At 60.8% G+C, this 104,454-nt stretch carries 89 protein-coding genes; 53 read left to right on the forward strand and 36 right to left on the reverse strand.

The window, feature by feature from the left end; genetic code table 11:
• Window positions 1-67 precede the first annotated feature (67 nt).
• Window positions 68-1,048, reverse strand: coding sequence for an alpha-ketoacid dehydrogenase subunit beta (locus O9K64_RS11510; protein ID WP_275098213.1), 981 nt, complete (start codon window positions 1,046-1,048; stop codon window positions 68-70).
• Window positions 1,041-2,117: a pyruvate dehydrogenase (acetyl-transferring) E1 component subunit alpha gene (gene pdhA, locus O9K64_RS11515; RefSeq protein WP_275098214.1), complete on the reverse strand. Its 1,077-nt coding sequence runs from the start codon at window positions 2,115-2,117 to the stop codon at window positions 1,041-1,043. The genes O9K64_RS11510 and pdhA overlap by 8 nt, the downstream gene beginning before the upstream one ends.
• Window positions 2,118-2,557: 440 nt before the next feature.
• Between pdhA and O9K64_RS11520 the strand changes: the two genes are divergently transcribed.
• A complete protein-coding gene (locus tag O9K64_RS11520) occupies window positions 2,558-3,145 on the forward strand; it encodes a TMEM165/GDT1 family protein (protein WP_275098215.1) in 588 nt (195 codons plus the stop codon).
• A gap of 101 nt (window positions 3,146-3,246) precedes the next feature.
• Here O9K64_RS11520 and O9K64_RS11525 read toward each other — a convergent pair whose 3' ends face one another.
• The 4 genes from O9K64_RS11525 to O9K64_RS11540 all read right to left on the reverse strand — a co-directional run bounded on the left by O9K64_RS11525 (window position 3,247) and on the right by O9K64_RS11540 (window position 8,796).
• Entirely contained in the window at window positions 3,247-6,339 is a 3,093-nt protein-coding gene (locus O9K64_RS11525) for an efflux RND transporter permease subunit (protein WP_275098216.1), read from the reverse strand.
• Window positions 6,336-7,379 carry an efflux RND transporter periplasmic adaptor subunit gene (locus tag O9K64_RS11530; RefSeq protein WP_275098217.1) on the reverse strand — a complete coding sequence of 348 codons (1,044 nt, stop codon included), beginning with the start codon at window positions 7,377-7,379 and terminating at the stop codon, window positions 6,336-6,338. Before O9K64_RS11530 ends, O9K64_RS11525 begins: the two co-directional genes overlap by 4 nt.
• A 422-nt stretch (window positions 7,380-7,801) precedes the next feature.
• Entirely contained in the window at window positions 7,802-8,074 is a 273-nt protein-coding gene (locus O9K64_RS11535; RefSeq protein WP_275098220.1) for a hypothetical protein, read from the reverse strand.
• A 167-nt stretch (window positions 8,075-8,241) separates the two neighbouring features.
• Window positions 8,242-8,796, reverse strand: a complete 555-nt coding sequence (locus O9K64_RS11540) for an XRE family transcriptional regulator (protein WP_275098221.1) — start codon at window positions 8,794-8,796, stop codon at window positions 8,242-8,244.
• 168 nt (window positions 8,797-8,964) lie between these two features.
• On the opposite strand from O9K64_RS11540, the gene O9K64_RS11545 reads away from it, so the two are divergent.
• From O9K64_RS11545 to O9K64_RS11600, 12 genes are all read left to right on the forward strand, one after another.
• Window positions 8,965-9,354 (forward strand): class II SORL domain-containing protein, encoded by a 390-nt coding sequence (locus O9K64_RS11545; protein WP_275098222.1) that lies wholly within the window; start codon window positions 8,965-8,967, stop codon window positions 9,352-9,354.
• 81 nt (window positions 9,355-9,435) lie between these two features.
• Window positions 9,436-10,032 (forward strand): peroxiredoxin, encoded by a 597-nt coding sequence (locus tag O9K64_RS11550; protein ID WP_275098223.1) that lies wholly within the window; start codon window positions 9,436-9,438, stop codon window positions 10,030-10,032.
• Window positions 10,033-10,418: 386 nt separating this feature from the next.
• A complete protein-coding gene (gene sfsA / locus O9K64_RS11555; protein ID WP_275098224.1) occupies window positions 10,419-11,168 on the forward strand; it encodes a DNA/RNA nuclease SfsA in 750 nt (249 codons plus the stop codon).
• Between the two features lie 227 nt (window positions 11,169-11,395).
• Complete coding sequence (gene ccoN / locus O9K64_RS11560; RefSeq protein ID WP_275098225.1) at window positions 11,396-12,835, forward strand: cytochrome-c oxidase, cbb3-type subunit I; 1,440 nt, start codon at window positions 11,396-11,398, stop codon at window positions 12,833-12,835.
• Window positions 12,836-12,849: 14 nt separating this feature from the next.
• Window positions 12,850-13,542: a cytochrome-c oxidase, cbb3-type subunit II gene (gene ccoO / locus O9K64_RS11565; protein WP_275098226.1), complete on the forward strand. Its 693-nt coding sequence runs from the start codon at window positions 12,850-12,852 to the stop codon at window positions 13,540-13,542.
• Window positions 13,535-13,747, forward strand: coding sequence for a cbb3-type cytochrome c oxidase subunit 3 (locus O9K64_RS11570; RefSeq protein WP_275098227.1), 213 nt, complete (start codon window positions 13,535-13,537; stop codon window positions 13,745-13,747). The genes ccoO and O9K64_RS11570 overlap by 8 nt, the downstream gene beginning before the upstream one ends.
• Window positions 13,737-14,579: a cytochrome-c oxidase, cbb3-type subunit III gene (gene ccoP, locus O9K64_RS11575; RefSeq protein WP_275098228.1), complete on the forward strand. Its 843-nt coding sequence runs from the start codon at window positions 13,737-13,739 to the stop codon at window positions 14,577-14,579. Before O9K64_RS11570 ends, ccoP begins: the two co-directional genes overlap by 11 nt.
• 571 nt (window positions 14,580-15,150) lie before the next feature.
• Window positions 15,151-16,581 (forward strand): cytochrome c oxidase accessory protein CcoG, encoded by a 1,431-nt coding sequence (gene ccoG / locus O9K64_RS11580; protein WP_275098229.1) that lies wholly within the window; start codon window positions 15,151-15,153, stop codon window positions 16,579-16,581.
• A 65-nt stretch (window positions 16,582-16,646) separates the two neighbouring features.
• Window positions 16,647-17,165: a FixH family protein gene (locus O9K64_RS11585; protein ID WP_275098230.1), complete on the forward strand. Its 519-nt coding sequence runs from the start codon at window positions 16,647-16,649 to the stop codon at window positions 17,163-17,165.
• Window positions 17,162-19,633, forward strand: a complete 2,472-nt coding sequence (locus O9K64_RS11590) for a heavy metal translocating P-type ATPase (protein WP_275098231.1) — start codon at window positions 17,162-17,164, stop codon at window positions 19,631-19,633. The genes O9K64_RS11585 and O9K64_RS11590 overlap by 4 nt, the downstream gene beginning before the upstream one ends.
• 45 nt (window positions 19,634-19,678) lie before the next feature.
• Window positions 19,679-19,918, forward strand: a complete 240-nt coding sequence (gene ccoS, locus O9K64_RS11595) for a cbb3-type cytochrome oxidase assembly protein CcoS (protein ID WP_275098232.1) — start codon at window positions 19,679-19,681, stop codon at window positions 19,916-19,918.
• 36 nt (window positions 19,919-19,954) lie between these two features.
• A complete protein-coding gene (locus tag O9K64_RS11600) occupies window positions 19,955-20,275 on the forward strand; it encodes a hypothetical protein (RefSeq protein WP_275098233.1) in 321 nt (106 codons plus the stop codon).
• A gap of 225 nt (window positions 20,276-20,500) precedes the next feature.
• Here the strand turns inward: O9K64_RS11600 and O9K64_RS11605 are convergent, their stop codons facing one another.
• Window positions 20,501-21,196: a hypothetical protein gene (locus O9K64_RS11605; RefSeq protein ID WP_275098234.1), complete on the reverse strand. Its 696-nt coding sequence runs from the start codon at window positions 21,194-21,196 to the stop codon at window positions 20,501-20,503.
• Between the two features lie 143 nt (window positions 21,197-21,339).
• Here O9K64_RS11605 and O9K64_RS11610 point away from each other — a divergent pair, with 143 nt between their 5' ends.
• Complete coding sequence (locus tag O9K64_RS11610; RefSeq protein ID WP_275098235.1) at window positions 21,340-21,498, forward strand: hypothetical protein; 159 nt, start codon at window positions 21,340-21,342, stop codon at window positions 21,496-21,498.
• Window positions 21,499-21,515: 17 nt separating this feature from the next.
• Here the strand turns inward: O9K64_RS11610 and O9K64_RS11615 are convergent, their stop codons facing one another.
• The 5 genes from O9K64_RS11615 to O9K64_RS11635 all read right to left on the reverse strand — a co-directional run bounded on the left by O9K64_RS11615 (window position 21,516) and on the right by O9K64_RS11635 (window position 26,310).
• A complete protein-coding gene (locus O9K64_RS11615) occupies window positions 21,516-22,376 on the reverse strand; it encodes an ABC transporter ATP-binding protein (protein WP_275098236.1) in 861 nt (286 codons plus the stop codon).
• Window positions 22,373-23,116, reverse strand: coding sequence for an ABC transporter ATP-binding protein (locus O9K64_RS11620; protein WP_275098237.1), 744 nt, complete (start codon window positions 23,114-23,116; stop codon window positions 22,373-22,375). Before O9K64_RS11620 ends, O9K64_RS11615 begins: the two co-directional genes overlap by 4 nt.
• Entirely contained in the window at window positions 23,113-24,108 is a 996-nt protein-coding gene (locus O9K64_RS11625) for a branched-chain amino acid ABC transporter permease (protein ID WP_275098238.1), read from the reverse strand. Before O9K64_RS11625 ends, O9K64_RS11620 begins: the two co-directional genes overlap by 4 nt.
• Complete coding sequence (locus O9K64_RS11630; protein WP_275098239.1) at window positions 24,105-25,004, reverse strand: branched-chain amino acid ABC transporter permease; 900 nt, start codon at window positions 25,002-25,004, stop codon at window positions 24,105-24,107. Before O9K64_RS11630 ends, O9K64_RS11625 begins: the two co-directional genes overlap by 4 nt.
• Before the next feature lie 64 nt (window positions 25,005-25,068).
• Window positions 25,069-26,310, reverse strand: a complete 1,242-nt coding sequence (locus O9K64_RS11635) for an amino acid ABC transporter substrate-binding protein (protein WP_335342279.1) — start codon at window positions 26,308-26,310, stop codon at window positions 25,069-25,071.
• 303 nt (window positions 26,311-26,613) lie between these two features.
• On the opposite strand from O9K64_RS11635, the gene O9K64_RS11640 reads away from it, so the two are divergent.
• Window positions 26,614-27,126 carry a hypothetical protein gene (locus O9K64_RS11640; protein ID WP_275098240.1) on the forward strand — a complete coding sequence of 171 codons (513 nt, stop codon included), beginning with the start codon at window positions 26,614-26,616 and terminating at the stop codon, window positions 27,124-27,126.
• Between the two features lie 113 nt (window positions 27,127-27,239).
• Here O9K64_RS11640 and O9K64_RS11645 read toward each other — a convergent pair whose 3' ends face one another.
• From O9K64_RS11645 to O9K64_RS11655, 3 genes are all read right to left on the reverse strand, one after another.
• Entirely contained in the window at window positions 27,240-27,932 is a 693-nt protein-coding gene (locus O9K64_RS11645; RefSeq protein ID WP_275098241.1) for a sulfite exporter TauE/SafE family protein, read from the reverse strand.
• A gap of 31 nt (window positions 27,933-27,963) precedes the next feature.
• Window positions 27,964-28,623, reverse strand: coding sequence for an SCO family protein (locus O9K64_RS11650; RefSeq protein WP_275098242.1), 660 nt, complete (start codon window positions 28,621-28,623; stop codon window positions 27,964-27,966).
• Between the two features lie 228 nt (window positions 28,624-28,851).
• Window positions 28,852-29,880 carry a COX15/CtaA family protein gene (locus O9K64_RS11655; RefSeq protein ID WP_275098243.1) on the reverse strand — a complete coding sequence of 343 codons (1,029 nt, stop codon included), beginning with the start codon at window positions 29,878-29,880 and terminating at the stop codon, window positions 28,852-28,854.
• 75 nt (window positions 29,881-29,955) lie between these two features.
• Here O9K64_RS11655 and O9K64_RS11660 point away from each other — a divergent pair, with 75 nt between their 5' ends.
• Complete coding sequence (locus tag O9K64_RS11660; RefSeq protein ID WP_275098244.1) at window positions 29,956-31,326, forward strand: cbb3-type cytochrome c oxidase subunit I; 1,371 nt, start codon at window positions 29,956-29,958, stop codon at window positions 31,324-31,326.
• Between the two features lie 4 nt (window positions 31,327-31,330).
• On the opposite strand, the gene cyoE is transcribed toward O9K64_RS11660, so the two are convergent.
• The 3 genes from cyoE to O9K64_RS11675 are packed head-to-tail and all read right to left on the reverse strand — an operon-like array spanning window position 31,331 to window position 33,583.
• Window positions 31,331-32,248 carry a heme o synthase gene (gene cyoE / locus O9K64_RS11665; RefSeq protein WP_275098245.1) on the reverse strand — a complete coding sequence of 306 codons (918 nt, stop codon included), beginning with the start codon at window positions 32,246-32,248 and terminating at the stop codon, window positions 31,331-31,333.
• The gene (locus tag O9K64_RS11670) at window positions 32,235-32,864 is read right to left on the reverse strand and encodes a hypothetical protein (RefSeq protein ID WP_275098246.1); all 630 of its coding nucleotides are present in this window, start codon (window positions 32,862-32,864) and stop codon (window positions 32,235-32,237) included. The genes cyoE and O9K64_RS11670 overlap by 14 nt, the downstream gene beginning before the upstream one ends.
• Window positions 32,864-33,583 (reverse strand): SURF1 family protein, encoded by a 720-nt coding sequence (locus O9K64_RS11675; RefSeq protein ID WP_275098247.1) that lies wholly within the window; start codon window positions 33,581-33,583, stop codon window positions 32,864-32,866. Before O9K64_RS11675 ends, O9K64_RS11670 begins: the two co-directional genes overlap by 1 nt.
• A gap of 294 nt (window positions 33,584-33,877) precedes the next feature.
• Here O9K64_RS11675 and O9K64_RS11680 point away from each other — a divergent pair, with 294 nt between their 5' ends.
• Window positions 33,878-34,093 (forward strand): twin transmembrane helix small protein, encoded by a 216-nt coding sequence (locus O9K64_RS11680; RefSeq protein WP_260292871.1) that lies wholly within the window; start codon window positions 33,878-33,880, stop codon window positions 34,091-34,093.
• A 256-nt stretch (window positions 34,094-34,349) separates the two neighbouring features.
• On the opposite strand, the gene O9K64_RS11685 is transcribed toward O9K64_RS11680, so the two are convergent.
• Genes O9K64_RS11685 through coxB form a run of 5 tightly spaced genes read right to left on the reverse strand, consistent with a single transcriptional unit; the run spans window position 34,350 to window position 38,758 of the window.
• Entirely contained in the window at window positions 34,350-35,222 is an 873-nt protein-coding gene (locus O9K64_RS11685; RefSeq protein WP_275098248.1) for a cytochrome c oxidase subunit 3, read from the reverse strand.
• 29 nt (window positions 35,223-35,251) lie between these two features.
• Window positions 35,252-35,863, reverse strand: coding sequence for a cytochrome c oxidase assembly protein (locus O9K64_RS11690; protein WP_275098250.1), 612 nt, complete (start codon window positions 35,861-35,863; stop codon window positions 35,252-35,254).
• Window positions 35,860-36,000: a hypothetical protein gene (locus O9K64_RS11695; RefSeq protein ID WP_275098251.1), complete on the reverse strand. Its 141-nt coding sequence runs from the start codon at window positions 35,998-36,000 to the stop codon at window positions 35,860-35,862. The genes O9K64_RS11690 and O9K64_RS11695 overlap by 4 nt, the downstream gene beginning before the upstream one ends.
• A complete protein-coding gene (gene ctaD / locus O9K64_RS11700) occupies window positions 35,997-37,607 on the reverse strand; it encodes a cytochrome c oxidase subunit I (RefSeq protein WP_275098252.1) in 1,611 nt (536 codons plus the stop codon). Before ctaD ends, O9K64_RS11695 begins: the two co-directional genes overlap by 4 nt.
• Window positions 37,608-37,621: 14 nt before the next feature.
• Entirely contained in the window at window positions 37,622-38,758 is a 1,137-nt protein-coding gene (gene coxB / locus O9K64_RS11705) for a cytochrome c oxidase subunit II (protein ID WP_275098253.1), read from the reverse strand.
• Between the two features lie 628 nt (window positions 38,759-39,386).
• Here coxB and O9K64_RS11710 point away from each other — a divergent pair.
• The 3 genes from O9K64_RS11710 (at window position 39,387) to lysA (ending at window position 43,169) form a co-directional block, all read left to right on the forward strand.
• On the forward strand, window positions 39,387-40,196 hold the full coding sequence (locus O9K64_RS11710) for a DUF2189 domain-containing protein (RefSeq protein ID WP_275098254.1): 810 nt from the start codon (window positions 39,387-39,389) through the stop codon (window positions 40,194-40,196).
• A 281-nt stretch (window positions 40,197-40,477) separates the two neighbouring features.
• Window positions 40,478-41,704, forward strand: a complete 1,227-nt coding sequence (locus tag O9K64_RS11715; RefSeq protein ID WP_275098255.1) for an LL-diaminopimelate aminotransferase — start codon at window positions 40,478-40,480, stop codon at window positions 41,702-41,704.
• Window positions 41,705-41,906: 202 nt separating this feature from the next.
• Window positions 41,907-43,169, forward strand: coding sequence for a diaminopimelate decarboxylase (gene lysA, locus O9K64_RS11720; RefSeq protein WP_275098256.1), 1,263 nt, complete (start codon window positions 41,907-41,909; stop codon window positions 43,167-43,169).
• Between the two features lie 351 nt (window positions 43,170-43,520).
• On the opposite strand, the gene O9K64_RS11725 is transcribed toward lysA, so the two are convergent.
• Window positions 43,521-44,321: an undecaprenyl-diphosphate phosphatase gene (locus O9K64_RS11725; RefSeq protein WP_275098257.1), complete on the reverse strand. Its 801-nt coding sequence runs from the start codon at window positions 44,319-44,321 to the stop codon at window positions 43,521-43,523.
• A gap of 474 nt (window positions 44,322-44,795) precedes the next feature.
• Here O9K64_RS11725 and O9K64_RS11730 point away from each other — a divergent pair, with 474 nt between their 5' ends.
• Window positions 44,796-46,214: a mannose-1-phosphate guanylyltransferase/mannose-6-phosphate isomerase gene (locus O9K64_RS11730; protein WP_275098258.1), complete on the forward strand. Its 1,419-nt coding sequence runs from the start codon at window positions 44,796-44,798 to the stop codon at window positions 46,212-46,214.
• 548 nt (window positions 46,215-46,762) lie between these two features.
• Here the strand turns inward: O9K64_RS11730 and glnD are convergent.
• Both glnD and map read right to left on the reverse strand, forming a co-directional pair.
• Window positions 46,763-49,402: a [protein-PII] uridylyltransferase gene (glnD, locus tag O9K64_RS11735; RefSeq protein ID WP_275098259.1), complete on the reverse strand. Its 2,640-nt coding sequence runs from the start codon at window positions 49,400-49,402 to the stop codon at window positions 46,763-46,765.
• Between the two features lie 14 nt (window positions 49,403-49,416).
• Window positions 49,417-50,205, reverse strand: coding sequence for a type I methionyl aminopeptidase (map, locus tag O9K64_RS11740; RefSeq protein WP_275098260.1), 789 nt, complete (start codon window positions 50,203-50,205; stop codon window positions 49,417-49,419).
• A 394-nt stretch (window positions 50,206-50,599) separates the two neighbouring features.
• On the opposite strand from map, the gene rpsB reads away from it, so the two are divergent.
• The 18 genes from rpsB to tilS all read left to right on the forward strand — a co-directional run bounded on the left by rpsB (window position 50,600) and on the right by tilS (window position 72,903).
• Complete coding sequence (gene rpsB, locus O9K64_RS11745) at window positions 50,600-51,346, forward strand: 30S ribosomal protein S2 (RefSeq protein ID WP_275098300.1); 747 nt, start codon at window positions 50,600-50,602, stop codon at window positions 51,344-51,346.
• A 256-nt stretch (window positions 51,347-51,602) separates the two neighbouring features.
• Window positions 51,603-52,490, forward strand: a complete 888-nt coding sequence (tsf, locus tag O9K64_RS11750; protein ID WP_275098261.1) for a translation elongation factor Ts — start codon at window positions 51,603-51,605, stop codon at window positions 52,488-52,490.
• A gap of 318 nt (window positions 52,491-52,808) precedes the next feature.
• A complete protein-coding gene (gene pyrH / locus O9K64_RS11755; protein WP_275098262.1) occupies window positions 52,809-53,534 on the forward strand; it encodes a UMP kinase in 726 nt (241 codons plus the stop codon).
• Entirely contained in the window at window positions 53,527-54,084 is a 558-nt protein-coding gene (frr, locus tag O9K64_RS11760; protein ID WP_260292889.1) for a ribosome recycling factor, read from the forward strand. Before pyrH ends, frr begins: the two co-directional genes overlap by 8 nt.
• Before the next feature lie 161 nt (window positions 54,085-54,245).
• Window positions 54,246-55,010, forward strand: coding sequence for an isoprenyl transferase (locus O9K64_RS11765; protein WP_275098263.1), 765 nt, complete (start codon window positions 54,246-54,248; stop codon window positions 55,008-55,010).
• A 2-nt stretch (window positions 55,011-55,012) separates the two neighbouring features.
• Complete coding sequence (locus O9K64_RS11770; RefSeq protein ID WP_275098264.1) at window positions 55,013-55,834, forward strand: phosphatidate cytidylyltransferase; 822 nt, start codon at window positions 55,013-55,015, stop codon at window positions 55,832-55,834.
• Window positions 55,831-57,009 (forward strand): 1-deoxy-D-xylulose-5-phosphate reductoisomerase, encoded by a 1,179-nt coding sequence (ispC, locus tag O9K64_RS11775; protein ID WP_275098265.1) that lies wholly within the window; start codon window positions 55,831-55,833, stop codon window positions 57,007-57,009. Before O9K64_RS11770 ends, ispC begins: the two co-directional genes overlap by 4 nt.
• Before the next feature lie 10 nt (window positions 57,010-57,019).
• Window positions 57,020-58,432 (forward strand): RIP metalloprotease RseP, encoded by a 1,413-nt coding sequence (gene rseP / locus O9K64_RS11780; protein ID WP_275098266.1) that lies wholly within the window; start codon window positions 57,020-57,022, stop codon window positions 58,430-58,432.
• Window positions 58,433-58,707: 275 nt separating this feature from the next.
• Window positions 58,708-61,002, forward strand: coding sequence for an outer membrane protein assembly factor BamA (gene bamA, locus O9K64_RS11785; RefSeq protein ID WP_275098267.1), 2,295 nt, complete (start codon window positions 58,708-58,710; stop codon window positions 61,000-61,002).
• Window positions 61,003-61,018: 16 nt separating this feature from the next.
• Complete coding sequence (locus tag O9K64_RS11790; RefSeq protein ID WP_275098268.1) at window positions 61,019-61,537, forward strand: OmpH family outer membrane protein; 519 nt, start codon at window positions 61,019-61,021, stop codon at window positions 61,535-61,537.
• A gap of 9 nt (window positions 61,538-61,546) precedes the next feature.
• A complete protein-coding gene (lpxD, locus tag O9K64_RS11795) occupies window positions 61,547-62,605 on the forward strand; it encodes a UDP-3-O-(3-hydroxymyristoyl)glucosamine N-acyltransferase (RefSeq protein WP_335342281.1) in 1,059 nt (352 codons plus the stop codon).
• A gap of 123 nt (window positions 62,606-62,728) precedes the next feature.
• Window positions 62,729-63,169 (forward strand): 3-hydroxyacyl-ACP dehydratase FabZ, encoded by a 441-nt coding sequence (gene fabZ / locus O9K64_RS11800; protein WP_275098302.1) that lies wholly within the window; start codon window positions 62,729-62,731, stop codon window positions 63,167-63,169.
• Entirely contained in the window at window positions 63,166-63,936 is a 771-nt protein-coding gene (gene lpxA, locus O9K64_RS11805) for an acyl-ACP--UDP-N-acetylglucosamine O-acyltransferase (RefSeq protein ID WP_275098269.1), read from the forward strand. Before fabZ ends, lpxA begins: the two co-directional genes overlap by 4 nt.
• 161 nt (window positions 63,937-64,097) lie before the next feature.
• A complete protein-coding gene (gene lpxB / locus O9K64_RS11810; protein ID WP_275098270.1) occupies window positions 64,098-65,255 on the forward strand; it encodes a lipid-A-disaccharide synthase in 1,158 nt (385 codons plus the stop codon).
• Window positions 65,255-65,833 carry a ribonuclease HII gene (gene rnhB / locus O9K64_RS11815; protein ID WP_275098271.1) on the forward strand — a complete coding sequence of 193 codons (579 nt, stop codon included), beginning with the start codon at window positions 65,255-65,257 and terminating at the stop codon, window positions 65,831-65,833. Before lpxB ends, rnhB begins: the two co-directional genes overlap by 1 nt.
• Window positions 65,834-66,213: 380 nt before the next feature.
• Window positions 66,214-69,786: a DNA polymerase III subunit alpha gene (gene dnaE, locus O9K64_RS11820; RefSeq protein WP_275098272.1), complete on the forward strand. Its 3,573-nt coding sequence runs from the start codon at window positions 66,214-66,216 to the stop codon at window positions 69,784-69,786.
• A gap of 537 nt (window positions 69,787-70,323) precedes the next feature.
• Window positions 70,324-71,280, forward strand: a complete 957-nt coding sequence (gene accA / locus O9K64_RS11825; RefSeq protein WP_275098273.1) for an acetyl-CoA carboxylase carboxyl transferase subunit alpha — start codon at window positions 70,324-70,326, stop codon at window positions 71,278-71,280.
• 261 nt (window positions 71,281-71,541) lie between these two features.
• Window positions 71,542-72,903, forward strand: a complete 1,362-nt coding sequence (tilS, locus tag O9K64_RS11830; protein ID WP_275098274.1) for a tRNA lysidine(34) synthetase TilS — start codon at window positions 71,542-71,544, stop codon at window positions 72,901-72,903.
• Between the two features lie 95 nt (window positions 72,904-72,998).
• Here tilS and O9K64_RS11835 read toward each other — a convergent pair whose 3' ends face one another.
• The gene (locus O9K64_RS11835; RefSeq protein ID WP_275098275.1) at window positions 72,999-74,045 is read right to left on the reverse strand and encodes a cyclic nucleotide-binding domain-containing protein; all 1,047 of its coding nucleotides are present in this window, start codon (window positions 74,043-74,045) and stop codon (window positions 72,999-73,001) included.
• Window positions 74,046-74,187: 142 nt separating this feature from the next.
• Between O9K64_RS11835 and prfB the strand changes: the two genes are divergently transcribed.
• A protein-coding gene (gene prfB, locus O9K64_RS11840) for a peptide chain release factor 2 (RefSeq protein WP_275098276.1) occupies window positions 74,188-75,286 on the forward strand; the annotation gives its coding sequence in 2 pieces (ribosomal slippage) (window positions 74,188-74,262 and window positions 74,264-75,286; 1,098 coding nt in all).
• Between the two features lie 454 nt (window positions 75,287-75,740).
• On the forward strand, window positions 75,741-77,237 hold the full coding sequence (gene lysS, locus O9K64_RS11845; protein ID WP_275098277.1) for a lysine--tRNA ligase: 1,497 nt from the start codon (window positions 75,741-75,743) through the stop codon (window positions 77,235-77,237).
• 231 nt (window positions 77,238-77,468) lie between these two features.
• On the opposite strand, the gene O9K64_RS11850 is transcribed toward lysS, so the two are convergent.
• Entirely contained in the window at window positions 77,469-78,302 is an 834-nt protein-coding gene (locus O9K64_RS11850) for an HDOD domain-containing protein (RefSeq protein WP_275098278.1), read from the reverse strand.
• Window positions 78,303-78,462: 160 nt separating this feature from the next.
• Window positions 78,463-79,494, reverse strand: a complete 1,032-nt coding sequence (locus tag O9K64_RS11855; RefSeq protein ID WP_275098279.1) for a YgfZ/GcvT domain-containing protein — start codon at window positions 79,492-79,494, stop codon at window positions 78,463-78,465.
• 466 nt (window positions 79,495-79,960) lie between these two features.
• Here O9K64_RS11855 and O9K64_RS11860 point away from each other — a divergent pair, with 466 nt between their 5' ends.
• On the forward strand, window positions 79,961-81,781 hold the full coding sequence (locus O9K64_RS11860; RefSeq protein ID WP_275098280.1) for an RNB domain-containing ribonuclease: 1,821 nt from the start codon (window positions 79,961-79,963) through the stop codon (window positions 81,779-81,781).
• Window positions 81,782-81,955: 174 nt separating this feature from the next.
• Entirely contained in the window at window positions 81,956-82,150 is a 195-nt protein-coding gene (locus tag O9K64_RS11865; RefSeq protein WP_275098281.1) for a hypothetical protein, read from the forward strand.
• A 23-nt stretch (window positions 82,151-82,173) separates the two neighbouring features.
• Here the strand turns inward: O9K64_RS11865 and ybaK are convergent, their stop codons facing one another.
• Window positions 82,174-82,656: a Cys-tRNA(Pro) deacylase gene (ybaK, locus tag O9K64_RS11870; protein WP_275098282.1), complete on the reverse strand. Its 483-nt coding sequence runs from the start codon at window positions 82,654-82,656 to the stop codon at window positions 82,174-82,176.
• Window positions 82,657-82,768: 112 nt separating this feature from the next.
• Between ybaK and hrpB the strand changes: the two genes are divergently transcribed.
• Both hrpB and O9K64_RS11880 read left to right on the forward strand, forming a co-directional pair.
• Window positions 82,769-85,288 carry an ATP-dependent helicase HrpB gene (gene hrpB / locus O9K64_RS11875; protein WP_275098283.1) on the forward strand — a complete coding sequence of 840 codons (2,520 nt, stop codon included), beginning with the start codon at window positions 82,769-82,771 and terminating at the stop codon, window positions 85,286-85,288.
• Between the two features lie 680 nt (window positions 85,289-85,968).
• Window positions 85,969-86,877, forward strand: coding sequence for a crotonase/enoyl-CoA hydratase family protein (locus O9K64_RS11880; RefSeq protein ID WP_275098284.1), 909 nt, complete (start codon window positions 85,969-85,971; stop codon window positions 86,875-86,877).
• 21 nt (window positions 86,878-86,898) lie between these two features.
• Here O9K64_RS11880 and O9K64_RS11885 read toward each other — a convergent pair whose 3' ends face one another.
• Entirely contained in the window at window positions 86,899-89,379 is a 2,481-nt protein-coding gene (locus O9K64_RS11885; protein ID WP_275098285.1) for an ATP-binding protein, read from the reverse strand.
• A gap of 185 nt (window positions 89,380-89,564) precedes the next feature.
• Between O9K64_RS11885 and O9K64_RS11890 the strand changes: the two genes are divergently transcribed.
• On the forward strand, window positions 89,565-89,816 hold the full coding sequence (locus O9K64_RS11890; RefSeq protein WP_275098286.1) for an acyl carrier protein: 252 nt from the start codon (window positions 89,565-89,567) through the stop codon (window positions 89,814-89,816).
• Window positions 89,813-91,030, forward strand: coding sequence for a beta-ketoacyl-[acyl-carrier-protein] synthase family protein (locus O9K64_RS11895; protein ID WP_275098287.1), 1,218 nt, complete (start codon window positions 89,813-89,815; stop codon window positions 91,028-91,030). The genes O9K64_RS11890 and O9K64_RS11895 overlap by 4 nt, the downstream gene beginning before the upstream one ends.
• A 269-nt stretch (window positions 91,031-91,299) precedes the next feature.
• Here the strand turns inward: O9K64_RS11895 and O9K64_RS11900 are convergent, their stop codons facing one another.
• The 5 genes from O9K64_RS11900 to thrH form a co-directional block, all read right to left on the reverse strand.
• The gene (locus O9K64_RS11900; protein WP_275098288.1) at window positions 91,300-92,361 is read right to left on the reverse strand and encodes an SAM-dependent methyltransferase; all 1,062 of its coding nucleotides are present in this window, start codon (window positions 92,359-92,361) and stop codon (window positions 91,300-91,302) included.
• 18 nt (window positions 92,362-92,379) lie between these two features.
• Entirely contained in the window at window positions 92,380-93,900 is a 1,521-nt protein-coding gene (locus O9K64_RS11905; RefSeq protein ID WP_275098289.1) for a response regulator, read from the reverse strand.
• Between the two features lie 48 nt (window positions 93,901-93,948).
• Window positions 93,949-95,004, reverse strand: a complete 1,056-nt coding sequence (locus O9K64_RS11910) for an HD domain-containing phosphohydrolase (protein WP_275098290.1) — start codon at window positions 95,002-95,004, stop codon at window positions 93,949-93,951.
• Between the two features lie 158 nt (window positions 95,005-95,162).
• Window positions 95,163-95,960 carry a response regulator gene (locus O9K64_RS11915; RefSeq protein ID WP_275098291.1) on the reverse strand — a complete coding sequence of 266 codons (798 nt, stop codon included), beginning with the start codon at window positions 95,958-95,960 and terminating at the stop codon, window positions 95,163-95,165.
• A 282-nt stretch (window positions 95,961-96,242) separates the two neighbouring features.
• Entirely contained in the window at window positions 96,243-96,854 is a 612-nt protein-coding gene (thrH, locus tag O9K64_RS11920) for a bifunctional phosphoserine phosphatase/homoserine phosphotransferase ThrH (protein WP_275098292.1), read from the reverse strand.
• Between the two features lie 194 nt (window positions 96,855-97,048).
• On the opposite strand from thrH, the gene O9K64_RS11925 reads away from it, so the two are divergent.
• From O9K64_RS11925 to O9K64_RS11950, 6 genes are all read left to right on the forward strand, one after another.
• Window positions 97,049-97,444 carry a MerR family transcriptional regulator gene (locus tag O9K64_RS11925; protein ID WP_275098293.1) on the forward strand — a complete coding sequence of 132 codons (396 nt, stop codon included), beginning with the start codon at window positions 97,049-97,051 and terminating at the stop codon, window positions 97,442-97,444.
• Between the two features lie 77 nt (window positions 97,445-97,521).
• Entirely contained in the window at window positions 97,522-98,646 is a 1,125-nt protein-coding gene (locus O9K64_RS11930) for a thiolase family protein (protein WP_275098294.1), read from the forward strand.
• On the forward strand, window positions 98,646-100,970 hold the full coding sequence (locus O9K64_RS11935; RefSeq protein WP_275098295.1) for a 3-hydroxyacyl-CoA dehydrogenase/enoyl-CoA hydratase family protein: 2,325 nt from the start codon (window positions 98,646-98,648) through the stop codon (window positions 100,968-100,970). Before O9K64_RS11930 ends, O9K64_RS11935 begins: the two co-directional genes overlap by 1 nt.
• Before the next feature lie 4 nt (window positions 100,971-100,974).
• Window positions 100,975-102,756: an acyl-CoA dehydrogenase C-terminal domain-containing protein gene (locus O9K64_RS11940; protein ID WP_275098296.1), complete on the forward strand. Its 1,782-nt coding sequence runs from the start codon at window positions 100,975-100,977 to the stop codon at window positions 102,754-102,756.
• A 36-nt stretch (window positions 102,757-102,792) separates the two neighbouring features.
• Window positions 102,793-103,323: a thioesterase family protein gene (locus O9K64_RS11945; protein ID WP_275098297.1), complete on the forward strand. Its 531-nt coding sequence runs from the start codon at window positions 102,793-102,795 to the stop codon at window positions 103,321-103,323.
• Between the two features lie 206 nt (window positions 103,324-103,529).
• Entirely contained in the window at window positions 103,530-104,327 is a 798-nt protein-coding gene (locus O9K64_RS11950) for an enoyl-CoA hydratase-related protein (protein ID WP_275098298.1), read from the forward strand.
• The last annotated feature ends 127 nt before the right edge of the window (window positions 104,328-104,454 follow it).

Genomic DNA, 104,454 nt, shown 5'->3' on the forward strand with positions numbered 1-104,454 from the left:
GCACCTCCCTGTGCCGCACCCTGGCGGGCGGCCTTCGGCCGTGAAATTCGATTCTCCTGACGATTTTTCATGCGAACTCCATGGTCTGTTTGACGGCCTGAACGATGCGGGCGGTATCCGGCATGTAGTGTCCCTCCAGGCGGAACATCGGCATCACGGTATCGTAGCCGGTGACCCGGCGGATGGGTGCGAACAGGGACATCAGTCCCTCCTCGGCCAGCCGCGCGGCGATCTCGGCACTCACACTGCAGGTGCGGGCAGCCTCCTGCACGATGACGCAGCGGCCGGTGCGCCCCACCGACTCCAGGATGGTCTGCATGTCGATGGGTTTGATGGTGGCCAGGTCGATCACCTCGGCGTCGATCCCCTCGCCGGCGAGCTGCTCCGCCGCCTGCTGGGTTTCGTGCAGCATGGCCCCCCAGCTGACCAGGGTGATATCGCTGCCCGGCCGCAGGACAAAACAGGTGTCCAGGGGGAACTCCTCGCCGTTGTCCTCCACCGCCTGTTTCATCAGCCGGTAGATCCGTTTCGGTTCCAGGAACACCACCGGGTCGGGATTGCGTATCGCCGCCAGCAGCAGCCCGTAGGCACGGGTGGGGGAGGAGGGGATCACCACCCGGAGGCCGGGGATGTGGGCGAACATCGCCTCGGTGCTCTCGGAGTGGTGCTCGGGGGCGTGGATGCCGCCGCCGTAGGGCGCACGCAACACCATCGGGCAGGTGATGCGGCCGCGGGTGCGGTTGCGCATGCGCGAGGCGTGGCTCACCATCTGGTCGATGGTGGGGTAGATAAAGCCCATGAACTGGATCTCCGCCACCGGGTGCAATCCCTGGGCGGCCATGCCGACCGCCGCGCCGGCGATCATGTTCTCCGCCAGCGGGGTGTCCAGCACCCGTTCGCTGCCGAACTTCTCCAGCAGCCCGACCGTGGCGCGGAATACGCCGCCGTTGATGCCGATATCCTGCCCCAGGACCACCATCTCCGGATCCCGCTCCATCTCCCGCATCAGGGCCAGATTGACCGCTTCCACCAGGGTGATGTCAGTCATTGTTCGACTCCTTGCCCACTAGCGACTGGCGTTGGGCGCGCAGTTCGTCGGGCAGCTCGGCATACAGGGAATCGAACATGCTGGTCGGTTTGGGCGGTTCGCTGTCGAGGTAATGGCGGACCTCCTGTTCGATCTCCTCCTTGCACTGGCGGATGAGCTCGCTCTCCTGTGCCTCGCTCCACATGTCCCTGCCGATCATAAACCGTTTCAGGCGTGCCACGGGTTCCAGTTTCCAGTGCGCCTGCAGCTCCTCGTCGGAGCGGTAGCGGGTGGCGTCGTCGGCGGTGGTGTGGTGGCAGAGGCGGTAGCTGAGCGCCTCGATCAGGGTCGGGCCGCCACCGTTACGGGCCGTCTCGATCGCTTCGGCCACATAGTGGCGCACGGCGAGGGCATCGTTGCCGTCGATCTGCAGGCCGGGGATACCGGCCGCGATCGCCTTCTGCGCCAGGGTCTCCGATTGGGTCTGGATGGCGCGCGGTACCGAGATGGCCCACTGGTTGTTGTTGATGACGAACACCAGCGGCAGGTGCCAAATGCCCGCCAGATTGATTGCCTCGTAGAAGTCACCCTTGGAGGTGCCGCCGTCGCCCAGCAGACAGACCACCACCCGGGGCTGTTTGCGGTACTTGACCGCGAATGCCACGCCGGCGGCCTGGGTGGTGTGGGTGGAGATGGGGACGCAGATGGGGAAGTCGTCCCCCAGCTCCGGGTTGGCCATGCCGCGCTCGTCACCACCCCAGTAGAGCAGCAGGTCGCGGATACGAAAGCGGCGAAACAGCAGGGCGCCGTTCTCGCGGAAGCTGGGGATGATGATGTCTTCCGGGCGCATGGCGTGGCCGACGCCGGCGCCGATCGCCTCCTGGCCCAGGGAGGAGGCGAAGGTGCCGATCTGGCCGGTACGTTGCAGGGCGATGGCGCGTTCATCATAGAGTCGGGTCAGCACCATGTTACGGTAGAGCGCGTGCAGGGCATCCTTATCCTCCGCCAGTGGCGGGAGATCGCCTTCCGGCTGGCCATCGGGACCCAGGAACCGGTGGGATTCCACGCTGAATGTGATTGCCTGCTTCAAACCTGACCTCCTTTGCCGCAAGTGCCTTATTCGACTCTCGGTGGGCTTTTTGCGTATTGCGGCAGATCGTTTTGTTATGACTCCCGGTAGCCTGCACGGCAGCGCGATTGTTGTGGAGCTGTTGCGCTGCGCCGGGGCGCAGCGCAACAGTTGGTTAACATGATTTTAGTACATATCGTTCAAGGCATTGGATTCACTATTCGAGACCCGACAGTGTCATCACTCAAGTTTCGGGGTTCACAAGGCGTCGTTCAGGGCGGGCTACCTCTGCCCTTTACCCATAAGTGGGTCGGACTGCATCCTACGCGCGTGTTCATCGGCATTTGTGGGTAAAGGATAGCCCGCCCGGCATTTGGAACTGAACTCCGAAACTTGAGTTATAATCTGCGGCCGTTCACCGTCCCTGGCCAAATGACCGATCTCCCGGTAGCTGACAATCCATGATCCCAATCGAGTCCTTCAGCGTAACCCTCTCAACCTTTTCCTTGATCGCGCTGGCGGAGATCGGTGACAAGAGCCAGTTGGTCTGCATGACCCTGGCGGCGCGACACCGGCACTGGCCGGTGATCCTGGGGGCGACGCTGGCCTTTTTGATTCTGAATCTGCTGGCGGTGCTGTTCGGTGCCGGGGTGGCGGCCTGGGTGCCCGAGCGGGTGATGGCCGGGGTGGTGGCGCTGCTGTTCGGCGGTTTCGGTATTCATGCCCTGCGCAAGCGGGAGACGGAGGAAGCCGAAGACGTGGCGGAGCGGCCGGGGCACGGCATTTTTTTCACCACCCTGCTGCTGATCCTGGTGGCCGAGTTTGGCGACAAAACCCAGATCGCGGTGGCGGGGCTGGCCGGCAGCCTGGCGCCGCTGCCGGTGTGGATCGGCGCCAGCGCGGCGCTGGTGCTGGTGTCGGTGCTGGGGGTCTGGGCCGGACGAACCCTGCTGCAGCGGTTGCCGTTGCACTGGTTGCACCGGGCTGGTGGGGTGATTTTCCTGCTGTTTGGGCTGCTCGCCGGTTGGCGCGCGCTACTGCCGGCGTGAATTCGCCCGCGGCGGGGATCTGTCACCACTCGGGGTTAAGTCAATTCCATTAAGGCGGGCCATTCCCGCCGCCGGCGCCCGCGGGGCGCCCTATGGCCGGGTTACGCCCTTGGCTGTGGAAGTTCCGCGGATTGGCGGTGGAACACCGAATAGACCGCCGGGATCAGCACCAGGGTGATCAGGGTGGAGACACTGAGACCGCCAATCACCGCCCGCGCCAGCGGCGCCTGGGCATCGGCTCCTTCGCCGATGCCGAACGCCAGCGGCAGCAGCGCCAGGATGGTGGTCAGGGTGGTCATCAGCACCGGACGCAGGCGGCGGCGTCCCGCCTCGGTCAGGGCGGCGTCGGTAGCAAGTCCCGAACGGCGCAGCTTTCCGGCCTGATCCACCAACAGGATGGCGTTGTTGACCACGATGCCGCCGAGCATGATGCAGCCGATGGCCGACTGCAGATTGAGGGTGGTGTCGGTGAGAAACAGGGTGACCAGGACCCCGATGGCCGCCAGGGGCACCGAGAGCATCACCACCAGCGGATCGCCCAGCGATTCATACTGGGATGCCAGTACCATGTAGACCAGCAGCAGGGCCAGCAGCAGGGAGACCAGCAGTTCGCCAAAGGCCTTCTGCTGCTCTTCGAAGTTGCCGGCGATCAGCAGGTCATAGCCCATGGGGCGCGGGATCTGGTTGAGCCGGCTCTGGATATCCGCCGCCACCGAGCCCAGGTCCCGGTCGGCGACGTTGCCGGTGACGGTGATCAGCCGCTGCTGGTCCTTGCGCTCGATGGTGGCCGGACCCTCTCCCGGTTCGGTCTCCACCAGGTTGCGCAGTACCACCAGTTCACCGCCCGGGGTGCGCAGGGTCAGGTCGAGGATCTCATCCAGCGAGCGTTTTTCCGCATCCTCCAGCTGCACCAGGATACGGTAGGCGTTGCCCTCGACGCGGAACTCGCCCGCCCTGGAGCCGGCCACGGCGGTTTCGATCACCTCGGTCACGTCGCGCACGCTGAGTCCCAGGTCACTGATCTTGTCGCGTTTGACCTGGATCTCCTGTTGCGGGATCCCCGCCTCGCGACTTAGCTCGATATCGGTCACCCCGGGTACGTCGGCTATCGCGGTCGAGACCTGTTGCGCCAGCAGCGCCAGGGTATCGATATCATAGCCACGCACTTCTACCGTCACCCCCTCCACGCTCGCCAGCAGACGTTCCAGCAGAAATTGTCCCTGGGGGGCGCGCACGCGAATCTTCATGCCTGGAATCCGGTTATCCAGGTGGCGGCGCAGATCGTTGGCAATCTCCTGGTTGGAGCGGCGGCGCTGGGTGGCCGGCTGCAGGGAGAGGCGGATCTCGCCAATGGCCTTGGAGCTGCCCCGGGTACCGGAGGTGATCACGCTGACCACCGAAGAGATGCTCTCCGGGACCGCGTTATAGACGATCTCCTCCATCTTGCGGGTCTGCCGGTCAATCAGGTCCAGGCGGGTGCCGACCTCCATCTCGCCGCTGATCCGAACCTCGCCCTCATCGCTGGGCGGCATGAATTCGGTGCCGATCAAGGGCGCCAGGAACAGGCTGGCGATAAACAGGCTCAGGGCGAAAACGATGGTTGCCGCACGCAGGTGCAGCACGACCGCCAGCAGGTCGCGATAGGCGTTCTCCATGGCCTCGAAACCGGCCCCGGCACGGGCCGCCAGGCGTGCCCGCCAACCGGTGCCGGTGGCAATCGGGTGCTGTTTGAGCAACCGCGAGCCGAGCATCGGCACCAGGCTGAGGGAAACCAGCAGTGAACAGAACAGGGAGAACATGATCACATAGGCGAGCTCCTTGAACAGCACGCCGGAGACCCCGCGCACGAACACCAGCGGCAGGAAGATCACCAGGGTGGTGGCGGTGCCGGCAATCACCGCCGAGGCCACTTCGCCGGTCCCCTTGATGGCGGCTGCCGTGGGGGACTCCTGCTCTTCCTGCTGGCGCCGAAAGATGTTCTCCAGTACCACCACCGAGCTGTCCACCATCATGCCCACGCCCAGCGCCAGCCCGCCCAGGGTCATCAGGTTGAGGGTAAAGCCGCCGAAGTAGAGCAGGCCGAAGGTGGCGAGCATGGAGATCGGGATGGCCAGGGAGATCACCAGGGTACTGCGCAGATTGCGCAGGAAAAACAGCAGCACCAGCACCGCCAGTGAGCCGCCGTAGAGTACCGATCGGGCCACGTTGGTGATGGCGCGCTCGATGAAATTGCCCTGATTGATTACCGGGGTGATGTGGATCTGGGGAAAGGCCTGGTTGATGGAAGCCACTTCTGCGAGCACCCGGCGCGCCACCTCCACGGTGTTGGCGCCGGACTGCTTGCGGATGGCGACCCGCACGCCCGGTTCGCCGTTGACCCGGATGATGCGGGTCGGTTTCTCATAGGTGTCGCGAATTCGGGCGATCTGGCCGAGGGTGATAACCGACCCCTCGCGCCGGCCGACCACGGTGTTGCGAATCTGTTCCAGATCGACAAATTCGGCCGGCGCGCGTAGCGTAACCTGGTAGCGCCCCTGCTCGATCTTGCCGGCGGGACGATCGAGGTTGGCATCGCGGATGGTCGCCAGCATGTCATTCAGCGGCAGTCCCAGGGCATTCAGTTTTGCCGGATCCAGCTCCACCCGCACTTCGCGGTTAAAGCCGCCCCAGGGATCGACCTGGGCCACGCCGGGGACGCGGGCGAAGCGGTAGCGGATCTGCTGCTCGATAATCTGGGTCAGCTCCACCGGGTCCAGCTTGCTGGATATGCCGAGGATCACCACCGGATAGCTGTCCACATCGAATTTGCTCACCCGGGGGCCGACGATGTCGTCGGGCAGTTCACTGACCTCGTCCTCCAGGGTGGCCTGCACATCAACCGCCGTGTTATCGATAGCGGTTCCCCAGCCGAAACTGACCCGTACCCGGCTGTTGCCTTCATAGGAGGTGGAGGTCATCTCCTCCACCCCCGGTACGGTGGCGACGATCTCCTCTACGATCTGGGTCACCAGCCGCTCAATGACCATCGGATCGGCCCCTTCGTACTCGGTGCGCACGGTGAGGGTGGGCAGCTCTATGCTGGGCAACAGATCGATCTGCAGACGGCTCAGGGCTACGGAGCCCAGCACCACCACGATCAACGCCAGCATGCTGGTAAAGACGGGACGGCGTACGCTTGCCCGGGCCAGGTTCATGGACGGGTACTCGTGGCTTCCCCGGCGATGCGGATGGGGGAGCCGTCATCCAGCAGTTGCTGGCCCAGGACCACCACCTGTCCCGTGAGGGGCTCGCCCGTGACTTGCACCCGGCTGCCTTGCTGGATACCAGGCGTCACCGGTCGCCAGTTGACTGTTTTGCCATCAGCTGAGACGACAAACACACCGTTCCTGCCATCCCGGGTAATCAGTGCCTGTTCCGGTACGACAGTGGCGTCGTGGGCCTGTTCCAGGGTCACCGTGACGCGCACAAACATGCCCGGTTTGAGTCTCAGCAGGGGGTTTCTAACCCGCAGTTCCACCTGGGCCTGGCGGGTGCTTTCACGAAACACCGGGGAGATGCGAACTACGGTACCGCTAAAGGATTCGCCCGGATAGGCGTCGGTGGTCAGGTTGGCGCTCTGACCCTGTTGCAGCAAGGCGTAATCCCGTTCGGTGACAAAGAACACCACGGTGATCGGGTTGAGTTCCACGATGCGCAGCAGTGGGGTATTGGCGCTGACGGTTTCGCCTTCATCGACATAGCGCTCCGCTACCACCCGCTGTTCGCTGTCGCCACGCCAACTGGCGGTGACCGTGGTGTAGCCGAGCCGGATGCGGGCGCTTTCCAGCGCCGATTCTGCCCGGGTAACCTGTGCCTGTGTCACCTCCACGTGAGCCTGTTTTGCCAGCTGGTCGGCCTTGGCGGCATCCCGCTGGGATTCGGAACTGACGCCGCGCTGACGCAATTTTTCAACACGCTCCAGTTCCCGTTCGGCGATTTTCAGCAGGCTCTGCGCCTCGGCCAGGTTGGCCCGGGCCACGGCCAGTTCCGCCTCAACCTGTCTGACATCCTGCACATATTCATCATTGTCCAGCCTGGCCACTACCTGGTCACGGGAGATGATGTCGGCCAGATCCGCATCCAGCTGTTCGATACGGCCGCTGACCTTGGGGGCCACTACTATCTCGGCCTGTGCCTGGAGCGTGCCGGAAAAGGTGCGCTGGTGCTCAATGTCGCCCTGCTCAACGGTCGCCACCTCAACGGGTACTGGAGAGGGGGCTTTGGCTTTTGACCTTGCGTTTTCTCCGGAGACGATCAGGCGCTGGTAAATGAGCCCACCCACAGAGGCAGCGACGGCCAGTAAAATCAGTAGGAATAACCAGGATCTTCTTTGCATGTTGGTCAGGCGCCGGTAGCCAGGTGATATGTAAAGGAGAGTAACTGCTGAATATGTGCCCGTATTCCCGTTAGCAGCTGACTCCTGGGAAATCATTTAAACATGGTTGCATCAATATTCATATCGCAGTCAATGAAACCGGGATGGCGCTAATCCCTCGCTTTTTTTGAATACCTGGATGAGGCCGCAACAGCCACATTTTTCACTGAGTGATCAGTCTCGCCCTCTAGCCACCAACGCCGATTTGAGTGAACCAGACCCGCTATCGGCGGGGTCATTGGTCACCCGGAAGCATGCCTCGAGCCGTCTTCGCCGCGCGCCCATTTACAGTCGTGTGAGTGAGCCCGCTTGCGGATAAAACTGACTGTCATGCCGACGCCCGCGATGAACGATGCGAAGAGTATCGCCAAGATACTCATCAGGCCGAGATACCAAAACATGATTAATGCAGAACTTTCGATCAGGCCGCCGAGAGCGGTAATTGCAAAGGACAGAAAGCTGACGGCAAGTGAGACGACAATGATCTGCCTGAGTAACACATTCATCTGCTTCATCCGTTTTCTCCTTTCACCGGGTTGTGGATTGACGGTTCCCAGTGTAAGGCGGGCAATCTGAACATAAGCTGAAAAAAGAAGAGGGTAAACAGTTGCGTACCGTCGGGCGATTGATTGCCGTGACACTGCGCAAGGGCTTACTGCAGACTGGTCGGTGATGATGCCGGTTAGTTGGCGGCGGGAAACTCAATAATTGTCACGATACCCTTTGCTGCCGCATGTCCAGTGTTGTGGTAACTGTGGTTGATGTTACCCCGAAAATGGGCGCTGTCGCCTTGCGCCAGCGGTATCCGCTCTCCGGCCACTTCCAGGGTGAGTTCACCGTCGAGAATGTAGAGATACTCCTCGCTTCCCGGCGGATGAGGTTTGCCCACATAGGTGGATGCCGGTGCCAGGGTGAATGCCTGCTGGCCGTAGGCGGGATTGCCCAGGGGGGAGACGGTGGTGGCCCGGTAGTTGCCGTCGCCCGACTCGACCCGTCCCATGTTCTCGTGACGGATCACCTCCACCCGGTCGTGCTGCTTCTCCAGCAGGTCATCGATGCTGCAGTTGAGGGCCACGGCGATCTTGTAGACGGCGGCCAGGCTCGGATTGGACTCGTCCTTCTCGATAGTTGCCAGGGTGGCACGCGGAATATTGGCGCTGTCGGCCAGCTGTTGCTGGGTGATCTTGCGCCGGGCACGTATCTCGCGGATCCGATTACCGACCAGGTTGGTGATCATGGCGTTTACCTCAGCGTCCGCAAGGACAGCATGAAAACATTAATGTTGCCATTTTGTTTTTTTTGTTGACAGAAGGCAAGTCAATAGACAGAATAACAACATAAATGATGATGTAAGAGATATTTTAACCTTTAATACCCAAGCAGTAGATTCACAGAGGAATAAGCCATGCCAGTAGTCAACCGCTATATCGATATCGATCAGGTAGAAAAAGAGGCCAAGAAAGACTATATCGATCGCCATTCTCCCTTCATTCACTGTGCCGCCAGCGCCAGCAAGGGCGAGCTGTTCAGTGTGACCGTGCGTATGGGCAACGAATATACCCACCCGGATGATCATGATCACTACATCCGCTCGGTGCAGCTCTACAACGGCCAGACCCTGCTGGCGGAGGCCAGTTTTCCGCCCGGTACTCTGGGCGGGGAGGGGGCCAAGGGGAACGCCGAGGTGACGTTTAATGTCGTACCCAGTGGTAGCCGGCTGAAACTGAGCGCCATGGCCTACTGCACCAAGCACGGCCTGTGGGAGAGCAACCCGGTGGAAGTGGCTGTCGCCTGATCACCGCCCTGAATCATGGGGTGTGCGCCGCGCGCCGCCCGCCTATCCGTAATAAACCCACCGATATCCGGAGAAAGTCAAATGAGTGTACTCGTTACCAAGCCCGCCCCCGATTTCACCGCCACGGCCGTGATGCCGGACAACGCCTTTGCGGAGATCACCCTCTCCAGCTACAAGGGCAAGTACGTGGTGTTGTTCTTCTATCCGTTGGACTTCACCTTCGTCTGCCCCTCCGAGCTGATCGCCTTCGATCACCGCCTGGAGGAGTTCAAGAAGCGCGGGGTTGAGGTGATCGGCGTTTCGGTGGATTCCCACTTCTCTCACCTGGCGTGGAAGAACACCGCCATCAACAACGGCGGCATCGGCAACGTTCAGTACCCGCTGGTGGCCGATATCTCCAAGGAGATCACCACCGCCTATGATCTCTACACCGGCCCCGGCATCGCCCTGCGCGGTTCCTTCCTGATCGACCGCGAGGGTGTGGTGCAGCATCAGGTGGTCAACAACCTGCCGCTGGGACGCAATATTGACGAGATGCTGCGCATGGTGGATGCATTGCAGTTCACCGAGGAGCACGGCGAGGTCTGCCCGGCCGGCTGGCAGCAGGGCCAGGCTGGCATGAAGGGCTCCACCGAAGGGGTGGCGGAGTACCTGGCTGAACACGCCAAATCCCTGTAATTCTACTTTGCCGGATTCTGGCGCTGTGTGGTCAGCTCCCGGGTGTGAGGATTCCAAGACACGCGGTAAACCCATCCCTGGGGGCTCGACGGCGGCATCCCTGCCGCCGACGCTCTTGGAATCCTCCCACCCGGACGGCCCAACGAATCCGATCTGAGTAAATCTGACAAAGTGGAAGTAACCGAAACCACTTTTTCCCGGGGGCCTCTCCAGCGAGAGATCCCGGGATTCACTCCGCCCCCCTTATCACTAGATACCTCCCCCCACGGGTGCGGCTCTGCCGTTTTTTTCCGGCTCCGGGATCGCCAAAGAATCCCGCGAACCCGCACAAGGAGACCGATGATGCAACCCGCCCAGCCGCGTCCTGACTCCCGGAAGAGAAGCCGATGAACCTACCCGATCTGCTGGAGGGGCGGCTGCTCAGGCGCTACAAGCGCTTTCTGGCCGATGTCCGGCTTGCCGACGGGAGCGAGGTGACCGCCCACTGCCCCAACACCGGGTCGATGAAAAATTGTGCCGAGCCGGGAAGTCGCGTTTGGCTGCTTGACGTCAACTCCCCGCAACGCAAACTGAGATACCGTTGGGAATTGGTGGAGGTGGAGCAGCGTTATCTGGCCTGCATCAATACCGGCCGGGCCAACGCCCTGGTTCGGGAGGCGATCATCGACCGCCGGATAGAGGCCCTGCGCGGTTACGCCACGGTGCTGAGTGAACGGCCATATGGCAATGAGCGGAGCCGGATCGACCTGCTGTTGACGGAACCCGGTTTGCCTGACTGCTATATCGAGGTGAAAAACGTGACCCTGCTGGTGGAGGAGGGGCTGGGTATCTTTCCAGATGCCGTGACGGTCCGGGGTCGCAAGCATTTGCGGGAGTTGATGGGCGTGGTGCGGCAGGGGGCAAGAGGAGTGTTGTTCTTTAGTGTGGCCCACAGCGGTATCGAGCGGATTGAACCGGCCTGGGGAATCGATCCGGCCTATGCCGAGACCCTGGCCGAGGCCCTGGATGCCGGTGTCGAGGTGCTGGCCTACGGTGTCGACATCAGTCCAGGCCACCTGTGTCTGGGGCGTCCGCTGCCTTTCGGGTTGGGGGATATCAATATGAATAACCCGGGGAATAATATCGGCCGTATCTAATATGATATTTCATTGATGTAGGTCATTTCCCGCACATGGTCTATAAATATGTTATGAAACAGTAGCTTATAGATATAAAAATACTGACAAAGCGCAGATTGGAGCTTGACAAATATCACTACTGGGTGTCTTATAGCCCCAATTTTTACGAATAACCTGACAGATTGTCTGGTTTGAATATCAGTACCTGGTAATTTTTTTTAACTTTGTAAAAATAAGGGGGGTTCATGGACGCCGTAGCTGAACAGAAGTACGACCTGGGTGTTGTACGCTGGTTCACCGTCATGGCTGCAGTCTACTTGTTGGTAGGCGCTCTCGTCGGGGTGTATATCGCCTCAGAGTTGGCTTGGCCGGTGCTTAATTTCGATCTACCGTATATCACCTTCGGACGTCTCCGTCCGTTACATACCAATGCAGTTATTTTTGCCTTTGGCGGCTGCGTTTTGATGGCAACAGCCTTCTATTCGGTACAGCGTACCTGCGGTGTCCGTCTCTGGAGCAACAAGCTGGCCTGGTTCACCTTCATAGGCTGGAATCTGATCATTGTTTCTGCGGTGATCACCCTGCCGCTGGGTATCACCCAGGGTAAGGAGTACGCCGAGCTGGAGTGGCCGATCGATATCGCCATCGCCGTGGTATGGCTCTCCTATACCTTCAACTTCATCATGACGATTGCCAACCGCAAGAGTTCACACATCTATGTGTCGAACTGGTTCTTCCTCGGCATGATGGTGATGATCACCTATCTGCACGTGGTCAACAGCCTGGCCATCCCGGTCGGCATGTTCTCGTCCTACTCGATCTTCTCGGGTGTGCAGGATGCGATGATCCAGTGGTGGTGGGGACATAACGCCGTAGGGTTCTACCTGACCGCCGGCTTCCTCGGCATCATGTACTATTTCGTTCCCAAGCAGGCGGGTCGCCCCGTTTACTCCTATCGCCTGTCGGTGATCCACTTCTGGGCCCTGATGTTCGGCTATGTCTGGCTGGGTGCACACCACCTGCAGTACACCGCCTTGCCTGACTGGACCGGCTCACTGGGTGCGGCCATCTCGCTTGCCATGATCATCCCCTCCTGGGGTGGCGCGGTGAACGGCATGATGACCCTCTCCGGCGCCTGGGACAAACTGCGTACCGATTATGTTCTCCGGTTCCTGATCATGTCCCTGGCCTTCTACGCCATGTCCACCTTTGAAGGGCCGGTGATGTCGATCAAGACCGTCAACGCGCTCTCGCATTACACGGACTGGACTGTTGGTCATGTGCATTCCGGTGCTCTGGGTTGGGTTGCCATGGTTGGTATTGGAGCCATCTACCACCTGATGGTCAACGTCTTCCATGTGCAGATGTGGTCGGCAAAACTGATCAATGCCCACTTCTGGACCGCCACCATCGGCACCGTGATCTATATCGTGGCCATGTGGGTATCCGGCATCATGCAGGGTCTGATGTGGCGCGCTTATGATGAGTACGGCACCCTGGCCTACACCTTCGCAGAGTCTGTTGAAGCGATGCACCCCTACTATGCCATGCGTGCCGTCGGCGGCATGGTCTTCCTGGCGGGTGCGGCGCTCATGGTGTTCAACATCATCATGACCGTACTACAGGCCAACGCTCAGGGCAGTGTGCAGCAGGCACGCTCCGTAACCGCTGCAGCGTCTGCATAAGGGGAGTTTGAAAAATGGCAATGCAAGAGAAAATGGAAAGAAACGTCTGGGGCCTACTGATTGTGCTCGCCCTGGCACTCAGTGTGGGTGGTATTGTTGAGATCGTGCCGCTGTTCTATCTGGACAGCACCATGGAGCACAACAAGAACCCCGAGATCGTCTGGCAGCGGCAGGCCGGTCAGGCCCTGGCCGACCACCAGCCGGGAGAGGGCATGCGTCCATACAGCGCGCTGGAGCTGGCCGGACGTAAGGTCTACATCCGTGAAGGCTGCTACCTCTGTCACTCCCAGATGGTGCGTCCCTTCCGTGATGAGAAGGAGCGTTATGGCCACTACTCGCTGGCTTCCGAGTCGATGTACGATCACCCCTTCCAGTGGGGCTCCAAGCGTACCGGCCCGGATGTCGCCAGACTGGGTGGCAAATACTCCGATGACTGGCATCGCAAGCACCTGCGGGCACCCCGCTCCGTGGTACCCGAATCGGTGATGCCCAACTATCCGTGGCTACAGCACGCGGTGCTGGACGGCGCAACCGTGCAGTCCCATATGCGCGGCATGCAGCGAGTCGGTGTTCCCTATACCGAAGCGGATATCGAGGCGGCCCCGGACCTGTTGAGGGATAAGAACGAAGAGGATGCGGTAGTCGCCTTCCTGCAGGTGCTCGGAACCATGGTCAAGCTGGACGAAAGCAAGGTCTATCGTGAATAGCCTTAAAGACTATTTTTCTATGGACTTTCAGGCGATGACCACCAACGACTGGGTGGGTACCATCCTTACCGTGGTCATCTTCCTGCTGATGCTTGGTCTTTATGTTTATGTCTTGCGTCCAAAGAAACGGGAACACTTCGAAAAACAGAAGCATATCCCGATGGATGACGAACAGATAAATAGCGGAGATAAAAATGGCGGATAACAATCCATTTCCGGGTGAAAACAATACCGGACATATTTGGGACGATAATCTGCGGGAGCTGGATAACCCGCCTCCACGCTGGTGGATGATCGCCTTCTGGGCTTCCATTCTCTGGGTGGTCGGCTACGCGATCCTCTATCCCATGATTCCGGGGTTAACCGGGTACACCAAGGGCATTATGGGCTGGACCCAGATTGGTGAATACAGAGAGGGTCTGGATGAAGTCGAGATGGTGCGTGCCGAATTCGAGACCCAGCTGCAAGGGATGACAGCCAAGGAGATCCTCGCCAATGAGGGACTCTCCAGCTACACCATCGCCTCGGCCAAGGTGCTGTTCGGCGACAACTGCGCGGCCTGCCACGGCTCCAACGGTCAGGGTGGTCCCGGTTATCCGGTGATCGCCGATGATGACTGGCTGTATGGCGGCGCTGTGGAGACCATCGAGCAGACCATCACCAACGGGCGGATGGGCATCATGCCCGCACACGCCAAGCTGTTGAGCGAGGCAGAGGTCGACAAGCTGGCGGCGGCGGTGATGTCCGGTAATCCGGCTGCGGAACCGCTGTACATGGAGAAGGCGTGTTTCGCCTGCCACGGACCCGACGCTAGCGGTATGCAGGCACTGGGTTCCGCCAATCTGACCGACGCCGTCTGGCGCTTTAGCGAAGCGGATCAGCTGGCCAGTGTCAAGCAGACCATCAGGCACGGTGTCAACGACACCTCCGATCCCTTGAGCCGGGAGGCGGTAATGCCCAAGTTTGGCGATCGTCTGTCGGCAGGTGAGATCAAGAAACTGGCGGTCTACGTGTACAAGCTGGGTGGTGGTCAGTAAGGGAGTGCGTTAAACCCCGCCGTATGGAGATTGGTTCTCCATACGGCGGGAACATTCAGGTAGTCTGTATCTGGGGAGGTATATGATGAATGTGGATACCGTAGTGGTTGGGTCCCTGGTTGCCGTGGTACTTTGCGTGGTAATCGTCGGGTATATTGGCTTCAAGGTGAATGCGCTGATCAATAAGGATGCGAAGAGCCACAGGAAGTAACCCTCTGTTTCATAAGTATATAAAAAAGGGGGGTGAACCCCCTTTTTTAATGGTGATATAATACATGCCTGTTATTGACAAATCGCATTTTTCCCATCCCGCCCTTCCAGTAAACTGAAACCCGGTAAGTAAGGATCTGGAAAGAAATAACTGCTACGCATTGCGCCGGATTTTCGTTTGCCTTCAAGGCACGGCAAGGCGCGCATAGTTGTTCTATTTAAGTCTTGCCGTAACGCAGAAGGCGGACGAAAAGACCAGCAAGATGTGGTAGTTATTTATGGACAGATCCTAACGATTGATTGACGCATGGTTATGGGATATGCGTGGCAGTTCCCGCATGGTATTAGAGGAGTGATTCCGTTGAGCGACAATCCACAATCAAGGCATGATGCTGTAGTCGATGAATTGTACGCGGAGGCGGTACACTGGGAAATTAATACCGGGGAAGAGACGATCCACGCCAAGCGGGTTCCCGGCAAGTGGCGGATCTGGAAGTGGATCGCCAGCCTGGTGTGGGTGCCGTTCTTTCTGGGGCCCTATCTGCGCTGGGATGACCGTCAGGCGATCCTGTTCGACATCCCCAATCGCCAGTTCCATCTGCTGGGCGTCACCATCCTGCCGCAGGATTTCTGGATGCTCTCCCTGCTGTTGCTGTTCTTCGCCATTCTGCTGGCGGTGGTGACCGCCCTGGCGGGCCGCGTCTGGTGCGGTTTTTTCTGCTTTCAGACGGTCTGGACCGATGTCTTCACCTGGCTGGAGGAGAAGCTGGAGGGTCCACCGCAAAAACGCAAGAAACTGGATCAGGGGGCGCTCACCTTTACCAAGATCAGGATCAAGGCGGTCAAGCACGGCCTGTGGCTGGTGATATCGGCGCTGACCGGCATCTCCTTTGTGGCCTGGTTTACCGATGCCTACCAGCTGTGGGTCAATCTGTTCACCTTTAACCTCGGTGTTACCGGGGTGGTAACCATCTCGCTGTTTGTCGGCGGCACCTATGTCCTGGCCGGTTACCTGCGGGAGCAGACCTGCTTCTGGCTCTGTCCCTATGCCCGCATCCAGGGCGTGATGGTGGATAACACAACCGCCGTTCCTACCTATGATTTCCATCGCGGTGAGCCGCGTGGGCGGGTGAAAAAGGGGGCCGGTGAGGCACAACGCACGACCGGCGACTGTGTCGACTGTAATCAGTGCGTGGCGGTCTGCCCCACCGGCGTGGATATCCGTCAGGGTCAGCAGGAGGGGTGTATCACCTGCGCCCTCTGTATCGACGCCTGCGATGCGGTGATGGAAAAACTGGACAGACCCAAGGGCCTGATCCGTTATGAGTCGCTGGATGTGTTGAACGGCAAGGAGGATCGGCCGCTGTATAAACGCCCCCGGGTATGGGTCTATAGTCTGGTGCTGTTGCTGTCGCTGACCGGTATCGGCTACGGCATGGCGACCATGGATGCGATCGAGATCAAGGTGATTCATTCCCGGCAACCACTGTATGTACTGCAGAGTGATGGCTCCATCCAGAACAAGTACACCATCAAAGTACTCAACAAGCTGACAGAGGATCTGCAGGTGACCATCACCGCTCCGGATGTTGAAGGGCTGGTGCTGGTGGGTGCGGATGAACCGGTGACGGCACGTAAGGGCATGGTGACGGCCCGAACGGTGTTCGTGCGTATCCCGCGCGAAAAAATAGCCGCCGAGTCTCAACCGTTGGTGTTTTTTGCCGAGACCACTGACAGCAACGGTGAGCGATTGAGCAGCAAACGAGAGAGTGTGTTCATTGCTCCAAAGTAGGAGCGATGCGGCGCGCTAAATGTAACTGGCAAACAGTGGCCCCCCGGGTGACGTCCGGGGTACCGATGCAAGAGGTTAAAGTGATCGAGATGACCGAGAAACAATCTCCCTGGCGCAATCCCTGGGTGCAGGGCTGGGTCGGTTTGCTGGTGGTATTTGTTGCCGCCAATTTGGTGATGGTCTACCTGGCCGTTACCAACAACCCGGGCCTGGTGGTGGACGACTATTACGAGCGTGGCCAGGAGTATGAGAAGAACATGCTCAAACGACAGGCGCGAAACCCCGGCTGGCAAATGAAAGTGATTGCGCCGGAGCGTGTGGATGTGGCCCTGCCGGCGCGCTATGGGGTCAGGATTACCGGCAAGGACGGCCATCCTGTGGCGCCCGATTCGGTCACTTTCCATGCCTACCGGCCTGCCGATGCCAAACAGGACTTCTCGGTCCCCATGCAGGCGACCGACTCCGGTGTGTATGAAGCCGATATCAGTTTTCCCCGCCTGGGGGTGTGGGATATCCTTATCAGCGCAAAGCGTGGGGACGATGAATACAATCTGTCGCACAGGGTAAGCGCAGGCGTCAATTGAGTCTGAAACAGTGTTTTCACTGCACCCTGCCGGTTCCGGCGGATGCAGAAGTGGTGTCGCCGATCAAGGGCGAGCAACGGAGCTTCTGCTGTATCGGCTGCAAATCGGTCTGTGAGGCGATTTATTCCGCCGGCCTTGAAGGGTTTTATCAGCGCATGTATGACGGTACGGCGCTGGCACCGCCGCCCGATCTGCCCAAGGAGCTGGCCCTCTACGACCTGGATGAGGTGCAGGAGGAGTTTGTCGACAACCTGGGCGAGACCCGGGAGATCCATCTGCTGGTGGAGGGCATCCACTGCGCCGCCTGTGTCTGGTTGATCGAACACTCTCTGCTGAATCTCGCGGGTGTCAGTCAGGCACGGGTCAACCTCTCCGGGCGTCGCCTGCACGTGGTCTGGGACAACGGCCGCCTGAAACTCTCGTCCATCATCCGCCGCCTGGGACAGATCGGTTACGCCGCCGTACCTTACGATCCCGACGCCGCGGAAGATCGCCTGCGGCGTGAAAACCGGCATCTGCTCTATCGCATGGGTTTTGCCGGATTCACCATGATGAATCTGCTGTGGATCTCCATCGCGCTGTATAGCGGTGCCGACAGGGGAGAATTCCGCGGCCTGTTTCAGTGGGTCGGTTTCGCCCTGGCGACGCCGACCCTGGTCTATTCGGGCTATCCGTTCTTCAGGGGCGCCTGGTCCGGCATCCGCCACCTCCATCTGGGCATGGATGTGCCGATTGCCATCGGCGCCGGCATCACCTATCTCTACTCGGTCTACGTCATGCTGAGTGGCTCGCTCACCGGCGAGGTCTACTACGACACGGTGGTCAATTTTATTTTTGTGATCCTGGTCGGGCGTTATCTGGAGGCGATATCCAAGCGTCAGGCGGTGGCCTCGACCCAGCGCCTGCTGGATCTGCAGCCGCGGGTGGCCACGCTGCTGTCGGATGCGGGGGAAAAAGTGGTCCCCATCCGCTCGGTGAAACAGGGTGACCGGGTGTTGGTCAGACCCGGTGAGCGCATCCCGGTCGATGGGGTGGTGTTGCAGGGGCAGAGCGCGGTGGATGAGGGGATGCTGACCGGCGAGTCGGTCCCGGTAGCGAAATCACCCCGGATGCCGGTCTCGGCCGGCACCATCAACGGACACGGTGCACTGCAGGTCGAGGTGACCGGCCTGCTGAAAGATAGCGCCCTCGGGCGCATCATCCGGCTGGTGGAGGAGGCGCAGGCGAGCAAGGCGCCGATCCAGTGTGTGGCGGATCGGATCGTGCCCTGGTTTGTCGCCATCACCATCGGCCTGGCCACGGCCACCTTCTTCTGGTGGCTGGATACCGATTTCGAGATCGCCTTGATGGCGGCGACGGCCGTGCTGATCATTACCTGCCCCTGCGCCTTTGGCCTGGCGACGCCCATGTCCATTGCGGTCGCCACCGGCCTGGGGGCACGCCACGGCATCCTGATCAGAAACGGCGATGTGCTGGAGCGGTTCTCCTCCATCGATCATTTTGTGTTCGATAAAACGGGCACGTTGACGGAAGGGGCGATGCGGGTCACCACGATCGGGACCGGGACCGCTGAATGGCATCCGGGTGAACCGGTCAATGCGGAGATACACCAGCTGCTGGGACAGCTCCTGGCGGTTGAGCAGTTCTCGGAACACCCAGTGGCGGCGGCCCTGACGGCGTGTGCCGAGTCGATCGGTTGGAAACCGCAACAGTTCAAGGTGGAGGATTTCGTCAACCGGCCCGGTTATGGCGTCTCGGCCCTGGTCGAGGGTGCGGCGGTTGTGGTCGGCAATGCCGCCTGGCTGCGCGAGCACGGTGTCGTGCCGGAACCGGCTTTCCGGCAGTTGGCGGAGCGTCTGGACCGGGTCGGAAGCGGTTCCCTGCACTGTGCGGTAAACGGTGTGGAGCGCGCCCTGATCGGCGTGGAAGATCCGATCAGGAAGGATGCGGCGGGATTGGTGGCCGATCTCAAGTCCGATGCCATGGAACTCACCATGCTCAGTGGCGACCGGCAGGGCACGGCCGAGGCGATTGCGGCCCGTCTGGGCGGCATGCCGGTGATTGCCGAGGTGCTGCCGGAGCAGAAGGATCAGGTGATTGACCGGCTGCAACGGAACGACCACCGGGTGGCGATGGTGGGTGACGGGGTCAACGATGCCCCGGCACTGGTGCGGGCCGATGTGGGCATAGCGCTGGGCTCGGGTACCGATGTCTCCATTGCCAGTGCCGATATTGTGCTGATGAGCAGTGAATTGGACAAGGTGCGGCTGGCCTCGTCACTGTCCCGGCGGACCTTGCGCACCATTCGCCAGAATATCGCTATCTCCATCGCGTATAATCTGATTATGGTACCGCTGGCGATGTCAGCATTGGTGACGCCGCTGGTGGCTGCCATCTCGATGCCGATCAGCTCACTGCTGGTGATCGGGAATGCGGCACGCATTCGCACCCTGTTCAAGGGCAGGTAATAATCCTGGGATAATGGCCGACTATAGCGCAACTGGAGAAGCTGGATGGATGTGATCTACGGTTTGATTCCCGGCATGCTGATCCTCGGCCTGGTGGGGGTGGCGATCTTCTTCTGGGCTGCAAAAAGTGGGCAGTTCGAGGACCTGGAAGGAGAGGCCAATCGCATCCTGATGGATGAGGACCTGACTGAAACCCGGACGGAAATCAAGAGCTCCCCGGCGGAGGATGAGGAAGCGACGGACGGCACTCCGCACAAAACGGATAAACCAGCGGATAGCGCCTGATGTTGATACTTTTCATGCCGTACAGCGGACTCGCCCATGAACCTGAATGATCCGTTCGGACGCGTGCAACAGAAGCAGCAGCGCAGTTATGACTCCCTGCGACGCTCGCTGCTGGAGGCGGGGGTGAATACCCGTGCCGCTGCCGAGTCCGTGCTGCGCGACCTGATACGGCGCGCCGTGGTGGTAACGCTGGTGGTGACGCTGATAACCGCGGCGGTGCTGCTGGTGCTGCCGCAGATGGGCGCGGCGGCGCTGATGCTGGCGTTTGTCATCCTCTTCTGGCTGCTGGCGACGACCATCAATGGCTACAGCCTGGTGAGGCGTTTCATCCGTGAGGAGTTATCCGGCCCGACATGATATTGCACGGTGTAACTACTCACCCGGTCTGTAAGTGATTGGCCTGCCTTGCCGGCCTCACACGATGGCGTGTCTCCTCGAATCCGGCCCCATTTTCAGCGCCTGCCCAAACTCGCTTCGCTCAAACAAGGGCAGGCTTGAATCTGAAAAAGGGGCCGGATTCGAGGCGCCATCAAGATCGGCCAACAAGGCAGGCCAATCACCCCGTGAGTAGTTAATGCACGGTTACAGTTGGCCGGACTCCGACCCAGTGGCGCCTGATTCATTTTGTAGCGGCTTCAGCACCCGGTCGAAATCTGCCGGATTGACATACTGAAACACCTCTTTCCCTTCGGGATTGACGGCAATGTCGAGACCCTTCGCCGGATAGAGCCAGTGTATTACCGGCGCGTCCGGTTCCGCTATCTTGTTATCCGGTTCACCAAAACGAGCGCTGATCAGCGCCTCATCCAGATCGGCGCCGGGTATATAGGTAATGACGGCGATCTTCTCCCGGGTCAGTGCCTCCATGTCGCTGCTGGAGAGTTCCACCTTTTTGGTGCCACTGCCCATGTTGCTGATCCGTTCGCCCTGTGCGAACATCCGCGCCGCCGTAGGCTCCGGGAGATCCAGAGTGAGCACGACATCGGCCTTGAGGCCGCTGAGATAGATGCGCTGGAAATATACCTCGACCATATAACGGCTGTCCGGGGTCAGGAAGAGATTGGCCTTGCCCTGGGACTGGAAGCTTTCGCGGGCCTGCTCCAGGTCGCTTCTGCCCAGTTCGATACCGAATACACTGAGCGTGCCCTGATCATCCAGCCGCAGATTCCACGGCAGTTTGGGATCCTCGTCGACGGTGCGACCACCCGGTAGCAGGATCGCTGCGGCCAAGGCGATCAGGGTCACTGCCAATATGCCAAGAATGATTTTGCGTTCCACCTGTTGCACCTGCTTATGGACGGCTGTCATTGACTCAACAACAGGCTGAATATCCGTGGGGCGTTGTGAATTGTCATGTCGACCAACCACATCGGGCTGTTATTCTAACCGACAATGGTTGCGGATAATATGGGGTTGCGGTTATGGGTAATACGCTCTGGTTTATCAGCCTGCTGAGGGATCATCCCTGGGCTGGTTTTCTGATCGGTCTGGGCTTTGTCACGGTCATGTTCGGGTCGAAGAACCTGATCGTCTACCTCTACTCCCGCTCCCAGGAGAAACAGCACAACAAGCCGAAATGAGGCTGAGCCTGATTGGCCTAGCCCCCCAGGAACAGCCGTTCCACCTCGGGGTTTTTCAACAACTCGTCGCCGCGGCCGGCCAGCGCCACCTGACCGGAGACCAGCACGTATCCGATGTCGGCAAACTCCAGACCCTTGGTGGCGTTCTGCTCCACCAGTATGATGGTTTTGCCATCCTGATGCTGCAGGTCGTCGAGAATCCCGAATACCATGTCGATATAGCGGGGTTCGAGTCCGATGGACGGCTCGTCCACCAGCAGCGCTTCGGGTTGCATGATCAAGGCGCGCGAGATCTCCAGCAGCCGCCGCTCGCCGCCGGACAGTACCCCGGCCCGTTGCTGTCGCCGCTCCGCCAGGCGGGGATATTTATCCAGTACCCGTTCGGTGGCCTCACGCACCGCCTGGCGGTCGTTCAACAGGTAGCCTCCCATGTTCAGATTTTCCTCCACCGTCATGTCGGGGAACACCGAGTTGTCCTGCAGGATATAGGCGATGCGGGCGTGGCGCAGTTTATCCTTTGGGCTGAGATGGGTGATCTCGGTGTCGCCCATGCAAATGCATCCGCCGCGGATGTTGGTGAAGCCGTAGATTGAATGCAGCACGGTGGACTTGCCCGCGCCATTGGGGCCGATGAGGCAGAGCGATTGCCCCGGACCCACGTACAGGTCAATCTGGTGCAGGATCTCCATACGACCGTAGCCGGCGGTCAGGGACTCGATACTCAGGCGGGGAGCCCCCCCGGCCAGCGTCTTCAACTCCTCGCGTTTGGGCCCCCGGGCGGCGATGAGCGCTGCTTCACGTGCCACGTCATCCACCGACAGTGCGGTTTCCACCTCACCCAGTGCCTGCCGCGAATTGCCGCTGCCCTGCCTGCTCATTGGACCCCCAGATAGGCATCGATGACCCGTTGGTCGGTACGTATCTGCTCCGGGGTTCCGGAGGCCAGCAGCCGGCCGCGGGACAGGCAATGTAGCTCCTGTGCCAGATTCATGATCACGCTCATATTGTGTTCGATCACCAGCAGGGTGATGCCGAGCCGTTCGTTGACCCGCTGCAGCCGCTCGATGATGCCATTGATCAGGGTTGGATTGATGCCCGCTGTGGGCTCGTCAAGCAGCAACAGTTTGGGTTCGTTCATTAATGCCATGGCGAACTCGAGCAGCTTCTGCTGGCCGAAGGAGAGATCCCCCGCCAGCAGGTGACGCTTGCTGTAGAGACCGACAAATTCGAGCAGTGACTCCGCCTTCTCCCGATCCTCGCGCGGAAAGTGAGTCAACATGCTCCAGAGCCCCTGATGTGCGTGGGGTGTGCTGATGAGCATGTTGTGCACGCAATCCATGCGGCCGTAGATACGGGTCTGCTGGAAGGTGCGCAGCAACCCGAGACGGGCGATCTGCGGCACCCGCAGCCGGGTGATCTCCCGGTCTTCAAAGCGGATCGATCCGGCATCGATGGGGTAGTAACCAACGATGGCGTTGAACAGCGTGGTCTTGCCCGAGCCGTTGGGCCCGATCAGCCCGATAATGCCGCCTTCGGGGACGCTCAGGCTGATCGCCTCATTGGCCACGATACCGCCGAAGCGTTTGCTGACCCCCTGTACCTCAAGCAGGGTGGTCATCGGGTCTCCTCGCCACCCTGGCGGTCGGTATCCACACACTGGCCGAACCGCTCGGGCCAGGCTTCACGCACCCAACCCAGGATCCCCTGGGGGAAGAACACCACGATCAACACGATGAGGGCGCCCAGGGCCACCCGCTGCCAGCCGAACAGGAAATTCCAGAACAGCTCCTGGGTCAGATGAAACACGGCCGCGCCCAGCACCGGGCCCCAGATGGTACCCTTGCCCCCCAGGATGGCCATGAGGATCATCCAGACGCCGAAGGTGGCGCCGGAGAAGGCCACGTCGCGTGGGTCGATAAAGCCGATCAGGTTGCCCACGGCGCCGCCGGTCAGGGCGAGAAAAAAGGCTGCCACGCACCAGGCTACCGTCTTGTAGCGGGTGGTGTGCAGTCCCATCGCCTCCGCCTTGTCCTCGTCGTCGCGGATGGCGTTGATGGCGATCCCGAAGCGGCTCTGGTACAAGCGACGCAAGGTAAAGAAGCCCGTGCCGGTAATGGTCAGCGACAGGAAATAGTAAAACAGGTCGCGCTCGCCGATCCCGCCCGGATATTGCGGAGTGACCATGCCCGAGCCGGCCCCGAGATACTCCCAACCACCGGCAATCTCGCCGGCCGCCACCCCAAGCCCCAGGGTGCAGATGGCGAAGTAGTGACCGCGCATGCCCAGCACCCCCGCACCCAGCAGCGCCGAGACCGCGGTGCTGAGCAGGGCCGCACACAGCAGGCCCAGTGCGAGGGCGGTGAAATAGTCCAGCCCGGAATCGCGTTGAACGACGGCGCAGGCGTAAGCACCGATGCCGAAGAACAAAACGTTGCCAAAAGAGTTGTAACCCATTTGCCCGCCCAGCAGGTCCCAGGTTAGGGCAAACACCACCATCACCCAGAGGAAGGTGAACTGGGTGATGAAATTGGGCAGCAACCAGGGGATGAGCAGGGCCGCCACACCGATTCCGGTTATCAACAGGTATTCGTAGACCGGTGCGCGCTTCATTTCAGGTACTGCCGCTTGCGGCCCAACAGGAGGTTGCGGGCCAGCAGAATGACGACCAGCAGCGTGAACACGAAGGCGGCCTGGTACTCCACCCCCAACACAAACCCGGCAAAGTTTTCCGCGGCGCCGAGCCCCAGGCCGGCAGCGATAACCCCCAGCAGATTCCCCAGCCCGGCCACCACCACGATCATGAAGGAGCGAATGGTATAGACCAGGCCGAAATAGGGATGGATGATCCAGGTCATCGCCACCAGGGCGCCGGCGGCTCCACAGATGGCGGCATTCAGGGCGAAGGTGGTGGCATAGACCCGGTCGGTGTCGATGCCCATGATGCGCGCCGCGCGGGCGTTCTGCGCGGTCGCCCGGATGGCCTGTCCCAGACGTGACTTTTTCAGAAACAGCCACAACGCACCGCCGGTCAGCACCGCGATCAGTGCCGCGGCCAGCTTGATGTGGGCGATGGTAACCATGCCGTTGAACAGGAAACTGGTCCCCAGTTCGCCCTCCGCCGTGCGCACGTCGGCACCGAAGATCTGGTTAGCCAGTTGCTGCAGCAGGATGCTGATGCCGAAGGTGGCCAGCAGCGAGATGAACAGGTCGCGGTCGACAATGCGAAAGATCACCAGCCGATAGATCAGCCAGCCGAGAAGATACAGCAACAAGGCCACCAGTGGCACGCCCAGCATGGGATGGATACCGGCCTCGGCCAACAGCACCGTGACAAAGCCACCCAGCATGACGTACTCGCCCTGGGATACGTTGATGATATTCATCACCCCCCAGACCAGGGCCATGCCATAGGCCGCGAGGGCAAAAATGGCACCCGCCAACAGACCATCCAGCAGAAGTTGCACCAGCAGGATGGGTGCGTCGAGCAGAATGGTGATGTTGTCCATGGCAGGCTCCCGATGATATCCGGGGCATCGACCGATGCCCCGGAGTTGTTAATCGGCCCCCGCCTCAGGGTTGCCACTGTGACCAGGGCGGTGTCGGGTGGCGCAGCTCGGACGAGGCCCACTTGGTGGGCGCCACCACCTTGTATTCGCCATCCTGTACCTGATACAACACCATCGGCTTGGCAATGTTCTTGCCGCTATTGTCAAAGTCGATGTGGCCGTAGAAGGTCTCACGGTCGGTGGCGGCGAGGGCGTCGCGCACCTTCTCCTTGTCGATCGAGCCGGCACGCTGAAAGGCATCCACAAAGGTTAGTACCGTGGCGGTGCTCTCGGCGGCCTGGTAGGGCGGTGCGTAGTTATAGGTGGCCTCAAACAGCTGGGCGTACTCCTCGGCGGTGCCGAACCATTCGTCTTTGTAACTAAGGGTTCGGTCCCACTGGGAGGCACACAACGCGTACTCGGCGGTCTTGCCGAATTTGTCGATCACCTGGGCCGAGTCGCAGTGGGTCAGGGCTAGCATCGGCACATCGATTTTCATCTCAGACACCTGGCGAATGGCCAATGCCGCCCCCTTGGCATGCCCCGAGACCACCAGCAGGTCGGGTTTGAGGGCCCGCACCTTGGTCAGCGAGGTCGACATGTCGTTGATCTCCGGGGGGAGCTTGTCGTCGATCACCATCTTCATGCCGTGGTGTTTGGCATCGTCCAGCACCCCGGCACGGACATCCTGCGAGAAGGGGTCGTTTTCAAACACGCCGGCGATGCGCACACTGGACGGTTCCTTGCCCATGGCGGACGCACGTTCCGCGGCCAGATCGACTGCCGATTGAAGGTATTGCTCGGAGGTGGAGAGGACCGCGAACAGATAGCGGTAGCCCTGGGTGAACAGGGCGCGCGAGGCGCCGTTGCCCTCCACCATGGGGACTTGGTACTTCTCGGTGACCGGTGCGATCGCCTTGGTGAGTCCGGAGCTGTAGGGCCCCAGGATGAAATTCACCTTGTCCTGGTTGACCAGCCGCTCGATCAGCTGGGTACCGCGCGCCGGGGTGGACTCATCATCGTAATAGATGATCTTCAATTCATAGGTGTTGTCGCCCACCTTGATACCGCCGGTCTCGTTGATCCGTGCCACGGCCAGATCGTAGCCGTTCTTGGTGTGCATGCCGTTGGTGGAGTACTTGCCGGTAAAGGAGACGGCGGCACCCAGGGTGATCATCTCCGCGGCATATACGCTGGTAGTTGCCAGGGCAGACCATGCCAGGGTGAATGCGCATAGCGTCGGCAGGATTTTAGTCATCCTGAACATCGTGGGGTCCTCCTTTGTTGAGGAAGGCTGGGGTTGGCCGGTATACGTGGGACAGCGTTTTGGAAAGCTTGCTGGAGCGTCCGTCCCGAATCAGGAGATGAAACATCGGCCGACATCCAGCCGGTTGGGTGATTATTCTCATAGTAGAACAGCCGGCTAGGAACGCAAGCGCGTCCCGGCGGCCAGCCAATCGTTCATCGCGTCAACTGGCAAGCGGCGGACCGGCCCGGCCTGTCCGGATCACCCGGATGCATTCCGCCCCGGCAAGTGATACTTTATGTCGCCATTATCGGGGGAGCGGACATGAAGTTTGATATCAGTGAGCAGGAGAGCAGTCGGGCCAAGGTGCCTCATGAGATTTTTCTCACCAATCTGGTGGGCAACCATATCCTCTGGTTCATCGCCTCCCTCGGGCTGGTACGTTCTTACTGGCAGCCGCTCGCCCTGGTGCCCCTGGTCTCCATTCTGCTGCTCGGCTATACCCTGTGGCGGGCGAAACGGGCCAAAACCATCGATTCCTGGTATGTGATGTGCCACTGGCAGCTCTGTGCCGCACGTAGCCGGGTCTTTATCTTGACCTTGAGCGTGTTCGGTTTCATCGCCTTCCTCGGCTGGGTGGGATTTACCTATTTCGGGATGAAACAGGTGGCGGTGATGGCGATGATCGGCGGGACCGGGGTGCTGCCGGTGATGGTCATCGTGCTGGTGCTGATCCTGATGGAGTCGGACGCCCTGCATCAGGCGGCGCAGCACAAGCTGCCGGCGCGGATGATCGAGCGATATCCGAATCCGGATATCGAGGTGCTGGAAGAGTAGGAGCGGCATGGCCGCGAAATCGTGCTCACCGGTACACGGGTTGGCGTGATGGACAAACCCCCGCATCTGGACGGAATCACGTTGGGGTCTGCAAGCTCACCCCAACCTACGAACTATGACATCAGCCGCGTCGCGCTCCACAGGGTATAGACGCCGAACAACATCACCGTCACGCCTGCCACCTTGCGTGCCGTTTGCGAGCGGGCCAGGCGGGCGGCGGCACCGGCCAACAACCCGATGGCCAGCAGATTGGGCAGGGTGCCGAGGGCGAAGGCAAGCATCAGCGCGGCGCCCTGCAGCGCACCGCCCGACGCGACCGCATTGATCAGCATGGTGTAGACCAGCCCGCACGGCAACCAGCCCCAGAGCATGCCGATTGCCAGCGCCTGGGCCGGTGACTGCACCGGCATCAGCTTGCGGCCGAGCGGTTCGATGCGCCGCCACAACAGACCACCCACCCGTTCCACCCGGTTTAACACCATCCACCAGCCGGCCAGATAGAGCCCCAGCAGGACCATGAACAGTCCCGCCAGCAGCAGCAGTGCCTGCTGTGCAACCTGGATCGGCATCAGCTCCGCCAGCAGCAGGCCGAGTCCCCCCATGACGGCACCGGCCACCGCGTAGCTGATCAGGCGGCCCAGGTTGTAGGAGAGCTGGAACGGCAACTGCGCGGCGACGGAGCCGCGACTGGCTTCGGGCAGGCCGAAGGTGAGGGCGCCGACAATGCCGCCGCACATGCCGATGCAGTGGACACCGCCAAGCAGGCCGACGATAAAGGCGCTGAAATAGGGGAGGAGTAATTCCATGTTCGGCGCAAAGGATACCAGAACGGACCCGTCAATGCGTGGTGATTCTGATCAGGTCCCGGGCCATGGCCTCGACCTCGTGGGGGGCACTGAACAGGGCCTGGAACTCTCCCTGGGGATTGGTCAGGATGATGGCGGTGGAGTGGTCCATGAGATAACCCATGGCACTGTTTTCCGTATCCACGCGGGCATGCAGTACGCCCAGTTGCCGGGTTAGTTTATCCAGTTCCCGCCGCTCGCCGGTGACGCCGAGAAATGCCGGGTCGAAATAGGTCACGTAATCGGCCAGCACCTTTTGGGTATCACGTTCCGGATCAATAGTGACAAAGGCGGTTTTGATCGGCATGTCGGGCGACGCCTGTCTCAGGTGGTCGGCCAGCCGGGCCAGCAGGGCGAGGGTGGTGGGACAGACGTCGGGACAACGGGTGTAGCCGAACGAGAACAGGTGCCAGGCCCCTTTGATCGACTCCTGGGAGAACTCGCCACCGCCATGGGTGGTCAGGCGGAAGGGGGCGAGCGGCCGGGGGTCCGGAATCAGCGTACCGCTGGTCAGCTGTGGCACTGCCGCTCTGTCCATTGGTTGCTCCGCCTGTCTGAGGAGCAGACCGGCGCTCAGTCCGACGGCCATCAAAATGAGGGCGAGCGGGATCAGCCAGGGTCTTTTCGGTTTATTGCCGTTGGTCGGTTGCATGGTTGTTCCTATGTAACTATTCACGGGGTGATTGGCCTGCCTTGCCGGCCTCACACGATGGCTTGTTTCCTCGAATCCGGCCCCATTTTCAGCGCCTGCCCAAACTCGCTTCGCTCAGACAAGGGCAGGCTTGAATCTGAAAACGGGGCCGGATTCGAGGCGCCATCAAGATCGGCCAACAAGGCAGACCAATCACTTGCAGATCGGCTGAGTAGTTATATTCCTGTATCACTCAATCCTATAGGCGCGTTTCAGCTGCCAGTTCAGGGTCAGCAGGGCCAGCAGCAGCAGGGCGGCGACGCCGTTATGGGCCACCGCCACCGGCAGTGGCAGATGGCCCAGTACATTGGCGATGCCCAGCCCCAGTTGCAACATCAATAATAGGCCGATGGCCCAGGCCAGTCGCTGGGTGATGGCTGCCCGCCCGGTTCGGTAGAGCAGTACCGCCAGCGGCAGCAGATAGAGGGCGGTGATCAGCGCACCCAGGCGGTGGACCAGGTGAATGGCGGTGCGTGCCTCGGCGCCGAGGATGCCGTATTCGTAATTGATGCCGGTGCCGTGCCACAGGGTGAACGCCTGGGTGAAATCCATGCCCGGCCACCAGAGGCCGGAGTGGCAGGTGGGGAACTCGCTGCAGCCGATGGCCGCGTAGTTGGTGCTGGTCCAGCCACCCAGGGTGATCTGCAGCAGCAGAATCACCAGGCCGATCCTGGAGAACAGCAGCAGCCGGCCGGGGCGGTGGATGACATAGCTGTTCATCGCAGGGCCGTACAGGCGCAGGGTCAGGATCCAGAGCAGCGCGGCGGTGATAAAACCGCCCAGCAGATGGGAGGTGACGATGGCCGGCTTAACCAGTAGAGTGACAGTCCACATGCCGAGGGCGGCCTGCAGGGTGACCAGCAACACCAGCAGCCAGGGCAGCAGCCGGGGGTATCCGGTCGGCTTTCCACGGCCCAGGGAGAGCAGGGCCAGGAACAGAATCGCCAGTCCCAGGGCGCCGGCCAGATAGCGATGGGCCATCTCCTTCCACGCCTTGTGCACCTCGACCGGCCGGCCGGGATAGGCGCTGTTGGCGGAGCTGATCTGTGGTTCGCTGGTGGGCGCAATCAGGTTACCATAGCAGCCCGGCCAGTCGGGGCAGCCAAGCCCCGCATCGGAGAGCCGGACATAGGCCCCCAGCACGATCACCAGTAGCGCCAGCAGGGTGACGGCGAGGGCATAGCGGGCGTGTGTCAGTGACGGGTCGTGCATGGCCATTTTGGTGAATCAGCGCCTTTTCCGGGATAGGTTGTTTATATAGATCAAAGAGGTGGGAGACAAGTGCTTGAACCCTTGAGTCAGACACAACAGTGGGAAGCGCGGCGCTGGCTGCAGCTGGGGGTGCTGGCGCTGGCCATCGCCGGTCTGTTCGCCCTCCTGCTGGTGCTCTCCCGCGCCCCCGGCATGGAGCGCTTCTTTCCCTGGATCGATTTCTTCCATACCGCGCTGGTGGTGCATGTGGATCAGTCGGTATTGATCTGGTCGCTGGCCCTGGCCGGGGTGATCTGGTCCCTGGCCGGGGTCCGGGAGCCTCGGCCGGGCATTACCCGGGTCGCCCTCGGTCTCACCCTGGCCGGTACGCTCGCCATCGCCGTTGCGGCCTTCAGCGGCGAGGGGGCGCCGCTGATGAACAACTATGTACCGGTACTGCAACGGCCGCTGTTCTTCATCGGCCTGGGCCTGGTGGGCGTCGGTGTGGTGCTGCGTCTGGGGCTGCTGCTGTTGACGATCCGCCCGGCGGATCTCACCGCCGATCAGAGCGGCCTGGTGAACGTGGTTGCCCTCACCGTGGCGGTGGCCTGCGCCATGGCGGCGGCGGTGCTGCTCTACACCTGGCTGCACATGCCTGCCGGGCTGGACGGCGTCGCCTATTACGAGTACCTGTTCTGGGGGGCGGGGCATGTGCTGCAGTTCGCCTATACCCAGATGCTGCTGCTGGCCTGGCTGCTGTTGCTCAGTGCCGGCGGCGTGCGCCTCGCGGTGTCGCCGCGGCTGATCAACGGCCTGCTGCTGCTGGGGCTGCTGCCGGTGCTCTGGACCTTTGTCATCTATCTGAATCATGCGCCGGTCTCCGCCGGCATGCGCATCGCCTTTACCCGTCTGATGCAGTATGGCGGCGGCATACCGGCTATCCCGGTCGGCCTGCTGGTGCTTTATGCGCTGTTTAAAAACCGTCGGGTGGCGAGCGCAGCGGAGCGCCCGTTGCGCCTGGCGCTCTGGTTCTCGCTGCTGCTGTTTGCCGCCGGCGGCGTGCTGGCGATGCTGATCCGTGGCGTCAATACGGTGATACCGGCCCATTATCACGGCTCCATCGTGGGTGTGACCCTGGCCCTGATGGGCTTTGCCTATCTGCTGCTCCCGGCGCTGGGTTATGCCCGGGTGGAGGGGCGGCTGGCCACGGCGCAGCCGATCGTCTACGGGGTGGGGCAGATACTGCATATCGCCGGTCTGGCATTTTCCGGGTTTCTCGGCATCCAGCGCAAGACCGCCGGTGCCGCCCAGGGGCTGGAGAGCATCCAGGCCAAGTTGGCCATGGGCGTCATGGGCATCGGTGGCCTGCTGGCGGTGATCGGCGGCATCCTGTTCGTCTGGATCATGCTGCGGGCCTTCTGGCGGGGGCCGGTCGCGCACACGGCCGACCGGGCAGGCCTCGAGCCGCTGTGATTTGCTAACCGAGTTCCGGCATCAGCAGGACCAGGTAGTGGTCCGCCAGCAGCAGTGTGAACAGCAGGCTCAGGTAGACAATGGAGTAGCCGAAGGTCTTCATGGCATGCCGGTTGTCGTCACTGCGCCAGAGCACGCAGGCGTGGTAGACGAATCCCACCCCCAGCAAGAAGGCGCCGACCAGGTAGAGATAGCCGCTCATGTGGATCACGAATGGCATCAGGGAAACCGCCAGCAGCATCAGGCTGTAGAGCAGGATCTGCTGCTTGGTGAAGGCCACGCCGTGGGTCACCGGCAGCATCGGGATGCTGGCGCGGGCATACTCCTTGCGGCGGTGGATGGCCAATGGCCAGAAGTGCGGTGGCGTCCAGATGAACACGATCAACAACAACAGGAACGCCTCCAGCGGTACGTTGTTGGTGATGGCGCACCAGCCGAGCAGCGGCGGGGCGGCGCCGGCCAGTCCGCCCCAGACGATGTTCTGCGGTGTGGTGCGTTTCAGATAGAGGGTGTAGATGAAGGCGTAGCCGATCAGTGCGAGGAAGGTGAGGCCGGCGGTCAGCAGATTCACCTGGGTTACCAGCAGCAGCATCGAGACCACACCCAGCAGCAGCGCGAAACTGGCGGCGTGCGGGGTGTCCATGTGCCCGCTGGGGATGGGGCGTCGGCTGGTCCGCTCCATCAGGGCGTCGATACGCTGGTCGAGGATGTGATTGATCACCGCGCCGCAGGCGGCGGCCAGGGAGATGCCCGCCAGACCGAACAGCAGCGGCTGCAGCGGTATCGCCCCGGGGGTCGACAGCAGCATCCCCACCAGGGCGGTAAAGGCGATCAGCAGGACGACCTTGGGTTTGGTCATCTCATAATAACGACGCCAGGTGATGGCGCCCTGATTCAGGATTGTGAGTTCACCCGTGGCCATTGTTTACTCCTGTGGTCCAGTTGCGTGATGCCTTGAGCAGCGTCTCAAGATCTTTAAGGATGTCCTTCTTCGGGCTGCTCGCGCTGTAGCCCATCATCAACATGCCGTGCGGATCCGCCAGGTAGATGGCGTTATCGTGATCGGTTCCGCTCACCGCAAAAAGGCGGTCGAATTGCGCCTGTTGATCCGCGGGCAGGAACAGGATCTGCACCCCTTCGGCAAGCCCGTTCGCTTGGCCCATCGACCCGCTGGCCGCGGGCGATTCCTGGATCAGTAGCCGTTCGACCCGGAGCCGCTCCGCGCCGAGCCCGCGCCTGATCTGCTGCAGCGCCTGCAGTTGTTGTTGACAGTCGTTGTCACAGGTGCCGCTGTTGCGGGATATCAGTATCCATTGGCCCGACAGCGTATCCCAGTCGAAAAGCTGTTGCCGGTCATCCTCCAGTCTCAGCGACTGCAGCGGCCGGGGTGGCGATACCAGGGTGCCGTGGTTTTTCTGTTTCTCCGGCAGCCACTGTGGATTCATGATGTAGATCCAGCCGGCCGCGGGCGGCAGGCCGAACAGCAGGACCAGCAGCACGAGTGGTAGATAGGACCGGCCGGTGGTGACGGATGGCATCAGCAGTTCTCCTCCACGGTTACCAGAGAGGATAGCCGCGTCAGCGAAAGTCTCAACCAGAGTGCCAGTGAGAGCAGGCCGAAGGCGAACCACTGGATTGCATAACCGAGGTGCATCCCCTCGCCGGGCCGGGCTGTGGTCCAGGCACGCACGAAGCCGTGCGGGGAGTCGGGAGACTGCAGCATAATAAATGGAAAAATATCCAGCCCGGTCCAGGCCCGATAGTTTTCCAGGGTCAGAAAGGGCCAGAGGGTGGAGGCGTGCGGATCGAAGGCAAGCTCGATCGCCGGGGCCGAGGGTATGTTGGTTTCACCGGTCAGGGTGATGGCCCCGGTTGGCGTTTCGAGCTCGGGTGGGCGGTTGTTCACCGCCGCCACCCAGCCCCGGTTGACCAGCAGATGCCGGTCACTGCCGAGCAGGCGCAACGGCGTGATGACATGAAATCCCGGTTTGCCGAGATGCTTGCGATTGGTGATCAGCAGCTGTCCGGCCGGGACAAAGTGGCCGCTGACCGAGAGCGTGCGGAACTCCAGCGCTTCAGCGGTCGCCTGTTCGTTGGGGATGGCCAGGGGTGGAAGTTTGCGCCGGGTTTCCATGGTGTCGGCGGTGGTGCGTTTCTGTTGGGCGCGATCCAGTTGCCAGAAACCGAGTCCAACGAACAGCGGCAGCAGCACCAACAGTAACAGCAGTGTGGGAATCGGATGTGGCTGAAATCGCAATGTTGGTATCTGCATGGCGGTCTATAGTATGGGGATGGGTGTAGCGTGGCTGTCCCGTGCCCCGGTTGTAATTCGGCAATCGGAGAGATCCAGGGGATCTATCCGATAGCCTCTTTTAAAATAGTGGCTTTTGAAATAGTGGCCTTTAAAATAGTGGCACAAATTGGTGAAATTGCTCCTGTTTTAAAGGTCCGCGCCGGCTGATCAGCCGACGGCGGCAAACCCCTGTGTGGATATTGACCCGAAGCTAATGCTTGCCCGGTTGATGATTCCCACGGGAGAAGAGAGGACGTCATGGATATTATTTTCAAGTTGCCGATCATTCTGGTTCTCGTCTTTATACTGTTTTCACTCTTCCAGGGTATGTATTACCTGGCCAAGGATGATGGAAAAAACGACAAGACCCGGGTAGTAAAGGCGCTGACCGTTCGTATCGTCCTCTCGTTTGTGCTCTTCTCCCTGCTCCTGCTCGGCTATTTCACCGGCATGTTGCAACCGCACGGGGTATAGGTGCCCGCGGATAGGGTCTTACGTCGTCCACGGGGCGCCCTATGACCGGTATTCGGGGTAGGATGCCGGTGAGCTTGCGAACCGCATCATTTGCTGGCCGCTGGACCGATGCGGTTCGTTTTACTCACCGCATCCTACGGGTTGTAGTTTTGCGGGTGAAGAAGCCGGCAGGCGTATGCCATCCTCCGGTCCGCAAACCGTACATTCTTGTACCACTCCTCACCCTACAAAAATGCTTTATCAAATTGATGTAGTACTAGAACCAGTAGACAAAGATAAACAGACCCAGCCAGACCACGTCCACGAAATGCCAGTACCAGGCCACCGCCTCGAAGGCGAAGTGGTTGTGGGCACTGAAGTGTCCCTTCATGCTGCGCCCGAGGATGGCCATCAGCATGATCGCGCCCATGGTGACGTGAAATCCGTGGAAACCGGTCAGCATATAGAAGGTGGAACCATAGACGCCCGACTGCAAGGTCAGGTTCAACGCCTCATAGGCGTGAAAATACTCATACGCCTGAAAGACCACAAACAGCAGACCGAGGGCGATAGTGGCCATCAGGCCGCGTACCAGGGTCTTCTGGTTGTCCTGCTTCAGCCCCCAGTGCGCCCAGGTGATGGTGGCGCCGCTGGAGAGCAGCAGCAGGGTGTTCAGGGCCGGGATGCCCCAGGCGCCCATGGGGGTAAATGCGCCCCCCAGCGCCCCCGGCCCGTGACTCGGCCAGGCCGGATTAAACTGGCTATAGAGGATCTCCCGGGTGGCACCCAGATAGCCGTCGCCGCCGAGCCAGGGCAGGGCGACGTTGCGGATATAGAACAGGGCGCCGAAGAAGGCGAGGAAGAAGAACACCTCGGAGGCGATGAACCAGAACATGCCCATGCGGAAGGAGCGGTCCACCTGCCGGTTGTAGCGATCGGCCAGATTCTCGGCAATCACGTCACGAAACCAGCCGAACAGCAGGTAGGCAAACAGCAGCAGGCCGCCGATGACGAGATATCTCCCCACCGCCACCCCGTTCATGGTCAGTGCCGCGCCGATCAGCGTGGTCAGTAGCGAGACCATGCCGACGATGGGCCAGGGGCTGGGTTCAGGGATGAAGTAGGCTGTCTGTTGCTCTGTCGATGACATGGTCTCGATCCTGATGTGGTGATAGGGGGTCAACCCTTCTCATGCCTGGCTGATTCAGGCGCTGATTCGGGCGCTAATTCAGGTGCTAATTCAGGTGCTGGGGTTTCCGGTTTCATGAGGCTGTAGGAGAGTGTCAGGGAGCGGATCTCCGGCGGCAGATCCGGGGAGATCATGAAACGCAACGGCATCTCGACCGACGCGCCGCCCGCCAGGGTCTGCCGGTTGAAGCAGAAGCACTCCAGCTTGTTCAGGAACGCGGTGGCCTGCCAGGGCGCCACACTGGGGATGGCCTGACCGGTAACCGATGCGCTGCTGCGGTTGCGGGCGGCAAAGTTGACTTGATAGAGCTTGCCGGGATGCACCTGCAGGTGGCGCTCCAGCGGCTGAAAATCCCAGGGCAGGTTGGGGTGCACCGAGGTGTCGAACTTGATGGTGATCAGGCGCGAATCCTCACGGATTGACAGCGGCTCGGCCACCGCCTCACCGGCACTGCGCAGGCTGACGGACTGGATGCCGGTCACCTGGCAGAGCAGATCATAGAGCGGCATCAGGGCAAAACCGAAGCCGAACATGCCAAGCACCAGCAGCGACAGCAGCCAGACGGTGCGTCGTTTGTTGCGTGCCTGGGCCGCGGGGTTCATTTCGCCACCTCTCCCAATACCTGGAAGATGTTCTGCCAGAACGGAAACGAGGTGATCAGCACCAGCAGGGCGAAGCCACCCAGGATCAGTGCCAGGCGTATATTTTTCCGTCGCAGTTGCGGGTCGTGCGGGTTCATGCGGACTGCTCCTGGCGGATCAGCGGCGGCGTCTCCCAGGTGTGGAAGGGCGGCGGTGAGGCCACCTCCCACTCCAGGCCCCGCGCGCCTTCCCAGACCCGGCTGGTGGCCGGCTCGCCGCCGCGGATGGTCTTGATGACGATGTAGAGCAGCAGTAGATGACTGAAACCGAAGATCATCGCGCCGATACTGGAGATGACGTTGAATTCGGTGAACATGACGTTGTAGTCGATGATCCGCCGCGGCATGCCGGCCAGGCCGAGGAAATGCTGGGGGAAGAAGGTGAGATTGAAGCCGGTGACGTTGATCCAGAAAAAGAGCTTGCCCAGCCGTTCGTCATACATGTGGCCGGTCCACTTGGGCAGCCAGTAGAACACCCCGGCAAACAGCCCGAACACGGCGCCCGGCATCAGCACATAATGGAAATGGGCCACCACGAACATGCTGTCGTGGTACTGCATGTCCGCCGGCACCACCGCCAGCATCACGCCGCTAAGTCCGCCGAAGGTAAACATCAGGATAATGGCCACCGCGAACAGCATCGGTGTCTCGAAGGTCATGGCACCGCGCCACATGGTGGCGATGAAGTTGAAGATCATCAGCCCGACCGGGATGGAGATGATGATGGTGCCGATCATGAAATAACTGACCGCGCCCAGCGACATGCCGATGGTGTACTGGTGATGGGCCCACACCACCATACCGATGGTGCCCACCGCGATCATGGCGCCGACCATCGACTTGTAGCCGAACAGGGGTTTGCGGGCGAACGTGGGTATCACGTGGGAGAGCACGCCGATGGAGGGTAGCAGCAGCACGTAGACCTCGGGATGGCCGAAGAACCAGAACAGGTGCTGGAACAGCACCGGATCGCCGCCGCCGGCGGCATCGAAGAAACTGGTGCCGAAGTGGCGGTCGAACAGCAGCATGGTGACGCCGCCGGCCAGCACCGGGACCACCAGGATCAGCAGGAAGGCGGTGACCAGCCAGGTCCAGCAGAAGATCGGCATTTTCATCAGGGTCATGCCAGGTGCGCGCATGTTGAGCAGGGTGACGATGATGTTGATCGACGCCAGCACCGAGGAGATGCCCAGCAGGTGGATGGCGAAGATCAGGAAGTCCATGGACATGCCGACCTGGACGGACAGCGGGGGATAGAGGGTCCAGCCGGTATTGATCTGGCTGCCGCCACCGGGGAAGAAGGGGACCACGAACGAGAGGATCAGCATGGTGCCGGCCGCCGGCAGGATCCAGAAGCTGAGATTGTTCATCCGCGGCAGCGCCATGTCCGGGGCGCCGATCATCAGCGGGATCATCCAGTTGGCCAGGCCGGCGGCGGCCGGCATCACCGCGCCGAAGATCATCAGCAGGGCGTGGTTGGTCACCAGGTTGTTATACAGGTCGGGATCCAGCAACTGGATGCCGGGTTGAAACAGTTCGGCGCGGATCAGCATGGCGCTGGCGCCGCCCATGAATAGCATCGCCAGGGCGAACAGCAGGTAGAGGGTGCCGATATCCTTGTGATTGGTGCTGAACAGCCAGCGCCGCCATCCCGTCGGGTTGGCGTGATGGTGGGGGGCGTCATGCAGGGTGCTGGTATGGCTCATGTTCCTCTACTCCTTCAGCGTGCCAGGGCGACGTCGGTGGGCTGTACCGTATCCCCGGTCCGGTTGTCCCAGGCGTTACGCTCGTAGGTGATGATGGCGGCGATCTCCAGATCGTTCAGCGCACCCCAGGCCTGCATCGCGGTCCCCGGCTTGCCGTTGATCACCATGTTGAAGTGCGCCTCGATCGGGCCGTTGACGATGGCGGATCCGTTCAGGGGCGGGAAGGCCGGCGGCAGACCCTGGCCGGCCAGCTGATGACAGGCGGCGCATTTGGTTTCATACAGCGCCTTGCCCTTGGCCATCAGCTCCTCCCGGCTCCAGGTTTTGGTCGCGGCCGCCTCGGCCGCGGCGGCCACCTTGATCTCCTGCTGCTCCGCTACCCACGTCTGGAATTTTTCCGGTGAAACCGATTCCACCACCAACGGCATGCGCGAGTGCCAGGTGCCGCACAGTTCCGCGCACTGACCGCGGAATACCCCCTCGCGATTGAGTTCTGACCAGGTCTCGGTGACATACCCGGGGATGGCGTCCTTCTTGAAGGCCAGTTCCGGCACCCAGAAGGCGTGCAATACGTCGGCCGAGGTATGCAGGAAACGGATCTTGGTGTTGGTCGGCAGCACCAGGCGGTTATCCACCTCCCGGAGGTAGAGATCGCCGGCCTGCTCCCGGGGGGTGTAGCGGCTCTCCACCTTGATGCCGTAATCGAGATAATCGAACTCCCACCACCACTGATGACCGGTCACCTTCACGTCCATCAGCTTTTCATCCTTCGGCACGTCCCAGACCTTTTTCAATACCGCGTCGGCATTGCTGGCGATGGTCAGATCCACCCCCAGCACCAGTGCCGGTACGATGACCCAGGACCAGTTGCCGAACCAGGTGTTGTGGAAGTGCTGATCCGCCGGATAGCCGCGGCTTTTTCGATGGAAGTAGAGCGAGTAGATGACAATGGAGAAGACCACCAGCAGCAGGAAGGTGGCGATCTGCATGGTCAGCATGTGGATGTCGTAGATCTCCTGGGCGACATCCGCGGCGGGGGGTGGAAAGTTTATGCCGTACTCTGCCTGGGTCGAATGAAAAACGCTCAGCCCAGCGACCAACCCGGCGATTGGCGGAATGAGTCCGCCAACAGTGGTGAATCTCCTGCACATAACTACTCTTCCCCTCTTGATCACACGTGAATGACTACGGGTCAGATATTAAGCTGCATATCCTGATTGTTCGTTCGTCCCCGGGTCCGTAATTGTTGGTTTAACTGTTACGCCAGTGCCCCTTGAGGCAGGTGGTATGCCCCGGTTTCAGTGGGTGCTGAATAGTTACAGTTGTATCCGAGATACGGGATATCAGGTCACTGTTCATGCCTGAACTTAATTTTTATGCACCCAGTATCCGGTCTGCGTACGGTATTGGCAACCCCACGGGAATCAGGGAAAGCGGTCCGGTTGTCCCTCTTGGCGCTGTTCGCGGCAATCCGCGTTGCCAGGCTGCTATCCGGTAATTACCCTGTCCCGAGTAGTTTAAAAATCAGTATGGCTCATTCGTTGCAAAAGGCAACATGCCCCCGCTGGCGGAACAACAGGCGCATGCCGGAGCTGATCCGCTAATACCACTCAGTTTCTGGGCTTGAAGATTGGCGGGGCGCTGATTATAAGTTGAGGGACGGCGATACTCATCTTACCGGCGCATGGACAGTGACCACGTCTTCCGGGACGCGATCCGGCCGACAATGCCTCCGTTCGACCCCGGTCGATGCGGTTGCGCAAACAGCAGGAGGTTGAAATGACGCACCATCAGCATACCGCGCTCGACCATATGGATCTGCCCATCAGTCTACCGCGGATCAATAGTATAACCCTGGACCATCCCTGGCGGTGGCTAGCCGCGGGATGGCATGACCTCAAGGCGGCGCCCGGCATCAGCCTCTCCTACGGCGCCGTTTTCGTACTGTCGAGTTTTCTGCTGACGGGGATGCTGATCTCCCTTGACATGGCCTTTTTCATACCGGCGCTGGTGGCCGGTTTCTTCCTGGTTTCACCACTGCTGGCCATCGGGCTGTATGACATCAGCCGCTCACACGCCCGCGGCAAGACGCCGACATTTCGCGGGAGTCTGATCTCCTGGCGGCGGGCGCCGTTCAATCTTCTCGCCATGGGACTGGTGTTGATGCTGGCCTACGTTATCTGGATGATGCTCGCCAACATGGTGTTTGCGATATTCTTTTCGGGTATAACGCCTGATTTTGCATCCGCGCTCAATGTGTTGTTCCTGTCCGGAGCCAGTCCGGCGTTCATGGCCGCGGGCATACTCAGCGGCGGGGTGATCGCCTTTGCCGTGTTCTGCATCAGCGTCATCTCGGTGCCCATGATCCTGGACCGGGATGCCGATGTGATGAGTGCGGTGATCAGCAGTGTCCGTTGTGTGCTGAACAATCCAAAACCGCTGCTGCTCTGGGCCGTCCTGATCGTCATGTTCGTGGGACTGGGCCTGGTAACGATGTTTATCGGACTGGTGCTGTTCATGCCGCTGGTCGGTCACGCCAGCTGGCACGCCTACCACGACCTGGTGCGATCGGAAACCGAATCGAACTGATGCCTGTCATGCCGGGGCCGCCTGGTGTGCCCCGACCTCCCCGCTCCGCCCGCGAGCCGGCCAACCACTGAGTCAGCATGGAAAAACGGAACCGTCCGGCTGTGGCCCGGCGCGCGGTCCGATATGGTCTGAAGTAGTGGGATATCCTATACTACGCTGCTTTGCCACTGCCGGATGTCGGCCGAATCGTTCCGGCGGCGTGACCCGTCACCGCTTCGGATCGCTGTTCCGGTAGTGGAGTATATTTTTCAGGCGTTAAGACGGCAGACCAAGGTGTCCCAATGATCAAGATTAATGAAAACTATCAGAAGCTGCAGGCTTCCTATCTTTTCTCGAATATCGCCAAGCGCGTTAACGCCTTTCAGCAAGCCAATCCGGACAAACCGCTGATCAAGTTGGGTATCGGCGACGTCACCCGGGCGCTGCCGGATGCCTGTGTCAAGGCCTTCCATCTGGCGGTGGACGAGATGGCCCAGGATGTGACCTTCCGTGGTTACGGTCCGGAGCAGGGGTACGATTTTCTGCGTGAGGCGATCGCCAGGCACGATTTTCAGGCACGCGGCGCGCGGGTCGAGGCCGATGAGGTGTTTGTCAGCGACGGCGCCAAGTGCGACAGCGGCAATTTCCAGGAGATCTTCTCCACCGATATCATCGTGGCCATCCCGGATCCGGTCTACCCTGTCTATGTGGATACCAACGTGATGGCCGGACGCAGCGGTGCCTGGAACGCCGAACAGGGGCGCTATGAAGGGCTGGTCTACCTGGACGGCAACCGCGACAACGGCTTTATCCCGGATCTGCCGGACCGGCCGGTTGACCTGATCTATCTCTGCTTTCCCAACAACCCGGCCGGCTCCACCGCGACCCGGGAACAGCTGAAGCTGTGGGTGGATTATGCCCGGGCGAACAAATCGCTGATCCTGTTTGATGCCGCCTACGAGGCGTTTGTACAGGACGAGAATCTGCCCCGTTCCATTTACGAGGTGGAGGGTGCCCGCGAGGTGGCGATCGAGTTTCGCAGCTTCTCCAAGACCGCCGGTTTCACCGGTACCCGCTGCGCCTTCACGGTGGTCCCGAAGGAGTGTATGGCCTACACCGAGGTGGGTGAGCCGGTCTCGGTGCATGCCCTGTGGAACCGCCGTCACACCACCAAGTTCAATAGTGTCTCCTATCCGGTGCAGCGCGCCGCCGAGGCGGTCTACAGTGCCGAGGGGCAGGCCCAGGTGAAGGAGCTGGTCGGCTACTATCTGAGCAACGCGAAGTATATCCGCGAAAAGATGGAGGCGCTCGGCTACGACTGTATTGGCGGGGTCAACTCCCCCTACATCTGGATCGACAGCAAATGCGACTCCTGGGAATTTTTCGATCGCCTGCTGAACGAGGCGGCGGTAGTCTGTACCCCGGGTGCGGGATTCGGCAAGTGTGGCGAAGGCTATATCCGTATCAGCGCGTTCAACAGCTTTGACAAGGTGGTCGAGGCGATGGAACGTATCGGCCGAATACTCTGATCCGGCATTCAATGTTTATTAGTAACTACTCACCCGGTTTGGAGTTGATTGGCCTGCCTTGTTGGCCTCACACGATGGCTGGACCAAGATCGGCCAACAAGGCAGACCAATCACCCCGTGAGTAGTTACGTTTATTATTCAATCCTGGCCCCGTCCGGCCTGACCGGCGGGGCCGACAGCAGCGAGTCTTCGGAAACCGACCATGCCCATTTCCAGCGATTTTGAACAACGTCTCTATCCGCACCTCAACGACATTGCGGAACACTTCGGCACCCCGTTCCATCTCTATGACGAACAGGGAATCCGCGACACCGGCGAGACGCTGAACCGGCTTTTTTCCGGGATCGAGGGATTCAAGGAGTATTACGCCGTCAAGGCACTACCCAATCCGCGCATCCTCGAAATCATGCGCTCCCTCGGCTTCGGTTTTGACTGCAGCTCGACCGCCGAGCTGCAGCTCAGCCGGGCCACCGGGGCGCGCGGAGAGGAGATCATGTTCACCTCCAACAATACCAGTCAGACCGATTTCCAGGCCGCGGCGGCGGACGGCGGCTGCGTGTTGAACCTGGATGACATCAGCCTGGTGGACAAGGTGCCGGAGATGCCGGAACTGATCTGTTTCCGCTACAACCCGGGTGCGCGGCGTACCGGCAACAGCATTATCGGCACCCCGGTGGAGGCCAAGTACGGGGTCTCCCATGAACAGTTGCTGGACGCCTACCGCAAGGCGCAGGCCCGTGGGGCGAAGCGCTTCGGACTGCACACCATGCTGGCCTCCAACGAGTTGAATTACAGCTATATGGTGGAGACCGCGCGGATGCTGCTGGAGACCGTGGAGTGGCTCTCCGCGGAGCTGGGGATTCAGTTTGAATTCGTCAATATCGGCGGCGGACTGGGCATTCCCTATCGCCCCGAGGACCGGCCGCTGGACATCGAGTCCATGGCGAAAGAGATCACCGCGCTGTTTGAAGCATTCAAACAGCGCCACGGCTACGCCCTGCGCATGTATGTGGAGAGCGGTCGTTATATCACCGGTCCCCACGGCGTGCTGGTGACGCGGGCGATCAACCGCAAGGAGATCTACCGCACCTATGTCGGTGTCGATGCCTGCATGTCGGCACTGATGCGCCCCGGCATGTACGGCGCCTATCACCATATCACCGTTCCCGGCCGTTGCGGCGGGGATGAGGTGGTGGATGTGGCCGGCTCCCTGTGCGAGAACAACGACAAGTTCGCCATTCAGCGCACTCTGCCGCGGATCAGCGACGGGGATCTCCTCTGCATCCATGATACCGGCGCCCACGGCCACGCCATGGGATTCAACTACAACGGCAAGCCGCGACCCAAGGAGCTGCTGCTGCGTAGCGACGGGACGGTCGAACTGATCCGCCGGGAGGAGACCCTGGAGGACCTGTTCGCCACGCTTCAATTTGAACCGGACAATTTTGCACCGGCTTCCTCATAACTGTCCCGGTGTTTGAGGATTTTTGCCGCGAATGAACGCGAATCATATTTGAATTGATCGAGAGGGGTTGTAGGGTGGATAAGCCCGAAGGGCGCATCCACCAGCAGCTGTTGCCCGGTGGATATGCTTCGCATATCCACCCTACGGCTTCATCCAGGGTAATTCACTGTCTCGAAGCCATCGTAGGGTGGGTTAGCGGCGCAAAAGCTCGATACTTCCAGGCCATGACAACATCCGAGCGCCGCGTAACCCACCGGGTTCCCGATCGGCAAACGGTGGGTTACGGCGCGCGCATGATGCAATGCAAACGGCGATCTCCCGCGCAAGGCGCGCCTAACCCACCCTACACTTTCAGAGCGCAATCCAGATCAGCACACCGCCCAGCAGCAGCCGGTAGATGACGAACGGCAGCATGCCGATGCGGCCGATCAGGCGCAGGAAAAGTTGGATACAGAGGTAGGCGGAGACAAAGGAGAGCAGGGCGCCGGATAGCATCGCCTGCCAGTCGACCGGAGCCGGGTGGGTCGCCAGCTCGAGTGTCACCAGACTACCGGACATCAGGATGGTCGGGATCGACAGCAGAAAGGAGAAGCGCGCCGCCGCCTCCCGGGTCAGTCCCAGCATCATGCCGGCGGTCATGGTGATGCCCGATCGGGAGGTGCCGGGTATCAACGCCAGCACCTGAAACAGGCCGATGGTCAGGGCGTCACGCCAGCCGGCCGAGTATTCATCCCGCGACTGGACGCCTTTATGGTCATACCAGAGCAGCAGCAGGGCAAACAGGATGGTGGTGGCCGCGATCACCCAGATCGAGCGCAGATCGTGTTCCACCAATGAGATAAACAGCTCCCCGGCAATCATGATCGGCAGGGTCGCCAGGATCAGCAGCCAGACCATGCGCGAGTTCGCCGTCCGGGGTCCGCCGCGGCGCAGGGAACGGAAAAAATCACCCGCCATATTCAGCAGTTCCCGGCGGAAGAAGGTGGTTACCGCCAGCAGCGATCCCAGATGCACCGCCACGTCGAAGGCCAGTCCCTGATCCTGATAACCGAGCAGCATCGGTGTGAGGATAAGATGGGCCGAACTGGAGATGGGCAGGAACTCGGTCAGTCCCTGGACGATGGCGAGTATGAAGATCTGCAGGCTATCCATGGCAGTCGGTGATTATTGGCGGATGGATCGGAATGGGTTTGCTCTCCAGCGGTATCTCGGCCCGACCGCTGCATGGCGCGCTCGTTGATATAGCGAAGCCCGACATACTCCTGGGTTGGCGGGTCATCATACCGTTTTGCCGGGATGAATTCATGTGACAATTCAATCATTGCGGCATTGCCCGGATCCGGGTAAGGACCTGTCCATAAATAACTACTACATCTAGCTGGTCTTTTCGTCCGCCTTTGGCGTTACGGCAAGAGTTACATAGAACGACTATGCGCGCCTTGCCGTGCGACGTGAACGGATTAACTAATGCCGCGGGGGCAGGGATGCCCGGGAGCGGCCTTGAAGGCAAACGCTCTTGAAGTTAAAAGAAAGCCCGGCGCAATATGCAGCAGTTATTTCCATCCAGGCCCTGAAGCGGGGCAAAATGCTATAGACTTAGGGAAACATCGATCCAGGGGAGTTTAAATGATACCGGTGATTCTTTCAGGTGGTTCGGGTACGCGACTGTGGCCGCTGTCACGCAGTCAGTATCCCAAGCAGTTCCTGCCGTTGGTGACGGACAACACCATGCTGCAGGAGACCCTTATCCGGCTGGAGGGTCTGGAGGGGGTCTCCGCCCCCATCGTGGTGTGTAACGAGGATCACCGTTTCATGGTGGCGGAGCAGTTGCGTGAGATGGGCGTAGAGGCGCAGGCCATCCTGCTGGAGCCGGTGGGGCGCAATACCGCGCCGGCGGTCGCCCTGGCGGCGCTGGAGGCCGTGGCCTCCGGGACGCCGGATGAGTTGTTGCTGGTGCTGGCCGCCGATCACGTCATTGTGGATATCCCCGCCTTTCATGACACCGTGACCACGGCCGCTCGGGCGGCCGCGGCCGACCGGCTGGTGACCTTCGGCGTGGTCCCCACCGGACCGGAGACCGGTTACGGCTATATCCGGCGGGGAGCGGCAGGCGACTGGGACGGCAGTTTCGCCGTCGAGCGCTTTGTCGAGAAACCCGACCTGGCAACCGCCAGCGCCTATCTCGATGCCGGTGACTACTACTGGAACAGCGGCATGTTCGTGTTCAAGGCGTCGCAATATCTGCAGGCGCTGAAACGGCATCATCCGCAGATGCTTGCCGCCTGTAACAAGGCCTATGAAGGCAGCAGACGGTCACCCGATTTTGTGCGCCTGGACAGGGAGGCGTTTGCCGCCTGCCCGGCCGATTCCATTGATTATGCAGTCATGGAGAAGACCGATCGCGCGGTGATGGTGCCCCTGGATGCCGGCTGGAATGACGTGGGCTCCTGGTCAGCGTTGTGGGAGGTGGCGAGCAAGGATGGTGAGGGCAATTCACTGAAAGGGGATGTGCTGAGTGTCGATACCCACAACTCCTTTATCCAGTCCGAGAATAAACTGGTAGCCGTGGTCGGGCTGGACGACATGGTGGTGGTGGAGACGGATGATGCGGTGATGGTGTCACCCAAGGCGCGGGTGCAGGAGGTGAAACAGATTGTCGATCTGCTGCGGGTCGCCGGACGCAGTGAGAGCGAGCTGCATCGCAAGGTGTATCGTCCCTGGGGCTATTACGATTCCATCGATATGGGGGAGCGGCACCAGGCGAAACGGATCGTGGTCAATCCGGGTGCCAAACTGTCGCTGCAGATGCATCATCATCGCGCCGAGCACTGGATCGTGGTCAAGGGCACCGCCAGCGTCACCCGGGGAGACGAGGTGATGCTGCTGACCGAGAACCAGTCCACCTACATTCCCATCGGCACCACCCACAGCCTGGAGAACCGGGGGGTCATACCGCTGGAGATGGTGGAGGTGCAGACCGGCAGCTATCTGGGCGAGGATGACATCGTCCGCTTCGAGGACCTGTACGGGCGGATGGAATCCTGAATCGGCTCCCGGTGAATCCCGGCGATAATTCCCCGGCTAAGCCGGGGGGGACTCGTCTGGTTTGACCTTTCCGTGAATCGCACGTCTCTGGATGACGGATGGCAAATGAACCCAATAGTTGCATTAATCATGACCCAATGATTTGTTTCACCCCGTTATCTGCCGGATGAAATAGATAGGTTGCATGATTTCCTGGAATGCACCGCTGGTGGAGTCCAGCATTGCACTCTGTAGGAGGCCCGCCCCCGGGCCGATTTCGCGGCGAGGCGCCGCTCCTACAGGTCGATTATTACAATGATCGGGTGAACTCTCGCCAAGACGCCAAGCACGCCAAGAAAAACAAATTTCCGCCTTTAAACTTTGCGCTCTTGGCGTCTTGGCGAGAGTAATGAACTTTTACCTATTCGGAGCCGGGAAGGCGCCGTGGATATGAAAAGTTGTTCAGCCACCTTGGGCGGCTCAGGCTGTTGTGGCGCCTTTGAGTCGCCCGCCCAATAAGCCCCCGGCCTCACCGGCATCCTACACTCGGGGCGGTCTGCCGCGAGTCGTCAGCTCAGCCGCTCCTGTATCTCCTTCTCCAGCGCCTCGAACTGCTCCCGGCTGGCGAGCGGCTTGTTCTTTCTGTCGGTGATGAAGAAGGTGTCTTCCGCCTCGGCGCCGATGGTGGCGATCTTGGCATTGATCAGCTTCAGGTGGCATTTGGCAAAGGCGTAGCCAACCTGGGAGAGCAGACCGGGGCGATCATCGGTCAACAGCTTCATGATGGTGCGCTGGTTGCCATAGTCCTGGACGAAGTCGATGCGCGTCGGCGTGGAGAAGTGCTTGAGCCGCCGGGGGATGCGCCGGGAGACCACCAGGTTGGCCGACTCCGGGGCGATGAGGGTCTCTCGCAGCAGGTCGCAGATCTCTTCCCGTCTAGCGATCTCCTCCACCGGGCTGCCGTCCTGTTCCAGTACCAGGAAACTGTTCAGCGTGAGGCCGGTATGGGCAGTCTCGATGCGCGCGCTGACGATGTTCAGGCCCAGCTGGTCCAGCAGGCTGGTGGTGATGGCGAACAGGTCGTCCCGATCCACGGCATAGAGGAAGATTTCGGTACCGCCACGGGTACTGGATTTGCGCAGCAGTACCAGGGGCAGTTGCGCGGGGGTGCTGGCGAGAATCATCCGGGTCTGCCAGGCGATCTCCTCCCAGGTGTGGTAGAGGAAGTAATCGATACTGAGGGTCGCCCAATGGGCGATCGCGGTGTCCGGGTCGATGCCTTCCGATTTCAGCAAATGCAGCGCCCCGGCCTGCTTGTTCTGCACGATCTCATCCCGCTCCTGGGGATTCTGCAGGCCGCGCAGCAGCGCCTGCTTGGTGGCGATGTAGAGCTCCCTGAGCAGGGAGTTTTTCCAGCTGTTCCACTTTTTCGGGTCGGTGGCCCGGATATCCGCCATGGTGAGCAGGTAGAGATAGTCCAGGTGCACCGGGTTTTTCACCATCTGGGCAAAGTCCCGGATCACGTCCGGATCGCTGGTGTCCTTGCGCTGGGCGGTGATGGACATCAGCAGGTGCTTCTCCACCAGCCAGGAGACCAGGCGGCTGTCATAGTCGCTCAGGCCGTGCAGCTTGCAGAAGTCCCAGGCATCCCGGGCGCCCAGTTCCGAGTGGTCGCCGCCGCGGCCCTTGGCGATGTCGTGGAAGATGGCGGCGATGTAGACCAGCTCCGGTTTCGGCAGTTTCTGCATGATATCGCTGCAGAGCGGGAATTCGCCCCGGTACTGGGGAACCGTCAGGCGCCGCAGGTTACGCACCACGAACAGGATGTGCTTGTCCACGGTGAACACATGGAACAGGTCGTACTGCATGCGCCCGACGATATTGGCAAAGGCGGGAATATAGCGTGCCAGGATGCCATAGCGGTTCATGCGCCGCAGTTCATGGGTGATGCCGACGGGCTGGCGAAGGATCTCCATGAACAGGCTGCGCGCGCGGATGTCGGCGCGGAAGTCGTCATTGATCAGGTGCCGGTGGCTGCGGATCAGCCGGATGGTGCTCGCCCGGACGCCGTTCAGTTCCGGGTGCTGCTCCATGACCAGAAACAGCTCCAGCAGCGCCAGCGGATACTGGGTGAAAATGTCCTTATGCACCACCTCCAGAAAGCCGCTGCGGGACTGGAAGCGGCGATTGATCGGCTTGGGTTCATCCAGGTGGCATTTCAGCAGGATCACCTCCTGGAACAGCTGCAGCAGCATCTCGTTCATCCGCCGCAGGCGCAGCGCGGTACGATAATACTGCTGCATGAATTTCTCGACTCCCAGCTCCTGCTTGTCATCCGTGTAGCCGAACTGGCTGGCCAGGGTGCGCTGGTAGTCGAACAGGATGCGGTCCTCGCGGCGGCCGGTCAGCAGATGGAGGGCGAAGCGGATGCGCCAGAGATAGTCCTGGCAATCCATCAGGTCCAGGTACTCCTCCTCCGTCAGGAAGCCATGCACCACCAGGTCGTGAATGGTCTTGGCGCCATAGTGGCGCTTGACCACCCAGCCCACCATCTGGATATCGCGCAGGCCACCGGGGCTCTCCTTGATATTGGGCTCCAGGTTGCTGATGGTCTCCTCGTAGCGCAGGTAGCGCTGTTTCTGCTCCTCCCATTTGGCGGTGAAAAACCGCTCACTTGGCCAGATGCGGTCCGGGCCGGTGGAGGCCTGCATCTGCTGGAACAGCGACTCCTGACCGACCAGCAACCGTGCCTCCATGATATTGGTGGCAACGGTGATATCCTGTTTGGCCTCGCTGATGCACTCGGCAACGGTGCGCACGCTGTGACCCACCTCGAGCCCGATATCCCAGAAGAAGGTGAGCAACTCGGCGAGCTTCTCGCCATGGCGGTCGGGATCCTGCTCATCCACCAGGATCATCAGGTCGATATCCGAGCCGGGGTGCAGCTCCATCCGCCCGTAGCCGCCCACCGCGATCATGGCCGCGTCCGCGTCGGCGGGCACTTTCAGTTTCCAGGCCTGGATCAGCAGGTTGTCGATCATCTGGGCGCGCAGCGGCACCAGGGCGGTGATCGGGTCCCCCTGTTCAAAGCGGGCCTTGAGTACCTGGTAGATCTGCTTGATGGCGTCGCGAAAGATGGGCAACGGGTTGGCGGCACCGTCCAGCCGCCCGGCAAACTGCTCTGGGTCGAATCGGGTCTCTGGGGTCATGGGCGGGTACCGGGTCAGGCGATGGACTGGGCAGGCTGTTCCCGCTCCTCGTCTCTCAGGGTGAGCACCTCATATCCCGACTCGGTGACCAGAATGGTATGCTCCCACTGGGCGGAGAGGCTGCGGTCCTTGGTCACCACGGTCCAGCCGTCCGGGAGCATTTTCACCTGCCTTTTGCCGGCATTGATCATGGGTTCAATGGTGAAGCACATGCCGGGCACCAGTTTGATCCCGGTCCCCGGGGCCCCGTAGTGCAGGACCTGGGGGTCTTCGTGGAAGCCGCGGCCGATGCCGTGGCCACAATACTCATGCACCACCGAATAGTTATGGGATTCGGCATATTGCTGGATGATATGGCCGATGTCTCCCAGGTGAGCCCCCGGCTTCACCTGGTTGATGCCGAGCCAGAGCGCCTCGTAGGTCACCTTGGTCAGGCGTCTGGCCAGGACCGAGGACTCGCCGACAAAGAACATCTTGCTGGTGTCGCCATGAAACCCGTCCTTGATGGTGGTGATGTCGATATTGATGATATCGCCGCTCTTGAGCCTCTTGTTCCCGGGAATGCCGTGGCAAACCTGGTGATTGACCGAGGTGCAGATGGACTTGGGGAAACCGCGGTAGTTGAGGGGGGCGGGAATGGCATTCTGCACATCAACGATATAGTCATGGCAGCGCCGGTCCAGCTCATCCGTAGTGACTCCCGGTTGCACGTAGGGAGCGATCATCTCCAGCACTTCAGCGGCCAGCCGGCCGGATACCCGCATCTTCTCGATCTCTTCCGGGGTTTTGATGATTACACTCATGTAGATACTTATCCTGTGGTGTCGTGGTTGCCCTGCCGTCCGGCCGGTTATCGGGCCTTACGCTATAGCTAGCTATTGTAAAGGTTAATTTCGCCTTATTCACCTCTACTGGTGCTGGGGTAGAAATACCCCGTTCTGGCAACAACGGCGGGGCGTGGAGTCCCCCGGGGCGGCGATGCCGATTGTCGCATGCCGGCTTCTGTGGTATAAAACGCGCCCCTGAATCGTGAGAACGCCAATTGGCGAACGGCCAGGGTCGGTGGGATCGGTTCCACCGAACAAATACACACACGTACCGACACAGCTGTCGGGGTGCCCGGGAAACCGGGTCGCCAGTTGGGGTATGTGGAGGACTAACCCGTACAATTCGGAGCAATACATGAGCAACATCTCGATGCGTCAGATGCTTGAGGCTGGCGTGCACTTTGGTCATCAGACCCGCTACTGGAACCCCAAAATGGGGGCCTACATCTTCGGTCACCGCAACAAGATCCATATTCTGAATCTTGACAAGACCCTCCCACTGTACAAGGAAGCCATGAATTTCATGGGCTCCCTGGCTGCAAACGGCGGTAAAATCCTGTTTGTCGGCACCAAGCGCGCCGCCAGTGAAACCATCAAGGAAGAGGCGGCCCGCTGTGGCATGCCCTACGTGAACCACCGCTGGCTGGGTGGCATGCTGACCAACTTCAAGACCATCAAACAGCGCATCAAGCGTCTGAAGGATCTCGAGGCGATGTTTGAAGATGGCACTATTGACCGCTTCAACAAGAAGGAGGCCCTTGGCCTGCGCCGTGAGCTGGAGAAGCTGGACCGCAGCCTGGGTGGTATCAAGGAGATGACCGGCCTGCCGGACGTGCTGTTTGTCATCGATACCGGGCACGAGGATATCGCCGTGGCCGAGGCGCGCAAGCTGGGCATTCCCGTGGTGGGCGTGGTGGACACCAATAACAACCCCGATGACATCGACTACGTGATCCCCGGAAACGACGACGCTATCCGCGCTATCCAGCTCTATGTGCAGGGTGCGGCGGCGGCCGTCCTGGAGGGGCGTGCCAGCGCGGCCCATCTCGGTGGCAAAGAGGGCAGTGTCGACGAGTTTGTCGAAGTGCCGGAAGAGAAAGCCAAGGCAGCGGAGTAATCCTTGCCGGCGTATTCCAGCGGGGAATCGGGCGGGTGCCGGTGTTAGCGGTACCCGTTCGTCGTCCGGCGGACGAGCCGGGCGCGGATTGGAACATTGAACGGATAGCGGCTACGTTGATCGGATGACCGTAACGGCCGCCCATTCGGGCAAGCTGTAACAGGCGCGGCGCAGCTCGCGCCAGCCACTGACGGCCCGGACCCCAAAACCGCTATCTTCTTACACTAGCTTTAAAATAAGCGAGGAATTACGAATCATGGCGATTACAGCCTCTCTGGTAAAGGAACTGCGTGAGCGTACCGGTTCCGGCATGATGGAATGCAAAAAGGCGTTGGTCGAGGCCGATGGCGATATCGACGCAGCGATAGAAAACATGCGTAAATCAGGACAGGCAAAGGCTGCCAAGAAGGCGGGGCGTACCGCCGCTGACGGCCTGATAGTCATCCAGATGACCGATGACAACAAAAAGGGTGTCATGGTTGAAGTCAACTGTGAAACCGATTTTGTTGCCAAGGATGAGAATTTCACCTCTTTTGCCAATGCCGTGGCGCAACGCGCCCTGGCCTCGGATGTGGCCAGTGTCGAAGAGCTGCTGAATGCCCCGCTGCACGACGGCGAAGAGACCACCGTGAATACTGCGCGTGAGGCGCTCGTGGTGAAGATCGGCGAGAACATGAATGTGCGTCGCTTTGAGCGCTTCGAGTCCGCCAACGGCCGTCTGTCCAGCTACAGCCACGGCGCGCGTATCGGCGTGGTGGTGGATATCGAAGGCGCTGACGACGAGCTGGCGAAGGACATCGCCATGCATGTGGCCGCCAGCAACCCGACCTGCGTCTCCGAGGAGCAGGTGTCTGCCGAGCTGGTGGAAAAGGAGCGCGAGATCTTCAAGGCGCAGGCGCTGGAGAGTGGCAAGCCGGAGAATATCGTGGACAAGATCGTCGATGGCCGGGTACGCAAGTATCTGTCCGAGATCACCCTCCTGGGACAGGCGTTCGTGAAAGACCCCGACACCACGGTGGAGAAACTGCTTGCCGGTGCCGGCGCCAAGGTCAACAGCTTCAAACGCTTTGAAGTGGGCGAAGGAATCGAAAAGAAACAGGAAAACTTCGCCGATGAGGTGATGGCGCAGGTTCGCGGTGAATAACTAACCAAAAACAGTCCCGGTCTCCCGGGACTGTTTTTTTGTCCAGGGATGGACTTGTGCCGCGGAGGCCATGAGGAGTGGTACAGGGATGTACCGATTACGGAGCCGAGGATGCCATGGCCGTAGTGGCAACCCCCGTGGTTGCCCGGACAAAGGGCAGGCACAGGGGCCTGTCCCTACGGGCCGCGGAGACCACGGATAGCCGGGTGTGGATTTGTCCAGATCCTCGACGTGGGATGCGCTGTCACTTATCCACCCTACCTTGGGCCTTCACCGGGTTGATGGCTCGTTGTGTATGTTAAAGATTAGAGAATTTGTATGGCTGAATTGATCTGCCGGCGCATCCTGCTCAAGTTGAGTGGCGAGGCGCTGATGGGCACGGGCAGCTTCGGGATCGATCCCGAGGTGATCGCCCGGGTGGCCGAGGATATCCAGGGGCTGGTCGATGCCGGCATCCAGGTGGGGCTGGTGATCGGCGGCGGAAATATCTTTCGCGGCGAGGGCCTGGCCAAGGCCGGCATGGACCGGGTTTCCGGTGATCACATGGGCATGCTGGCGACGGTCATGAACGCCCTGGCCATGCAGAACTCACTGTTGAAGCTGGGTGTGCCAGCCCGTACCATGTCCGCCATCGGTATGGAGCAGGTGTGCGAAACCTATGTACGCAGGAAGGCGGTGGAGTACCTGGATAAAGGCGAGGTGGTGCTGTTCGCCGCCGGCACGGGGAATCCGTTCTTTACCACCGACTCGGCGGCCAGTCTGCGGGCAATCGAGATAGATGCCGATCTGCTGATCAAGGCGACCAAGGTCGATGGGGTCTATTCGGCCGATCCGGTGAAGGATCCCGATGCCGAGTTTTATCCCCGAATCAGCTATGATAGGGCGTTGTCCGAGGGTTTGCAGGTGATGGACGCGACGGCGATCGTATTGTGTCGCGACAACGGCATGCCGCTGCGGATAATGAATATCAACACCCCGGGTGCCCTGTTGCGCCTGGTGAAAGGTGAGGAAATCGGTTCCCTTGTGGAGAGTGGAAATGATTGATGACATAAAAAAAGACGCGACTACGCGCATGGGCAAGAGTGTGGATGCGCTGGACCATGAACTGGCAAAGGTACGGACCGGCCGGGCCCATCCCAGTTTGCTGGACCATCTGACGGTCTCCTACTACGGTTCGGACGTTCCGCTCAGCCAGGTGGCCAATGTCACGGTGGATGATGCCCGTACCCTGGCCATCACCCCCTGGGAAAAGAACATGGTGCAGACCATCGAGAAGGCGATCATGAATTCCGATCTCGGTCTGAATCCCAATTCCGCCGGCACCGTCATCCGCGTGCCGCTGCCGCCACTGACCGAGGAGCGCCGCAAGGATCTGATCCGGGTGGTGCGCAACGAGGCGGAGCAGGCCCGCGTGGCGGTGCGCAATATCCGCCGGGATGCCAACAGCGAACTGAAGAACCTGGTCAAGGAGAAGCTGATTTCCGAAGATGACGAGCGACGCGGCCAGGAGATCATTCAGAAACTGACGGATCAGCACATCAAGGAGATCGATGAGCATCTGGCGGTCAAGGAGAAGGACCTGATGTCGATCTGATCCGGGACAGCGGGTAGCCAGGTCCAGGAGCGATATACAGGGGTCGGAGTCGGTTGGCGTCGCTATCTCAGGAGTCCAGTGCTGAGGTGCGACGCGAATTCGATTCCGACCCCTCAAGCTAATTCGACACAATGCAGCAGCGGACAGAGGATTCGGGTTTAATGGAGGGTGATGGAGTGGCCCGGATACCACGGCATGTCGCCATAGTTATGGATGGTAACGGGCGTTGGGCGCAGCAGCGGAATCTCCCGCGTCATGCCGGGCACAAGGCGGGCGTGAAGTCGGTCCGTACCAGTGTGGAGGAGTCGGTCAGGCACGGCATCGAGGTGCTGACCCTGTTTGCCTTCAGCAGTGAAAACTGGAAGCGGCCGGCGGGCGAGGTCTCGCTGTTGATGGATCTGTTCATGGTGGCCTTGCAGCGCGAAGTGAAGCGTCTGAAGCGCAATAACGTCCGGTTGCGGATTATCGGCGATCGCAGTGCATTTTCCGACAAGCTCCAGCAGCGCATCGCCGCCGCCGAGGCCGAGACCGCCGACAACGACGGACTGGTGCTGCAGATTGCCGCCAACTACGGTGGCCGCTGGGATATCGTCCAGGCGGTGAGGCGTCTCGCTACCCGGGTGGCGTCCGGCGAACTGACGGCGGAGCGGATCAGCGAAGCGGCCATCTCATCCGAGCTCTCGTTTTCCGACCTGCCCGACCCGGACCTGTTTATCCGTACCGGTGGCGAGCAACGGATCAGTAACTTTATGCTTTGGCAGTCCGCTTATACCGAACTCTATTTCACCGATGCCTACTGGCCCGATTTTGACGCGCGGGCCTACACCGCCGCCCTGGACTTTTTCGCCGCACGCCAGCGTCGCTTCGGTACGCTTGGGGAACAGCTGCCGACGACGAATCCCAACCCCTCGGATCCGACGGACTGACCATGCTGCTACAGCGAATCCTGACCGCCCTGGTACTGCTGCCGCTGGTGATCGCCGGGGTGCTTTATCTGCCGACCAGCGGATTCGCCCTGGTGTTGGCCGGGGTGATTCTGCTGGGAGCCGACGAATGGACCCGGCTGGCCGAACTGACCCGGCGCCCGCAGCGCATCCTTTATCTGCTGACCATGGGGCTGGCCATGGCCGCGCTCGGTGCGATCCTGCCATACCCGCTGCCGAGTCTGGCGCTGTTCGCCGCGGCCAGTCTCGGCTGGCTGGTGATCTCCGTGTATATCATCCGCTACCGGCCGGATCGGGTGGTTGAGCCGGGCCGGGCCGGCAAGCTGCTGCTCGGTTATTTTGTCCTGCTGCCCACCTGGGCGGCCCTGGTCTATCTGCATGGCGACGGTGCGCAGGGGCCGGCCCTGGTGCTGTACGCCCTGTCGCTCTCCTGGGTGGCCGATACCGGCGCCTACTTCGCCGGCCGGCAGTGGGGAAGGGTCAAGCTGTCACCCCATATCAGTCCGAAAAAGACCCGTGAGGGGGTCTATGGTGCCTTGCTGGCGGTCGGTTTGTGGAGTGGGGTGCTGATCTGGCTGCGCCCGGAGACGGGCACCCTGTGGCAGGTCGTGATCCTCTGCCTGCTGGTCTGTCTGGTGTCGGTGGTCGGTGACCTGTTCGAGAGCCTGCTGAAGCGGCAGGCCGGGATCAAGGACAGCGGAAACCTGTTGCCCGGCCATGGGGGTATACTGGACAGGATTGACAGTCTGACGGCGGTAGCCCCGGTGTTCACCCTGGGACTGCTGTTACTGGGAGGTGGCGGGTGATTGGCGTGACGGTACTGGGTGCGACCGGCTCTATCGGTATCAGTACGCTGGATGTGGTGGCGCGGCACCCGGACAAATATCGCATCGTGGCGCTGACCGCCAATCGGGACGTGGAGGGGCTCTATCGTCAGTGCCGGCAGCATGCGCCCGAGTACGCCGTCATGGCGGATGGCGATGCGGCATGCCGTCTGGAGCGTCGGCTCAAGGATGCGGGCTTGTCGATAGACGTATTGACCGGTGTGGAGGGCCTGGAGCATGTGGCCTCCATGGCGGGCGTGGACTATGTCATGGCGGCGATCGTCGGCGCCGCCGGTCTGCTGCCTACACTGGCGGCGGCCCGGGCCGGCAAGCGGGTGCTGCTGGCCAACAAGGAGGCGCTGGTGGTCTCTGGCGCGCTGTTCATGCAGGCCGTGGAGCAGGGTGGGGCGGAGATCCTGCCGATCGACAGCGAGCATAATGCGGTGTTTCAGTGCATGCCGGCCGATTTCCGCCGCGGGCTGGAACGGGTGGGGGTGTCGCGCATCCTGTTGACCGCCTCCGGGGGGCCGTTCCGCACGCTCTCGCTGGATCAGCTGCGGGATGTGACCCCGGACCAGGCCTGCGCCCATCCCAACTGGGAAATGGGACGCAAGATCTCGGTGGATTCCGCCACCATGATGAACAAGGGACTGGAGGTGATCGAGGCCTGCTGGCTGTTCCATACCACGCCGGATCGGATCAAGGTGGTGCTGCATCCGCAAAGCGTCATCCACTCCATGGTCGCCTATGCCGACGGCTCGGTGCTCGCGCAACTGGGCAATCCCGATATGCGTACCCCGATTGCCCACGCCCTGGCGTGGCCCGAGCGCATCGAGTCCGGGGTGGCCCCCCTGGACCTGTTCGAGGTGGCCCGGCTGGACTTCGAGCCGCCCAGCCTGGAGCGGTTTGCCTGCCTGCGGCTCGCCTACGAGGCAATCGAGGCCGGCGGCACCTCTCCGGCCATCCTCAATGCTGCCAATGAGATCGCGGTGGCGGCGTTCCTGCGCGGAAAACTGGGGTTTACCGATATCCCGTGGGTGATCGGTTCGGTGCTCGAAACCCTGCCGGGACGGCATGACGCCGATCTGGAGACCCTGCTTGCGGTGGATGGCGAGGCCCGCCGCCGGGCGGAACAATTGATCCGCGAGCGGGTCTGATTTAATCGCCATGACTTCATTTTTGTTTACCCTCTTATCATTCCTGGTTGCCCTCGGCATTCTGATCGCGGTTCACGAGTTTGGCCACTTCTGGGTGGCGAGGAAACTGGGCGTCAAGGTGTTGCGGTTTTCCATCGGTTTCGGCAAGCCGCTGCTGACCTTCCGGGGGCGGCCGTCGGCGCCTGAGGAGGCCTCCGGGGGTCGCCTCTCCGAGGCGGACCTGGGCACCGAGTATGTGGTCGCGGCCATCCCCTTGGGTGGCTATGTGAAGATGCTCGATGAGCGGGAGGGGGAGGTTCCCGAACGCTACCTGCCGCAGGCCTTCAACCGGCAGTCGGTGGCGGTTCGCTCGGCCATCGTCGCGGCCGGACCGCTGTTCAATTTTGCCTTTGCACTGCTGGCCTTCTGGTTTATCGGTGTCTACGGGGATACCGGGTCACGGCCCTGGATCGGCGAGGTGGCGGAGTCGACCATTGCTGCCGAGGCGGGGTTTGCCGCCGATGACGAGATACTCGCCGTGGGCGATACCCTGACGCCGACCTGGGAGTCGGCTGTCTACACGTTGTTGACCAATGCCACCTCGGGTGATGACGTGGGCGTCACGGTGCGTGATGCCGCCGGCCTCGAGCGGCTGCGCATACTGCCGGGTGATCGTCTACTGGTCCTGGCGGAGGATGGCCGGTTGCTGGAGCGTCTCGGTCTTGCGCCAAAACGGCCGGTGATCGAACCGGTGATCGGGCAGGTGGTAGCGGGAGAGACCGCCGAATCGGCGGGTCTCAAAGCGGGTGACCGGGTGCTCTCGATCGATGGCCGCGAGGTGGGGTCATGGTCCGAACTGGTCGAATATATCCAGCGCCACCCGGCGACCCTGGTGGAGATGTGGATCTCGCGCGACGGTGCCGAGCGACCGATCAAGCTGATTGTCGGGCAGACCAACCAGGGCGAGCAGACGGTCGGGCGCATCGGCGCGGGGCCGCATATACCGGAGGGCCTGTTCGACGATTACCGGGTGGAGGTGCGCTACGGCCCGCTGGAGGCGGTGACCATGGCGGCAGTCAAGACCGGGGATATGTCGCTGTTCATGCTAAAAATGCTGGGCCGGATGGTGATCGGGGAGATCTCCGTCAAAAATCTCAGTGGGCCCATCTCGATAGCCCAGACCGCGGGTCGGACCGCGAGCTTCGGGCTGACCCAGTTCCTCAAGTTCCTGGCGCTGGTCAGTATCAGCCTGGGGGTACTTAATCTGTTGCCGGTTCCCATTCTGGACGGTGGCCACCTGTTCTACTTCCTGGTAGAGGCGATCAAGGGGAGCCCGGTCTCCGAGGCGGCCCAGGCCTTCGGGCAGCGGATCGGACTGGTGATTCTGCTGGGCCTGATGACCCTGGCGTTCTACGTGGATATCGCACGTCTGTTCAATTCGTAATTAATTCCCCATGCCCCTTGGGTAGGTTCGAAAGTTTATTTATACTAGTGCACTTTTGGGGTCAGCGGGTGCTTGGGGAGGATGGGCTGATGTCGAAAAAGCTATGAATATCATAGTGATAGCATGATCACGTTCGGTTTGAAAAGCGATCGAATTTTACGGCCGCCATCTACCCTTTTTCATGTTGGGAGCGAAAACGGTGATCCCGGTTTCGCCAGGGTGAGGGGCTCGATTGTCATGGATAGACTTAAAAAACAAAACCTTATAAAGATAATATGAACCCGGTTATTAAATTGCGACTGTTACTGACCCTCATCATCCTGCTCCTGCCTCAGTTGGCATTCAGCGATACCTTCGTCGTCAAGGATATCCGGGTCGAAGGGCTGCAGCGTATCTCGCCCGGAACGGTGTTCAATTACCTGCCGGTGAAGATCGGACAGCAGATCGAGTCGGATGCCACCGGGGATATTATCCGCGCGCTCTACAAGACCGGTTTTTTCAAGGATGTGAAGCTGGAGCGGCAAGGGGATGTGCTGATCGTCTTTGTCACCGAGCGACCGGCGATCGCCAAGATTGAAATTCAGGGGAACAAGACACTTGAAACCGATCCGCTGTTGCTGGCACTGAAGGATATCGGACTCGCGGAGGGTCGGGTATTCAACCGCTCGGTGCTGGACAAGATCGAGCAGGAACTGCAGCGGCAGTATTTCAACCTGGGCAAGTACGCCGTCAAACTCTCCTCGACCGTGACCCCCCTGGAACGTAACCGGGTAGCGATCAATATCGAAATCTCGGAAGGGGGGGCGGCCCGGATCAAGAAGATCAATATCATCGGCAACCGCGCCTTTGACGAGGAGGAGCTGCTGGATGAGTTCTCCCTCAATACCACCGGCTTTCTCTCCTCCTTCACCAAGGATGATCAGTACTCCCGGCAGAAACTCTCCGGCGATCTGGAAAAGCTGCGCTCGTTCTATCTGGATCGGGGGCATATCAATTTCGCTATCACGTCGACCCAGGTCTCCATTACCCCGGACAAACGGGATATCTATGTCACGATCAATATCGACGAGGGTGAGGTATACACCATTAACGATATTCTGCTGACCGGTGATCTGGTGCTGCCCAAGGAAGCATTCTTTCCGATGATTCATCTGGTGCGCGGCGAGGTATTTTCCCGGAAAGAGGTGATCGGCAGTTCCGAACGCATCAATACCCTGCTGGGCAACAACGGCTATGCCTTCGCCAACGTCAACAGCATCCCGGATATCGACGAAGAGAAGAAGCAGGTGGCCATCACCTACTTTGTGGATCCCGGCAAGCGGGTCTATGTGCGGCGGGTCAACATGAAGGGCAACAGTTCTACCCGCGACGAGGTGCTGCGCCGGGAGCTGCGCCAGCTGGAGTCGGCCTGGTATTCCGCCGAGCAGGTGACCCGTTCCCGGGAGCGGCTGCAGCGCCTGGGGTTCTTCGATGAGGTGAATGTGGAGACCCCCGCCGTACCGGGATCGACCGATCAGGTGGATCTGAATATCGCGGTGGTCGAAAAACCGATGGGCAACCTGATGGCGGGCCTCGGCTTCTCCCAGTCCGATGGTCTCATCTTCAGCACCAGCCTGAGCCAGAAGAACTTCCTCGGCACCGGCAAGCAGGTCTCGCTGGCATTTGATAACAGTGATTCCAGCACCCATTACCGGCTGGGCTATGTCAATCCCTACTATACGGTCGACGGCATCAGCCGCGGCTTCAACCTGAGTTATCAGAAGACCGATTTCGACGAGGTGGACACGGCGAAATACCTGACCGACACCGGAACCGCCGGGGTGGTGTTCGGGGTGCCGATCACCGAGACCGACCGGGTCAATTTCACCGCCGACCTGTTGCACACCACGTTCAAGCCGGCGGCCTCTCCCTCTAAAGAGGTGAGTGATTTCAAAACCGAAAATGGCGATACCTTCCTCGACTTCAAGGTCGGCACCAGCTGGACCCGGGATTCCCGCGACTCCTCGCTGCTGCCCACCCAGGGGGCGACGCAGAGCCTGAGCGCCTTGGCCACCCTGCCCGGCAGCGACCTGGAATACTACAAGATCGCCTACAAGCACAAGCGTTATTTCCCGCTGAACAACGCCTTCACCCTGGCGCTGAATGGCGATCTCGCCTATGGTGATGTCTATGGCGACACCTCGCGCCTGCCGCTGTGGGAGAACTTCTTCGCTGGCGGCATCAGGACGGTCCGGGGGTACAAGGATCACAGCCTGGGACCGCGTGACAACCTGGAAGATCCGATTGGCGGTAACGTGAAAATCGTCGGCAACGCCGAGCTGTTCTTTCCGGCCCCCTTCAAGCTGATGGAGAAGTCGATTCGCCTGGGCCTGTTCCTGGACACGGGCTATGTTTTTTCCACCCACGGCGGGGCGGATTTCGACCTGGGTGAACTGCGTTACTCCACCGGGGCCTCGGCCATGTGGCTCTCCCCCATGGGCGCGCTGGGTGTGAGCCTGGGTGTTCCGCTCAATGACAAACCGGGTGATGAAACGGAGATATTCCAGTTCACCTTCGGTACCGCATTCTAAGTATCAGGAGATTAAATTGAAGAAGTCAGCCTTAAGCATCCTTGCGATATTTCTGTTCAGTTTGATTTCGGCAGCGGCGGCGGCCGAATTCAAGGTCGGCGTCGTTGACCTGAACAAGGTGATGGAGCAGTCACCCCAGGCCGAGGAGATCAGCAATGCCCTGAAAAAAGAGTTCCAGGCCCGCGATCAGGACCTGATTGCCAAGGCCAAACAGCTGAAGCAGCTGGAAGACAAAATGGCCCGCGATGCCGCGGTGATGAGCACGGAAGAGGCCAAGCGGCTCGAGAATGACATCCGCGCCCGGCGTCGTCAGTTGACCACCAACCGCACGGAGTTTCGTGAAGATGCGAATCTGCGTCGCAATGAGGCAGTCAACCGGCTGTTGCGTAAAGTGGGTGAAGTGGTCAGCCAGATCGGTGAAGAGGAGCAGGTGGATGTGATCCTGACCGATGGGGTGGCCTATTTCAACAAGCGGGTTGATCTCACGGCGAAAGTCCTGCAGCGCCTTGAAGAGCTGGCTAAAACCTCCAAGTAGGACGGGCCGGTGAGCGGAGTGGTGTATCGCCTGGCGGATCTGGCCACCCGTGCAGGGGCCGAATTGCTCGGCGATGGTGAGGTCGCCATCAGTCATGCCGACACCATACAGGACGCCGCGCGGGGTGCGATCTGTTTTCTTGCCAACAGCAAATATCGCCAATACCTGCAGACCACCGGTGCCTCCGCGGTCATTCTGCGCCGCGAGGATGCCGCCGACTCCCCGGTGGCGGGGCTGATCTCGGACAACCCCTACCTGACATACGCCCGGGTCGCCTCACTGCTTTATCCGCCGGCGGAGGTGACCGGTGGGGTGCATGCTTCCGCCGTTATCGCCGACAGCGCGAAAATCGATCCGGGCGCCTGGGTGGGACCCTGCGCGGTGATTGGGGCAAACGTGGAGATTCAGGCGGGTGTCTGGATTGGCCCGGGTTGCGTGATCGATGCGGACAGTCGCCTGGGCGAGCACAGCCGCCTGGTGGCCAACGTGACCATATGTGCAGGCACGGTTATCGGCAGACGGGTGCTGATACATCCCGGCGCGGTGATCGGCAGCGATGGCTTCGGCAATGCCAACGATCAGGGTACCTGGGTCAAGGTGCCGCAGATCGGCATTGTCAGGATTGGCGATGATGTGGAGATCGGCGCCAATACCACCATCGATCGGGGTGCCCTGCGGGATACCCTGATCGCCGATGGCGTGAGACTGGACAACCAGATTCAGATTGCACATAACGTGCGTATCGGAGAGCATACGGCGATTGCCGGATGTGCCGGCATTGCCGGTTCCACCACGATTGGTAAATATTGCACCCTGGGTGGCGGGGTCGGCCTGTCCGGGCATCTTGAGATCGGGGACAACGTGCATTTCTCCGGTCAGAGCCTGGTTACCCGCTCATTCAAGGAACCCGGCTACTACAGCGGGAACCTGCCCGCGGTTGCTAACGGCGAATGGCGCAAAACCATCGCCCGGATCAGGCGCCTGGAAAGCGTCATTCAGCGGTTGAATGCGCTGGAAAAACAAGTATTTACCGATAAAACTGAAAACCATGGGGACGATCGGGACTAGGCGTCTGTCTGGCTTGGCCGAGAGACGCTTGGAGCGGTCGTCACGAACTTGATCCGATAACGGTTTTATATCTTGATCGCTGGATGTTCCGTTGCGGCGGCTGGGGAGTGTAATTTGAGTACGATGGATATCAACAAGGTGCTGACGCTGTTGCCGCACCGCTACCCGTTCCTGCTTATTGACCGGGTACTCGATTTCGAGAAGCATACCCGGCTCCTGGCGTTGAAGAACGTCACCTATAACGAGCCCTTTTTCAATGGCCATTTCCCCATCAGGCCGGTGATGCCCGGGGTACTGATTGTGGAGGCGATGGCGCAGGCGACCGGCCTGCTGGCAATGGAATCCAACCCGGAGACGGTGAGCGATACCACGGTTTACCTGTTCGTCGGGATCGACAAGGCGCGCTTCAGGCGGCCCGTGGAGCCCGGCGATCAGCTGATGATCGAGGTGCGCCAGAACTCGATCAAGCGGGGAATTGGCGTATTCTCCTGTACCGCCAAGGTGGATGGTAAGGTCGCCGCTAGCGCGGAAATCATGTGTACAGCCCGGGATTTCGCTCCTTGATCGATTCAAAAGCCGCCATCGACCCCGGGGCCGAGCTGGATGTAGGGGTCTCGGTTGGACCCTTCAGCGTGATAGGTCCCGGCGTTCGCATTGGCAAGGGTACCCGGATCGGGCCGCATGCTGTGATCAAGGGACCGGCCACCATCGGCGAGGAGAACCGGATCTTCCAGTTTGCCTCGGTCGGTGAGGATCCGCAGGATAAGAAGTACGCCGGTGAGGAGACCCGGCTGGAGATTGGCGACCGCAATGTGATTCGCGAATTCACCACCATTAATCGCGGCACCGCCCAGGATGCCGTGGCGACCCGGATCGGAAACGATAATCTGCTCATGGCGTATACCCATGTGGCCCATGATTGCCAGCTGGGGGATCACATCATCATGGCCAATGCCGCCTCCCTCGGCGGACATGTGATCATCGGCGACTGGGCCATCCTGGGCGGCTTCAGCATGGCGCATCAGTTTTCCCATATCGGGGCACACAGCTTCTGTGCCATGGGATCGGTGATCAACAAGGATATCCCGCCCTATGTCATGGTGAGCGGGCACCCTGCCAGGCCCTATGGTATCAACTCGGAAGGATTGCGGCGGCGCGATTTCACCAACCCCACAATTCAACATATCAAGCGCGCTTTCAAGATCATCTACAAGCAGCAGCACACGGTCGACGAGGCGCTGCAGGTCTTGCGTCTGCTGGAGCAGGAGTGCCCGGAAATCGGTCTCTTCATCGCCTTTCTGGAGCAGAGCGAGCGCGGCATTGTCCGCTGAGCTCGGGTGGTCCAGAGATATGACAGGATCCGGTTCAAGCCTTGTGGCCGGAGGCAATCGTAGGATGCTGGTGAGCTTGCGAACCGCATCATTTGCGAAAAGACTTGATGCGGTTCGTGCCACTCACCGCATCCTACCGCGCTAACCTAAAGAATCCGGCTATGCTGAAAATCGGAATAGTTGCCAATGAACCCTCTGGCGATCTGCTCGGGGCCGGGGTGATGCGCGAAATCCGCAGCCGCCATCCGGATGCCCGGTTCGAGGGCGTGGGCGGGCCACTGATGCTGGCGGAGGGTTGCCGCACGCTCGTCTCCATGGAGCGGCTGTCGGTCATGGGACTGGTCGAGGTGCTGAAACACCTGCCGGAACTGCTGTCGATCCGCAAACGGTTGCGCAACCATTTTCTGCTCGACCCACCGGATGTGTTTATCGGGATTGACGCGCCCGATTTCAATCTGGGCCTGGAAACGGCCTTGAAAAAGGCCGGGATACCCACGGTGCACTATGTCAGCCCGACGGTCTGGGCGTGGCGTCCCGGCCGGGTGAAGAAGATCCGGGCGGCGGTCGACCTGATGCTGAGCATTTTTCCCTTCGAGACGGAATTCCTCGAACGGCACCGGGTTCCGGTCCGCTATGTCGGCCATCCGCTGGCCGATGAGATTCCGCTGGATAATGACTGTGCGGCGGCCCGTACGACTTTGGGCGTGGCCGACCGGCCGCATGTGGTGGCCCTGCTACCCGGTAGCCGGGTGGGGGAGATCGAGGCGTTGTCTGCGACCTTTATCCAGGCGGCCCTGCGGCTTATCGAGCGCTATCCCGACGTCCATTTCCTGGTACCGCTGATCAACCGGCGCACCCGCACCGCCTTCGAAGCCATCCTCAACCGTGAGGCGCCGGACCTGCCGGTCACCCTGGTCGACGGGCAGGCGAGAGCGGTGATGATCGCCGCCGATGTGGTGCTCACCGCCTCGGGCACCGCGACCCTGGAGGCGCTGTTGCTGAAGCGTGCCATGGTGGTGGCCTACCGGCTCAACCCGCTCACCTACTGGATCGTCAAGCGCTTCAATCTGGTCAGGATTCCCTATGTGGCGATGGCAAACCTGCTTGCGGATGAGGCATTGGCGCCCGAATTCATTCAGGGGGCGGCCACCCCCGAGGCGCTGGCGGATGCCCTGAGTGAACTGCTGGAGTCTCCGGAACGGGTAAACGCTATCCAGCAGCGCTATGCCGAGCTGCATAGGACACTGCAACAGGACTCCAGCCGCAAGGCGGCGGAGGCGGTGCTCTCCCTGATCGGCCACAACGGGAGTCCCGGATAATGTCCGAGCTGATACTGATTGCCGGGGTGGATGAGGTCGGCAGGGGCCCGCTGGCCGGACCGGTGGTGGCGGCCGCGGTGATTCTGGATCCGGCTCGACCCATCGCCGGGCTGGCCGACTCGAAGAAGCTCAGCGAGAAACGCCGGGAGCAGCTTGAGCTGGAGATACTGGAGAAGGCGCTCTGCTGGTCACTGGGGCGCGCGGAAGTGGAGGAGATCGACCGGCTCAATATCCTGCATGCCAGTCTGCTGGCGATGAAAAGGGCGGTTGAGGCGCTCGTCACCCCGCCCGGCCATGCCCTGATCGACGGCAACCGCTGTCCCGAACTCCCCTGCAGTGCCGAGGCCATCATCGGCGGCGATGCCAGCGAACCGGCCATCAGCGCCGCCTCGATCCTGGCCAAGGTGGCGCGGGACCGGGAGATGGTGCTGCTGGATCAGCGTTATCCGGGGTATGGACTGGCGCAGCACAAGGGCTATCCGACCAAGGCCCATGTGGATGCACTGCGCGAAATCGGCGTCAGCCCGATTCACCGGCGCTCGTTCGGCCCGGTGAAAAAGCTCCTGCAGGGTAGCTGAGCTATGGCCGGATACCGTTCTTTAAAGCCGCGAATGAACGCAAATAGGACTAAAGATTGCAACGTGCTCAACTTGTAGGTTGGGGTGAGAGGAGCGAACCCCAACAGCCGGTGGATCTGCCTTGCGCCATTCGTTGGGGTTCGCAGGCTCACCCCAACCTACGGACTGCCACCCGAATCAACGGACAGCACGTTTCCTCGTTCCCACGCTCCGCGTGGGAATGCATACAGGGAACCCTGGCGCGCTTTGTGCCTCTGCGAGAGTCATTTTGCTCAGCCGGCAACCCCTGTCACCCGGCCGGCTTCACGGACAGAACCTGACACCTCGGGTATGATCCCGATCTGAAATTTCCTCCGCGACTGGGTTACAATACGACCACTATGCAACCGGCCTTCATCCATCTGCGCGTCCACTCCGAATACTCCCTGGTCGACGGGCTGGTGCGGATCAAGCCGCTGGTCGCGCGGGTGGCCGAACTGGGTATGCCGGCGGTGGCGGTGACCGATCAGTCCAACCTGTTCTCGCTGGTCAAATTCTACAAGGCCTCCATCGCCGCCGGGGTGAAGCCGATCAGCGGCGTGGATGTCTGGATTCGCGATCCGGAGGACCCCAACAACCCGTTCCGGCTGCTGCTGCTGGTGCAGAATCCCCACGGCTACCGCAACCTCACCTGCCTGGTCTCCAGAAGCTACCGCGAGGGCCAGCACCTGGGCAAGGCGATGCTGGAGGCGGACTGGTTCACCCGGGACAGCTGTGAGGGGCTGATCGCGCTCTCGGGCGGGCGTTCCGGGGATATCGGCCGGGCGCTGCTGGCGGGCAACCCGGTGGAGGCCGAGCGGCGTCTGCGCCACTGGCTGGAGCTGTTCGGCGATCGCTTCTACCTGGAACTGCACCGTACCGGGCGGGGCGGCGAGGAACGTTGCCTGCATGCCAGTATCGCGCTGGCCACCCGCCTGGATGTGCCGGTGGTGGCCACCAATGATGTGCGTTTTCTCACCCCGGATGATTTCGAGGCCCATGAGGTGCGGGTCTGTATCCACGAGGGGCGCACCCTGGATGATGCCAGGAGACCCAAGCTCTACAGCCGCGAGCAGTACCTGCGCACGGCGGAGGAGATGCTGGAGCTGTTCGCCGACATCCCGGAGGCGCTGGAAAACAGTGTGGAGATCGCCCGCCGCTGCAATATCGAACTGACCCTGGGGAAAAATTTCCTGCCCGACTTTCCCATCCCCGAGGGCATGACTATCGAGGAGTTCTTCTCCCGCGAGTCGATGCGCGGACTGGAACAGCGCCTGGAGATCATTCTCGATCGCGACAATCCCGGGTATGCGGAAAAGCGCAAGGTCTACGACGAGCGCTTGCGGATCGAGCTGGATGTGATCAACCAGATGGGCTTCCCCGGCTACTTCCTGATCGTCGCCGATTTCATCCAGTGGGCCAAGGACAACGGTATTCCGGTTGGGCCGGGGCGCGGTTCCGGTGCCGGCTCCATTGTCGCCTACGCCCTGAAGATCACCGATCTCGACCCCATCGAACACGAGCTGCTGTTCGAGCGCTTCCTCAATCCCGAACGTGTCTCCATGCCCGATTTCGACGTCGACTTCTGTATGGATAACCGGGACAGGGTGATCGACTACGTGGCGCGCAAGTACGGCCGCGACTCGGTCTCCCAGATCATCACCTATGGCTCGATGGCCGCCAAGGCGGTGGTGCGGGATGTGGGCCGGGTGCTGGGCCACCCCTACGGCTTCACCGACCGCATCGCCAAGATGATCCCGTTTGAGATCGGCATGACGCTCAAAAAGGCGCTGCAGGAGAGCGAGGAGCTGGCGGCCGCCTTCCGTGACGAGGAGGAGGTGACCCAGCTGATCGAGATGGCGAAAAAGCTCGAGGGCCTGGCGCGCAATGCCGGCAAGCATGCCGGCGGCGTGGTGATCGCCCCGGGCCTGCTGACCGATTTCACCCCGCTCTACTGCGAGCCGGGGGGCGCCAATCTGGTCACCCAGTTCGACAAGGACGATGTGGAGCAGGTGGGCCTGGTGAAGTTCGATTTCCTAGGGCTAAGGACCCTCACCATCGTCGACTGGGCGCTGAAGACGGTCAACCGCAAACGCCGGGAGCAGGGGGAGGAGCCGGTGGATATCACCCTGATCCCCATGGACGATGCCGACGCCTTCATATTGCTGAAAAAATGCGAGACCACCGCGGTATTCCAGTTGGAATCACGCGGTATGAAGGAGCTGATCAAGAAGCTGCAGCCGGACTGTTTCGATGACATCACCGCGCTGGTGGCCCTGTTCCGCCCCGGACCGCTGCAGTCGGGCATGGTGGATGACTTCATTGCGCGCAAACACGGGCGCCAGGAGGTGGTCTACCCGCACCCGGACCTGGAACCGATCCTGCGCTCCACCTACGGGGTGATCCTGTACCAGGAGCAGGTGATGCAGATCGCCCAGGTGCTGGCCGGCTACTCCCTGGGGGGCGCCGACCTGCTGCGTCGCGCCATGGGCAAGAAAAAGCCCGAGGAGATGAAGAAGCAGGGCGAGATCTTCCGCCAGGGCGCCGTGGCCCGGGGCGTGGACGAGGAGGTGGCCACCTATATCTTCGACCTGATGGAGAAGTTCGCCGGCTACGGCTTCAACAAGTCCCACTCCGCCGCCTATGCCCTGGTCTCCTATCAGACCATGTGGCTGAAGGCACATTACCCCTCGGCATTCATGGCGGCGGTGCTGTCGGCGGATATGGATACCACCGAGAAGGTGGTGACACTCATTGATGAGTGCCGCAGCATGGACCTGGTGGTCAACCCGCCCCACGTCAACCACTCCGAGTATATGTTCACGGTCGGTGACGCAAGCGAGGTGATCTACGGGCTGGGCGCCATCAAGGGGGTGGGCGAGTCGGCCATCGAGAGCATACTCGAGGCGCGCCAGTCGGGCGGGCGGTTCAGGGATATCTACGAATTCTGCCGCCGCATCGATCAGCGCAAGGTCAACCGGCGGGTCCTGGAATCCCTGCTCAAGGCCGGGGCGCTGGATGAGCTTGGCGTCAACCGCGCCACCCTGATGAACCAGCTGCCGCTGGCGCTGAAGATGGCCGAGCAGCACCATGCCAGCGTGGCGGCGGGACAGGAGGATCTGTTCGGTATCGCCGATCCCGAGCCGCAGGCGACGGTCGGCTCGCAGATGATCCCCGAGGATACCGAGGAGTGGGAGGATGAGATCCGCCTGCAGGGCGAGAAGGAGACCCTGGGACTCTACCTGACCGGGCATCCGATCGATCGCTACGTCCCGGAGATGAGCGGACTGGGGGTCACCCGAATCGGCAATCTCTCCCTGGAAGGGGGCGAGGGCGGCGGTGGTGGCGGCTACCAGAAACGCTCCAAACAGCGCGTCATGGTGGCGGGGCTGGCGCTCGCGGTGAGTCACCGCCAGACCCAGCGCGGGCGCATGGGGTCGGTGGTGCTGGACGACCGCAGCGGCCGCATCGAGATCACCCTGTTTTCCGATGCCTATGAGACGTTCAAGGATCTCCTGGTCAGTGACCGTATCCTGCTGGTGGCGGGCACTCTGAATTATGACGAATACCGGGGCGGCCTGAGTATCCGGGTCGACCAGGTGATGGAGTTCCAGCACGCACGGGCGTTGAATGCCGCCGCCCTGCGGCTCAGCTGGGACCATCGGCTGCTGGCGCAACGGCGGGCTACAGCCCACGATTTTGCCGAAGAGCTGCGCACCGTGCTGACGCCCTATCAGGGGGGAGTTTGCGATATCCAGATCTGCTATCAGGGGGTATCGTCCGCCGCTGCACTGGTCTGCGACGAGGCCTGGCGCGTGCAGCCGGCCGACGAGCTGTTGCGCCAGCTTTCGCGTCTGCTGGGTATGGAATCGGTGGAAGTGCTTTACAATCGCGGGCGTGTTGCCGAGCGACAGGATGCCGGGGTGCCGGCGTGACCTGGAGCGACCGATATATAGAATCCTGGTAACTACTCATGGGGTGAGTAGGATGTAGTCAGTGGATAAGCCGGTAGGTGCACCCACCAATGCTCACGGGGTGATTGGCCTACCTTGCCGGCCTCACGTGATGGCTTGTTTCCTCGAATCCGGCCCTTTTTTCAGCGCCTGCCCAAACTCGCTTCGCTCAAACAAGGGCAGGCTTGAATCTGAAAAAAGGGCCGGATTCGAGGCGCCATCAAGATCGACCAACAAGGCAGACCAATCACTTACACACCGGGTGAGTAGCTCGGTAGGGTGGGCACGCTTTTTGTGCCCACGCGGAAGGTGTGGCATGGGACAAAAAGGTGGGCACAGACTACGTGCCCACCCTACGTGGCTTTGACCAGCCGTTTCGCTATTCGCGTTCATTCGCGGCTTCAATAAACGGCATTCGACAATAGCCGATTTTGGTAGCCATTCCCATATCCATCAAAATGGTGTTGGGGATGACCCGATGATCTGTTATCTGCAAACCTAATCCGGTATATTTCGCCCATGGACATGAACTTTCTAGAATTTGAACAACCGATTGCCGAGCTCGAGGCGAAGATCGAAGAGCTGCGCCTGGTCGGTAACGACAACGAGATCAATATCCAGGACGAGATTACCCGTCTGGAGACCAAGAGCCGGACACTTACCGAATCGCTCTATCAGAACCTCAAGCCGTGGCAGATTGCCCAGGTGGCCAGGCATCCGCTGCGGCCCTATATGCTCAACTACATCGAGCATATTTTTGAGGACTTCTATGAGATGCACGGCGATCGGGCGTTTGCCGACGATCACGCCATTATCGGCGGCGTGGCCCGCCTCGACGGGCGTCCGGTGATGCTGATCGGTCAGCAGAAGGGGCGCGACACCAAGGAGAAACTGTTCCGCAATTTCGGCATGCCGCGTCCGGAAGGTTACCGCAAGGCGTTGCGCCTGATGGAGACGGCGGAGCGCTTCAAGCTGCCCATCCTCACCTTCATCGATACCCCCGGGGCCTATCCCGGTATCGGCGCGGAAGAGCGCGGCCAGAGCGAGGCGATCGCGAAAAACCTGCTGGTGATGTCCGGACTCAAGACCCCCATCGTCTGCACCGTCATGGGCGAAGGCGGCTCGGGTGGCGCGCTGGCCATCGGTGTGGGCGACCGGGTGATGATGCTCCAGTACAGCACCTATTCGGTGATCTCACCGGAGGGGTGTGCCTCGATCCTGTGGAAGAGCGCCGACAAGGCCCCGCTGGCGGCCGATGCGATGGCCATCACCTCGGACCGGCTCAAGGAGCTGAACCTGATCGATACCATCATTCCCGAGCCGCCCGGTGGTGCCCATCGGGACCCGGAAGGTGCGGCCAAAAACCTCAAGTCGGCGTTGCTGGCCTCATTGCAGGAGCTGGACCAGAAACCCCTGGAGCAACTGCTGGAGGAGCGTTACCAGCGGCTCATGGGGTACGGTACCTTCCAGGGATAATACAGGGTAACTGCACACGGGGTGATTGGCCTGCCTTGTCGGCCTCACACCGACACACAAGACACAGGGGTCGAAGTCAAATCTGTTGAAACAGGAGGTTTAAACTCAACCCGTACATTTGATTTGACTCCGACCCCCCTGGATAACCCCTCTGGGTATATATAGGGCGCCCCGTGGGGGCCATCGGCGGGCACGGTCCGCCCTATGCTTCTCGAACACCCCTGGATAGACACTTCAGCATAGACACATCAGGATATTCACATGCCATTCAATCCCGAACGTCTGCTGAATATCCTTTTGACATATCCCCAGCCCAGCGGCTATCTGCTCGGCTTCAGTGGCGGCCTGGATTCCCATGTACTGTTGCATGCCCTGGCGGCACTCGGCGAGCGGCTGCCGGCCCCGCTGCGGGCGATTCATGTGGACCATGGTCTGCAGGGGCAGTCGGCCGCCTGGGCTGGACACTGTGCCTCGATCTGCCGGGAACTGAATATCCCGCTGGAAACCTTTTCCCTGCAACTCACACCGGCCCAGGGCGAGAGCCTGGAAGCTGTTGCACGCGAGGCCCGATATGGGCTGTTGGCCCGGGAGCTCAAGCCGATGGAGATGCTGCTGACGGCCCATCACCAGGACGACCAGGCCGAGACCCTGTTGCTGCAGCTGTTGCGCGGTGCCGGGATCAGCGGCCTGGCCGCCATGCCGCCGCTGGCTGAATTTTCCCAGGGACGGCATGCCCGGCCGCTGCTGAATGTTACCCGGGATGAACTGTTGCGCTATGCCACCCGGGCCGGCCTGCGGTGGATCGAGGACGCCAGCAACCGGGACATCGCCTTCGATCGGAACTACATCAGACACCAGGTGATCCCCCTGCTGAAGGCGCGCTGGCCAGCCATGGCCAGCACCCTGTCGCGCAGTGCACGCCACTGTGCCGAGGCGGATCGGCTGATTGAAACCCTGTTGTCCCGGACCCTGGAACGGATCCACCAACCGGCCGACGGCACCCTGTCGGTGGCGGCGCTGAACGCACTGCCGGCCGATCAGCAATCGGCACTGCTGCGGATCTGGTTTGGTCAGCGGGGCGTGCCGTCGCCCGCGTCGGTGATCCTGCAGCGGATCATCAGCGAGGTCCTGGGTGCACGCCAGGATGCCACCCCCCGGGTAGCCTGGAGCGGGGCGGAGGTGCGACGCTATCGCGACCGGCTCTACCTGATGCCGCCGCTGGCACCTTTCGATCCCTCCCTCTCTCTGGTCTGGGGAGGCGAGCCCGCCCTGACTCTTCCGGCCGGTCTGGGTACGCTCCATTTTCGCCCCTCGGCGGAGGAGATGGGGGAGCGGACAGAGAGCGGCCGCTACCGGATCCGCTTCCGCCAGGGCGGCGAGCAGTGCCGGCCGCTGGGGCGGGGCGTGGGCAAACGGGTCAAGGCGTTGCTGCAAGAGACGGGGGTCCTGCCCTGGATGCGCGAGCGGATACCGCTGCTGGAGGTCAACGGGGAGATCGCCGAGCTGATCGGCATTTGTCGCTGTGAGCCGGCCGCGCAGGATCCGTTGCTTCGCGGGTTGCAGATCAGCTGGAACTGCCCACTCCTCTGGCGTCAATCCTCCCCAGTTAATAAAGCAGATTAAGTCACATTAAAAAAGTTAAATTTTTTAAAGGCTTGGGCGATAGTCTTGCCTGGTGGGATGAGTTCGCAATATCGCTATGCCTGCCGCACTGGGCATCAACTACGAATAGCCGACAGCCCACCTTCCAGTACGTAGACGTCGAAGCCCTGCTGGCTGAGGAGAAAGGCGCAGGTGGCGCTGCGCTGTCCCGAGTCACAGTAGACGATGTATTTCTTGCCCTTGTCGAGCTCGGGGATGGCTGCCCGCAGCTGATTCTGCGGGATGTTGAGACTGCCGCGCAGGCCGTTGTGCTCGAATTCCCGGCGGAACCGCACGTCGATGCGCACCGCCCCGTCGGCGGCCATCCTGGTCAGGGTCGGATAGTCGATCCACTGCAGCAGCGGCGCCTCCAGCAGCTGCAGGAAATCCTCCTTGGCCAGGCGCATCAGTTTTCCATTGGTCAGCATGGAGACATTGGCATTGCGTACCGAATCGGTGATCAATGCCTCCTCGCCAAAGCTGCTGCAGGGGCCGAGTTCGGCCAGTACCACCTCGCCGGTGTCGGAGGGAAGGGTGACCCGACAGCGGCCCTGCTTGATCACGTAATAGTAGTCACCGGGATCGCCGGTCTTGACGATCAGGTCTCCGGCCCGGGCCTCGACCTCCTCCATGCGCGAGAACAGATCCTGGATGTTGGCCGCGGGCAGCCGGGTGAAGGCGGTGGTCTGCATCATCGACATCATCCACTCGCTCTCCTCGGCACTGGGACCGCCGGCGGGTTCGGGATGACTGTTGATGGAAAACTCCGGCGAGAAGTGTCCCCAGGCGAGCAGGCGCTCCAGCAGTGCCGAGTCGAAGCGGACCACGGTTGCCGCCTGCGACACCACCACGCCGCGGTAGTGGCGTGGTTTGCGACTGGCCAGCGCATGCAGCCCCCGGTCGGAGCCGGCGGATACCCGGATCTCCTCGCCCTCGGGCGAGGTGAGGCAGAGCTCCCCGGACATCAGGAAGAGGCTGTCCGGATCATTGTCCCCGATATTGAAAACCTGTTCGCCGTGCAGGTAGCGCTCGACGTGGGCCTGCTCCGCCAGATAGAGCAGATTGTCCTCATAGAGGGCATTAACCGGAATCAGGGTGCGAAATTTATTGAGATCCAGTTCCATAAACCATCCAGAAAGCCTCAGTGGAATGCGGTTTACACTACGAGAATAGCGCCTGAGGGGCAAGCAGAATTGAACTGCCCACGGTTTCCGTCGCTACCCTTTCTGGTGTAATATTCGCCCTCCGTTTCGTTCGAGGTAGACCATGCAGGATCTCAATCCCATCACTAATAAAATCAGTGAATTACGAGGGCGCTCCGAGTCCCTTAGGGGGTACCTTTGACTATGACCGCAAGCAGGAGCGCCTGACCGAGGTCCTGCGCGAGCTCGAAGATCCCGACATCTGGGGCGATCCCGAGTACGCCCAGTCGCTCGGCAAGGAGCGCGCCACGCTGGAGGCCATCGTGCTCACCCTGGACGGGCTGTACAACGGACTGAACGATACCGCCGACCTGCTGGAGATGGCGGTGGAAGAGGGCGATGCCGGGACGGTGGATTCGGTGGTGGCCGATCTCGAAAGGTTCGAGAAACAGGTCGCCGAGCTGGAGTTCCGGCGCATGTTTTCCGGCGAGATGGACGCCGCCAACGCCTTCCTGGACATCCAGGCCGGTTCCGGCGGCACCGAGGCGCAGGACTGGGCCGAGATGCTGCTGCGCATGTACCTGCGCTGGGGCGAACACCGCGGTTTCAAGACCGAACTGATGGAGGTCTCGCCCGGTGAGGTGGCCGGCATCAAGTCGGCCACGATCCGTTTCGAGGGTGAGTTCGCCTTCGGCTGGCTGCGTACCGAGATCGGCGTGCACCGGCTGGTGCGAAAATCGCCCTTCGACTCCGGCAACCGGCGCCACACCTCGTTCGCGGCGGTGTTCGTTTCCCCGGAGGTCGACGACTCGATCGAGATCGACATCAATCCCGCCGATCTGCGTATCGATGTCTACCGCGCCAGCGGCGCCGGCGGCCAGCACGTCAACCGGACCGAGTCGGCGGTGCGCATCACCCATAACCCCACCGGCACCGTGGTGCAGTGTCAGAACGATCGCTCCCAGCACAAGAACAAGGACCAGGCGATGAAGCAGCTCAAGGCCAAGCTGTATGAACTGGAGATCCAGAAGCGCAATGCCGACCAGCAGGTGTTGGAGGCGAGCAAATCCGATATCGGCTGGGGCAGCCAGATCCGCTCCTATGTGCTCGACCAGTCGCGCATCAAGGACCTGCGTACCGGGGTTGAAACGGGCAATACCCAGGCGGTGCTGGATGGCGGGCTGGATCTGTTCCTTGAGGCGAGTCTCAAGAGCGGGTTCTAGTTCAAATACTTCTAGCCGAGACGTGAAGATTGCCAAGATGATGAAGTCATCAAGGTGTCCGGTAAATAGCGGCACTTGGCTTTTTCTTTGCGTTCTTGGCGACTTTGCGAGAGATTTATAGGAAGATCCGGCTGGACCCGAATAGCAATTACTTAAGGTGAATTGCAGGGTTTTCGTCATTCCGGCGCAGGCCGGACAAAAGCGCGAAGCGCGTTGAACGACAGAAAGTCGGCCCGAAGGGTGAGCGAAGCGAATAATCCAGGAATACCGCCACCGTTAAGCAGTCTGGATGCCATCCTTAGGTCCGTAAACGGTGCATCCCTGCACCACTCCTCCGGCCTGCGCCGGGATGACGGTGGTTCTTGGCTAAAGTAAGTGCCATTCAGGCTAGACCCGATTTTTACACGCTTTCGGCGCCAGCCGATGCAGACGAAATAACCAACGAGTTTTAATCATGAGTGAACAGATCCAGGACGAAAACAAGCTGATTGCCCAGCGTCGCGAAAAGCTGGCGCAGATCCGCGAGCGCGGCATCGCCTTTCCCAACGACTTCCGTCGCAATGTGGTGGCCGGTGAACTGCACGCCGAATATGGCGAGAAGAGCGCGGAAGAGCTTGAACAACTGGCTGTGCGGGTGCGGGTGGCCGGGCGCATGATGAGTCGCCGGGTGATGGGCAAGGCCAGCTTCTCCCATCTGCAGGACATGTCCGGCCGGATCCAGCTGTTCATCCAGCGCGATACGCTGCCGGAGGGGTTCTACAACGACATCTACAAGAAAGAGTGGGATGTCGGCGACATCATCGGTGCCGAGGGCCAGCTGTTCAAGACCAAGACCGGCGAGCTTTCGGTGCGCTGTGACGAACTGACCCTGCTGACCAAATCCCTGCGTCCGCTGCCGGAGAAGTTCCATGGCCTGACCGACCAGGAGCAGCGTTATCGCCAGCGCTACCTGGACCTGATCATGAGCGAGTCCTCGCGCGATACATTCCGCGTGCGCACCCGCATGATCCAGTACATCCGTGGTTATCTGAACCGGAAGGATTTCATGGAGGTGGAGACCCCCATGATGCAGGCGATACCGGGCGGCGCCACGGCGCGTCCCTTCGTCACCCATCACAACGCCCTGGACATGCAGTTGTTCCTGCGCATTGCGCCGGAGCTTTATCTCAAGCGCCTGGTGGTGGGGGGCTTCGAGCGGGTCTACGAGATCAATCGCAACTTCCGCAACGAAGGGCTCTCGACCCGGCACAATCCGGAATTCACCATGCTGGAGTTCTATCAGGCCTATGCCGATTACAACGACCTGATGGATCTGACCGAGGATATGCTGCGCGGTTTGGCCCGTGAGATCCTGGGCGACACGGTGATCCGCTACCAGGGCGAGAGCTATGACTTCGGCCGGCCGTTCGCGCGCCTGTCGATCAAGGAGTCGATCCTCCATTTCAATCCCGCTATCCGGGCCGAACAGCTGGAGGATCTGCAACAGGCGCGTGGCCTGGCGGAATCCCTCGGCATCCCGCTGAAGGCCAGCTACGGCCTGGGCAAGGTGCAGATCGAGATCTTCGAGAAGACGGTGGAGCACCGGCTGATGGATCCCACCTTCATCACCGCCTACCCCACCGAGGTATCACCCCTGGCACGCCGCAATGATGACGATCCCTTCGTCACCGACCGCTTCGAGTTCTTCGTCGGCGGGCGCGAGATCGCCAACGGCTTCTCCGAGCTCAACGATGCCGAGGACCAGGCCGAGCGTTTTCGCATGCAGGTGGAGGAGAAAGAGGCGGGGGATGACGAGGCGATGCACTTTGATGCCGACTATGTGCGCGCCCTGGAACACGGTCTGCCGCCCACCGCCGGTGAAGGCATCGGTATCGACCGGCTGGTGATGCTGTTCACCGACTCGCCGTCGATCCGCGATGTGCTGCTGTTCCCGCACATGCGGGCGGAGTAGCTGGGGGTCTGTCGGGAGACTGACCGTAAGAGCGCCTCTGGCGCGATGGGTTGTTCGCATGCACTCGCAGGTTGGGGTGAGCCTGCGAACCCCAACGCTGTTGCAAGGCTGTACGCCATGATGTTGGGGTTCGGTCCTCACCCCAACCTACGGTCTGACAAACACTCATTTTCGCGATTTCCGCGCCTTTCGCGGTTAATAGCTTTCTCTATTTTGAAGTCTGGCGGGTATTTAGAGAAAAATCCCCTGCACCGATTCGATATCCTCGGCCACGCCCTCGATCTCGATCAACTCAACCTCCGGGTCGAGCCCTACCTTCAGGAACGCCGGCACATTGATCCAGTTGGCCATGCCGCCGATGTCGTCGTCGGGGAGGGCCTGGAGCCGGGCGACAATTACCACATCCACATAATCGGCCTTGGGCCCGCCGTCATACTGGAGATTCTGCGCCTCGGCCGCCACCTTGATCAGGGTCTCGGGAAAACCCCATAACTCCAGGATCTGGGTGCCGATGGTGGGGGTCAGCTCGGCTACCAGGCTGTCCAGCTCCACCTCGTCTTCCATCAGCTCGGGATAGGACTCGGCCCAGGTGAGAATCGGCAGGGAGCCGATGTTGTGGATCAGACCGGCGAGCATCGCCTGCTCCTTGTCCAGGTGCGGCAGGTTCTGGGACAGCACGCGGCTGATGGCGGCAATCTCCACGCTCTGCTCCCACATGCGGCGTAACCGGACGTCCAGGGTGTCGGACGTGGCCTGGAAGATCTGTTTCATGGCCAGGCTGACTACCAGGCTGCGAACCAGCTTGTAACCGAGCCGGGTCACTGCCATCTGGATGCTCTCGATCGGCACCCGTCCACGATAGAGGGGGCTGTTGGCGACCTGCAGCAGCCGGGTGGAGAGGGCCGCGTCGGTGCCCACCATGTCGGCTATCTGGTGGGCGGTGATGTTCTCCTGCTCCACCGCGTCACGCACTTTCAGGGCGACCTCCGGGAGCGTCGGCAGGGTGATCTTGTTCTCTTTGATGGCGGTCTGGAGTGTTTCGAGAAATTCAGCTTTGCCAATCATATCGGTTATTCAGTCCCAATTGGCGGGTGCGGCAGGCGGGGCGCCGGACATCCGGCGACCGGTCAGACCCGGTGTTGTTGTTATCACTGTATCGGAAGATGGCCCGGATACTTGAACCTGGAAAACGCAGTTGGATCACGATTCCATCCATCCGGGCGCATCAGGTCTCATCAAAACCGTAGGGCAGGGCGCCGAGCTTCAGTTTCGGCCCGGTGTCGCCCTGCAGGTGTAGATTATCCTCTTCGAAATTCTTGATCTCCGTCACCGCCAGCAGGTCGAAACCGCCGCCGGGAGCGGGCCGGGCGTCCACCACCTTGCCCGCGCCTTGTCCGGAGGCGCTGCCGGGTGCGAACAGTTCATCCCCCGGTACCGGCCGGGTATCCGTATCGACAGAGGCGAGGTACATGCGCCGTTTCAGCTTGCCCAGATATTTCATGCGGGCGACCACCTCCTGCCCGGTGTAACACCCCTTGGTGAAGCTGACGCCATCGATCTGCTGCATGTTGGTCATTTGCGGCACGAAGGAGTCGCTGGTCTCCCGGTAGATGGTCGGGATGCCGGCGCGGATATCCAGCAGGGACCAGTAGTCCCGGTTGCCCGGTTGTGCCTCTTGCGACAGTTGGCTCCAGCTTGTGGCGACTGCCTCCGGGGTGCCGCTGAGCTGATAGCGTGCCGGTTCGCCCGGCAGCCGGATCAGCGTGATCCCGCCGTGCTGCGCCACCTCGCCCGGCTTGCCGGGGACCTTGGAAAACTGCCGCTGCAGCAGGCCTTCGGCACAGTCGCCGGCGAGGCCCATGGAGACGATCTCATCGCTGGCGTCGCTTACCTTGACCTTTGATATCAGCACGAACATCGGCAGGCGTTGCAGCACGGTTTGGTAGGTATCGCGCGGCATCTGCAGGAAGTAGTCACCCTGATGCAGGAAGATCCTGAAATTGGCCAGCATCCGTCCCTTGGGCGAGCAGTAGGCGCTCAGCTGGCTCCAGCTCTCGGTCACATCGCGGATGTCGTTGGTGAACTGGCCCTGGAGAAAGGTACGGGCATCCTCGCCCGCCACCCGGATCAGCCCCAGATGGGAGAGGTCGAACAGGGCGCAGGCCGGAAACGAGTCATCGCAGACAAAATGGACCTCGCCTTCCGCCGAGATCTGTGCCGACTGGGATTCAAGAAAGCTTTGCCATTGGCTATTCATGTTGCTGGATCCTCGGGTGCCCTAGTGTGGTAACGGTTATTTCTTTCCAGGTCCTTAATTCTACTTCGTCAGATTCTGATGCTGCGCGGATAGCTTCCGGGTGGAAGGATTCCAAGACACGCCGTAAACCCATCCCTGGGGGCTCGGTGGCGGCATCCCTGCCGCCGACGGTCTTGGAATCCTCCCACCCGAAAGCCCTGAGGAAGCCGATCCGAATCAATCTGACAAAGTAGATTAATTGCCAGGAAAATCCTCTCTGAATCGGTCATGTAAACCGATTCAAAGGGGGAGTCAACCGGTTGTTTGATCTCCGGCCGAGCAGAATCTTCAGCATCGAAGGGTAACATACCGGGCACACCGGGTCGCCACTCCGGATATATGGATTTATGATTATCCGCACTATCCGGCGGTCAAGCGGGGATTCTCGGTTTATACTCGGCAACCGCGAGACACAGATAGGAAGCCCATGTCAGTTTTCAGAGCAGCACCAGGCAGCTTGGCCCTGTATAAGGTTCGTCCGGCCCGCGTCACCCAGGTCAGTGACAAGATCGATATCGATCTGGGGGCCGGTAAGGGCAAGCGGGTCCGACCCAAGGATATCCAGATTCTTCATCCCGGTCCGCTGAACCGGCTGGAAGACCTGGTGGAACTGAACGGCGAACTGGCGGAGGCCTGGGAGCTGCTGAGTGGTGAGGAGACCAACCTGGAGGAGCTCTCTTCCCTGATCTTTGGCGACTTCACCCCGGCCACCGCCTGGGCCACCTGGCAACTGGTGGAGGAGGGACTCTATTTCGAAGGGAGCCCGGAACAGATCCGCGTGCGCAGCGCGGCCCAGGTGACGGCCGATCAACAGGCCCGCGAGGCCAAGGCGGCCGCGGAGCAGGCGTGGACGGATTTTCTCGCCCGTCTGGAGCGGCGGGTGATAGAACCGCGGGACCGGGAACGACTGGTGGAGGTGGAGAGGCTGGCCCTGGGGGCGAGCGAAAACAGCCGCATCCTGCAGCTGCTGGGCCACCAGGAGACGCCGGTGAATGCCCACCGCATGCTGGTGGGTGTGGGCTATTGGCGTGACGACCACAACCCGTTTCCGCTGCGCCAGCAGCTGCCCTGCGAGGATCCGCGGCTGGAGCTGCCCGCATTGCCGGAAGAGACGCGGGTGGATCTGACCGCGCTGCCCGCGTTTGCCATCGACGACGAGGGGAGCGAAGACCCGGACGATGCGATCTCCCTGGAGGGCGATCGCCTGTGGGTGCATGTGGCGGATGTGGCCGCGTTGGTAACTGCGGATTCGGCCATCGACCGGGAGGCGCGCAGCCGGGCGGCCAATCTCTATCTGCCGGAAAAGATCGTGCATATGCTGCCGCCCGAGATCACCCGCCGGCTGGCGCTCGGCCTGCAGCCGGTCTCACCGGCATTGTCGATCGGCATGCGCCTGGACGCGACGGCGCGGATCACCGATGTGAAGCTCTGCAAGAGTCTGGTCAAGGTGACGCGCCACACCTATGACGAGGTAAACCAGCGCATGGACAGTGCGCCGTTTGCCGCCATCAAGGCCCTCACCGACCGTTTCCGGGCGCGCCGCCTGGCCGACGGCGCGGCCACCATCGACCTGCCGGAAGCCAGTGTGCGGGTGCGTGATGGCGAAGTGGTCATCCGCCCCATGCAGCGCCTTCACAGCCGCGAGATGGTGACGGAGGCAATGGTGATGGCCGGCGAGGCGATTGCCGGTTACGCGCTGGCACAGGAGATCGCCGTGCCGTTTGCCATTCAGCCCGCCCCGGACCAGGCGGAAACCCCGATTGGACTGGCTGCCATGTACGCCTATCGCCGCAAGATGAAGCCGTCCCGGTCCCGTACCCAGGAGGGGCCCCATTCAGGTCTTGGCCTGACCTGCTACACCCGCACCACCAGTCCGCTGCGACGCTACCTGGACCTGGTGGTCCATCAGCAGTTGCGCGCCCATCTGGATGGCCGGGTGCCGCTGTCACTGCAGCAGATCGGTGAGCGTATTGCGGCGGTTGAACCGCTGAATGGGGCCATTCGCCGGGCCGAGCGCCTCTCCAACACCCATTGGAAACTGGTCCATCTGAAGCGCAATCCGGCCTGGCAGGGTGAGGCGGTGGTGGTCGAGGTGGCGGACAACAAGGCCACCCTGCTGATTCCCGAGCTTGCCATGGAGACCAAACTCCGGCTGCGCCAGGAGCTTGCCCTCGATGCACGCCTGCGCATCGCGGTGCGCGAGGTGGATGTGGAGGATCAGACGGTCTGGTTCCGGCCGTTGGGTTAGCCACCAAAACGCCATCAACAGCCGGCATCCGACGATCCGATCTGAAGCGGCAGTCCCACACATCTCGCATTTTAAAGCGCCACTTCTTATACTGCGTCGCCGGGAGAATAATTTGGCTTAGCGCGCGGCGCATATCTTCAGTTATATTGCCTGTTCGGAGCCCGGATAATCACCATGGCCAATTACAATCAATCCTGCGCGGTGTGCCGCTTTCTGCGCAGTCTCGCCTTCAGCGCCATCGGCGGTGGCATTGCCGGCTATACGGCGCTGGGGTTTGGGCTGAGCCAGGACTATGCCATCGTTGCCGCCTTCTTCGGGGCACTGGGGCTGGTGGTGCTCACCAGCCGTAAATCCAAGAACTCCCGCTGATCGGAAACCTATCGCCACCTTGGTTACTGGGCGGCGGAGACCAGGGTGGGATTGAGCACCCGTTGTAGATCGTCCGCAGCCAGGCAGATCAGATAGCCCCGCCTGCCGCCGTTGATGTAGATCCGTTGCAGCGCCAGGATGCTCTCCTCGCAGTAGACCGGCATGCGCTTGCGGGTGCCGAACGGGGAGGTGCCCCCCACCTGATAACCGGAGTGGCGATCCGCCACCGCGGGCTTGCAGGGTGTGATCGACTTGACCCCGATATGGCGGGCCAGGGCTTTGGTCGACACCTCGCGGTCCCCGTGCATCAGCACGATCAGGGGATTGCCGTTTTCATCTTCCATGATCAGGGTCTTGATCACCTGGTGCTCATCGACCCCCAGCTCAAGAGCAGAGACTCGGGTACCGCCCCCCGCCGTATAGCGGTAGGGGTGGTCCGAGAAGTCGACCTGGTGTTGGCGCAGCTGGCGGATGGCGGCGGTGGCCGGAGTCTTGTGCTTGGTCACGGTGGATACACACTGTCGTTCGTCTGTGGATTGGGGCTATGATAGTGCAACACCGGTCCTGCCGGAATACCGCTATCGCGCTCAACAGACCCCTGGAATCACCGTCCTTCCGATGTCGCAACTCCCGGTTACCCAACTGCTGCCTGAACTCTGCCGGACCCTGGCGGAATCCGGACGTGCGGTGGTGGCCGCACCGCCGGGTTCGGGTAAGACGACACTGATCCCACTGGAGCTGGTCCGCCAGCCCTGGCTGTCCGGTCAAAAGATCCTCATGCTCGAGCCGCGGCGTCTGGCCACCCGTGCCGCGGCACGCCGCATGGCGCAGCTGCTTGGCGAACCGGTGGGCCAGCAGGTCGGCTATCAGGTCCGGTTCGAGCGTGAGATCTCCACCAACACCCGTATCGAGGTGGTTACCGAGGGGATACTGACCCGCCGCCTGCAGCAGGATCCGGAACTCCGGGGGGTCGGGCTGATCATCTTCGACGAATTCCATGAGCGCAGTCTGCATGCCGATCTGGCGCTGGCGCTCACGCTGGATGTGATGAATAACCTGCGCGATGACCTGCGCCTGCTGGTGATGTCCGCCACCCTGGATACCGGGGCGGTGGCCGGTCTGCTCGGCGGCGCGCCGGTGATTGTCGGCGAGGGGCGCAGCCATCCGGTGGAGCTGCGCTATCTGGAGCGTCCGGCAATGGCCGATATCAGTGAATCCCTGGCCCGGGGCGTGCTGCGGGCGGTGACGGAAACGGCGGGGGATATCCTGGCCTTTCTGCCGGGCAGCGGGGAGATTCGGCGCGCCGCCTCCCTCCTCAAGGAACGCCTGCCACCCGGGGTCACCCCGTTTCCGCTCTATGGTGATCTGAGCCGGGCAGATCAGGACGCCGCCCTGACCCCGCTGGCGGAGGGTCGGCGGGTGGTGCTGGCCACCTCCATCGCCGAGACCAGCCTGACCATTGAAGGCATCGGCGCCGTGGTGGACGCCGGCTGGGCAAGACGCCCCCGGTTTGATCCCAACAGCGGCCTCTCCCGTCTGCAGACGGTGCGTGTCTCGGCCGCCTCGGCCGAGCAGCGGGCCGGACGCGCGGGGCGGCTGGGGCCGGGAGTCTGTTACCGGCTGTGGACAGTGGCCGAACAGGCCCGCCTGATACCCCATCAACCGCCCGAACTGCTGGAGGCCGATCTGGCACCACTGGTACTGGAGCTGGCGCTCTGGGGGGTGACGTCGGCGGACCGGCTGGTGTGGCTGGACGGCCCACCGGCCGGGGCCTATGCGCAGGCCCGGGAGCTGCTGCAGCGGCTGGATGCCCTGGACGCGCAGGGCCGGATCACCGCGCTCGGTCGTCGCATGGTGGGGCTTGCCCTGCACCCGCGGTTGGCCCATCTGCTGTTGAATGCGGGAGGACAGGTGGATCTGGCGTTGGATCTCGCCGCATTGCTGAACGAGCGGGATATCCTCAGGCGGCGGCCCGGAGTTATCCATTCGATCGATATTGAAGAGCGTCTCCACCGGCTGGCCGCCTGGCGGCAGGGCCGGCGGGAGATTGCTGCGGAGGGGATGCTGGATCGGTCCGTGAGTCAGCAGGTGGAACGCTCCGTGAAGCAGTGGCGCCGCCTGCTGGGTTCCGATCCTGAACGGGGGCGTGGTGATCAACAGCTGAGTGTGGGCGGGCTGTTGTCGCTCGCCTTTCCGGAGCGCATTGCCCAGCGCCGTCCCGGTTCGGATGGCCGCTATCTACTCGCTTCGGGGCGTGGGGTGGTGCTGCCGGAGGGCGACCCCCTGTCCGGGAGTGAATACCTGGTGGTGGCCGCGCTGGATGCCGGCCGGCGGGAGGGCCGGGCCTACCTGGCGGCGCCGATAACCCTGGATGAGATCCGGTCGATCCAGGCGCCGCAGATCGGCAGCGGCCGGCGGATGGCGTGGGAATCCGCCAGCCAGTCCGTAGTGGCCCGGAAGGAGGAGCGGCTTGGGAGCCTGATCCTGTCCCTGCGCCCCTTGAACCGTATCGACCAGGACGAGAGCGGTCGGGCGATGCTCACCGGCATACGCCAGATGGGTCTGGGCGCACTGCCCTGGAACGAGGCGCTGCTGCAGTGGCGGCAACGGGTGATGTCACTGCGTTCATGGCTCGATGATCCGGCCTGGCCCGATCTCTCCGACGCGGCACTGCTGGATTGCCTGGAGGAGTGGCTCGCTCCCTGGTTGACCGGCATCAGCCGCAGAGAGCATCTGAAGCAGCTGGATCTGGATGCCATTCTCCACAGCCGGCTCTCCTGGGAACAGCAACAGCAACTGGAAAAACTGGCGCCCGCCAGTCTGACGATGCCGAGCGGTGGTCGCCGGAGATTGCACTATCAGGCCGCTGAGCCGCCGGTGCTGGCGGTGAGGCTGCAGGAGCTGTTCGGGCTGCGGCAGACGCCGACGGTGTGTCGGGGAACGGTCAACGTCATGCTGCATCTGCTGTCGCCGGCGCAGCGGCCGATCCAGGTCACCCAGGATCTGGCCGGCTTCTGGGACCGAACCTATGCGGAAGTCCGAAAAGAGCTGAAGGGGCGCTATCCAAAGCACTACTGGCCGGATGATCCCGGTTCCGCGGTTCCCACCGCCCGGGTAAGGCCGGGCAACAAGCGATAATGGCCGGCCATGGTCCGGTCTGTTTTCCCCTCACCTGTTCATTAAGGGCCGCGAAAAACTAAATTATCCCATCTCGCTTCGCTCTCGGCCTGCTCACGGCGTTGTGCATAGGGTTACATAGGCCCGCTATGCACCCCTTTGCTCGCCTTGTGAGCAAACCGATAGCCGTGCAATCTTGGAATACTTTATATTTACCGTGACCCTAATCAGCTGTCCACGGCACCACCACTCTGGCAATGGTTTGCTGCAGACGTCCTTTTATCCGCGCAATGCCGTCTGAATACCTAGCGTATTACTCGGGAATGTTGCGCTGGACAGGGGAAAGGGATGGTTGCAGTGTGGGTGGGACCGAGACCGTCGGGATGGCAATTGCCTCCTGTCCGGGGGTTTGGTGATTAGTCTCCGTTTATTGGTGCAGACGGGGTGGATTAAACATAATTTATAACTGAGACAAGAGGCGTTGCTGAGCTGATTTTCAAATAATACGAAATACCTGTCGCTACGGTGTAGTGGATTAACTCTATGCTAAGGCATAGGAATTGCAGTTTGCACTGGGATTCTGTTGGTGCGGCGCAACTCGTCTGATGGATAACTGCCCTTCAGAGCAATGCCGGAGGAGGATGAGTTGGCGTCGCGAATATCCCCTGTTCAACTTTCCACATAATCTAAGAGAGGGAAAAATGAAACAGCACAAGATAGAGGTGGCTAATACCCGTGGATTGACACATGTTGATCTGGAATTTGATCCGGCCTACCACGCCGTGTGGGCCAGATTGCGCTATCCGGACCGTCCCTGCATCAGCAATGGGCTCATCCGGGATCTGCAGCAGGTGCAGACCCTGATCTCATCCATCGCCAGGAAAGGTCATGAGTCCGGTGATCCGCACAGACTGCGTTATCAAATACTCAGTTCGAGTCTCCCGGGCGTGTTCTGTCTGGGCGGAGACCTGGAGATGTTCATCCGCCTGATTCGGCTCGGTGACCAAGACGGACTTGCGGATTATGCCAGGGATTGTATCGATATTCTCCACGCCTCGTTCAGCGGATATGGGTTGCCGTTTACCACCATTGCACTGGTCCAGGGAGAGACCCTCGGCGGCGGGTTCGAGGCCGCGCTCGCCGCCAATGTTTTGATTGCCGAAAAGAGCGCCAAATTCGGTTTTCCGGAAACCGTTTTCGGTATGTTTCCGGGAATGGGGGCGTTCAGCTTCCTGGCGCGCCGCATTGCACCGGCCATAGCCAAGCGCATCATTGCCAGTGGCAAGGTCTACACGGCGGATGAGCTGTTCGAACTGGGGGTGGTGGATCAGGTGGTGAATGATGGTAAAGGGGTTGCGGCCGTCCACGAATTCATTCGCCATCAGCAGGTGCGCAGTACCGGTTTCGAAGGATTGGAACGGGTAGTGGAACAGTTCAACCCGCTCTCCTACAAGGAACTGCTGGAGGTGGTCAATATCTGGGTGGAGACCGCGCTGCAGCTGTCGGAAAAAAATCTGCGGTTAATGGAATATCTGGTGCATGCTCAGAATAAACGCTGGACCCCGGAGGCAAAAACTGCGGCCAGGTTGAAACAGGCCAATACGGGATGATCGGCAATAACGGGTTACGACTCAGGGCGCGGTAAAGGGGGTTCGTGGATTCTCAAGCAATCTTGAGAGTTCGCTGATCCCCTGGTTGAAGGCCGTGCGCAGGTTGGCAATCTGATCCAGCCCCTGTTCGGTAAGGCGATCCTGTGGCAGTTGCTCCGCACTCAGGGCCTGGGCCTGCAGGCGGCTGAGGCCGAGATTGGCCGCGGAACCTTTCAGGGCATGTGCGTACAGGCTGAACTGTGCCGGATTGTTGGCCGCTACCGCCCGCGACATCTCGTCAAGCAGTTGTTCGCCGTCCTGCTTCAGCTTGTTCAGCAGCCGTTCCAGGAACGCCTGGTCCGGCGCCAGCAGGTACAGCTCATTGATGGTGCCCAGATCAAGAATGGGATCATCATCCGCTGCATCGGTTGACTCATCCGCCGCCGGCGAGGGGGGTGGTGGCGGCTGGTCCGCAACCGCCAACCGGATCACCTGATTGAGGCGTTGCGCCGAGACCGGCTTGGTGAGAAACCATTTGATCCCGGCGTCCTCACACTGTTTGCGGCTCTCGATGGTGGCATTCGCGGTGAGTATAATGAACGGAATCGAGTTCTCCGGATGGGCAAAACGGAATATTTTGAATGCATCCAGTCCGCCCAGGTTGGGCATCTGCATATCCACGATGGCCAGGTCATAGCGGCGGGTTTCCAGCGCATCCAGTAACTCCTGTCCATCTTCCACTTGCTGGTAGTGGTGGCCCGCCTGATCGAGCATGCGCCCGAGCACCAGCCGATTGATGGGATTATCCTCGGCGAACAGTATTTCCAGTTTATGCGCGGGACCGGGATGCGGCGCCATGGCGGAATCCATTGCGGCGGAATCCGCGGAGAGTATGCCGTTGGCGTCGTAGTCCGAGACCCGTGATGCATGCAGTATGTTGAACAGCGGCACTTTGTCCAGCGGCTCCTGCAGGATCTGGATCCGGTTTTTGATGGTCGGCCGGATCAGCTTCAGTTGTCGTTTGTTGCCGCCATGCAACAGCAGGATTGACGTATCCTGGCAACCCCGGTGACGCAACAGGTGATCGATATAATCAACCGTGTTCTGATCATACGGGGTCTCCTCGAACAGCAGCAAATGGTAGGGGCGGGACGCTCCCACTGCCGCCTTCAGTCGTCTGGCCGCGTCGCGGATGTCGGGACTGTTGTCAAGCTGTACGCCCCAGCCGTGCAGACAATGCGTGGCATTGGTCTCGACCGATTCATCAAGGGTTGAAATGCGCAGTACCCGGCAGCTCTGCATCAACTGCATTTCGTCCGGGGTTACCACTTTTTCCTGGGCCTGGAATCCGAGTTCGAACCAGAACAGACTGCCGCTGCCGGGCTCGCTTTGCAGGCCGATTTCTCCCCCCATCAGTTCAACCAGCTGTTTCGCAATGGTGGTTCCCAGGCCTGTTCCACCGAAGCGGCGGGTGGTACTGCCGTCGGCCTGGGTGAACTTTTCAAAGATTTTTTCCTGTATCTCTCCGGGGATGCCGATACCGGTGTCACTGACCTCGAAGCGGACGACCTGGGCCGCGTCTTCTGTTTCCCCGATCCTGGTGCAGCGCAGTTCCACATGACCGGAGTCGGTGAATTTGATGGCATTTCCGATCAGGTTGATCAGCACCTGGCGGAGATGCAGCGGATCACCGATGAGACGGAACGGGATGGTCGGATCTATCTGGGAAAACAGTTGAACCTTTCTTTTGTTGACCTGCGGCGCAAGCATCTTCATGGTGCTGTTGATCAAGGCATGGAGATCGAACGGGGTGTGTTCAATTTCCAGTTTTCCGGCTTCGATCTTGGATATATCCAGGATGTCCTCAATCAGGCGCAGCAGGGTATGGCCGGAGGTGTGGATGGTGTCGACATACTCCCGTTCCAGCGGATTCAGATGACATCCCCTGAGCAGTTCGCCGGTACCGATGATGCCATTCAACGGTGTTCTGATCTCATGGCTCATGCGCGCCAGGAACTCGCTCTTTGCCTGATTGGCCGCCTCCGCATGGCGACGCTCCTGATGAATGCGTTTGGTCAGCTTGGCCGCATAGCCGGGCAGTACGATGAGCGAGACGAGCAGTCCGATGCCCAGTGGAAGATTCTCCTGCCAATAGGGCGTGAATGCGATGACGCTGCTGAAGCCGATAACCGACAGCACACCGGAGAGATAGAGATATTTTTCACCGTAGCGGAAGCCGTTGCCGAAAGTGACCCAGAGGTAGACGGCATACCAGGGGGCTCCCAGTTCACCGGTGATGGCCAGTCCGAAACTGAAGGCCGAGACATCGGCTACGATGCCAATCACCCGGCGCAGCGGGGACTTGTCCGGCCAGCTCAGGATGGACAAAAACAGGGTGGTGGAGAGGATGATAAAGAGCGAAATGAAAACAAGTACAAAATGCCATTCCCGCAGCGCCGCGGGGGAGGAGGGTCCCGAGGCCAGGATATAGACAAACAGGGCGACCTGAATCAAGATGCGCACTGCCGCCTGTTCATGCTCGCTATCCGGCCGGTTGTTCAGTCTATGGGTAAGCCGATGAAATCCTGTCTCTAGCGCGGCAAAAAAAGAAGTGGGATTGCTATTCATAATTAGGTGATGATACAGTGCTTGTGGTGTCACCGACAGCAAATCCAGTCTATTTCGAAACATCAACGGAAGCATATATCATGGTCATGGACATTGAAACTATCGTTAAAACGGCGATTGCCAATCAGAAAATGATCGATGTGGAATCGATTTCATTGGCGACCTCGCTCCAGGATCTTGGGGTTACTTCACTGGATGCGATCACCATCGTCTACGAGGTCGAGGAGATCTGTGACATTGAAGTGCCGAATGATGAGCTGGAGAACCTTCGAACTGTCCAGGATATAGTGACGGGTGTGCAGTCGCTGCTGGCGAAAAAAGCCCAGGTATGACCCGGGATGAGACCAGCCGGGTGGTGGTCACCGGCCTCGGCTCGGTGTCGGCGCTGGGCCTCGATACGGACCAGTTCTGGGCAGCCGTGAAAACCGGGCAGAGCGGCATCGCTCCGCTGCAAGGATTTTCTGATGAGACGCTGAAGATCAGGCTGGGCGCGCAGGTCAAGGGGTTTGACGCGGCGGCTCACTTTTCCAGCAGGGATCTCCCGCTCCTGGATCGCTACAGCCAGTTCGCCCTGGTGGCGTGCCGCGAAGCCATCGGACAGGCCGGCCTGGAACCAGCCGCCCTGTTTGATGCGGCGGCGGTTATCGGCACCGGTTGTGGGGGCAAAGAGACCGATGAAATCACCTACACCCATCTCTATAAACAGCAGAAATCCCGCGCCCATCCGTTTACCATCCCCAGGGGCATGCCCAGTGCCGCCGCCAGCCAAGTGAGCATGCAGCTTTCCATTGCCGGGCCGGTGTTCACCGTCTCCAGCGCCTGTTCGTCGGCCAATCACGCCATCGCCCAGGCGGCGCTGCTGATCCGTGCCGGGGTGGTGGAGGTTGCCATCGCCGGCGGTACCGATGCACCCTTCACCTATGGGTTATTGAAGGCCTGGGAAGCGCTGAGGGTGGTCTCCACGGACAATTGCCGACCGTTTTCGGCCGACCGTAGCGGTCTGGTGTTGGGGGAGGGGGCGGGAATGGTGGTGCTGGAATCGGAACGCCACGCCAGGCGGCGTGGCGCATCTATTCTCGCCCGGCTCGCCGGCTCGGGCATGACGGCGGATGCCGGTCATATTACCGACCCGTCCGCTGACGGGGCGGCACGCGCCATCCGCGCCGCACTCAGGGATGCCTCCATCGACGCTCAGGTGGTGGATTATGTGAATGCGCATGGCACCGGCACCCTGGCCAATGACCGTACCGAAACCGAGGCACTGCATCGGGTGTTCGGTGCGCATGCCAAGGAGTTGATGGTCTCATCCACCAAGGCGATGCACGGCCATGCGCTGGGGGCATCCGGTGGTCTGGAGTTTATCGCCACGGTGTTGGCACTGCGTGACGGGATCATCCCGCCCACTATCAATTTCACCGGGCCGGGCGAGGGGTGTGATCTGGACTATGTGCCGAATGTCGCCCGGGAGAAAAAAATCCGCGTGGCGATCTCCAACTCGTTTGCGTTCGGCGGACTCAATGCGGTACAGGTGCTTCAGGCAGTCTAAATCCCGGGACTCGCCAGGTTCGACCTGTCCATGGCTCGCGCGTCTCTGGTTTACAGATGGGGATGACAGATGGCAAATGAACTCTCGCCAAGACACCAAGAGCGCAAAGTTTAACGGCAGCAATCGGTTTTCTTTGGCGTGCTTGGCGTCTTGGCGAGAGTAATAAGCCTTTACAGATCAGGGACCGGGAAGGTGCCGTCGGTACAAAAAATTGTTCGGCCGCTTTGGGCGGCCCAAGGGTATTGCAGGGGTGTTGCGGTGCACCCGGCTTATCCGGTTTTACGGTAGCGGTAGTGACCGTTGCCGAAGAACTCGCCTGACTGGGGAGCAAAGAGCACCACCTTGCAGACGGTAAAATAGTTGTTCCAGTAGCGGATATCATCCTCCGACAGCAGTGTCTCATGCAGCCGTTCGATCTGCTCCCAGAATCGACGATGCCATTCGTCTATGGTGCGCCAGTAGTTCATACCGTTGATGTAGACCCCCAGCTCGGGCGTGAGATGCCGCTGCTGATTCAACATCTCCTGATGCGGCCACACCCGCCCACCAGGAAAGTAGGCCCCGACCGGCGTCTGCCGCGCATTGAAGTACTGGGGAAACACCGGTTGCGAGACGATCAGGTGCAGAAACACCCGGCCTCCCGGTTTCAGCAGGGAGGCCATGAGGCGAAATATGGCATCCAGATTGTTCACCTGTTCGAATACCGCAATCGAGATCACCAGGTCATAGGATTCAAGGCCCAGCTCATCCGCCGGGATGTTGCTGATATCATTTTCAATCAGGGTGAGATTGGCCTTGCTGAACAGGTGGTCGCTCTCCTGTTGTTTGCTGCGTATGTAATCCGCCTGTGTCTTGCTGGCGGTGATGGTGACCACCTCGACATCCGGAAAGTGCTTGAACAGGTAGGCTTCGAAGGAACCGAACCCACAGCCGATATTCAGGATCCTCTCTCCTCCGCGGATTTCCGCGCGCTCACAGATCAGGCGAAACTTCTCGTCCTGTGCCTGCTCCAGACTGCAGCTGCTCTGCATGACCTGTTCCGGCGTATCGCCATAGTAGGCCATGGAATAGGCCATGTAGTCCCGATCCAGGAAAGACTGGAAAAACTTCAGGGGCTGGTCGTAATGAACCGACATGAGCTCATCCGTCTCTTCCCAGGTCGGGCCCTGATCGGTGGTGATTCCGAAGGCTTCGAGGGTGTGTTTTTTATCGGCTTCGCTCCGATATTCCCGATTGAAATAGCGCGTCAGGCGGGTTTCGTAGAGCTGCAGCTCAGGCGAGCCGTAGGGGTGTATCCCGGCTTGGTGGAGTTTGGTTATCAGCGTGCTCATAATTCAGTCCCGAGAAATTCATTCCTTCCTGTGGGCTGAATTATTACCTTGGGAGAGGTACTCAATCAAGGCCACAATGGTGGCATCCCGGCAATTTTCCGTATCTGCCAGAAGATTTTCCAGATGGTGAGCGGGATCCTGTTGTTTGATCCGGGTGAGACGCACTGCCAGACGATAGAGGTTCAGCGCCCCCAGATTGCCGGCGGTGTCCTTCAGTTTGTGGCCATAATCCTGGATCGATTTGATCTCCTGTCTGCTGACCGACTGTTTCAGTCCCTGGATCAATGCACTGCTCTCCTTATCAAACTGATCGATAAGTTCCAACAGGAAGTCATGCTCTTTTCCCAGCCGTTTCAATTCCTCGAGCTGGTGTGTATCGAGTGTCAGGCTGTCGTTGTGATACCGGGCCCCTACCGAGGCGGCGGGGTAATCGAATATCCCCTCATTGTGGTCCGTCTGCACGCCCGCCCTGATGATCGTTTCGAGCAGGCGCTGGGTGGACACCGGTTTGACGATCAGGTGGTCAATATCCGCTTCCTCGCACGCCCGGATTATCTGGGAGTTGGGGGAATCGAGCAGCAGTATGAAGGGGATCCAGGGTTGATTCAGATGTGCGAAACGATAGAGCTTTATCGCTTCCATTCCGGATATTTCCGGCATCTCCGCATCCAGGATTGCGAGGTCGAAATGGTGATTGTCGAGCGCCTCGAGAATCTGTCCGCTGTCATTGATCAGAAAGGTCTGATGGCCGGCATTATCGAGGATTCTGCGCAGCTTTCTGCTTTCACTGATGCTGTCGCAGGCAATCAGGATGTCAAGCGGCGGCCGCCCTTTTTCCGCTTCATAGTGGTCGAGCAACTGAACCACGTTAGGGCGATGCAGGGCGGTTTCACGGGCACTGTGAAGCGCCTTGAAGAGCAGGGTCTTGTCGACGGGGGCGGCGAGAAGCCCGGAGTATCCCACGGTATAGAGTTGCTCGGCCCGGGACGGCAGGGTGCTGCCGTAATGAATCAGGTACAGCGACTGCAGCAGGGGCTCCGTGCGGAGTGCGAGGGCGAATTGGCACTCCTCCATGTCCAGGCCGCGCTGATCGACGATGACCGTCTGAAACGGTCTGTCCGAATCTGCGGCCTCAATCAGCTTGGCAAATGCCCTTACGCTGTTGCCGACCTGGGTGAATTCCACTCCCCAGCTGTTGAGGTGTTCGGATATTTCATGTTTTCCCTTCTTGTTACCGGACAACAGAAGCAGGCGAATACGGCTTAATGACTCTATGGTGCAAGGTCGCGGTCCGCGCTCCGCTTTATTGGGGTGGGGTGTTTCCCCGGTCGCTTCGGTTGGCTGAGCGTCGCCGCTCGCTTCGAGGCCGGGTTCGGGAGCGGCTTTCCGCTGTGTGGCGACCAGGCTGTAGATGATGATCAGGCTGATCAACAGGGCGGGTAAAAGCAACCCGAGCGGGGGCTGCCCGATTAATATCAACAGGTCAAGGCTCAGGACTCCGGCGATGCCGAGGTAACCTGGTATTCCCTGGGTTTTCATGACGCCGGCTCGCGTTGTGCTGTCGTTGCTTTCCATAGCATCTGCCTACTAGTTGAGGTTTTCATGGCTGATCGACAAGTCGTCGTGAATCTCGAGTACTTTGTCCTGGTTGGCTAGAAATGCGTCCACGCAATCCGGATCGAAGTGCCTGCCCCGCTGGGCTTCCAGATAGCCCAGTGTTCGATCCAGGGACCAGGCGTTTTTATAGGGGCGCTCAGATCGCAACGCGTCAAATACATCGGCAACGGCAACCACGCGCGCTTCAATGGGAATTTCGCTGCCGACCAATCCCTGGGGGTAGCCCTTGCCATCGAAGCGCTCGTGATGGCCGTAGGCGATGACCGCGCCCGCCTGGATGTAGCAGGAGGTGCTGCCACGCAGGATGTCATAGCCGATCCGGGTATGGGTCTGCATGATGCTCCACTCCTGGCTGGTCAGTTTGCCGGGCTTCAGCAGAATGTGATCCGGTATGCCGATCTTGCCGATATCGTGCATGGGTGCGGCCAGGCGGATGACTTCGCACAGGTTGTCATCCAGGTTGAGAGAGCGGGCGATCAGGCAGGCGAAGTCGGACATGCGAATGACATGGTCACCGGTCTCCTCATCACGAAATTCACCGGCCTTCGCAAGACGCAGCAGCGTCTCCTTTTCACGATGCTGCAGCTCTTCGGTTTTTCGTGAGATCTCCTGTTCCAGCCAGCGGGCCCGGTCTTTTATGATGACCTGCTGTTTTCTCAGTTGCAGCAGATTGCGGCAGCGGGCACGACACTCATAGTGGTCGATCGGCTTGGAGAGGAAATCCGTGGCGCCGGCCTCCAGCGCCTGGTAGCGAATCGATTTGTCGTCGATGCAGGTGATGATGACCAGCGGTATGTCGGTACAGGAGGGAATCTTGCGAAACCAGCGGGTGAACTCGACCCCATCCATGTTGGGCATTTTGTAATCCGTGATGACCAGATCGTGGTTGTTGTGTTTCGCCCACTCCAGTGCTTTTACCGGATCAGAGAAACACTCCACATGTATGCTGTCATCAATAGAGAGGATCAACTCCTCAAGGATCATCAGACTGATGGTCTGGTCATCTAGAATCAATACGGTTGGCATAACCAAATCCTCAGGCATCCGGTTGGCAGAGCGAGTCGTGTGTCGCATTCAGTCCGGGATGAAAGCGGATGCCTCTCACTTATGGTCAGTATGAAGTAAAAACATACTAGGTTATTCAAAAACAAAAAGATAGCGGTGCAGCTGTTCCCGGTCGGCGGCTAATTCTCACTAAATAACTGCTGTAACAGGGTGCGAATATTGCCCGCCTCGAAGGGCTTGTCGCAAATGGCGGAGACCCCGGCCTGCTGGATGGCGGCCAGTCGGCTCTCGCGCTCTTCGCTGGTCACCATGATAATCGGGATGCTGGATTGACTGCTGTTGGCGCGGACATGGTTCACCAGCGCCTCGCCGTCCATCTCCGGCATGTTGTAATCAGTCACGATGAGATCGAAAAAGTTGCCTTCCAGCAGCTCCATGGCCTCCTTCCCGTTGTTCGCCTCGGTGAAGATTTCCAGGCCCATGTCGGTCAGGGTTTTGCGCAGGTGCTTGCGGGCAAAGCCGCTGTCGTCCACCAGCAGGACGTGGAGGCTTTCCGGATCGTAGCTGCCCAGGTTGAGCGCCTGTGGATCGAGATACTCCAGAGTCGAGCCAAGGGCGATGCGCAGGGAGTCCTGGGTAAACGGTTTGGGCAGAATGGCGATGGCGCCGGCCTGGCGAATCGGGTCCAGGTAACGGAAACGGGTTTCACTGGAGATCAGCATGAAGGCGGTATCCCCGATCGGATCGGTCTCGCGCATGCGGTGCACCAGATCGGTGCCGGTCATGTCGGGCAGGTAGAGCGTGCTGATCACCAGATCCGGCGCGTACTCGACCATCAGGTCGAGGACTTCGCGGCCGCTGGTGACCGGGCTGATACGGTGTATTCCCAGATTGTTGAGATAGCGGGTGACTATCTTCTGCTGGGTAGCGGAAGGTTCAACCAGTATCACCATCAGATCATTGAGAGTCAGCGACATCTTCTCGCCCGGCAGGAGTCCATAATGAATGGTAGCGGCCGGTATGCGCCATTCTTTATCCCGTCGCCAATTAGCGGCTCAAGTTTCGGAGTTCAATGCGCGTCGGCAGGGCGGGATACCCCCCTTCCGGGACCGTCGGAGGTAGGGATATATTCACAGCGCGTCCCGGAAAGGGGGGGGCGCCCGGCGTGCGGAACTGAACTCCGAATCTTGAGCTGCCGGGTGGTCTGCGGTGCAGGGCGCGCCTGGGCGGATGCCCAGGCGTTGGCTCTCAAGCCGCGCTCAAAGGGTGCGGTTGCTGGCCTCCCGAAACGCATCCCGGAAGGCTGCGTAATCGGTGACCACCGGGAATTGGGGGAATTCGTCAATGACATTCTGAGGTGGGCGGAACAGGATTCCCCGGTCGGCCTCCGCGAGCATTGAGGTGTCGTTGTAGGAGTCGCCGGCAGCGATAACCCGGAAGTTTAGGTCGTGGAACGCCTTGACCGCCTGACGCTTCGGATCCTTCTGCCGGATATGGTAGTCCTCAACCATGCCGTTATCGGCGATGGCGAGCTTGTGGCAGAGCAGGGTGGGGTGTCCCAGTTGGCGCATCATGGGGGCTGCGAACTCATAAAAGGTATCCGAGAGAATCACCACCTGAAACCGTTCCCGCAGCCAGTCGAGAAATTCCCGTGCCCCCTCCAGTGGCGACATGCCGGCGATAACCGCCTGTATATCTCCCAGCCCAAGCTTGTGCCGCCGCAGGATCTGCAGGCGCTGCCGCATCAGCACATCATAATCAGGTATATCGCGGGTGGTCGCCTTGAGTTCGTCGATTCCGGTTCGTTCGGCAAAGTTGATCCAGATTTCGGGTATCAGCACCCCTTCGAGGTCGAGACAGGCCATTTCCACGCGTTGTTTCTCCTGCGGCAAAAACCATTGGGAAGCATTAGTCCGATATAAAAAACGCCGCTAGGATACACCATGCCTCAGGGGAAGGGCAGCATTGATATGTGGGGTGTAGAAGGGGTAGTAATGTGTCGTATGCGTAAAAAGGTTGACGTATACGTTACCCTTGTCTATATTGCCTTTCCGAGGAGTAGAGAATGGATAAGTTGCTGACAGTTACCGAATTGGCCGAAGCGTTCAATGTGACACCGAGAACCATCCGGTTCTATGAGACTAAAGGGTTGATCAGCCCCCAGCGTGTGGGGTCTACCAGGGTCTACACTTATCGTGACCGCGCGCGATTGAAATTGATCCTGCGCGCCAAGCGTCTCGGTTTTTCGCTGACGGACATTCGCGAATATCTGAACCTGTATAACGTGGATCCGGAGCAGATTGAACAGCAGCACCTGCTGTTGACCAAGATCAGCCGTCGCATAGAGGAGCTTGAGCAGCAACAGGAGGACCTGGTGGCGACCCTGGATGAACTGCGGGATATCGAGCAGCAGGCATTGTCGAATATTAAGAAAAGAGCCGCCGCCGGCCACACCAAGTAGCCCGGAGAGCGGAATTTCAGCGTGTTTAGCGCGGATCAACAAACTGACGATTGGCACCTACAATGGCGGAGAACGCAATGAAAAACATCGTGATCGCAGGCTATGCCCGCACCCCGTTTACCCTATCCAATAAAGGCGCGCTGGCCAGGACGCGTCCCGATGATCTGGCGGCGGCGGCCGTGCGCGGGCTGGTAGAGCGGACCGGTGTGGCTGTTGACGATATCGAGGATCTGATGCTGGGGTGTGCCTTCCCGGAAGGGGAACAAGGGTTCAACATGGCCCGCCTGGTGGTTTTTCTCAGCGGCCTGCCGATCGCCATTGGCGGCGCCACGGTCAATCGGTTTTGCGGCTCTTCGATGCAGGGCATCCACCAGGCAGCCGGGGCGATCGCCCTGGGTGCCGGCGAGGTCTATATCTGTGCCGGGGTCGAGTCCATGACCCGGGTGCCGATGACCGGCTTCAACCCCATGCCCAATCCGCAACTGGCCGCCGCCATGCCGGGGGCCTATATGAGCATGGGGGAGACGGCCGAGAACCTGGCCCGGCAGTACGGCATCTCACGCACCGAACAGGAGGCGTTTGCCGTCAGCAGCCAGGCCAAGGCGGCGGCCGCCCAGGCGGCAGGCAAGTTGCATGACGAGATCGTGCCGGTGAGCGGGGTGGAACAGGATGGCTGCATCCGGCCGGAGACCACGGCGGAGAGCCTGGCCGGTCTCAAGCTGGCCTTCGATCAGAGCGGCAGCGTGACCGCTGGCACCGCGTCACCCCTGACCGACGGGGCCTCCGCGGTGCTGGTCTGCAGTGAAGAGTACGCCCGTGCCCACGGCCTGGATATCCTGGCCAGGATTCGCAGTTTCGCCGTCTCCGGATGCGCGCCGGAGATCATGGGAATCGGACCGGTCATCTCCAGCCGCAAGGCGCTGCAGCGGGCCGGCCTGAGCATGGCGGATATCGACATTGTCGAGCTCAACGAGGCCTTCGCCTCCCAGTCGCTGGCCTGTGTGCGCGACCTGGACGTGGACCTGGCCAAGACCAACCTGGATGGCGGCGCCATCGCCCTGGGACATCCCCTGGGCGCCACCGGCGCCCGCATCACCGGCAAGGCGGCGGCGCTGCTCAAACGAGAGGGCAAACAGTTTGCACTGGCCACCCAGTGTATCGGCGGTGGTCAGGGGATTGCCACCATCCTGGAGGCGGTCTGATGGATATCAACAAGGTTGCGGTCATCGGTGCCGGCGTGATGGGGGCCGGCATCGCCGCTCACATCACCAATGCCGGAATTTCCGTGGTCCTGCTGGATATCGTCCCCAAGGGGGCGGATAACCGAAACGCCATTGCCGAAGGGGCGGTTCAACAACTGCTCAAGGCCCAGCCGGCACCCTTCATGCACAAACGCAATGCCCGCCTGGTCACCACGGGTAATACCGAGGACCACCTGGAACTGCTGGCGGAGTGCGACTGGATCATCGAGGCGGTGATCGAGCGGCTGGATATCAAGCAGGAGCTCTATCGCAAGATCGATGCGGTGCGCAAACCCGGTTCGGTGGTCTCCTCCAATACCTCCACCATCCCGCTGCGCGATCTGCTGGCGGGGCAGTCGGAGCGTTTTGCCGCCGACTTCCTGATCACCCATTTTTTCAATCCACCCCGCTACATGCGGCTGCTGGAGATCACCTCCGGGGAGCAGACGCGGGCGGATGTCGTCAGCGGTATCCGCGATTTCTGTGACCGCGCGCTCGGCAAGGGGGTGGTGGAGTGCAAGGACACCCCGGGATTCATCGCCAATCGTATCGGTATCTTCTGGATTCAGGTCGCCATCCTGGAGGCGATGGCCCTGGGGCTTACGGTGGAAGAGGCCGATGCGGTGATGGGGCGTCCCCTGGGCATTCCCAAGACCGGCGTGTTCGGTCTGTCCGATCTGGTGGGGATCGATCTGATGCCGCACCTGATGGAGAGCATGCGGCGCACACTGTCGGCGGGTGACCCGTTCCTCGACAAGAGCACGATTCCGGATCTGGTGAGCGGGATGATCGCCGACGGTTATACCGGGCGCAAGGGCAAGGGCGGATTCTACCGCATCAACCGGTCGGCGGACGGCAAGGTCAAGGAGAGCATCGACCTGGCCTCCGGCGAGTACCACCCCTCGCGCAAGGCGCGCCTGGAGTCGCTCGAGGCATCGCGCGAGGGTGGCCTCAAGGCCCTGGTCGCCCATCCCGACAAGGGTGGCCAGTACGCCCGCCGGGTGCTGGCCCAGGTGCTGGGCTATGCCGCCAGTCTGATCCCCGAGATCGCCGACGATATCCTGGCCGTGGATACGGCCATGAAGCTGGGTTACGCCTGGAAATACGGGCCGTTTGAACTGATTGACCGGCTGGGTGCCCCTGCCTTCAGCAAACTATTGGAGAGTGAAGGTCTGCCTGTACCGCCGCTGTTGCAACTGGCGGCCGATCAGTCCCTCTACCGTACCCGGGATGGCCGCTTGGAATATCTGGACACCGGTGGGGTCTACCAGGAGGTGCGGCGTCCCGACGGGGTACTGCTGCTGTCCGATATCAAGCGGCGTAGTGAACCACTGGCGAAGAACGGTTCGGCGGCCCTCTGGGATATCGGCGATGGGGTGGTCTGTCTCGAATACACCAGCAAGATGAACGCCATGGACCCGGAGATCCTGGCCTTGATGCGCGAGGCGGTCGCTATCGTCTCCAAGGGCTACAAGGCCCTGGTGCTGCACAACGAGGGTGATAACTACTCGGTCGGTGCCAACCTGGGGCTGCTGCTGTTTGCCGCCAATCTCGGTACCTGGGACCAGATCGAGGAGATGGTCGAGGGCGGACAGGAGACCTACAAGGCACTCAAGTATGCGCCCTTCCCGGTGGTCGGCGCGCCCTCCGGGATGGCCCTGGGCGGCGGCTGCGAGAGCCTGCTGCACTGCGATGCGGTGCAGGCCCATGCCGAGACCTACGTCGGACTGGTCGAGGTGGGCGTCGGCCTGGTTCCCGCCTGGGGCGGCAGCAAGGAGATGCTGCAGCGCTGGATGACCAACAAACGCCGTCCGGGCGGTCCCATGCCGGCGGTGATCAAATGTTTCGAGGCTATCAGCACCGCCAGCGTGGCCAAGTCGGCGGCCGAAGCCAAGGACTACCTGTTCCTGCGTCCGGACGACGGCATCACCATGAACCGTGACCGCCTGCTGGCCGATGCCAAGACCCGCGCCCTGGCGATGGCGGAAGGCTATCAGCCACCGGAGCCGATCGAGATCCGGCTCCCGGGACCCACCGCCAAGGCGGCGATGGAGATGGCGGTGAAAGGCGTCCATCTGGCGGGCCGGGCGACCGTCCATGACGTGGTGGTCTCGATGGCACTGGCGGAACTGCTCAGTGGCGGGGATACCGATATCACCGAGACCCTGGGCGAGGATGACCTGTTGCGGCTGGAACGGGAGGCGTTCATGACCCTGATTCGTCATCCCGACACCCTGGATCGCATGGAACACATGCTCGAAACCGGCAAACCGCTGAGGAATTAATAACATGGCCAGCTATAAGACACCGCTGCGCGACATGCGCTTTGTGTATAACGAACTGTTTGACGCCGAGGCGATCCGGGTACTGCCGGGCTGCGAAGAGGCAACTCCCGACCTGGTGGATGCAATCCTGCAGGAGGCCGGGCGCTTTTGCGAGGAACGTCTGTTCCCGCTGAACCGTCCGGGCGACGAGGAGGGATGTCACTTCGACAACGGCAAGGTGACCACGCCCGCGGGTCTGAAAGAGGCCTATAAGGATTTCAACGAGATGGGTTGGGGCGCGCTGGCGGCCGATCCGGAGTACGGTGGTCAGGGGCTGCCCAATGCCATCAGCATGCTGGTGGAAGAGATCATGTGCAGCACCAACTTCGCCTTCGGCCTCTACCCCGGGCTGACCCACGGCGCCTACAACGCGCTGGTGGCGCGGGCCAGCGAGGAGTTGAAACAGCAGTTCCTGCCGCACATGGTGACCGGCCAGTGGAGCGGTTCCATGTGCCTGACCGAACCCCAGTGCGGTACCGACCTGGGACTGATCCGCACCAAGGCGGAACCCCAGGCCGACGGCAGCTACCACATCACCGGCACCAAGATGTTCATCACCGCCGGCGAGCACGACCTGACCGAGAACATCATCCACCTGGTGCTGGCCCGCACCCCGGACGCCCCCAAGGGCATCAAGGGGATCAGCCTGTTCCTGGTACCCAAGATCCGTGTCAACGGCGACGGCTCGCTGGGCGAGTCCAACGGCGTCAGCTGCGGCTCCATCGAGCACAAGATGGGCATCAACGCCTCGGCCACCTGCGTGATGAATTTCGATGGCGCCGAGGGTTACCTGGTCGGCCGCCTCAACAAGGGCATGGAGGCGATGTTCATCATGATGAACAGCGAGCGCCTGGCGGTGGGGATCCAGGGGCTCGGCATCGGTGAGGCCTCCTACCAGGGCGCGGTGGCCTATGCTCGCGAGCGGCTCCAGGGGCGGGCCCTCACCGGGGCCAAGGCACCGGACCAATCGGCCGACTCCCTGCTGGTGCATCCCGATGTCCGGCGCATGCTGCTGACCCAACGGGCCTATGTGCAGGGCAACCGGGCGCTGGCGGTCTGGGTTGCCCGCGAGCTGGATCACGCCAAGCGCAACCCGGATGCGAAACGGCGCCGCGAGGCCGAGGATTTCGTCGCCCTGATGACCCCGATCGTCAAGGCATTCATGACCGACACCGGTTCTGAAGTGGCCAACCTGGGGATGCAGGTGTTCGGCGGGCACGGTTATATCCGTGAGCACGGCATGGAGCAGTACGTTCGGGATGCCCGAATCGCCCAGATCTATGAGGGAACCAACGGGATCCAGGCGATGGATCTGGTGGGGCGCAAGTTGCCGGCACACATGGGGCGCTATCTGCGGCGCTTCTTCCACCCGGTGCGGGATTATCTCGAATCGAAAGAGCAGGATTTCTCCCTGCACGCCTTCCTGATGCCGCTGGCCAAGGCGTTTGGCCGGCTGCAGAAGGCGACGGCGGTGCTGGCGCAAAGAGGCCTGAAAAACCCCGATGAGATGGGTGCCGCCGCGACTGACTACCTGCGCCTGTTCGCCCTGGTCGCGCTCGGTTATCTGTGGATGCGCATGGCGGAAGTCGCCCAACTGAAACGCGAGCAGGATCCACTCTTCTACCAGGCCAAGGTGGATACGGCGCGCTTCTACTTCGAGCGTATCCTGCCCCAGAGCGGCGCCCTGTTTGCCAGTGTCATGGCCGGCTCCAGGGGTATGATGGAGTTCGATGACGAGGCCTTCTGAAACGGCACGGGTCAACCGGGAACCGGGTGCCAGGGCATGAATCTGCTGTTTCGTCTCATGCTGCAGCTGTTCCGCTCCCGGTTTCGTCCCCGGCAGGGGCTCATGGAGGTGGCCAGCCTGCGGATGCGGGTGATGCCGACCGATCTGGACATCAATCTGCATCTCACCAACTCCCGTTACCTGGCGCTGATGGATCTGGGGCGGATCGAGCTGATGCTGCGCAGCGGACTGTTTAACGAGGTGCTCAGGCGGCGTTGGCTGCCGGTGATCTCCATCGCCAGCATCCGCTTCCGTCGGCAGATCAACCCGTTTGAACGGTTCGATCTGCATACCCGCGTACTGGGATGGGACGACAAGTGGTTTTACATGGAGCAACGCTTCGAGACCGCGCAGGGCCTGGCGGCCATCGGCATTGTCAAGGGCCTGTTCCGCGGCCCGCGGGGCAACGTGCCCACGCAGGAGCTGGTTGCCCTGACCGGGCATGCGGGTGAGATGGAAAAGTCAGCCATTCTCGAGGCGCTGGATGATTTTGAACAACAGCTGAAAACCTCCAGTCAAATGGAGTAGCTGTACAACAGGTTTACGTGGGAGCGGATTGGCCGCTGCGTGCAGGGGGCAACCGTATCGTGGTATCAAAAGCCGCCGCTCCCACTTTTTATTGTGCAATGACGGGCCGCAGGAAGGGCGGAGTCGGAGTCAGGCCGCTCCATACGAGGGCAATGTTCACCAGGTCGGGCGGCTTGACTCCGACCCCTGAGTTTAGGAGGAGAGAGATGGATGAGGTAGTCCGGATCGAACGAAAGGGCGCTGTGGCGGTGGTCACCCTGGACCGGCCCGCATCGCTCAATGCCCTCAACCGCGAGATGTCCTATCAGTTGCGGGACGGTTTCATGGCTCTGTCCGAAGACCAACGCGTGCGCTGCGTGGTGCTGCGTGGTGCGGGTGATCACTTCATGGCGGGGGGTGATATCGGCTTTTTCAGGCAGGGGCTTGAGCTTCCGGACGAGGAGCGAAAAGCTGAAGTGTCCGGGCTGATCGGTGTGGTTCACCAGTTCATCACCATTCTCCGGGAGATGCCCCAGCCGGTGATCGCCGGGGTGCGGGGCAGCGTGGCCGGATTTGGCATGAGCCTGGTGGCGGCGGCCGATCTGGCGATTGCCGCTGACAGTGCACGCTTTACCCAGGCCTACTCCCAGATCGGCACTACCCCGGATGGCGGTAATACCTGGTTCCTCCCGCGGGCCGTCGGCACTAAACGTGCCATGGGTCTGACCCTGCTGAATGAACCGATCGACGCGGCCGGGGCCTGCGCTATTGGCCTGGTAAACCAGGTGGTGGCGGACAGTGAGTTGGAGGCCGTCACCCTGCAACTGGCCGAACGCCTGGCCCGGGGGCCCACTCGGGCCTATGCACAGGCCAAGCGACTGATCAACGAGGGCATGAGCAATACCCTTGAACAGCAGTTGCTGGCTGAGCAGGGGAGCTTCACCCGTTGTGCCCTGAGTCACGACTTCGCCGAAGGCGTCACCGCCTTCATGGAAAAGCGCCGGCCGGAGTTCAGCGGTGAATAAATCCAATTTGTCAGATTTTAGCGCCGTGCGGATAGCTTCCACCCGAAAGCTCTGAGGAAGCCGGTCCGAGTCAATCTGACGGAGTAGAACTATGTAGCCATAATCAGGTAAATCTCAACCTATCACT

Origin of the sequence: Sedimenticola hydrogenitrophicus, from assembly GCF_029017505.1 — a bacterium.
GTDB lineage: Bacteria > Pseudomonadota > Gammaproteobacteria > Chromatiales > Chromatiaceae > Sedimenticola > Sedimenticola hydrogenitrophicus_A.

Coding starts and splice junctions, on each gene's coding strand:
- O9K64_RS11510 (WP_275098213.1), bottom strand. CDS start 1,048: ATGACTGACATCACCCTGGTGGAAGCGGTCAATCTGGCCCTGATGCGG.
- O9K64_RS11520 (WP_275098215.1), top strand. CDS start 2,558: ATGATCCCAATCGAGTCCTTCAGCGTAACCCTCTCAACCTTTTCCTTG.
- O9K64_RS11525 (WP_275098216.1), bottom strand. CDS start 6,339: ATGAACCTGGCCCGGGCAAGCGTACGCCGTCCCGTCTTTACCAGCATG.
- O9K64_RS11535 (WP_275098220.1), bottom strand. CDS start 8,074: ATGAAGCAGATGAATGTGTTACTCAGGCAGATCATTGTCGTCTCACTT.
- O9K64_RS11540 (WP_275098221.1), bottom strand. CDS start 8,796: ATGATCACCAACCTGGTCGGTAATCGGATCCGCGAGATACGTGCCCGG.
- O9K64_RS11545 (WP_275098222.1), top strand. CDS start 8,965: ATGCCAGTAGTCAACCGCTATATCGATATCGATCAGGTAGAAAAAGAG.
- O9K64_RS11550 (WP_275098223.1), top strand. CDS start 9,436: ATGAGTGTACTCGTTACCAAGCCCGCCCCCGATTTCACCGCCACGGCC.
- sfsA (WP_275098224.1), top strand. CDS start 10,419: ATGAACCTACCCGATCTGCTGGAGGGGCGGCTGCTCAGGCGCTACAAG.
- ccoN (WP_275098225.1), top strand. CDS start 11,396: ATGGACGCCGTAGCTGAACAGAAGTACGACCTGGGTGTTGTACGCTGG.
- ccoO (WP_275098226.1), top strand. CDS start 12,850: ATGGCAATGCAAGAGAAAATGGAAAGAAACGTCTGGGGCCTACTGATT.
- ccoP (WP_275098228.1), top strand. CDS start 13,737: ATGGCGGATAACAATCCATTTCCGGGTGAAAACAATACCGGACATATT.
- O9K64_RS11585 (WP_275098230.1), top strand. CDS start 16,647: ATGCAAGAGGTTAAAGTGATCGAGATGACCGAGAAACAATCTCCCTGG.
- ccoS (WP_275098232.1), top strand. CDS start 19,679: ATGGATGTGATCTACGGTTTGATTCCCGGCATGCTGATCCTCGGCCTG.
- O9K64_RS11600 (WP_275098233.1), top strand. CDS start 19,955: ATGAACCTGAATGATCCGTTCGGACGCGTGCAACAGAAGCAGCAGCGC.
- O9K64_RS11610 (WP_275098235.1), top strand. CDS start 21,340: ATGGGTAATACGCTCTGGTTTATCAGCCTGCTGAGGGATCATCCCTGG.
- O9K64_RS11615 (WP_275098236.1), bottom strand. CDS start 22,376: ATGAGCAGGCAGGGCAGCGGCAATTCGCGGCAGGCACTGGGTGAGGTG.
- O9K64_RS11620 (WP_275098237.1), bottom strand. CDS start 23,116: ATGACCACCCTGCTTGAGGTACAGGGGGTCAGCAAACGCTTCGGCGGT.
- O9K64_RS11625 (WP_275098238.1), bottom strand. CDS start 24,108: ATGAAGCGCGCACCGGTCTACGAATACCTGTTGATAACCGGAATCGGT.
- O9K64_RS11630 (WP_275098239.1), bottom strand. CDS start 25,004: ATGGACAACATCACCATTCTGCTCGACGCACCCATCCTGCTGGTGCAA.
- O9K64_RS11635 (WP_335342279.1), bottom strand. CDS start 26,310: ATGTTCAGGATGACTAAAATCCTGCCGACGCTATGCGCATTCACCCTG.
- O9K64_RS11640 (WP_275098240.1), top strand. CDS start 26,614: ATGAAGTTTGATATCAGTGAGCAGGAGAGCAGTCGGGCCAAGGTGCCT.
- O9K64_RS11645 (WP_275098241.1), bottom strand. CDS start 27,932: ATGGAATTACTCCTCCCCTATTTCAGCGCCTTTATCGTCGGCCTGCTT.
- O9K64_RS11650 (WP_275098242.1), bottom strand. CDS start 28,623: ATGCAACCGACCAACGGCAATAAACCGAAAAGACCCTGGCTGATCCCG.
- O9K64_RS11655 (WP_275098243.1), bottom strand. CDS start 29,880: ATGGCCATGCACGACCCGTCACTGACACACGCCCGCTATGCCCTCGCC.
- cyoE (WP_275098245.1), bottom strand. CDS start 32,248: ATGGCCACGGGTGAACTCACAATCCTGAATCAGGGCGCCATCACCTGG.
- O9K64_RS11670 (WP_275098246.1), bottom strand. CDS start 32,864: ATGCCATCCGTCACCACCGGCCGGTCCTATCTACCACTCGTGCTGCTG.
- O9K64_RS11680 (WP_260292871.1), top strand. CDS start 33,878: ATGGATATTATTTTCAAGTTGCCGATCATTCTGGTTCTCGTCTTTATA.
- O9K64_RS11685 (WP_275098248.1), bottom strand. CDS start 35,222: ATGTCATCGACAGAGCAACAGACAGCCTACTTCATCCCTGAACCCAGC.
- O9K64_RS11690 (WP_275098250.1), bottom strand. CDS start 35,863: ATGAACCCCGCGGCCCAGGCACGCAACAAACGACGCACCGTCTGGCTG.
- O9K64_RS11695 (WP_275098251.1), bottom strand. CDS start 36,000: ATGAACCCGCACGACCCGCAACTGCGACGGAAAAATATACGCCTGGCA.
- ctaD (WP_275098252.1), bottom strand. CDS start 37,607: ATGAGCCATACCAGCACCCTGCATGACGCCCCCCACCATCACGCCAAC.
- coxB (WP_275098253.1), bottom strand. CDS start 38,758: ATGTGCAGGAGATTCACCACTGTTGGCGGACTCATTCCGCCAATCGCC.
- O9K64_RS11710 (WP_275098254.1), top strand. CDS start 39,387: ATGACGCACCATCAGCATACCGCGCTCGACCATATGGATCTGCCCATC.
- O9K64_RS11715 (WP_275098255.1), top strand. CDS start 40,478: ATGATCAAGATTAATGAAAACTATCAGAAGCTGCAGGCTTCCTATCTT.
- lysA (WP_275098256.1), top strand. CDS start 41,907: ATGCCCATTTCCAGCGATTTTGAACAACGTCTCTATCCGCACCTCAAC.
- O9K64_RS11725 (WP_275098257.1), bottom strand. CDS start 44,321: ATGGATAGCCTGCAGATCTTCATACTCGCCATCGTCCAGGGACTGACC.
- O9K64_RS11730 (WP_275098258.1), top strand. CDS start 44,796: ATGATACCGGTGATTCTTTCAGGTGGTTCGGGTACGCGACTGTGGCCG.
- glnD (WP_275098259.1), bottom strand. CDS start 49,402: ATGACCCCAGAGACCCGATTCGACCCAGAGCAGTTTGCCGGGCGGCTG.
- map (WP_275098260.1), bottom strand. CDS start 50,205: ATGAGTGTAATCATCAAAACCCCGGAAGAGATCGAGAAGATGCGGGTA.
- rpsB (WP_275098300.1), top strand. CDS start 50,600: ATGCGTCAGATGCTTGAGGCTGGCGTGCACTTTGGTCATCAGACCCGC.
- tsf (WP_275098261.1), top strand. CDS start 51,603: ATGGCGATTACAGCCTCTCTGGTAAAGGAACTGCGTGAGCGTACCGGT.
- pyrH (WP_275098262.1), top strand. CDS start 52,809: ATGGCTGAATTGATCTGCCGGCGCATCCTGCTCAAGTTGAGTGGCGAG.
- frr (WP_260292889.1), top strand. CDS start 53,527: ATGATTGATGACATAAAAAAAGACGCGACTACGCGCATGGGCAAGAGT.
- O9K64_RS11765 (WP_275098263.1), top strand. CDS start 54,246: ATGGAGGGTGATGGAGTGGCCCGGATACCACGGCATGTCGCCATAGTT.
- O9K64_RS11770 (WP_275098264.1), top strand. CDS start 55,013: ATGCTGCTACAGCGAATCCTGACCGCCCTGGTACTGCTGCCGCTGGTG.
- rseP (WP_275098266.1), top strand. CDS start 57,020: ATGACTTCATTTTTGTTTACCCTCTTATCATTCCTGGTTGCCCTCGGC.
- bamA (WP_275098267.1), top strand. CDS start 58,708: ATGAACCCGGTTATTAAATTGCGACTGTTACTGACCCTCATCATCCTG.
- fabZ (WP_275098302.1), top strand. CDS start 62,729: ATGGATATCAACAAGGTGCTGACGCTGTTGCCGCACCGCTACCCGTTC.
- lpxB (WP_275098270.1), top strand. CDS start 64,098: ATGCTGAAAATCGGAATAGTTGCCAATGAACCCTCTGGCGATCTGCTC.
- rnhB (WP_275098271.1), top strand. CDS start 65,255: ATGTCCGAGCTGATACTGATTGCCGGGGTGGATGAGGTCGGCAGGGGC.
- dnaE (WP_275098272.1), top strand. CDS start 66,214: ATGCAACCGGCCTTCATCCATCTGCGCGTCCACTCCGAATACTCCCTG.
- accA (WP_275098273.1), top strand. CDS start 70,324: ATGGACATGAACTTTCTAGAATTTGAACAACCGATTGCCGAGCTCGAG.
- tilS (WP_275098274.1), top strand. CDS start 71,542: ATGCCATTCAATCCCGAACGTCTGCTGAATATCCTTTTGACATATCCC.
- O9K64_RS11835 (WP_275098275.1), bottom strand. CDS start 74,045: ATGGAACTGGATCTCAATAAATTTCGCACCCTGATTCCGGTTAATGCC.
- lysS (WP_275098277.1), top strand. CDS start 75,741: ATGAGTGAACAGATCCAGGACGAAAACAAGCTGATTGCCCAGCGTCGC.
- O9K64_RS11850 (WP_275098278.1), bottom strand. CDS start 78,302: ATGATTGGCAAAGCTGAATTTCTCGAAACACTCCAGACCGCCATCAAA.
- O9K64_RS11855 (WP_275098279.1), bottom strand. CDS start 79,494: ATGAATAGCCAATGGCAAAGCTTTCTTGAATCCCAGTCGGCACAGATC.
- O9K64_RS11860 (WP_275098280.1), top strand. CDS start 79,961: ATGTCAGTTTTCAGAGCAGCACCAGGCAGCTTGGCCCTGTATAAGGTT.
- O9K64_RS11865 (WP_275098281.1), top strand. CDS start 81,956: ATGGCCAATTACAATCAATCCTGCGCGGTGTGCCGCTTTCTGCGCAGT.
- hrpB (WP_275098283.1), top strand. CDS start 82,769: ATGTCGCAACTCCCGGTTACCCAACTGCTGCCTGAACTCTGCCGGACC.
- O9K64_RS11880 (WP_275098284.1), top strand. CDS start 85,969: ATGAAACAGCACAAGATAGAGGTGGCTAATACCCGTGGATTGACACAT.
- O9K64_RS11890 (WP_275098286.1), top strand. CDS start 89,565: ATGGTCATGGACATTGAAACTATCGTTAAAACGGCGATTGCCAATCAG.
- O9K64_RS11895 (WP_275098287.1), top strand. CDS start 89,813: ATGACCCGGGATGAGACCAGCCGGGTGGTGGTCACCGGCCTCGGCTCG.
- O9K64_RS11900 (WP_275098288.1), bottom strand. CDS start 92,361: ATGAGCACGCTGATAACCAAACTCCACCAAGCCGGGATACACCCCTAC.
- O9K64_RS11905 (WP_275098289.1), bottom strand. CDS start 93,900: ATGAAAACCCAGGGAATACCAGGTTACCTCGGCATCGCCGGAGTCCTG.
- O9K64_RS11910 (WP_275098290.1), bottom strand. CDS start 95,004: ATGCCAACCGTATTGATTCTAGATGACCAGACCATCAGTCTGATGATC.
- O9K64_RS11915 (WP_275098291.1), bottom strand. CDS start 95,960: ATGTCGCTGACTCTCAATGATCTGATGGTGATACTGGTTGAACCTTCC.
- O9K64_RS11925 (WP_275098293.1), top strand. CDS start 97,049: ATGGATAAGTTGCTGACAGTTACCGAATTGGCCGAAGCGTTCAATGTG.
- O9K64_RS11930 (WP_275098294.1), top strand. CDS start 97,522: ATGAAAAACATCGTGATCGCAGGCTATGCCCGCACCCCGTTTACCCTA.
- O9K64_RS11935 (WP_275098295.1), top strand. CDS start 98,646: ATGGATATCAACAAGGTTGCGGTCATCGGTGCCGGCGTGATGGGGGCC.
- O9K64_RS11940 (WP_275098296.1), top strand. CDS start 100,975: ATGGCCAGCTATAAGACACCGCTGCGCGACATGCGCTTTGTGTATAAC.
- O9K64_RS11945 (WP_275098297.1), top strand. CDS start 102,793: ATGAATCTGCTGTTTCGTCTCATGCTGCAGCTGTTCCGCTCCCGGTTT.
- O9K64_RS11950 (WP_275098298.1), top strand. CDS start 103,530: ATGGATGAGGTAGTCCGGATCGAACGAAAGGGCGCTGTGGCGGTGGTC.